This is a genomic window from Stenotrophomonas sp. 01N47 (assembly GCF_056399165.1).
The window spans coordinates 618,833-732,010 of record NZ_JBFTQU010000005.1 but is presented as its reverse complement, the minus strand read 5'-3'; the positions used below and the strand labels follow the sequence as shown (position 1 = coordinate 732,010).

Sequence of the window (113,178 nt, the reverse complement as noted above, 5' to 3'; positions counted from 1 at the left end):
TTACAATATATCAATCGGGTGGCGCACGAATCCCGTCGGCGGGACAGGGGGAGAGAACCGTGCGGTTCGGGGATCGATGTTATATTATTCCATAACGATTCGCCGCCCTGCTGGAAGTCATGCCTTTGCCCTCACGCCTGCGCCACCTGCTCGATCGCTTCGGCGCCACCGGTTCGATGCTGTGCGCGGTGCATTGCGCGGTCATTCCGCTGCTGCTGGCCGCTGCCCCCTCGCTGGGCCTGTCTTTCTGGCTCAGTGATGGCGTGGAGAAGGCGCTGGTGGTGTTCGTGACCCTGCTGGGCTTGTTCAGCCTGGTCTGGGGCTATCGGCGGCACGGCGCGCTGCGTGCGCTGGCGTTTCTGATTCCCGGCCTGGTCGCTTTGTGGGCCGGCGTGCTGTACGACCCGCTGCACCACAACGCGGTGCCGCATGCGGTGGTGATGACCTTGGGCGGGCTGCTGGTCGGCATCGCGCACTTGGTCAACCTGCGCCTGAACCACGGCCACGTGCATGACGCCAGCTGCGCGCACTAGGCGCTACGTGGTAGGCTTTCCGATCGTGCGCGGGGGCGCCCAGCAAGGCGGCCCCGCCGAACCCGTGTCAGTACGGGGTAACCAGATTTCACATTTGAGGAGTTGAAGACATGGGTAAGGGTGACCGCAAGACCGCCAAGGGCAAGCGCTACAACGCCAGCTACGGCAACGCCCGTTCGCACACCGCGAGCAAGGTCGCCGTAGGCGCCGCCGCCCCGGTTGCCAAGAAGACCGTGGCCAAGGCTCCGGCGAAGAAGGCTGTGGCCAAGAAGGCAGTGGCCAAGGCCGGCTGATCCGCCGACCGACCGGTCCAGAGAAAAACGCGGCGCTCGGCGCCGCGTTTTTTTTTGACCATGGCCAGGGCATGGCGCCGCGATCAGCGCAGGGTTTTCTGCAGCGTCTGCGCGTTGCCATCGTTGGCCGCTTCCGGCACCTGCAGCAGGTGCACCAGCAGCGGGTAGACGTCGACATTGTCGAAACCGTCGATCACCAGGCCTTGCCGGAATGAAGGGCCACGGGCGACGAACACTGCGCGCATCGACGGCAACGCGTTGTCGTAGCCATGGGAGCCGCGATCGGCGTGCTCGCGCTTGGCGATCTTCTCGCGCGTCAGCGCGTCCCAGCCTTCATCCATCTGGCAGACGATGGCAGGCACGCGCGGATGGGTGCCGTAATGCCAGCGGGCCGGCAGGTTCTCCTTCTTCCAGCATTCGTAGTGTGCGTGGCGACCGAGCAGGGCACGCTCGGCCTCTGCTTCGCGTCCCACCTCCGGCGCGAAGCCGACCGACTGGCCTGCGCTGACGTTGCGCGCGATGGCAGGGTCAACCATCGATTCGAGGGCGATCACCTGGCCCTCCGGTACCGGCGCCATGCCGTGATCGGAGACCACGATCACGTTGGTGCTGTCGGACAGGCCGTGCTGCTGCAAGCCATCGAGTACCTGGCCGATGATCCGGTCGGCGTGCACGATGGCCTCGGTGTACTGCCTGGATTCGGGGCCAAAGTTGTGGCCGGCCTTGTCCACGTGCTCCATGTACAGCGTGGTCAGGCGCGGCGCATCGGCATCGGTCTGCGACAGCCAGTCGAGCACCGTCTGCGCACGCTGCTCCAGCGGTTCCTTGGCATCGTAAATACGCCACTGGCTGGGCCGTGTGCCCTGGATCTCGGCTTCGCTGCCCGGCCATGAGGTGGTGGCGGTGCGCACACCGACCTTCTCGGCACCGACCCAGATCGGTTCACCGCCCCACCATCCGCTGGTGGTCACCGCAGTGCGGTCGTGCAGCGCGAAGCGACCGAGCGCGGTATCGTCCATGCTGTTGTTGATGATGCCGTGGTGGTCCGGACGCAGGCCGGTGACCAGTGTGTAGTGGTTGGGGAAGGTGAGCGAGGGATAGGAGGGCGTCATCCAGCGCGCACGCACGCCCCCATCGATGATCCGTTGCAGGTTCGGGGTAAGCCCGCGATCCAACGCATCGGCGCGCAGGCCATCGATGGAAATCAGCAACAGTTTCGGCGGGCTGGCGGGCGGCGTATTCGCCTCCGCGGCAGGTGCAGCGATGGTTGTCGAAGGCGAGGGCGTGGTGGTACATGCGGCCAGGGGCAGCAGCAGCGCCAGCGTGCAGGTCAGGCGTACGGAAGTCATCCGGTCATGATAATCCGCAGCAATGACGTACCCAAGACACGCCATCGCGCCTGTGGCGCGCTGGTGTGTCCGCGCATTTCACCTTATCCCCGCGCTTTTGGCGCGCCCTCTTGAACAACAAGGGGGCTTTTCTCCAGACAGATTGCGGATGCTTCCATCCACGCACGGCGTGGATCTACCGGAACGAATCAAGCCGACACCGCCCCGACCACCCACGGATAGCCCGCTTTGGACGTTGATGTTGACGTTGATGTTGCTCTGGCTTGTAGCGGGTGCAGGGCGCAGCCCTGCCTCCAACCCTCATGCAAACAGCGGTGCCTGTCGCTGCTCCAGCCGCAACAACGCCGCTTTGGTTTCCAGGCCGCCACCGAAACCGGTCAACGTACCGTTGCTGCCGATCACGCGATGGCACGGCAGCACGATCGGCAACGGATTGCGGCCATTGGCCGCGCCGACCGCACGTGTCGCCGTCGGCTGACCCAGCTGCTGCGCCAGCTGCAGATAGCTCCAGGTCTGGCCGAAGGGAATCAACGCCAGCGCGTGCCAGACGCGCAGTTGGAACGGCGTGCCATGCGGTGCCAGCACCAGGTCGAAACCGCTGCGCTCACCGTGCAGGTACTGCAGCAACTGTTCGCGCGCCTCCGGCAATGCGCCGGGCGCGTAATGCCAGTGCTCGCGGCCGCGCGCAGGATGGCGGTTTTCCGGGAACAGAACGTGGGCCAGGCCATTCTCATCACCGGCGATGGTCAGTTCACCGATCGGTGTATCGAAGCGATCGAACAACAGGTTCATGAGGGTTCTCCAACGAAAGTGCCGGACAGGTGCCACAGATGCAGCACGGCATAGGCGCGCCATGGGCGCCACGATTGCGAACGGGCTTCGGTGGCGCGTTCGCTGAGGCGCTGGCCCTGCGCGTGGCCCAGCACCTGCTGCAGCACCAGGTCACCGGCGGGGAAGGCATCAGGCTGGCCCAGCCCGCGCAGGGCAATGTACTGCGCCGTCCACGGGCCGATGCCGGGTAGGGCCACGCAGCGGGCGACGAATTCCTCCAGTGCCTGCCCCGGCCCGAAGTCCAGCTGGCCGCTGGCGCAGGCTGCGGCGAGGGCGCGCACGGTGGCGGCGCGGCTGCGTGGCAGGCCGATCGATTCCAGCGGCGCGTCGGCCAGTACGTCCGGCGCTGGAAACTGACGGTCGAATTCGGACGGCATGCCGGGCAGGTGCGCACCGTAGGCATCGACCAGCCGGCGCGCGAACGTGGTGGCCGCGGCCACGCTGACCTGCTGGCCCAGTACCGCGCGCACGCCCACCTCGAAGCCGTCCCATCCGCCTGGCACGCGCAGGCCGGGGCGCTCGGCGATGCCGCGCGCCAACAGCGGTTCATCGCCCAGCGCTGCGTGCACCTGCTGCAGGTCGGCGTCCAGGTCGAACACACGGCGCACGCGGCGCACGATGTCCGGAATCAGGCGTGGGTCGACCGCGCCCAGTTGCAGGCGCAGCTCGGGCCGCTTCGGGTCGGCGGTGACGCGCAGCAGGGCGGGGCGCTCGGCTGTGCCCAACACGCGCTGGTAACTGTCTTCCCCGATCAGTTCGATGCCGGGCAGGCTGCGCTTACGCAGGAAGGCCAGCATGCGGGGGAAATCCAGCGGCGGTCGATAGCCCAGGCGCAGCACCAGCCCGCCATCGTCGGCGGCCAGCGGATGGTGTTGGCGACGCAGTACGGTGGGCGCCATGCCGCAGCCCTGCAGGAACGCCGTATTGAAGCGGCGCAGGCTGTTGTAACCAGCGGCCAGTGCCACGTCGGTCACCGGCAGCGTGGTTTCGGTCAGCAGCTGCTTGGCCAGCAGCAGGCGATGGGTTGCGTGGATCTGCCCTGGCGTTGCGCCCAGCCGTTCGACGAACAGGCGTTGCAGCTGGCGTGCGCTGAGGCCGATCTTTCCCGCCAGCTCGGCCACCGGCTGGTCCTGCAGGAAGCCGGCATGGATCAGCGCGAGGGCACGCTGCACGGCCTGTCCGGCCAGCGCCTGTTGTGCCAGCGGGGCCAGCTCGGGGCGGCAGCGCAGGCAGGGACGATAGCCGGCCGACGCAGCGGCAGCAGCCGTGGGGTAGTAGGTGATGTTACGTGGTTTCGGTGGCGGCGCCGGGCACACCGGCCGGCAGTAGATGCCGGTGCTGCGCACGGCGGTGAAGAATACGCCGTCGAAGCGTGCATCGCGGGCCAGGCGGGCACGGTCGCATGCGGCGGTGTCGAGGGCGAGTGCGGTATCCATGGCGCCAGTCTAGGCGCCTGCGGGCGGTAGTACTCGCCATATTCGGACATGGATGCTGGAGGGGCTTGGCCGGGCTGCGCCCGGCACCCTCAACAGCAACAGCAACAGCGGGCTATCCGTGGGATGGCGGGGTGGGGCCGGTTGCAGGGGACGCTGCAAGTCCCCCTCCGGGGCCCGGCCCAGCCGCTGGCGGCTGTGCGTTCGGGCGCTTGCGAAGCAGTGCTTCGCAAGCAAAGCGCCCTCACCCCTGTAAGCTTGGCCGCGGCATCCATGCCGCGGACACCCCTGCAACCGGACCCACCCCGCCTTCGACAGTTTCACGCGGCTGTTGGTGGGGGGGCGACCTTGGTTGATACGGTAGATCCACGACATGCGTGGAGGGGATGTCGGATGACGTTGGGACGGGAAATGACAGGGTCAGAGGGTCAGAACAGGTTCAGTGGCGGGCGCTGAATGCGCGTCGTGGACGGGTAGACTGTGGTTCTTGCCTGTCTGAATCCGGTTGCCCGATGTCCGCCAAACTCCGCTGGTTGCCCCTGTTGTGCCTGGCCCTGGCGGGCTGCAGCCAGTTGGAGAACCCTGGCAACGTAACCGCTGCCGACAAGGCCACGCGGGCTCCGGCCAGCGATGGCGAAAACATGGTGTCGATCAATGCCGCCGATGCGCCGCCACCGCCGGCACAGGCACGCAGCCGGGCTGATCGGCCCTGGCCGCAGGCGCAGCTGGAAAACGGCAAGGCCTGGGTCAGCTGCACCACCGATTACGCCGGCGACGGCGGCGATGGCATTGAACTGGAAGGCCTGCAGCGCGAACAGCTGAAGCAGGCGCTGGCGCCGTGCGCCGAGCGTGGCCTGCTGCGCGTGCGCTATAACGGCAAGATCAACCCCGGGTTTGCCGAGATGATGTGGCGGCTGGCCGTGGTCGCCGACGAGCTGCAGATCCACAAGCGCATCCTGGATCTGGATTCCAGCGGTGGCCAGGTGGAATCGGCCATCGTTGCCGGCGACAGCATCGGCGAATCCGGCTGGACCATCTGGGTGCGCGAGGGCTCGATCTGCCACAGCGCCTGCGTGTTCGTGCTGGCTGCCGGCGACAACCGCCTGTTGACCGGCAAGGTCGGCATCCACCGCATGATGCGCATCAGTTCCAAGGCCACTTCGCGCGCGGAACTCAACCGCGAGCTGCACGAGGTCTATGACAACGTGAAGGATTATCTGCAGCGCAATGGCGTGGCGGTAGGCGTGGCCGACCTGATGATGACCGTGCCCAACCGCAGCCTGCGCCTGCTGACTGCCGAAGAGCTTCGCCAGTACGGCCTGGACGGGACCAACGCCGTGCAGGACGACCTGGAGCGGATCAAGCAGATGCGTACCTGCGGCGACGACTTCGTGCAGCGCAAGGATGCGTTCCTGGTGGCGTTCGACCAGCAGTGCAAGCGCGACGGTGCCGACATGGAATCGATCAACAGCTGTGGCCAGTCGCTGAAGCAGCGCTTCGGCTTCCCCGACCCGGTGTGCCCGGAGGAAAGCCCGCTGTCGGAGATCGACGTGGCTACGCTGCCACCGGCACCGCCGGAGCCGCCGCCGGTGGCCGAGCAGCTGCCCGCGGCACCGGCGGGGCAGGCCGAGGCGGGTGCGGTGGAAGGCAGCGTGCAAGCGCGCTGACGGCCCACTCACTGCGCTGGCGTAGACTGCGGTTCTTTCCATCGAACCGGCGGTGTCCATGAAGCGCGTGCTCCTGCTGCTGTCCCTGTTGCCCCTGGCTGCACTGGCGCAAACGCCGGCGCCGGCCACGCCTGCACCGGCCCCGGCTCGCCCCGCGCCGAGCGCACCGACGGCCGCGAAGCCGGCCACTGCTGCCGCGCCGGCATTGAGCCCGGCGCAGCAGGCGCAGGTGCAGAAACAGGACGCGGAAATGGGCAGTGCCGCATTGAAGGCCGCGCAACTGGTCGACGCCAATCGGGCCGGTGAGTTGTGGGACGGCGCCTCGGCGGTTGCCCGCCGCGCAGTGCCCAAGGCGGCCTTCGTCAGCCAGCTTGCCGCAGACCGCACGCGTCTTGGCGCGCTGGCCGGGCGTGGCCAGCCGACCATCACCCGCGTGAAATACGCTTCAGGTGCTGCCGTGCCCGAGGGCCTGTACATCAACGTCAGCTTCCCGACCCGTTTCGCCAACAGCGCGCAGCCGGTACGCGAGCTGGTGTCGTTCCGCTTCGACGAAGACCAGACCTGGCGCTTGGCCGGCTACAGCCTGCGCGCATCCAGCCCCTGACGGAGATCGACGATGGCCACCGAACTGACGATGCTGGCGTGGGCGATGCTGCTGGGTTTCGTCTACATCTTTGCCGCCTCCACCGTGGTCACCCGCGAGCGCGGGATGAAATGGAACGCCTCCGCACGTGACGACTCGTCCAAGCCGCTGAGTCCACTGGCTGGACGACTGCAGCGGGCGCAATCCAACTTCTTCGAGACCTTCCCGTTCTTCGCCGCCGCAGCGATTGCGGTGGTGGTGGCCGGGCGTGGCAGCGACACCACCGCGCTGGCGGCGCAGGTCTACTTCTGGGCACGCGTTGTCTACCTGCCGCTGTACGCAGCCGGCGTGCCCTATGTGCGCAGCCTGGTCTGGCTGGTGTCGATCGTGGCGATCCTGGCGATGGTGTTCGCGCTGCTGTGACGCGCAGCTGATCCAGATCAAGGCCGGTCAGGCACGCGGCGCTATGCTGGCCGCGACTGGATCAACGGCAGGAGGCGCGCATGCGCAGGATGGACGTGGTGGTGGTCGGTGCCGGACCGGCAGGGCTTTGCTTTGCGCGCGCGCTGGCCAGCACTGGCCTGCAGGTGGGGCTGGTCGAGGCACAGCCGCGCCAGGCCCTGGCCGAGGCGGCCTTCGACGGCCGCGAAATCGCCTTGACCCATGCCTCGCGGCAAAGCCTGGAACAGCTTGGCCTGTGGCAGCGCCTGCCCGAAGCCGAGGTTGCCGAACTGCGCGACGCGCGGGTGCTGAACGGAGGTTCGCCCTTCGCGCTGACCTTCGCCAGCAGCCAGGTAGATGGCCAGCCGCTGGGCTGGCTGGTGCCCAACCATCTGATCCGCCGCGCGGCCTGGGAGGCGGTGCAGGGCCAGGAAGGGCTGGACTTGTTTGATGGCCGCAAGGTGCAGGCGGTGCGCGCCGACAGCCAGGGCCACGTGGTGCGCCTGGATGATGGCAGCGAGCTTCACGCGCGCCTGCTGGTATGTGCCGACAGTCGCTTCTCCGGTACCCGCCGCATGCTCGGCATCGGTGCGCAGATGCGTGACTTCGGCAAATCGATGCTGGTCTGCAGGATGCAGGTCGAACGCGATCACCACCACACGGCGTGGGAGTGGTTCGGCTATGGCCGCACGATGGCGCTGCTGCCGCTCAACGAAGGCCAGGCATCGGCGGTGATCACGCTGCCGCCGCGGCAGATCGAAGCGCTGCTGGCGATGGATGAGATCGCGTTCGGGGAGGCCATCAGCGGCTTCTTCGAACACCGCCTGGGACGCATGCAGCCGGTGGCCACGCCACAGGCCTATCCCCTGGTCGGGGTGTATGCGCACCGCTTCGTCGGCGAACGTTCGGCACTGATCGGTGATGCCGCAGTGGGCATGCACCCGGTCACCGCACATGGTTTCAACCTGGGCCTGGCCAGCGCGCAGCGGCTGGCGCAGGGCATTGCCGAGCAGCAGCGACGCGGAGCGGACATCGCCGCGGCCGGCATGCTGGGCCGCTACCAGCGCGGGCATCGGCTGGCGGCGCGGCCGCTGTATGAAGCGACCAATGCGATTGCCAGCCTGTATACCGACGACCGCCGTCCGGCGCGCCTGTTGCGGGCGGCCGGGTTGCGGGTAGCGCAGGGGGTGGCACCGTTCCGGCAGTTGATTGCCGCCCACCTGACCCAGCGCGTGGCCTGACGGCCACGCGGTGACTTACGCGGCGGCCAGGACGCGGATCTGGCTGTCGTTGAACTCGACCACCTGGCCTGCGCGGATCTTGCAGGCCTTGCGCAGCTCGACCTCGCCATCGACCAGCACCAGACCTTCGCTGATGACCATCTTGGCTTCGCCGCCGCTGGTGACCAGGTCGGCCAGCTTCAGCAACTGCTTGAGTTCGACGTAATCGCCGTCGAGGTCGAATTCGAGGATCTGCATGGAACGGGTTTCCTGGGGCAGGCGCTGCAGGACAGGGCCCGCGGCGGTAAAATGGGCGCCTATTGTGCGCCACGGCGGGCCGTAAAGGCATGCCGTTGGCTTCCTGTACACCTTGTTCAGGCACAGTGCGGTATCATTCCGCTCTGAGCGAGTAAAACCTCAGCTCCAACCGAGCAGCGCCAGGGCACGCGATAAGAAGGGCGCCCAAAGCGCGGAATCCCCCTTTTTTTTCGCCTGCCATGCTCGTGGCAGTGCCTTCGGAGTTCCCCATGTCCCAAGAAACCCAAGCGCAGCTGCAGTTCGCGCAGCTCGGCCTGTCCGATTCTGTCATGCAGGCTGTCACTGCCATCGGCTACGAAACGCCGTCGCCGATCCAGGCTGCCACCATCCCGGCGATGCTGGAAGGCCGCGACGTGCTGGGCCAGGCCCAGACCGGTACCGGCAAGACCGCGGCCTTCGCGCTGCCGGTGCTGTCCAACATCGACCTGCAGCAGATCAAGCCGCAGGCCCTGGTGCTGGCCCCGACCCGCGAGCTGGCCATCCAGGTTGCTGAGGCGTTCCAGTCCTATTCCTCCAAGATCCCTGGTTTCCGCGTGCTGCCCGTGTACGGCGGCCAGCCGTACGGCCAGCAGCTGACGGCCCTGCGCCGCGGCGTGCACATCGTGGTCGGTACCCCCGGCCGCGTCATCGACCATCTGAACCGCAGCACCCTGGACCTGTCCGAGCTGAAGACGCTGGTGCTGGACGAAGCCGATGAAATGCTGCGCATGGGCTTCATCGACGACGTCGAAGCGGTGCTGAAGAAGCTGCCGGAGAAGCGCCAGGTGGCGCTGTTCTCGGCCACCATGCCGCCGGCCATCCGTCGTATCGCGCAGACCTACCTGAAGGACCCGGTCGAAGTCACCATCGCGACCAAGACCACCACCTCGGCCAACATCCGCCAGCGCTACTGGTGGGTGAGCGGCATGCACAAGCTGGACGCGCTGACCCGCATCCTCGAAGTCGAGCCGTTCGACGCGATGATCGTCTTCGCGCGCACCAAGGCCGGCACCGAGGAACTGGCCAGCAAGCTGCAGGCCCGTGGCCTGGCCGCTGCCGCCATCAACGGTGACATGCAGCAGGCGCAGCGTGAGCGCACCATCGCCATGCTGAAGGAAGGCAAGCTGGACATCCTGGTCGCCACCGACGTGGCCGCTCGTGGCCTGGACGTGGAACGCATCAGCCACGTGCTGAACTACGACATCCCGTACGACACCGAAAGCTACGTGCACCGCATCGGCCGTACCGGCCGTGCTGGCCGCAGCGGTGAAGCAATCCTGTTCGCCACCCCGCGCGAAAAGGGCATGCTGCGCCAGATCGAGCGTGCGACCCGCCAGCCGATCGAAGAAATGCAGCTGCCGAGCGTGGAAGCGGTCAACGACAACCGCATCAACAAGTTCACCTCGCGCATCACCGAGACGCTGGGCCAGGGCGGCCTGGACTTCTACCGCCAGCTGCTGGAGCGTTTCGAGTCCGAACAGAACGTGCCGGCCATCGAAGTGGCCGCCGCACTGGCGAAGATGATGCAGGGCGACACCCCGTTCCTGCTGCAGCCGCCGGTGCGTGCACCGCGCGAAGAGCGTGCGCCGCGCGAGCGTTTCGAGCGCACTGAGCGCCCGGAACGTGGCGACCGCAACGAGCGCGGCCCGCGCTTCGAGCGTGGCCCGCGTCGTGACGATGCCGAGGGTGGCTTCGAGCAGCGCCCGCGCCGTGACGTGCCGCCGCGCGGTGCACCGGAGCAGGGCATGGAGACCTACCGCATTTCGGTGGGCCACCAGCATGGCGTGAAGCCGGCCAACATCGTCGGCGCCATCGCCAATGAAGCCGGCCTGGAAAGCCGCTTCATCGGTCGTATCGACATCCACGACGACTTCTCGCTGCTGGATCTGCCGGCACAGATGCCGTCGGACGTGCTGACCCACCTGCAGAAGGTCTGGGTGTCCGGCCAGCAGCTGCAGATGCGCCCGTTGGCGGCCGGTGAAGAGGTCAATCCGGCGCCGCGTCCGTTCAAGCCGCGCTTCGACAAGCGTGGTCCGGGCGGTCCGGGTGGCCCGGGAGCTCCGCGTCGCAGCGGTCCGGGTGGCCCCGGCGGCGACCGCGACAGCCGTCCGCCGCGTCGTGATGGCTTCAACAAGCCACGTGGCCCGCGCAGCTTCTAAGCCGCGCTGAAGTAGACGAACAACGCCAGCCTCCGGGCTGGCGTTGTTGTTTGCATGGCGCCAGGGCGGCCCGGCCGCCGCTGCCGATCACCGGCCGGGTCCGGTTTCGCATGGCCCACACATCACCGGTTCTAGGCTGGCGCAGTTCCGTAGGAGATTGTCACCGCAGCACATTCGGGGGATCCAGGATGGGTAGAAGTGGCATGGACCAACAGCGTCGACGGGTACCGATGACCCGCGGGCTGGGACTGCGATTTGCGCTGTTGACGGGCATGGCGATCGGCTTGGTCGCGCTGTCGGCTGTGATCCAGGAGCTGCAGGCGGCATCGACCGCATGGATCGCAGGGCAGGGCTACTGGTCGCGGGGGCAGCAGGACGCCACCGCAGCGCTCAGCCGTTACCTGGCGCGTGGCCATCTGCAGGATCTGCAGGATGCCCAACGGGCACTGCAGGTTCCGTTGGGTGACCTGCAGGCCCGCAAGGCGCTGGAGCAACCCGAACCGGACGAGGCGACAGCCCGCGCCGGTTTTCTGCGTGGGGGCAATGCCCGCGCCGACATTCCGCGGCTGATCTTCTCGTTCCGCCATGCGCGCAACGTCGGAGCCTTCCGCGAAGCCACCTGGTTGTGGCGGCAGACCGACGCAAACCTGCTGGCCATGCAGTCGCTGGCGGAGGAACTGCAGCGGCGCCATGGCTCGGGACCGCTGGACGAGGCGACCGTGGATGACTACCTGCATCGGCTGCGTGGCATCGACCACCAGCTGCGCGGGCAGGCGCAGGCGTTCTCGCAGGCACTGCTGCGCATGGCCCGCGCGGTGCGCATCGCGACCCTGGCCGTGGGCGGCCTGTCGGTCCTGCTGATCAGCCTGATGGCGGTGGCCCTGGCGCGCCGGGTCGGCAAGGACCTGACCGAGCATGAGAGCCGCTTCCGGGCTGCCTTCTACCAAGCCAACGTCGGCATGCTCAAGCTGGATGCCGGCGGCCGGGTGGTGGAGGCCAACCAGGCGATGGCCGACATTCTCGACCATCGTCGGGACGTGCTGCTGCAGATGTCGCTGGCCGAGCTGCTGATGGAGGGCGAGCTGGTGATCGATGAAAGTGGCCGAATCGACTGGGAACGTCAGCTGCGACCGGGCGAACTGCGTTTCCGGCGTCGTGATGGCAGCCTGGTGTGGGGACGCTGGAGTGGCACCGGCGTGCGCACCGCCAGCGGTGGCCTGTCGGTGTTCGCCATCGTCGAGGATGTCAGCCAGAACCATGCGTTGGCACGCGAGATCGAACACCACGCCAGCCATGACCCCCTGACCGGCCTGATCAATCGCCGCGAGATCGAGCGCCTGCTGGAAAAATCCCTGCTGCAGGTCCGCTCCGACGGTGGAACCCATGCACTGGGCTACATCAACCTGGACCACTTCAAGCTGGTCAACGACAGCTTCGGCCACGCGGCCGGCGACCAGATGCTGCGCAGTTTCGCCGAGTACCTGGTCGGTGCGGTGCGCGATGGCGACTGGGTCGGCCGCCTGGGGGCGGACGAGTTCGCGGTGTTCCTTGCCCGCGCCAACCAGGATGAAGCCAAGCGCGTGTTGCAGCGGCTGATCCGCAACCTGGGCCAGGCTACCTTCCCGGTCAGCGAGGGCAGCCCGCAGTTGAGCTGCAGCGTGGGCGTGGTCGAAGTGACGGCCGAGGCGCTGGACGTGAACTGGTTGATGAGCGCGGCCGACAGCGCGTGTTATGCGGCCAAGCAGGCCGGTCGCAACCGCGTGCATTGCTTCAACGAAAACCGCCTGGCCCTGGAGGAGCGACGGCTGGAGGCCGAACGCCTGCAGGGCGTCAGTCGCGCCATGGCCGAGAACCGGATGCTGTTGTATGCGCAGCGCATCGCCAAAGTGGGTGATCCGTCCTACCTGCACTACGAGGTGCTGGTACGCATGCGTGACAGTGACGGCGTGCTGCACCTGCCGGGCCAGTTCATGCCCGCGGTGGAGCGCTATGGCATGGCGGTGGTGTTGGACCGGCACGTGCTCGGGTTGCTGTTCCGCCACCTGCAGGTGTGCCCGGCGCACGTACGCCAACTGGGCCTGTGCAACGTCAATGTGTCGGCCCAGTCGATCGCCGAGCCGGGATTCCTGGCCTTCGTCTGCGACCTGCTGGAGCGCAACCGCGCACTGGCGTCCAAGCTCTGTTTCGAGATCACCGAAACCGCGGCCATCGGCAACCTGAGCCAGGCGCGTGCCTTCATCGACGCGGTCAAGGCGCGCGGCTGCCGGGTGGCGCTGGATGATTTCGGCTCGGGCCTGTCCTCGTTCGGCTATCTGCGGCAGCTGTCGGCGGACATGCTGAAGATCGACGGGGCATTCGTGCGCGACATGGACACCGATCCGGTCAGCCGTGCCAGCGTGCGTGCGATCAGCGAGCTGGGCCGCGAACTGCAGATGGAGGTGGTGGCCGAGTGGGTGGAGACCATTGAAGTGGCCGAGGCGCTGGCCGGGATGGGCGTGCAGGGCCTGCAGGGCTATGCCATTGAACGGCCGCAGCCATTGGAGCGGTTGACCCTGGCCGACCTGCGGCCGATGCGGTTGGTCGGCACGCAGGGGCCATCGGCTGCCGGCTGAAGGTGCTGCGGCCGGGCTGCGCCCGGCACCCGCGGTAGTGCCGGCCGCTGGCCGGCAACCTCAACAGCAACAGCAACAGCAACAGCTGCATTCCGTGGGATGGCGGGGTGGGTCCGGTTGCGGGGGACGCCGCAAGTACGTCCCTGTAGGCTCGGTCGCGCCATCCATGGCGCTCACGCCCCCGCAACCGGACCCACCCCGCCTTCGACAGATTCCGGCTGCTGTTGGTGGGTGTCGACCTTGGTCGACACGTAGATCCACGCCATGCGTGGATGACATCCAATCCATTCACTGATTTCGAAACGGTATGAACATCCATCCACGCACGGCGTGGATCTACCAGATGGCGGGACACTGTCAGGGGTGGGGCGGTACGGGCAGGCAGGACCGTTGGCGCCATGGGCCCGAGGCATGCCCTCGGGCGGGTTGGGCAGGACGCCCAACCCCGGTCTTGCCGTGTGCGCAGGACGGCGCACACGAGCAAGGCGCCATCGAGCCCCCATGGATGGGTTTACGGCGTGTCCTGCTTGCCCATACCGCCCCGCCCACCTCGGTAGCCGCTTTCGCTGTTGCTTCGGCTCCGGCCTCTGCGGGTGCCGGGCGGCAGCCCGGCCAATACCCCCGCCACTTTGGTCTACACATCGGTGGTGCATTCCGCTGCGATAATGCCGCCAGGGGCGACGCGCAGTGGGCGCGGACGTAAGCAGGAACAGGACGTGGCGTGGGCGGCAGGCAGGTGCGTTTGGAAACAGGGGCGGTGCTTGTCCTGCTGCTGGTGTGGTTGGCGTTGCCGTGGCTGGGCCATGCGCGCAGCGTCGACGCCGGCCGCGATTACCTTCTGGTCGGCACCGCGACAGCCGAACCTACGCCCCATCGCGCGTGTACGCCGGAGATGCTGGCCGGGCCGCGCCAGCAGACACGGGTAAATGCACCGCCAGAAGGCTGGTCCGGCGAGCCGCAGGCGCTGGATGTCTTCAACATCTTTGCCGGCGAAGTGCGGCTGCAGCACGGTGATCGCGAGATCTGCGGCAACATGCAGGATGCGCGCACCCGCGATTCGCGCTTTCGTGCGGGCATCGGCATGGTGGCGGTACCCGCTGCCGGCAGCCACGAGCCCTTCCTGGTTTCCTGGCAGACGCCGCTGAAGGCGCGCTGGGTTCCGACATTGCAGCTGGGTGCGCCCAGCCCGGTGCAGCAGAACGACACTGCCCGGCTGCTGGTGCGCGCCGCATGCATCGCCGTGGCAATCGCGCTGGCGCTGTCGGCACTGATGGCCTATCTGACCACCCGCGACCGCAGCTTCCTGATGTATATCGGTGCCACCCTGGTGCTGGTGCTGTGGCAGTCGATCCTTGGCGGTCTCAGCGGCTATCCCGAGCCCTGGCTGCGGGTCGGCGGGCGCGGTGACTGGTGGCTGCTGGCGCTGACTGCGGCGACCCAGGCACTGGTGTTGCCGGCGCTGTGGCGCCTGAACGGCGGTGACCGCGTGCTGCCACGTTCGCGCGTGGGTCAGCAGCTGGTGTTGTGGTCCCTGCTCACGCTGGCGGCACTGGTGCCGTGGTTGCAGCGCGATGGACTGGTTGTGGTCGCACAGGTCCTGCAGTGGAGCTTCATTGTCGGCTGCGCACTGTCGTTGGCGATGGGCATCTGGGCCCGGTTGCGCGGCGATGTCTGGTCGCTGGCCGGGCTGGCCGCACTGGCGCCGATGCTGGTGCTGATCGTGGCCGACGCCGCCAGCGCGCCCTGGTTGATGGAATACCGGGTGGAGGCCCTGCAGCTGGCAGTCACCTGGCTGCTGATGATGGCGGCCTACGCGCTCAACCTGCGCTTGGGCCGGCTGCGCCAGCAGCGCGATGAAATGCGCCAGCTCGCCGAGACCGACATGCTGACCGGCCTGCCCAACCGCCGTGCCGGCCTGCACCAACTGGCCCAGCATCTGCAGGGCGGCGAGCGCGAAAGGGGGCCGCTGGTGATCGGCTTCCTCGATATCGATCTGTTCAAGGACATCAATGATCGCCATGGCCATGAGGTCGGCGACCAGGTGCTGGTGGCCGTGGCCCGCGCGCTGCGCGCCGCTGTCCGCAGCGAGGATCAGGTAGTGCGGATGGGCGGCGAGGAGTTCCTGCTGCTGTTGCCGGGAATGCCACGTGAGATCGCTGCCGCGCGCCTGGAACGCCTGCGCCAGCGCATCACCGAGACCTGCCGGGACCTGCAGGTGCCCGGCCTGGAGGTGACCGCAAGCATCGGTCTGGCACAGTGGCGGCCAGCCGAAGATGACCTGGCTGCGCTGCTGCGACGGGCCGACCACGCCATGTACGTGGCCAAGCGCAGTGGCCGCAACCGGGTGTTCGATGGCGAAACCGAAGAACCGTTGACCACGGCATGAGGCGGGAAGGGCGGCGATGCCTGATAATGGGGCGATGACCAGCCGACTCAACAAATATATCGCCGACACCGGCTTCTGCTCCCGTCGTGAGGCCGATCGCCTGATCGCCGCCCGCCGGGTTACCGTCAATGGCCATGCCGCCGGCACGGGCGCGGTTGTTGGCGAGGATGACAAGGTGCTGGTCGACGGCCAGCCGTTGCGCGTGCGCACTGCCCGCAAGCCGGGCGCCCGCCGCCACGTGTACATCGTGCTGAACAAGCCGGTGGGCGTGACCTGCACCACCGAAAGCACGGTGAAGGGCAACATCGTCGAATTCGTCGGCCATGAACAGCGTATCTTCCCGATCGGCCGCCTGGACAAGGAATCGGAAGGCCTGATCCTGATGACCAGCAACGGCGACATCGTCAACCAGATCCTGCGCGCCGAAAACGGTCACCAGAAGGAATACCTGGTGGCGGTGAACAAACCGGTCACCGACGAATTCCTGCGCGGCATGGCCCGCGGCGTACGCATCCATGACCAGATGACGCTGCCGTGCAAGACCTCGCGGATCGCCAAATTCGGTTTCCGCATCATCCTGCAGCAGGGCCTGAACCGGCAGATCCGGCTGATGGCGGCCGAGTTCGGCTACCGCGTGACCCAGCTGCGCCGCGTGCGTATCGACAACATCAAGATCGGTGCACTGAAGCCGGGCCAGTGGCGCAACCTGACCGAGCAGGAGCTTCACGGCCTGTTGCCGCAGCAGCAGGACTGGTAAGAAACTGCTGGTAGTGCCGGCCGCTGGCCGGCACCCTGGCGCTGTACGATTGCCGGGCAGCGGCCGGCACTACCAGAAAGCAGACTGCGGGCCTGCATCAGCTAGACTTTGCAGCGACCTGCCGGAACGTGACGCTGCATGATCAAGCCCGACAAGCCTGCCAACGAAGCGCTGCGCCTGGAGGCGCTGTACCGCTACCGGATCCTCGATTCCGAGCGCGAACGCTCGTTCGATGACCTGGTGGCCATCGCCAAGGCGGTGTGTGGCACGACCATGGCGGCCGTGACCCTGATCGACGTCGAGCGCCAGTGGTTCAAGTCGATGCAGGGCATCGCCGCGACCGAGAACCTGCGCAGCGAGTCGATGTGCGGCCACGCGATCCTGCAACCGCAGGAAATCATGGTGGTTGAGGATGCATTGCAGGACGTCCGCTTCCACGACAATCCGGTGGTGACCGGCGACCCGCATGTGCGCTTCTATGCCGGTGCGCCGTTGATCAGCAGCGACGGCCTGCCGCTGGGAACCCTGTGCGTGTTCGACGCGCGGCCGCAGCAGCTGGCGACCGACAAGGCCGAAGCGTTGGCCGCGCTGTCGCGGCAGGTGATGGTGGTGATGGAGCTGCGCCGTTTCGCCCTGGATATCCAGCGGCACATGCTCGAGCGCAACGATTACGAACGCCTGCTGTCGGAGTATCACGATGTGCTGCTGGCCCAGAATGCCGACCTGGCCGAACAGAGCCGTACCGACGCCCTGACCGGCCTGCCCAACCGGCGGGCACTGGCAGCGGCGCTGGACGAGGCGGTGATTGCCGTCGATGGCCGCGACCGGCAGACCTGCGTGGCCCTGCTGGACATCGATCATTTCAAGCACATCAATGATTTCCAGGGCCACGCGACCGGCGACCGGGTGCTGGCCGAACTGGGGGCGCTGCTGCGCTCGCACTTCGCCGGTGGGGGTCTGGCCGCGCGCTATGGCGGCGAGGAATTCGTGGCACTGATGCCGGACGCGGACCTGCGTACCGCCGAACTGCAATGCGAGTTCCTGCGGGTGGCCGTGTCCAACCTGCCGCTGGGCTTCCCGGTGACCATCAGCATCGGTGTGGCGCAGCACCAGCCCGGTGAAACGTCTGACCAGACTCTGGCCCGTGCCGATGCCGCGCTGTACCGGGCCAAGGGCGCCGGCCGCAACCGGGTGGAAGTGGCGCCCTGACCGCCCGCGCGGCTGCGGTAGATCCACGCCATGCGTGGATGGCCCGGGCCTTTGCGTGCAGTCGCAGCCATTGCGATACCCGTACGGCACCCTCAACGTCTCACCGCAAGGACGTCGACCATGCTGCAGACCCTGGCCATCGCCAATTACCGATCGCTGCATGCGCTGGTACTGCCGATGCAGCGGCTCAACGTGGTCACCGGCGACAACGGCAGTGGCAAATCCAGCCTGTACCGCGCGCTGCGCCTGCTGGCGGAAACCGCCCAGGGCGGTGTTGCAGCGGTACTGGCGCGGGAGGGTGGATTGGGCTCGGCGCTGTGGGCCGGTCCGGAAAAGATCGACCGCCGCGTGCTGGCCGGTGAGATTCCGTTGCAGGGCGGGCCGCGACAGGAGTCAGTGGGGCTCAAGCTGGGCTTCGCCACGGATGAATTCGGCTACGCCATCGACCTCGGATATCCGCCGCCTAGCCGATCGGCCTTCGCGTTGGACCCGCAGATCAAGGCTGAAGCGATCTGGGCAGGACCGTTCCTGCGCAGCGCCAATCTGCTGGTCGACCGCCGCGGTGCGCTGGTGCGGCAGCGGCACGGGCATGGCTGGGATGTAGTGGATGATCGTCTTTCACTGTTCGACAGCCTGTTCACCCAGGTGGGCGATCCGCAGCGCATGCCGGAAGCCATCACCTTGCGCGAGTACATCCGCCGTTGGCGCTTCTACGACCACTTCCGCAGCGATGCCGATGCACCGGCGCGACAACCGGCAATGGCGACCCGTACCCCGGTGCTGCACCACGACGGCCGCGACCTCGCCGCCGCCTGGGTGACGATCCTGGAAATCGGCGATCCGCAGGCGCTGGCGCGGACGATCGAGGATGCATTCCCGGGGGCGACGGTCAGCTTCGAGGAACTGGATGGCCGACTCGCGCTGCGCTTCCACCAGCCCGGTCTGCTGCGACCACTGTCGATGGCAGAACTGTCCGACGGCACGCTGCGGTTCCTGTTGCTGGCCGCGGCCCTGCACACGCCACGGCCACCGCCGCTGCTGGTGCTTAACGAGCCGGAGACCAGCCTGCATCCGGACCTGCTGCCGGCGTTGGCACGGTTGATCATCGCCGCAAGTGCACGCAGCCAGGTCTGGGTGGTATCGCACGCCACGCGCTTGATTGCCGCGCTGGAACAGGCACCGCAGTGCCATTCAATGCACCTGCACAAGGAACACGGGCGTACGCTGCTGAGCGGGCAGGGCCTGCTGGATGCACCGGCCTGGCATTGGCCGCAGCGCTAAGACGGGTGCCGGGAAGATCCACGCAATGCGCGTACGCACTCAATCGGCGATGTTGCGCGCTTCGGATGTGCCGAGGATTTCCGGATGCTGCACGCGCTTGCGGCGGTTGAGCAGCGGATGCAGGAACACGGCACCGACGATGATCGCCACGCCCAGGTAGAACCACGGGGTGACTTCATGCTGCTCGCGCAGCAGCACCACGGCCAGCAACACGGCGTAGACCGGTTCCAGGTTGGTGACCAGCTGCACGGTGTAGGCGCTGAGGTGGCGCAGCGCGACCAGGGCCAGGGCGAACGGCAGCAGCGTGCAGACACCGGCCAACACCAGCAGCAGGATGCCGTCGTGCAGGTCGGGAACGATCCACAACGGGCTGGCAAGCGCCGGCAGCAGGTACGGCATCAACGGTGCCAGCAGGGTCAGGGTGATGGTGCCGGCGCCCAGCTCCAGCGCGGTCACCGTCAGCGGATCGGCATGGCTGACCATGCGCTTGTTGAGCGAGCCGAACACTGCCACCAGCAGGGCCGAGAGCGCGCCGATCAACACGCCCAGGCGCATGCCGTCGGGCACGCCACCCACCACCAGCGCCACACCGGGCAGCACGGCCAGGCCGAAGGCCAGTTCGCGCAGCTGGAAGGGACGCTTGGCCACCCAGGGCTCGATGATCGAGGTGAACACCGGTGCCAGGGCGATGCAGGTGGCGGCAACCGAGGCATTGGCCAGCTTCACCGCGCCGTAGAAGGTCAGCCAGTGCAGGGCCACCAGCGCGCCGATACCGGCATAGCCGGCCACCAGCCGCAGCGGCAACGTGCGCAACCCGCGCCAGACCCGCGGCAGCAACGCCAGCATCGCCACCACCAGCAGCATCCGCCACCACACCAGCGGCAGCGCCGGCAGGGTGATCAACTTGCCGAGGATGGCGGTGACGCCCCACAGCAGGACACAGAAGTGGATCTGCCAAAGCGCTTTGCGGGTGTCGGGTGTGCTCATCGGCGTATTGTGAGGCAAGCCGCATCGGCGGGCGATGCCTGTGGCATGCTCGCGGCGTTGCCACGAGGGAGCCGTGCATGCCTGCTGCCCGTTTTCTTCTGCTGCGCGGCTGGGCGCTGTTGACCGCGCTGGTCGCGGCAGCATCGCTGCTGCTGCAGTTTGCCCTGCTGATGCGTGGCATCGGCGCCAGCCTGGGACCCGGCGTGGCGAGCCTGCGCTTCTTCAGCTACTTCACCATCCTCAGCAATCTGGCCGTGTGCCTGGGCTGCCTCTGGCTCTGCAGCGGCCGCGCACTGCGACCTACGGTAGCCGCCACCCTGGCACTGTGCATCGGCGTCACCGGCCTGATCTATCTGCTGGCGCTGCAGGGGTTGTGGCAGCCAACTGGCCTGCAATGGTGGGCCGATGTCGGCTTGCACTACGTGGTGCCGCTGCTGTATCTGGCCGGTTGGGCGGGGCTGCTGCCACATGGTGGCCTGCGCTGGCGTGCGTTGGGTGTGGTCCTGCTGGTGCCGCTGGCCTACCTGGGCTGGGCGATGCTCACGGCCTCGTGGCTGGGCAGCGCACCGTATCCGTTCCTGGAAGTACAGCGGATCGGTTCGCGTGCATTCGGCCTCAGCGTGCTGCGCGTCGGCGGGGTGTTCGTGCTGGGCTGGACACTGCTGTGGGCAGTGGATCGCTGGCGCCGTCGATGACCCGCTGCAGTGCCATCGCCGCCGCCGGATTGCGCACCTTGCCGGCACCGATGCACAACAGGTAGACATCGCGCGGCGCGGCAGGGGCCGGTGCGGCCAGGCAGGGCAGGTCGTCCACCGCCTCACCCCGGGCCCAGCACCGCGCGCGCGTGGCCCAGCGCTGCTGCATCGGCTGGGGAAGACCTTCGGCCAGTCTGGCCTGGCTGCGTTTGATCCGTGCATAGACGAAGCTGGCGGTGATGTCGCCATGCAGCGGCGATTCGTCGCTGTCTTCGATCACCAGGGCCACCCCATGCCGGCGCGCCGCTTCCACCAGTTCCGGCCCATGGACGCTGGCGTTGCGCACCTCCAACGCATGCTGCAACCCCTTTCCATCCAGCTGCCTGGGCAGCTGTGCCATGAAGGCATCCAGCGCCGCGGCATCGGCCGGGTGCTGCGGGTCGAACTGCCAGAGCAGCGGGCCCAGCCGGTCGCCCAGCGCGACGGCCGCCTGCAGGAACGCGCTGGCCGCCTCGATCGTGGACGACAGGTCGCGACGCTGCACCAGATGACGCGGGGCCTTCATCGAGAACCGGAAACCTTCCGGCGTCTGCGCTGCCCATTGCGCGCACTGGGCAGCTGTCGGGGTGCGGTAGAAGGTGCCGTTGATCTCGATGCAGCGCAAGGCACGGCTGGCATAGGCCAGCTCTTCGCGCTGGATCAGGCCGGGCGGATAGAAGGCGCCACCACGCCATTGCGGGAACACCCAGCCGCCGATACCGCAGCGCACCGGCGCCGCAGACCCATGCCGTGCCGTCATTGCGTGTGTTCCGCCCGCCACGGATCGTAACTGCCGAACCACCACAGGTAGCCTTCCGGGTCGGCGCAGGCATAGCCACGTCCACCGTAGGCCTGGTCGGCAATGTCGATGACGATGCGCGCACCGGCAGCCTTGGCCCGGGCATAGTGGGCGTCGACATCGGTGACGATCACGCAGGCACTCTGGGTCTGCCGGCCGCCGACTTCATCGGGCATCACCGCCAGCTTGGCCCATTCGCCGCTGTTGCTGGCAGATCCGAGCATGATCATGCCCTGACCGAATACCAGCTGCGCGTGATGCACCGTATCGCCGTCGGCATGCACGGCCTGCGCGTGGAAACCGAACGCGCGCTGCAGCCAGTCGATGGCCGCCAGCGCATCGCGGTAACGCAGGCACGGAATGATGGTGGAGCCGTTGCTGCTCTGGCCGTTCGCACCCATGACACCCCTCCTATGGCACAGGGCAGGCTGCACCCGGGGCCGTTACCATCGCGCGAAACCCTGGTGACGGTCTGCACATGGCCGCTACCCCTGTTCGGAGATGGTGCTGGATGAAAACCTGGATCGGAGGAGCCGTGCTGCTTGCGTGCACGACCATGGCCAATGCGGCGACCCCGCAGCAGCTGCAGGACCTGGATGCGACCGTGGAGCGCGTGCGCGCGCAGTTCGACGTGCCCGGTATCGCCGTGGCCGTGGTCAAGGACGGGCAGGTGGTGCTGGAACGCGGCTGGGGCGTGCGTGAGCTGGGCAAGCCGGCGCCGGTCGAGGCCGATACCCTGTTCGCCATCGCCTCCAACACCAAGGCCTTCACTGCCACCTCGCTGAATCTGCTGGCCGAGGACGGCAAGCTGAAGATGGACGACAAGGTGATCGACCACCTGCCATCGTTCCGCATGTCCGATCCGTTCGTGACCGGGCAGATGACGATCCGAGACCTGCTTTCCCACCGCAGTGGCCTGAGCCTGGGCGCGGGCGACCTGCTGTTCTGGCCGACCACCTCCTACAGCAATGCCGAAGTCGTGCAGCGCCTCGGCCAGGTGCCGCTGAAGGGCGGTTTCCGCGAGCGCTATGCCTACGACAACATCCTGTATGCGGTCGCCCAGCAGGTGATCGAGCACGTTTCAGGCATGAGCTACCAGCAGTTCCTGCAGACACGCATCTTCGACAAGGTCGGCATGGCCGGCACGCGCTACAACGCCGATCACCTCAAGGCCGGTGACAACGCTGCGGTCGGCCACGCCAAGTACGATTTCAAGGACCTGCGCACCGTTGCACCGTTGACCTGGTCGAACAATGCCGGTGCCGGCGGCATCTATTCCAGTGCCCACGACATGGCGCGCTGGATGCAGGTGCAGCTGGCCGAAGGCAAGCTGGCCGACGGCACTGCGCTGTTCACCGCCAAGAGCCAGCAGCAGATGTGGCAGATGATCACGCCGCAGACGATCCCGGCGCCGAGCGTGCCGGAGCTGGCACCGGCGCGGGCCAACTTCGCCGGCTATGGCGAGGGCTGGAGCCTGAGCGACTATCGCGGGCAGAAGCTGGTCTGGCACACCGGTGGCTGGCCGGGCATGGTTTCGCGGCTGACCCTGGTGCCGGGCGAGAAGCTGGGCGTGGTGGTGCTGACCAACCAGGAAGTGGGTGCGGCCTTCAATGCGATCACGCTGAGCGTGCTCGATGCCTACCTTGGCGGTGAAAAGCACGACTGGGTGGATGCCTATGCCAAGGGCGTGGCCAAGGGCCAGGACAAGGCCGACGAAGCGTGGGCCAAGCACCAGGCCGAGCGTGACAAGGGCAGCAGGCCGTCGTTGCCGCTGGCCGGGTATGCGGCCACCTACCGCGACCGCTGGTATGGCGACATGGTGGTGACGGCGGAAGGCAAGGGCCTGCGCCTGCACTTTGCGAAGACCGCACAGCTGAGCGGCCGCCTGGAGCACTGGCAGCACGACACCTTCATCGTGCGCTGGGACGACCGCTCGCTCAATGCCGATGCGTTCGTCAATTTCAGCCTGGACCCGGATGGAAAAGTGCGCGAGGTGCGCATGCAGCCGATCTCGGACCTGACCGATTTCAGCTTCGATTTCCAGGACCTGCTGTTCACGCCGGTGAAATGACGCCGCCGGGCGCGGCGCTACCGTTTGGCCGAGCGGACGGGTAGCGCCGGACCACGTCAGGCGAGCGCGTAGCGCGGTTGCAGGCGATCCGCCGGGCATGGTCCGGCGCTACCCGGAACCGGTGGTGATCGTCGGCCGGCGTACACACGTGGCGTGGGATACTCCGCCGGCTATCGATGGCGAGGGAATGCGATGTTCCGTTGGTTTGAATCCCTGATTCCGGTGTTTCCGCCCATTGACGGGCGCATGCCGCCGCGCACCGTGGTGCCGTTCTACCTGCACTACCTGCGGCCGGTGTGGCCGGTGCTGCTGGCCACTCTGGTCGCAGGCCTGTTGCTGGCGCTGGTGGAAGTGGCGATGTTCGATTTCCTCGGCCGCATCGTCGACATGGTTGCCGAGCAGCCCGGCGCGGACTTCTTCCAGCGCCATGCCGACACTCTCGGCTGGATGCTGTTCATCACCGTCATCGCGCGCCCAATCCTGGTCGGCCTGCACAACCTGCTGGTCAACCAGGCCATCGTGCCGGGCCTGAGCAATCGCTCGCGCTGGCTGATGCACAACTACGTGGTGCGGCAGAGCCTGAGCTTCTTCCAGAACGACTTCGCCGGCAGCATGGCCAACCGGGTGATGCAGACCGGTACCTCGCTGCGCGAGTCGGCGGTGCAGATGGTCGATTCGCTGTGGTACATCGTGGTCTATACCGGCACCGCGCTGTACCTGTTCGCGCAGGCCGACTGGCGGTTGATGGTGCCGCTGATCCTGTGGCTGCTGGCCTACGTGGTGATCATGATCTACTTCGTGCCGCGCGCGAAGGAACGGGCCTGGATCGCCTCGGAGGCGCGCTCCAAGGCGATGGGACGCATCGTTGATGGCTACACCAACATTCCCACGCTGAAGCTGTTCGCCCATGGCGGCCGCGAGCAGGCCTACGTTGCCGATTCGATCCAGGAGCTGGCGGTCAAGCACCGCGCGCAGACCCGGATCACCACCGGCATGGACCTGACCATCGCCATCGTCAATGGTTTCCTCATCGCCGGCACCTGTGGCCTGGCACTGTGGCTGTGGAACGGCGGACACATCACCGTCGGCGCGATCACCCTGGCAACCGGTCTGGTGATCCGCATCCACAACATGTCCGGCTGGATCATGTGGACCATCAACGGCATCTTCGAAGACATCGGTACCGTGCAGGATGGCATCACCACCATCGCCCAGCCGCTGACCGTGCAGGACCGCGAGGATGCGGTGCCGCTGCAGGTGACTCGTGGCGGTGTGCACTTCCAGGATGTCCATTTCCACTACGGCAAGAAGGGCGGCGTGATTGCCGGCCTGGACCTGGTGGTGAAGCCGGGCGAGAAGATCGGCCTGGTCGGCCCCTCCGGTGCCGGCAAGTCGACGCTGGTGAACGTACTGCTGCGGCTGTACGACCTGGAAAGCGGTCGCATCCTGATCGATGATCAGGACATCGCCTACGTCACCCAGGAAAGCCTGCGCCAGCAGATCGGCGTGGTCACCCAGGACACCTCGCTGTTGCACCGTTCGATCCGCGACAACCTGCTGTACGGCCGTCCCGATGCGACCGACGCGCAGCTGCGCGCGGCCGTGGCCAAGGCGCGCGCGGAGGCCTTCATCGACACGCTGGTCGACGGGGAAGGGCGTCGTGGCTACGACGCGCATGTCGGCGAGCGCGGGGTGAAGCTGTCCGGTGGCCAGCGCCAGCGCATCGCCATTGCCCGTGTGCTGCTGAAGGACGCCCCGATCCTGGTGCTGGACGAGGCGACCTCGGCACTGGACTCGGAAGTGGAAGCGGCCATCCAGGACAACCTGGACGAGCTGATGGGCGGAAAGACGGTGATCGCGATCGCCCATCGACTGTCGACCATCGCCCGCATGGACCGGCTGGTGGTGATGGACCAGGGCCGGATCGTCGAGACCGGTAGCCATGCCGAGCTGATCGAGGCCGGTGGACTGTACGCGCGCTTGTGGGCACGGCAGACCGGTGGTTTTGTAGCTGCGGAGCAATGACCAACGCCGCACGGTGGATGCGCAACAGTAGATCCACGCCATGCGTGGATGCTGTGCCACACGGATAAAGAAACGGCCCGGGTTTCCCCGGGCCGTTTTCATTCAACTCACACCCGATCCCTCACTCGATCGGCTGGTCCAGCATCAGCTGGCGTGCGAAGCGCACCGGCGGTGCGCCGTAGGACAGCATCTGGTCGTGGTAGGCCTTCAGGTTGAACTTGTCACCCAGCTTGTCCTGCATCGCCTTGCGGGTGTCGAAGTGTTCCTGCGCACCGACGAAGTAGGTCGGCAGCTGAGCCGAGGTCAGCTGCGCACGCACCCACTTGCCCGAGGCTTCGCTTTCCTGCTGGAAGGCGTCGTGGGTCATCAGGTGCATCGCCTTTTCGCGATCCCAGTTGTCCACGTGCACACCCTGGTCGAGGATCGCGTTGGAAATCGTGCGCAGGTAGAACTTCAGCTGCACCAGGTGGAACAGCGGGTCGTTGTTGAGGTACCCCTGCTCCTGCATCATGCGCTCGGTGTAGACCGCCCAGCCTTCGGCGAACAGGCCCGAGCGCAGCACCGCGCGCAGGGTGGAGGGGAACTTGGCCGAATGCCAGCCTTCCAGGTAGTGGCCCGGGGTGCCCTCGTGGATGCTCAGCAGGTGGATCATGCGCGAGTTGTACTCACGCAGGAACGAATCGACCTGCTTGTCGTTCCAGTCATCCGGAATCGGCGAAACCGCGTAGAAGGTCTTCAGGTTCTTGTCCAGCGGGCCAGGCGAATCGCAGTAGGCCACGGCCACGCCACGCTGGAATTCCGGCATCAGGATGATGTCCACCGGCGCGTCGGGCAGGGTCATCAGGTCGTGCTCGCGGACGAACGCAGTGGACTGCTCCAGTGCGGCCTTGGCGTCGTCGACGACCTTGTCGCGCGCCGGCTTGTCAGCGTAGGCCAGCTCCAGCGCGGCCTCGATCGCCTTCTGCTGCTGTTCGTCGGTCGGCTGCGCCGGCATTTCCGGTGCGCCCGGCTTGTCCTTCAGCACGGTCTGCGCGATGCCGTACATGTCCTCGCGCACGCGCTTGAGTTCGGCGCGTGCACGCTCACCGATCTCCTGCCGCGACAGCGAGGAATTCAGCGCGAACTTGAGCTTCTGGTCGTACTTTTCCGCACCGATGCGGAAGTCACCCTTGGCGTTCGGCACCAGGGTCTTGTCCAGCCAGGTCTGCTGTTCGTCCACGGCCTTCTTCAGGCCGTCGATGGCGGCCTGCAGGCGCTGCTGGTCGGCCTGCGGCAGCTCGCCGATGTGCGGGGTGATGAAGGTATCGACGATGCTGAGGATGCCCTTGTTCTGCTTGGCCACCGTCTCGGCATGGATCTTCGGCACGCGTGCCGGATCCAGGTTTTCGCGGGCCTGGGCGAAGATCGCCGGCAGTTTCTCCATGCGCGCGGTGGCGGCCTTCAGGCGCTCGGGCAACGGCGCGAACTCGCGTGCCATCAGGCCGTAGATCGCGCTGCCGGCAACGCCGTTGTACAGCTGCGGATCCCACTTGCCGGACTGCATGACCTCGGCATTCCAGATTTCCGACTGCAGCTGGTTGCGCAGGATCGCAGCATCCACCTGGTTCTCGCGGCCCAGCTTGGCCACGTCGATCTTGTCCAGCTCGCCCAGCAGGCCCTTGTAGGCGTCCACGGTCTTCTGCTGGCCGGCCGCGCTCAGGTCGTCGATCTCGCTGTCATAGCGGTGGTCGCCGATCTGGGTGGCGCTGACCGGGGACAGCTGCATCCAGGTGTCAAGGGCACGCTTGGACAGGTCGGCGAAGGCGGCATCGACCGCCGCATCACCCGCCTGCTGGCTGGCGGCCGGGGTGGAACCGTTGGTCGGGGCATCGGCCGGCTGGCAACCGGCAAGGGCGGCGACGAGGGCGAGGGCAAGAAGATGCGGGCGCATCGGCATTCCTGTACGGGGTCAATCCCCGAGCATAGGCCCCCAGGGCTGCTTTGTCCCCGTGCCATAGGATTACCATGGGCGCATACAGGGACTCTCCAGCGGAGCGCGGGACATGGAATACCAGGGAAGCTGCCATTGCGGCAGGATCGCATTCACCGTGCAGGCCGACGCCCCCATCAAGGACGTCATCGACTGCAACTGCTCGATGTGCCGCCGCCGCGGCAGCCTGCTCTGGTTCGCCCCGCGCGAGGCGTTCCAGCTGGGCACCGATATCGCCGACGTGGCGACCTACCAGTTCAACACCCATAACATCGATCACCATCACTGCCGCGAGTGCGGCACCGCGCCGTACAGCGAGGCGGTGGATCCGCGCAGCGGCCTGCCGATGGTGGCGATCAACGTGCGCTGCCTGCCGCAGGTCGAGCTGGGTGGGTTGTCGATCACCGCGTTCGACGGAGCCTCGCGATGACGGCGCGGCGCGCGTGGACGCGCGCGATGATCGTGCCGGCATTGCTGCTGGCGCTGGCTGCCTGCGCAAAGCAGGGTGAGAGGGCCGCCGATGCCGGTGGTGCCGCCGAAGCGGGCGTAGCCTCGCCTGAAGGCGCGTTCCTGGCCTATGAGCACGATGTGCAGGTGCAGCTGGAAGCAGCGCAGATCGCCCCGCGCATCCAGCAGGTCGCGCAGGCGTGCCAGAACGCGAAGTTCGGTGAGTGCGCGGTGCTGCAGGTGGATCAGCGCAGTGGCGAACAGCCCAGTGGCGAGGTCAAGGTACGCATCGCGCCGAAGGGCGTGGAGTCACTGATCGGCCTGGCCGGCGAGGGTGGCACGCTGCAGGCGCGCAACACGCGTGCCGAGGACCTGGCCCAGCAGGTGGCCGACACCGCGCTGACCAAGGCACGGCTGGAGAAGGAGCACGCGCGGTTGCTGTCCTACCAGGACCGTAGCGATCTGAAGATCGAGGATCTGATGGCGATCACCACGCGCCTGTCGGAGATCGAGGCGGGTGTGGAGCAGGCCACCAAGGACGCCGCCCAGCAGCGCAGGCGCATCGATACCCAGTTGGTGACGATGCATTTCGACACCACGTCGGGCCAACGCAGCCGCAGCGAGATCGGCGAAGCCCTGAGCGAGTCGGGCGGCATTCTCAGTACCAGCGTGGCATTCCTGATCCGTGCCGCGGCCGCTTTGCTGCCGGTGGGCGTGGTGGCGCTGGTGATGGCCTGGGTCGTCCGTGCGCTGATCCGTCGCCGCCGCCGCAAGCTGCCGCTCGCAGTCTGACCGGCACAGGAGTGCCGGCCGCTGGCCGGCACTCCCGCATCTCAGCCTTCGTCGGTCTCGTATTCGACGAACACATCCAGTTCCAGCGCCAGTTCCTGCACCGCATCGCGGACCTTCTGCGCGGTGCTTTCGTTGCCCACTTCCACTTCCAGTTCGTGGGTGCCCGGGCCGATGTCGTCGGAAAGGCCGGCCGAGCTGGAATCATCGTCATCCATGTGCGGCATCAGGTCGTCGGTCTCTTCGACGTGTTCGATGCCTTCCAGGCCGAGCAGCAGGTCGCTGATCGCGCGGGCATCGTCTTCGGTTCCGGTAATTCGCAGTCGCAGCAGGGCCATGGCGGAAGCACGTTGTGGGGTTCGCCTGCAGCCTAGCCAGCGCTGGGCAAAGATCGGGTGAGGGCGCAGTCAGCCGGGTGTGGTCGGTCGGCCCAGCAGACTGTCCGGCAACGCCGGCACCGGCGTACGCTCATCCGCTGCCTGGCCCAGCAGCCAGTCAATGAACAGCCGTGCGGCGGGGCTGGGCGGCCGCCCTTCGGCATGCACCACGTAATAGGCATAGCGTGCCTTCAGTGCAGGGCCAGGCAGGCGTACCAGCTCATAGCGCTGCAGGTACGGCTGGGCGACGTGGGTACGCGCCAGCACCGCGCCCATGCCGTACACCGCCGCGCGCATCGCGTCGGTACTGTCGGCAAAGGTGTGCATCGCCGGCAACGGTGACGGCGGACGCACGCCGGCATGGCGGAACCAATCGCGCCAGCCCTGTGGTGACAGATCGCTCAGCAGCGGCAGTTCGGCGATGCGTGCCGGGTCCTGCAGCGCTTCGACTCCCGGCAGCGCCGGGGACGCGACGGGAAACAGGTTGTCGTCCATCAGGTGCTGCGCGTGCAGTCCGGGCCATTGGCCCAGTCCGTAGCGGATGCCGACCTCCGGGCCGTTCTCGTCGTAACGGTCCAGGCCACTGCCAGTGTGCAGCTCGATGCGGATGTGTGGATGGGCCTGGGTGAAACGCGGAAGCCGTGGCAGCAGCCAGCAATATGACAGCGAGCGCAGCGTCGCGATCCGCAGCGGCACGCTGTCTGCGTCCGGCTGCAGATGGTGGGCGACGGCGGCGACATCGGTGAACGCCGCGCTGGCGGCGTCTGCCAACTGTCGGCCTTCGGCGGTCAGGCGTACCCCGCGTGCATGGCGCAGGAACAGGCGGGTGGCAAGCACCTCTTCCAGGCGTCGCACATGGTGACTGACCGCGCTGGCAGTCAGATGCAGTTCCTGCGCGGCCTGGGCGAAGTTCTGATGGCGCGCAGCGACCGCGAAAACGGCCAGGGCGGGAAGCAGGGAAGGGCGTAGCAGCATGTCCAGCCTCAAACCATATTTGTGGCTGGCAGCGATACTACGCGCTTGTGCAGCGGGCGTCTGCGGCTGATCCTGTGTGACCGGAACAGCGCCACGATGACGAACGGACACAGCACATGAATGCGATACCCCAAGCGACCGAGCGTGATTGGCGCACACCGCTGGAATTGACCCTGCTCGGCGCGATCTGGGGCTGCTCGTTCCTGTTCATGCGGGTGGCAGTGCCTTCATTCGGGCCGTTCGCCCTGGTCGAGGTACGGCTGGTACTGGGCGCACTGGTGTTGCTGCCGTTCCTGTGGCGCGCACGCGCGCAGTTCCCACCGCGCCGCTGGTTGTGGTTGGCGCCGATCGGCCTGGTCAATTCGGCGTTGCCGTTCGTGCTGTTCGCTTACGCTGCAGAGCGTGCGCCGGCTGCCATCGGTGCGATCTGCAATGCGATGACGGTGCTGTTTGCCGCACTGATCGCCTTCCTGTTCTTCGGCGAGAAGATCGGGGTGCGCCGTGCCGGCGCGCTGCTGGTGGGTTTTGCCGGCGTGGTGGTCCTGGCCACGGCCAAGATCTCGGGGTTGAGCATCGGCACGGCCGTACTGGCCGGTGCCGCCGCCTCGCTGCTGTACGGCTTGGGCGTGAACCTGGTGAAGCGGCACATGACCGGTCTGCCTTCGGCCGCGGCCGCCGCTGCCACGTTGTCGTGCGCCTCATTGTGGTTGTTGCCGATGGCGCTAACTCATCTGCCGCAGGGTCCGATTCCGGGCAAGGCATGGGGCGCGGCGATCGCGCTGGGCGTGGTCTGCACCGGATTCGCCTTCCTGATGTTCTATCGCCTGATCGGCCGCATCGGCCCGTCGCGCGCGTCAACGGTGACCTACCTGGTTCCGCTGTTCGGCGCTGCGTTCGCCTGGTTGTTCCTGGGCGAGCCGGTGACGCTGCAGATGCTGATTGCGGGTGCGTTGATTCTGGGCAGCGTGGCGGTCAGCCAGAAGGGCTGATGAATCCTGCCGCCGAGCATGGCTCGGCTCTACAGTAGATCCACGCCATGCGTGGATGCTTTCCGCTTCGCATTGCCAACCCGCCGCTACGCTCGCCGGGCATGGCCCGGCGCTACCGCACCGGCACCGGGATATTGCACAGGTCGATATGGCCCGCCGGGCGCTTGTAGAAATCATCCACGCGGTTGCGGCGCGCTTCCACCGTATCGGTGAAGGTCTTTGAATCCGTGCGCAGCACCTGGATCGGCGTGCGCTCGGCCGCAGGGACGTCACTGGCGCGGCGGATCGACACTATCGGTGTGCGCAGCTTCGGGTCCGTGTAGAAGCCCATCGGTGCCGGTCCACGCTGGATCGCGCTGAGCAGTTCCATGCCCTTCAGCACGCGGCCGACCAGGGTGATGTTGCGATCCAGCTGGCGCGGCGACTGGCCGGTCACCACGTACAGTTCGGCCCCGATGCTGCTGTCTTCCTCGTTGCTGCGGCCGGCACCGAGCATGCCGTAGCAGTGCGCCAGCCAGGCCTTGCCGGCCTGCGGGTCCTGGCCGACCGGGAAGCCGTCGACGAAGCCGGTCTGTGCTGCCCATCCATCGCGGTCCGGCAGCACGCTCACATTCAGGCCGGCGCTGGCGCGCTCGAACTCGGCCGGCAGCTTGCGCTGCGCGCTGCCGAACGGCTTGGCCTTGGCCGCATCATCGGCGTCGGCATCGCCGAACTGCACCACGAAGTTGTCCTGCGAGCGGTAGATGCTGGTGCCGTCCCAGAAGTGCTCGTGGGCGAAGATCTGGATGTTGGCGACATGGCGTGGGGCGAACTGCGGCGCCAGCTCGATGATCACCCGCCCGGCCGGCAGGTCCATGTACAGCAGGTTGGCCGGGTCCGGCGTGCGCCAGTCGCTGGCCGCGGAGGCATCGAGGATCTGCTGCGGGCTGCGGTAGGGCGTGGCTGCGCTGGCCATTGCAGGCAGCAGGCAGGCCAGGGCGAGGGCGGTCAGGGCAAGGCGTCGACGGTGCGGCATGGGATCCCCGGAACATGAACGAGGCCTCGATTCTGCGCGAGAGTGCGTGCCTGCGCCACGGTCGCGTGCTGGCCGTGTCCATGTACGTGCGGCACGATGGTCATTCTCCTTAATGGAAGCAGATGATGTTGATACCGCATCCGGAGGCCCCCGAAGCCGCACTGAGCGCCAGAATCGACCAGATCCTGAAGGCGTTCGTCGACGAAGGGGGGGATCGTGTGCACTGGTTGCAGACGTTGTCGCCACGTGGGCTGTTCGATGTTGATGAGCGTCGGCGCGGTTGGTGGGCTGCCAACGATGATGGCCTGCTCGCCTGCCTGAAAGCCTGTGCAGCGGCGCCGGCTACTGTGCAGACGGCGGCACTGTTCCTTGCGGGCTCGGATGGCAATGGCCGCACGCGTGAGGCCGCGTTGCAGATGATGCGCTCGGTGCCCAGCCATTTGACGTTGTCCTGTGCCTTGCTCCGCTGCAACGACTGGGTGGCTGAAGTGCGTGCGGCGGCGCAGGATTGCGTGATGTCCCTGCTCGGGCAGTGCGCGGTGCAGCACGTACTGGCGGCCTGGCCGGTCGCCGTGCGCCTGCGCCATTCCCAGCGCGTTGACCGGGCGTGGCTCGAGGGCACCCTGTTCGCCTGGTTGTCATCGCCCTCCAACCGCATAGTGGTTGAAGGACTGCTGGGCCATCCCGACGCACGCACCCGGCTGATGGCCTACGCCGTCGCCCTGCACAGTCATCCGGATCGGGCAGCGTTGCGCGTGCACGCGATTCTGGACAGTGATCCGCACATCTCGCACCTGGCACTTGCCGATCTTCTGCACCACGGTGAGCCTGCGGATGTCGAGGCGAAGTGCGCGCTGGCATTGTCCGCGCCTGCGAGCGGGGTACGTAGTGCCGCGTTGCGTGCGCTGGTCGAGCGCGAGGTGGCCGGCTTGGATGTGCACATCGAAACCGCGGCATTCGACCGTTCGAGAGGCGTGCGCCGGTTGGCGATGTGGCTGCTCCAGCAGCGGCAGGCCACGCCGGCCATCGCGTTGTGGCGAGACGAGCTCAAGCACCGTCGACGCGCGCGATGGCGCGAAGCATTGGAAGCGCTGGCCGATCACGCCGAGGCAGAGGATATGCCTGCACTGCGCGCCTTGTTGCCCCAGGTATCGGCGCGCCACCAGCGCAACTGCCTGCGCGGCTGGGTGCGGGCCGAGGGCGGTGCCCGTCTGGCATTGCTGCGCGAGGCGCTGGAAAAGCCGGGGCGGACCGTGAATGCGTTGCTGGCCAGCGCCACCATGCTATGGGCGGCAGAGCTGGACCCGCCGCGCCTGCTCGCCTTCTGCCACGACGGTCCTTCGCCGGTGGCACAGGCTGGCCTGCTCGGGCAGCTGACCCGGCTGCCCTTGTGGCAACACCTCGACCTGCTGCTGGATGCGGTACCGCAGCGCGAGGATGAACGTGCCTGGCACCTGCGGCTCGTGCATGGCTGGCTTCGGGTGAGCGGGCAGTACTCGCCGCTCGGGGCCGCCCGCTGGCAGGCCCTGCTCAGCCGGCTTGAAGAGGGCAGGCACGCTTTGCCGCAGAGCGTTGCGGCCCAAGTGCGGGCGGCCGTCCATCATGCCTGAAGGCCCCTTTCCACACGGCAGGATGACTAACGACACATTCGCTATACCGAACTTCGCAATACTGTGGACTTCAACGTAGTGGAGGGCCGGTCATGTCCGAGGACGATGTCCACCTGAAGAAGTTCCAGAAGGAGCTAAGCGCCGGCACCGTGTCGCTGGCCCTGCTGGCAGTGCTGGCCCGCGCCGGTGAGCCGCTGTACGGCTACCTGATCGCCAAGGAGCTGGAACGGGTGGGCGAGGGCGTGCTCAGTGGCAAGCAGAGCGCGCTGTACCCGGTGCTACGCAACCTGGAGGGCGCCGGCCTGCTGGAGAGCCATGTGGAGCCGTCCAGCAGCGGGCCGCCGCGCCGCTACTACCGCATCAACGCACGTGGCCGGGAGGTGCTGCAGCAATGGCGCCAGGCCTGGCGCGACACCCGTGATTCCGTCGATTCCGTGTTGGAGGGGGTACCGCAATGAACGACCTGGACCTGGCAGGCAACCGTCTGCCCAGCACCATCCCGCAGTACCTGGCGCAGCTGCGTGCCGCGCTGGACGGTGCCGATCCGGCGATGGTGCAGGACGCCCTGTACGACGCCGAGGAGTACCTGCGCTCTGAACTGGCGGCGCAGCCCGGCCGCAGCGAAGCCGAGGTCATCGCCGATGTTGCCGGCAGCTACGGTGCACCGGACGAGGTGGCGGAGATCTATCGCGAAACCGAGCTCACGGTGAACCGCGCGCTGCGCACGCCGCGGGCTGACACGGGCCCGGTGCTGCGTGCAGCGGCCGAGGCCTGCGGTGCTGCACCGGCGGCGCAGCCGGCAGCCCCCGTGCAACGCTCGCTGCTGGCGCGCTTCTTCGGCGTGGTGACCGACCCGCACACCTACGGCGCGCTGTTCTACATGCTGTTGTCGCTGGCCACCGGCATCTTCTTCTTCACCTGGGTGGTCACCGGCCTGTCGCTGTCGCTGGGCCTGCTGATCCTGATCATCGGCGTGCCGCTGACGGTGCTGTTCTTCGGCTCGGTGCGTGGACTGGCGTTGCTGGAGGGGCGGCTGGTGGAAGCGCTGCTGGGTGAGCGCATGCCGCGCCGGCCGCAGTACACCGACCGCAGCCGCAGCTGGCTGCAGCGTATCGGCGACATGTTCACCGATGGCCGCACCTGGCTGACCCTGCTGTACTTCGTGCTGATGCTGCCGCTGGGCATCATCTACTTCACCATCGCGGTGACCCTGCTGTCGCTGTCGCTGGGTTTGATCTGGGCACCGGTGGCGGCGATCTTCAGCGGCGACATCCCCGGCATCTACATCAACGACGTGAACGTACTGCCGATGGCGGCATCGCCGCTGGTGGCGATCGTGGTAGCAGCGGTGGGTGTGTTGCTGCTGCTGCTGACGATGCACCTGGCACGCGGCATCGGCAAGCTGCACGGCATGCTGGCCAAGAACCTGCTGGTGCGGTTGTAAGGCAGCGATCTGTTCTCTGGTGGGTGCCGACCTCGGTCGGCACTTCGCCATGGTAGGTGCCAACCTTGGTTGGCACGAACCATCAAGTGTCAGCACGCTTGAAAGAGCGCCAACCAAGGTTGGCATCTACCAGAAGCGCCAACCAAGGTTGGCATCCACCAGGGACGTGCTACCCCGCCTTTCGCCGCAGCGGGGTGACGTTGCTCTTCTTCTTCGTGGCCTTCGCTGCCGGGGCTTCGGCATGCGCGGCGAAGAAGTCACGCACCTTCGGGTACACCACTTCGCGCCAGCGGCGGCCGCTGAAGATGCCGTAATGGCCTGCACCATCCACGATGAAGTGTTCACGGCGTTCGGCCGGTATACCGCTGCACAGTGCCTGCGCCGCTTCGGTCTGGCCGAGGCCGGCAATGTCGTCCAGTTCGCCTTCGATGCTCAACAGCGCGGTATCGCGGATTGCCGACGGGTCGACCTTTTCGCCATTGACCACCCACTCGCCACGCGGCAGCAGGAAGTCCTGGAACACCACGGAGATGGTGTCCAGGTAGTACTTGGCCGGCATGTCCAGCACCGCGTTGTACTCGTCGTAGAAGCGACGGTGCGCGTCGGCATCTTCCAGGTCGCCCTTCACTAGGTCGGTGTAGAAATCCCAGTGCGAGCTGAAGTGGCGGCTGGGATTCATCGACAGGAAGCCGGCGTGCTGCAGGAAACCGGGATACACGCGGCGGCCGGCACCGGGATAGCTGGCCGGTACGGTGTGGATGACGTTGTTCTCGAACCACGACAACGGGTTCTGCGTGGCCAGGTTGTTGACTGCGGTCGGGCTGCAGCGCGCATCGATCGGGCCACCCATCATCACCAGCGTGCGCGGCGTCGGTTCGCCACGGCTGGCCATCAGCGAAACGGCGGCCAGCACCGGTACGGTCGGCTGGCAGACACTGACCACGTGCAGGCGCTCCACGCCAAGATGGCGGATGAACTCCTGGATGTAGGCGATGTAGTCGTCCAGCCCGAACTCGCCCTCGCTGCCGGGCACCATGCGAGCGTCGACCCAGTCGGTCACATAGACGCGATGGTCGCGCAGCAGCGTGCGCACGGTGTCGCGCAGCAGCGTGGCGTGATGGCCCGACAACGGCGCCACCACCAGCACGAACGGCTGGTTGAGCATGGTGTGCAGCTGGTCGGCTTCATTGCTGTGGCGCTTGAAGCGCAGCAGCTTGCAGAACGGCTTGCTGAGTTCCTCGTGCACCACGATCGGCACGCGCTCGCCCTCGACCTCGATTTCGTTGATGCCCCATTCGGGCTTCTCGTAATCCTTGCCGATGCGATGGAACAGCTCATTGACCGCGGCCAAGCGATCAGCGCCGGGCATCTGCGACCACCAGTGTCCCTGGTTGGCGAAGAACTTGGCGTTGGCCTGGGCCTGGTGCACCCAAGGGGCGAGCAGGTTGCGGGTCAGTTCGTGCAGTTGATAGAGCATGCCGACCGAATATGTATGGTCTTATGTTGCCGCGCAGCATAGCGCATCCGACTGTCCCGGACGTTAAGCAGACGCACTGCCCGTATTCAGCGGGCCGCCTGTTCCAGCGCAGTCGCTTCGGTGGCCAGCGCTGGCCCCAGCCAGAGGTGGGACCCCACTGCCTGCAGGCCCTGCCGAGCCAGCTCGCGCCGGTACCAGCGGGCCGGACGCGACTGGAAGCCGTCATGGTCGCCCTCGAATTCATCTTCGGCGGCGAAGGTCTCTAGGAACGCCACGCCTGCGGTCAGCTCGGCGACACCGGCCAGGCCTGCGCGAAGTTCGCGGTTGGGCACGTAGTGCATCACGTCCGAACAGATCAGCAGGTCGACCGGGGCGCAGGGCCGCAGCCAGGCGAAATCGCCGAAGCTGGCCAGGTGCAGGTTGCGGGTCCGGCCGTAGCGGCGCACAGCGTACTCGCTGCTGTCGAAACCGAGGTATTCGACCTTCGGACGCAGTTTCAGCAGCGGCGCGCGCCACGCACCTTCGCCGCAGCCGATATCCAGCACGCTGCGGATCGGTCGTTCCAGGTAGTACTCGGCCGTCGCCACGGCGAGGGCGACCTTGCGCGCCAGGCGCGCGCTGCCGCCGATGTCGGCGTGCCGGTACCAGCGCTGGAAGTAGGCGGCGTCGTAGGTCTTGTCCATGGCGTTCGGGTGCAGTCGTGAAATCGGCGCCTATCGTACGGTGTTGCACCACACTATGCGTCGATGTGTCGCGGCGGTTGCACGTGAGGCGGCCTCGTCAGCGCATGCGAGAATGGCGGACATCCACGCCAGCCGCCGGAGCGAGCGCATGCAGAGCTATTACTGGGTCAAGACCTTCCACATCGTGTTCGTGGTGGCATGGATGGCCACGGTGTTCTACCTGCCGCGCATCCTGGTGAACCTGTCCGAGACGGCGGGGCAGCCGGCGGTGGTCGAGCGCCTGCAGCTGATGGGCATGCGCTTGTACCGCTTCGGCCATTCGATGTTCGGCCTGGCGTTCGTGCTAGGCCTGGTGCTGTGGCTGGGCTACAAGGTGATTCCGGATTTCCCGACCATGGTCGCCCCGGGGGGCGCGGGATGGCTGCACGCCAAGCTGGGCCTGGTGGTGGTGCTGCTGGCGTACTTCATCTGGATCGGACGCCTGCTCAAGGGCGTGGCCAGGGGCAGGGCGCTGCCGTCGTCGCGCGCGCTGCGCTGGATCAACGAGATCCCGCTGCTGGCGTTCATTCCGATCGTCTGGCTGGTGCTGGCCAAGCCGTTCTGAGATCTGGAGCTCTCGAACATGTCACTTTCTTGCTCGTGCAAGAAAGTAACCAAAGAACACGCCGCCAGGTCGCGAGCCGGTGCTACGCACCGGTGCCCTGTGCTTCTCGGTCAATCAGGGGACGGCGCCGAACTCGCTGCGCTCAGACATCGGCGCCTCTACGCCCCTGATTCCCCTGCGATGCTCGGCTCGCTAAAAGGCGGACCCAACGTCAAACGCCACACCTGCACCCAGTAGATCCACGCCATGCGTGGATGCTTTTCGCTCTGCTTTCCCAATCCACCTTCAAGCGAGCCGAGCACCGGAGGTCCGGCAAGGGCGTAGAGGCGCGGATGTTTGAGCGTAGCGAGTCCCGCGCCGTCCCTTGGCGGACTGAGGAGCGCAGGGAACCGGTGTGCAGAGCACACCGGCTCGCGGCTGGCGGAGCGTTTCTTTTGGTTACTTTTCTTTTCGCGAAAAGAAAAGTAACGCCTCGAGCAGAGGCTTACGCCGCCTCGTAAGTACCGTAGCTGCGCAGGCGCTTGTAGCGCTGGTCGAGCAGCTCTTCGGTGGACAGCGCATCCAGCGCGTCCAGCTCGTTCAGCAGCACGGCCTTCAGCCGCTTGGCCATCTGCGTCGGGTTGCGGTGGGCGCCGCCGGTCGGCTCGCGCACGACCTTGTCGACCAGGCCCAGGCCCTTCAGGCGCGGCGCGGTCAGGCCCAGCTGCTCGGCAGCATCCTTGGCCTTGCCGGCATCCTTCCACAGGATCGAGGCGCAGCCTTCCGGGGTGATGGTCGAGTACACCGCGTATTCCAGCATCACGGTACGGTCGCCCACGCCCAGCGCCAGCGCGCCACCGGAGCCGCCTTCACCGATCACGGTGCAGATGATCGGCACCTTCAGTTCGGCCATTTCGATCAGGTTGCGCGCGATCGCTTCGGACTGGCCGCGCGACTCGGCATCGATGCCCGGCCAGGCGCCGGCGGTATCGATCAGGGTCAGCACCGGCAGGCCGAAACGCTCGGCCATCTTCATCAGGCGCAGCGCCTTGCGGTAGCCCTCGGGCTTGGGCATGCCGAAGTTGCGCTTGATCTTTTCCTTGGTGTCGCGGCCCTTCTGGTGGCCGATGACCATCACCGAGCGGCCATTGATGCGGGCAAGGCCGCCCATGATCGCCTTGTCGTCGGCGAAGGCACGGTCGCCGGCCAGTTCCTGGAACTCATCGCAGATGATGCGGATGTAGTCGGCGGTGTACGGGCGCGACGGATGGCGGGCCAGCTGCAGCACCTGCCACGAGGTCAGGTTGCGGAAGATCTGTGCGGTGCGCACGCGCAGCTTGTCCTGCAGCGCATGCACTTCGGCCTCGACATTGACCGCCGGCCCGGCACTGGCGTTGCGCAGTTCCTGGATCTTGGCTTCCAGGTCGGCGATGGGTTGCTCGAAGTCGAGGTAGTTCGGATTCATCGGAAGCCGTCGTGTAAAGAAGAGGGGAATTCTAGCCGAATGCGCAGGAACGGCCCGTACGCCTTCGTCTGGAAACCGACGGTAGCGCAGTGGGGGCCGGCGGCGCCAGTCGGTCCGCCGGCCGCCGGTTCAGGGCAGGACCAGCGCGCTGCGGGCCATTTCGGTGCTGCGGATCGTCACGAAGTCGTTGTAGGCCTGGTTGGCCGCCACCGGCAGTTTCGCGCCCAGCGTCATGGTGGCCTGGGTGAAGGCCATCTGCGCCTGGAAGTCTTCCTTGCGCAGGGCCTTCTGCTCGCTGGCCGTGGTGGCCTTCAGCCAGCGGGCATAGATGTCTCGCATGGGACCGGCATGGGCCTCGAAGGCCGGGTCCAGCGCGGGCAGCGCCGGCGCCGGTTCCAGCGTGTAGGCCGGGGCCACGTAGCCGGCGGGCTGCTCGCGCTTGTAGGCACCGGGTTCGCCCATGCTGGCCTCGATGTAGGTGATGAATTCCGGCGCGGTGAAGATCTTGGTGCTGATCCTGCCACCGGTCGAATCCACGTGCGCAACCACCTGTTCCTCGGGGAACGGCTCGCGCACGCCGAAGTTCCAGGTCTTGTCGATGAACAGGCCGTGGTGCTTTTCGAACGGTCCCTTGAACTCGACGCCGCCCAGCTCGATGCCCAGGCCGCTGACGCCGAAGTTCTTCAGCTTGTCCTCTCCGGTCACATAGATCTCGCGCGCCGTCACGTACTCGCTGAGGCTGGGATTGATCAGGCCGCCGCGGCCGTCGGCGTAGACGATGAAGCGCACATCGCCCAGGCGGTCGGTATGCAGGTGATGCTCACCGGCAGCCAGGCTGATCGGTCGCGACGCGTGCGCGGCCACCGGCAGGTCCTTGCCATCGATGCTGATCGCCAGCGGCGCATCGGTCGGGTTGTCGATCTCGAAATCGACCTTGGAGGAACAGCCAGCCAGCGCGAGCGCGGCCATCATCGGCAACAGCAGGTTCTTCATTACGGGCAATCGTCCTTGACGTATGCAGCGGGAAAGCGGAAACGGGGTGGGGCCAGCCTCAGCTGGCCCATGGCGGGCTGTAGCGCACCTTCAGCGTGCGCACTGCCGGTTCGGCGCGCAGCGCCTCCATCAGCTTGGAATCGACGCGCACCGCGCTCTGCCCGGAAACATCGAGCATGCCGGCGATGCCGCCATCGGGTCCCTTCAACAGCAGGTCCAGGCGCAGGGGCGTGCGGCCGGGGCGATGGCGGTCGAGCAGGGCATCGATGCGCTCCCACACCGGTCGCTGCTGGCGCAGGTCCAGGCGCAGCGACAGGCGCGTGGCGTAGTTCGCACAGACCTCGTCGAAGTCCCAGCACTGGCGGATGCGCAATGCGAAGCCGCCGTTGAACTCGTCTTCGCGCAGGCCGCCCTTGACCACCAGGATACGGTCCTTGGTCATCAGGTGGCCGAACTCGGCCATGGCATCGGAGAACGCGCTGCATTCGACGCGGCCACGACCATCCTCCAGCTGGATGAAGATCTGGCTCTCGCCCTTGCGGCGCACGCCGACCACCTGGCCGGCAAGCACGGTCTGCACTTCCGGACGCCAGCGCTTCTCGCCGCCACCACTGTTGCTGTTGGCGCTCCAGATCTTTTCCACCGAGCCGAGGTCGGTGCCGACCAGATCGCGCACATCATCGCGCCAAGGATCGAACGGGTGGCCGCTGAGGTAGAAGCCCAGCGTGTCGCGCTCGCCGTTGAGGCGCTGCAGCAACGGCCATTCGTCGGTTTCCTGCAGCTCCAGGTGGATGGCCTGCACGCCTGGCTCGGGGCCGCCGAACAGCGAGTTCTGGCCGGACGCACGTTCGCGCGCCATCTGTTCGGTGGCCTTGATCACTTCCGGCAGCTGCAGCATCAGCGAGGCACGGTTGTGGCCCAGCTCATCCAGCGCACCGCAGTTGATCATTGCTTCCAGCGTGCGCCGGTTGAGCTTGGCCGAACCGATGCGGGTGCAGAAGTCGAGCAGGTCGGTGTAGTCGCCGCCGCGCAGGCGCTCGTCAACCACCGCTTCGCAGGCACCCTGGCCGACGCCCTTGATCGCGCCCAGGCCGTACTGGATCGTGTCCGGCGTGGCCGCTTCAAACATGAAGGCGGACTGGTTCACCTTCGGCGGCAGCACGGTCAGGCCGAGGTTGCGCACCTCATCCAGGAATCCGACCACCTTTTCGGTGTTGTCCATGTCCGAAGACAGCGTCGCGGCCATGAACTCGGCCGGGTAATGGCGCTTGAGCCAGGCGGTCTGGTAACTCACCAGCGCGTAGGCGGCGGCGTGTGATTTGTTGAAACCGTAGCCGGCGAACTTCTCCATCAGGTCGAAGATCGCATCGGCCTTGGCTTCGCCGACGCCGTCCTTGGCCGCACCTTCGCGGAAGATCTCGCGGTGCTTGGCCATTTCCGCCGGCACTTTCTTGCCCATCGCACGGCGCAGCAGGTCGGCGCCGCCCAGCGAGTAGCCGCCGACGATCTGCGCCATCTGCATCACCTGCTCCTGGTACACCATGATGCCGTAGGTGTCGCGCAGGATGCGCTCAGTGCGCGGATCGGGATACTCCACGTCTTCGCGCCCGTGTTTGCGGTCGACGAAGGAGGGAATCAGGTCCATCGGGCCGGGTCGGTACAGCGACACCAGCGCAATCAGGTCTTCGAAACGGTCGGGCTTGGCGTCTTTCAGCAGGCGGCGCATGCCCGAGGATTCGAACTGGAACACCGCACCGGTATTGCCCGACGCGAAGATGTCCTTGTAGGTGGGCGCATCGTCCAGCGGCAGCTGGGTGATATCCACCGGCGGAATGCCGGCGCGCTCGTGACGCTTGTTGATCGCCTTCACTGCCCAGTCGATGATCGTCAGCGTACGCAGGCCGAGGAAGTCGAACTTCACCAGGCCCACTTCTTCAACGTCGTTCTTGTCGAACTGGGTGACCGGATTCTTGCCGCGGCCATCTTCATCGTGTTCGGCGAACAGCGGGCAGAACTCGCTCAACGGCTCGGGCGCGATCACCACGCCACCGGCGTGCTTGCCGGCGTTGCGGGTCAGGTCTTCCAGCTGCCGCGCCAGGTCGATCAGGTCGCGGACGTCGTCCTCGCTCTGGTAGCGCTGGATCAGCTCGGGCGAAGCCATCTCGCTGTCCTTGCCCTCACCCATCGCATCCTTCAGCGAGATGCCGAGGATGTTCGGGATCAGCTTGGCGACGCCGTCGACCAGGCCGTAGGGGAAGCCGAGCACGCGGCCGGAATCGCGCACCACCGCCTTGGCTGCCATGGTGCCGTAGGTGATGATCTGGCTGACCCGCTCGCGGCCATACTTGCGCGCAACGTAGTCGATGACTTCGTCGCGGCGGTCCATGCAGAAGTCGATGTCGAAGTCGGGCATCGACACGCGTTCGGGGTTGAGGAAGCGCTCGAACAGCAGGTTGTACGGCAGCGGGTCCAGATCGGTGATCTGCAGTGCCCATGCCACCAGCGAGCCGGCACCGGAACCACGGCCCGGGCCGATCGGGATGCCCTGCGCCTTGCCCCACTGGATGAAGTCGGCCACGATCAGGAAGTAGCCGGGGAAGCCCATCTTGATGATGGTGTCCAGCTCGAACTCGAGGCGGTCGCTGTAATCCTGCGCGGTCATGCCGGGCGCGATGGGATTCTTTTCCAGGCGTGCGGCCAGGCCCTTGCGCGATTCGCTGCGGATCCAGCTGTCCAGCGTCTCCTCGTCCGGCACCGGATAGTCGGGCAGGAAGTAGGTGCCCAGGCGCATCTCGATGTTGCAGCGCTCGGCCAGCGCCAGCGTGTTGTCGATCGCATCGGGAATGTCGGCAAACAGCGCGCACATCTCTTCGGCCGACTTCAGGTACTGCTGGTCGCTGTACTCGCGCGGGCGCTTGGGGTCATCCAGCACGCGGCCGGTGGAGATGCACACGCGTGCTTCGTGCGCGCTGAAATCGGACGGCGACAGGAAGCGGACGTCGTTGCTGGCAATCACCGGCAGGCCACGCTGCCCAGCGGCCATCAGCGCGAACTGGTTGAAGCTCTCTTCGCCATCGCGGCCGGTGCGGGTCAGCTCCAGGTGCAGGCCGTCGCCGAACACGCGCTGCCAGTCGGCCAGCTGCTGCTCGGCCAGATCGTGCTTGCCATCCAGGGCCAGGCGCCCGGCCAGGCTCTCGCGGCCGGCCAGGGCGAACAGGTTGGCGTTGCCGGCCTTCAGCCAGTCCGGGTGCACGGCGACGCCGCCCTCGGGGCGATGGCCTTCCATCCAGGCACGGGTCAGCAGACGCGACAGGCTCAGGTAGCCCTCTCGGTCGCGGCACAGCAGGGTCATCCGCCACGGGTCCTGCCCTTCCTCGGCGATCATCACGTCGGCGCCGGCGATGGGCTTGATGCCCACACCTTCGGCTGCCTTGTAGAACTTGACCAGGGCGAACAGGTTGTTGAGGTCGGTTACCGCCAGCGCAGGCAGGCCGAGTTCGACCGAGCGCGACAGCAGGTTGGCCTGCTTGGCCTTCTTCGGGTCAGCCTGGTCCGGCTTGGCCGGCACGCGGATGGTCGAGTCCGCCAGCGAGAACTCGGTGTGGACGTGGAGATGTACGAAGCGGGAGTTGGACATGCCGGACCAGGTTGGAGCGCGCAGGCCCCGGGTGCAGACGCGGGAATCGTCGCCGGGGTCGGGAAGCGCTGGAGTGCCCGGTCAGGGTAGCGAGGGCAGGGGGTTGCGACAAGGACTTGACGGTGCGCGATATCGCGAATGTCGCCGGGCATGGCCCGGCGCTACCGAGGGCGTTCATGTTGCCGTGGTAGCGTCGGGCCACGCCCGGCGACCGTTCAGGCGATCGCGGTGGCGGCGGCCACAGCCGGCGGCGTTTCCAGGCACTCGCGCACCGGTGCGAAACTGCGCCGGTGCTCCGCGCACGGGCCATGCTCACGCAGGGCGGCCAGATGCGCCGGGGTGCCGTAGCCCTTGTGCTGGTCGAAGCCGTACTGCGGGTGGCGTGCGTGCAGGTCCAGCATGTAGCGGTCGCGCGAGACCTTGGCCAGGATCGAGGCCGCCATGATCGCGCGGTCGATGCCATCGCCGCCGACCAGCGCCTGCGCCGGCAGCACCAGTCCCTTGGGCACCACGTTGCCGTCGATACGGGCGAAGCCGGCCACGTGGGCCACCGCCGCGACGACATCGCGCATGCCCTGCAGCGTGGCTTGATAGATGTTCAGGCGATCGATGGCTTCCACGTCCACCAGCACCACGTGCCAGGCCAGAGCGCGGTCGAGGATGCGGTCATGCAGCTGCTCGCGGCGTGCTGCGGTCAGCTGCTTGGAATCATCCAGGCCGTTCAGTCGTGGCCGCTGTGGATCGAACACCACTGCGGCCACCGCGACAGGGCCGGCCAGCGGTCCCCGGCCGGCTTCGTCTACACCGGCGATGCGATGGCCGGGATCGATCACCGCAGCGCCATCGAACAGGGCCAGGCTGGCCGCTGCGGCATGCCGGCGGCTCATGCTTTTTCCTGGCCACGGATCAGCAGTTCGCCGACAGCATCGGCTGCGCGCGCCGATGCGTTGCGACGCAGGCGTTCATGCAGGCGCGTGTAGGTTCCTTGCAGATCGGCGATCCGCTGCGGGTGGTCGAACCACTGCTGGACGGCGGCGGCCAGTTTCTCCGGCGTGCAGTCGTGCTGCATCAGCTCTGGCGCCAGGTCCTGGCCGGCAAGGATGTTGGGCAGGGCGAAGCGGTCGACCTTGATCAACCCCAACGCCTTCACCAAGCGGTACGTCAGTTCGTTGACCCGGTAGCCGACGACCATCGGTCGCTTCACCAGCATCGCTTCCAGGGTCGCAGTGCCAGAGGCCAGCACCACAACGTCGGCGGCGATCATCGCGCTGCGCGCCTGGCCGTCCAGTACATGCGAATAGGCCACCGGCAGCGCCGAGCGTGACAGCTGCTCCTCGATCAGGCGTCGGCAGGCCGCATTGGCCGCCGGCACCACCACGTGCAGGCCGGGAATACGCTCGGACACCTGCCAGGCGGCCTCAAAGAAGGCTTCTCCGAGCTTGGAGATCTCGCCCAGTCGACTGCCGGGAAGCACGGCCAGCACCTTGGCCGAGGCGGGCAGGCCGAGTTCGATCCGGGCCGCTTCACGGTCGACATGCAGCGGGATGTCATCGGCCATCGGATGGCCGACAAAGCGCGCATCGATGCCGTGCTTGGCGTAGATCGGTGGTTCCATCGGGAACAGGCACAGCACCAGGTCCGCACTGCTGCCGATCTTCTCGGCACGCTTCTCGCGCCATGCCCACACCGAGGGGCTGACGTAGTGCACGGTGCGCACGCCACGCTGTTTCAGCCAGCGTTCGATACCCAGATTGAAGTCCGGAGCGTCGATACCGATGAACACATCGGGTTGCCACTCCAGCGCACGCTGGCGGAAGGCCGAACGCAGCTTGAGCAGGCGCGGCAGATGGCGCAGGACTTCGGTCAGGCCCATCACTGCCAGTTCGCTGGCGTCGTGCCAGGTCTGGCAGCCGGCGCTGCGCATGGCATCGCCGCCGATGCCGGCGAATTCGGCATGCGGGAAGCGGGCCTTCAGTTCGCGAATCAGGCCCGCACCGAGCAGGTCGCCGGAAGCTTCACCGGCGGCCAGCGTGATCCGCAACGGACGATCGCTCAGCACCCGATGGGCAGGCACGCTGCCGGCCATCGAGGCCAGCGAAATCACCTCGGCGCCGGCCGGCGCCTGGCCGGTCGCGCTGCTCATCGCAGCAGGTGCCTCTCGGTGTGTTCGATGAAGTCCAGCATCGACTTGACGTCGTCGCTGTCGCGCGCCTGCTCGGCCAGCTGCGCCTTGGCTTCGGCCAGCGGCAGGCCCGCCACGTACAGCGTGCGGTAGGCGCGCTTGATGGCGGTGATGCGCTCGGGGTCGAAACCGCGGCGCTTCAGGCCCTCGCTGTTGATGCCGCGCGGGCGGCCCAGCGAGTCGGTGCCGACCATCGTGAACGGGGGCACGTCGCCATTGGTCAGCGCGCCCATGCCGAGGAAGGCGTGCGCACCGATGCGGCAGAACTGATGCGCACCGGCGAAGCCGCTGATGATCACGTAGTCACCCACGGTCACGTGGCCGGCCAGGGTGGTGTTGTTGGAGAACACGCAGAAGTTGCCGACGTGGCAATCGTGGGCTACGTGCGTGTAGGCCAGCATCCAGTTGTCATCGCCGATGGTGGTGATGCCGCCACCGCCGCCGGTGCCACGGTTGAGGGTGACGAACTCGCGGAAAACGTTGCGGTCGCCGATCACCAGTTCGGTGCGTTCACCGCCGTACTTCTTGTCCTGCGGTTCGCCGCCGACCGCGACATGGCCGATGAAACGGTTGTCGCGGCCGATCCGGGTCGGGCCATGGATGCTGCAGTGCGGACCGACGTCGGTGCCGGCACCGATCTCGACGTCCGGCCCGATGATCGTGAACGCGCCCACGCGGACGTCGTCGGCCAGGCGTGCCGACGGATCGATCACGGCGGTGGGATGGATCAGGGGGGCGTTGTCGCTCATCTCGGTCCTCCAGCCAGGGTCATTCGCGGGTGCCGGCGCACAGCACCTCGGCGCAGGCAACGACTTCGCCGTCGACCTTGGCCACACAGTCGTACACGGCCATGTTGCGGATCACGCGCTTGATCTCGACGTGCATCTCCAGCACGTCGCCCGGCACCACCTGCTTGGTGAAGCGGGCCTTGTCGACCTTGACCATGTAGAACAGCTTGGACTGCGCATCGCGGCCCAGCGTCAACTGGGTCAGCACGCCGCCGGCCTGGGCCATGGCTTCGATGATCAGCACGCCGGGCATGATCGGCTGGCCGGGGAAGTGGCCCTGGAAGAACGGCTCGTTGATGCTGACGTTCTTGGTCGCGACGATCGTGCGCTTCTCGTAGTCGATCGACACCACCTTGTCCACCAGCAGGAACGGGTAGCGGTGCGGAAGCAGCGTCTGGATCTGCGCCATGTCCGGCAGGGTCTGGGTGTGGCTCATTCTTTCTCCTTGCTCACAGACAGGATGCGACGGGCCAGTGCATCGAGCTGCTTGAAGCGCGCGGCATTCTTGCGCCACGTGCGGTTGTCGGTCAGGGGCGTGCCGGAGGAGTACTCGCCCGGCTCGGTGATGGAGTTGCGGACCACCGATTTGCCGGTGATCACGACCTTGTCGCAGATTTCAAGATGACCGACGACGCCAACGGCGCCGCCGAGCAGGCAGTAACGGCCGATCTTGGCGCTGCCGGCAATGCCGGTGCAGCCGGCGATGGCCGAGTGGGCGCCGATCTGCACGTTGTGTGCGATCTGCACCAGGTTGTCCAGGCGGACGTCCTCGGCCAGCACGGTGTCTTCCAGCGCGCCACGGTCGACACAGGTGTTGGCGCCGATCTCGCAGTCGTCGCCGATGCGCACGCCGCCAAGCTGCGGCACCTTGATCCATTTGCCAGCGTCCATGGCCAGGCCGAAGCCATCGGCGCCCAGCACGGCGCCGGGGTGGATGCGCACGCGCTTGCCCAGCTTGACGCGGGTGACCAGGGTGACGCGGGCGATCAGTTCGCAGCCGCTGTCGAGGGTGCAGTCTTCGCCGATGATGCTGCCGGCGCCGATGATGCAGTTCTCGCCGATGACGCTGCGTGCGCCGATGGTCACGAACGGACCGACGTGGGCGCTGGCGGCGACCTGTGCCTGCGGATCGATCACCGCGCTGGGATGGATGCCGGGCGGGCGGGTCGGGGCGATGTCGAACAGCGCGCCGATCTTGGCAAAGGTGGTGTAGGGGTCCTTGGCAACCAGCGCGGTGCCGGGAGCTGCATCGGCATCCTCGGCGCGCAGCACCACGATGCCAGCCTGGCTGTCGGCCAGCTGGGTGCGGTAGCGTGGATTGGCAAGGAAGGTCAGCTGGCCGGCACCGGCATGGGCGAGGGTGGCCACGCCATGGATGGCGGTGCTCGGGTCGCCATGGACCTGCAGGCCGAACTGATCGGCGAGTTGCTGGGCGGTGTAGGTAGGAGTATTCACGGCGGGAGTTTAACGTGTGACGCCATTGCGGTCATGCGGGAGCAAAAGCCGGCGCCTGGCTGACCGTGGGGCGATGGCGCAGGGGGCTGCCCAGGACACGCCGTAAACCCATCCCTGGGGGCTCGATGGCGCCATCCATGGCGCCAACGGTCCTGGTCAGCCCCCTGCGCCATCGCCGGATAGTCTTCCGCGCGCGAGCGGATCCAACGTCCACAGTCGCCTGCAGCGCCGAGCCATACTCGGCTCACCGCGCGTCAGCGTGCGCTTCAATAACGAAAACGCCGGGCAATGCCCGGCGATTCGAGACCCGTCTGGTGGAAAGCCCCCCTTCTGTTAAGGGGGGCGCGCCAGCGGCGCGGGGGATAGGTGAAATGCGCGGGCAATTCACCGGAGGTGGATCAGTTCTGAGGAACGTCGTTCCTCAGAACTGGCCACCGAACGTGAATTGCAGACGTTCGATCTCGTCGCCGTCCTTCTTCTTCAGCGGGAACGCATAGCTGATCGAGATCGGGCCGACCGGGGCGCGCCACAGCAGGGCCACACCGGTGGACACGCGCAGTTCGTTGGCCTTGAAGTTGTCAGTGCCGTTGTAGACGTTGCCGAAGTCGACGAAGGCCGACACGCGGGCCGACGGGCTGTCGAACAGGCGCGGGAAATAGGCCTCGACCGAACCGACGGTCTTCAGCGAACCGCCCAGCGGCTGGCCGTTCGGGTAACCGCTGGTGACTTCACGCGGGCCGAGGGTGTTGTCCTCGAAACCACGCACCGAGTTGGTACCACCGGCGTAGAAGTTCTCGTAGAACGGCAGGCCCGACGCGGTGACGGTACGGGTGGTGCCATCGCCGTTGTCGATCACGCGGGTCTTGTCATTGCCGTAGGCATCGCCGTAGCCGATTTCGGCGCGGGTGTTGATCACCAGCGAGGGGATGATCGGCCAGTACTTGCTGATCTGGTAGTTCAGCTTGTAGTACTCGATGGTCGAACCCGGCAGGGTGGTTTCCAGGCCCACGCGCTGGTAGGTACCGCGGGTCGGCATGAAGTAGTCGTTGCGCGAGTCGCGCGCCCAGCCCAGTTCCGTGCGCCATGCATGGAAGGTGCGGCTGCCAACGGCATCGATGTAATCGATGATCGACTTCGGGGTCGAGCCCGCGTAGGTGGTGATCTGGTTGCTGTCGATGCCGAACATCAGCGAGACGGTGTCGGTCTCGGTGATCGGCACGCCGAATACCACCTGCGCCGAACCATTGGTGCTGTTGTACTGCGCGGTGTTGAAGTCGGAGTAGTCCAGTTCGCGCCAGGACAGGTTGTAACCCAGCGAGACGCCGTCATCGGTGAAGTACGGGTTGGTGTAGCTGAAGCCGTAGCGCTGCAGGTAGCTGCTGCGCGAGGCTTCGACCGACACGCGGTTGCCGCCGCCCAGGAAGTTGTTCTGCGACAGCTGCACCGAGGTGGTCATGCCGTAGGACTGCGAATAGCCCAGGCCGAACACGAAGCTGCCCGAGGTGGTTTCCTTGACGTTGTAGACGACGTCGACCTGGTCGTTGCTGCCGCTGACGGCCGGGGTTTCCACTTCGACGCCTTCGAAGTAGCCCAGGCGCTGCAGGCGGATCTTGGAGCGGTCGATGGCCGCCTGCGAGTACCAGCTGTTCTCGAACTGGCGCATTTCGCGACGCATCACTTCGTCGGAGGTGCGGGTGTTGCCCTTGAAGATGATGCGGCGGACGGTCACGCGCGGGCCGGGAACGACCTGCATGTTGACCGCCACGGTCTGCTCGGCGCGGTTGGTGGTCGGAATCGGGTTCACCTTGGCGAAGGCATAACCGATGTTGGACAGCGAGTTGGTGATCGAGTCGGAGCTGAATTCCAGCAGCGCACGCGAGAACGTGTCGCCGGATTTCTGCACGACCATGCGCTCGACGTCTTCCTGCGGCAGGATCGTATCGCCGCTGACCTTGATCTCCGAGATCTTGTACTGGTCACCTTCGGTCACGCCGGCGGTGATGAACATGTCGCGCTTGTCGGGGCTGATCGAGACCTGCGTCGAGTCGATGCTGAAGTCGACATAGCCGCGGTCCAGGTACCAGGAGTTGAGCTTCTCCAGGTCGCCGGACAGCTTTTCCTTGGAGTACTGGTCGTCACGGCGGTACCACGACGCCCAGTTGTGCTCCTTGGACTCCCAGTACTCCAGGATGTCCTTGCTGTCGTACTTCTCGGTGCCGACGATGTTGACGTGGCGGATCTTGGCCGCCTTGCCTTCCTTGATCGCGATGGCGATGTCGACACGGTTGCGGTCCAGCGGGCTCACCGTCGGGGTGATGTCGACGGTGTATTTGCCACGGTCATTGTACTGGCGGCGAAGTTCCTGGGTTACGCGATCCAGGCTCAGGCGATCGAAGGTGCCGCCTTCGGTCAGGCCGATGTCGGACAGGCCCTTGAGCAGCTGGTCGGACTTGATGTCCTTGTTGCCGGTGACGGTCAGCTTGTTGATCGCCGGACGTTCCTTGACGGTCACCACCAGGATGCTGCCCTGGCGATCCAGCTGCACATCTTCGAAGAAGCCGGTCTTGTACAGGGCGCGGATGGTCTCGCCGACCTTGCTGTCTGTGACCGTCTCGCCACGCTCGACCGGCAGGTAGGTGAACACCGTACCGGAGCTGATGCGCTGCAGGCCGTCGACGCGGATGTCGCTGACAGTGAAGGGCTCGGCTGCCTGGGCCAGGGCGGGGGCGCCGGTGACGGCGGCGAGGGCGAGGGCCAGCAGGCGGCGATTGGGGAGTCGCGTCATGTCACGTCCGGTAGGAAGGTCGATTTCATTGGTAAGGGATGCCGACGCTGTAGACGGCAAAAACATGGAAAAGTTCATCGCGGGACCAGGCCGAGGATGTCGTTGTAGAACGCCAATCCCATCAGCCCGGCCAGCAACGCCAGGCCGATGTATTGGCCGGCGGCGACGGCACGCTCGCTCAGCGGGCTGCCCTTGACCAACTCGATAAGGTAATACAGCAGGTGGCCGCCGTCCAAGATGGGGATCGGCAGCAGGTTGATGATGCACAGGCTCAGCGACAGCAGGGCGAGGAACTGGATGAACCAATCCACGCCACGTTTGGCCGAAATATTGGCGACCCGGGCAATGGTGACCGGGCCGGAAACGTTCTGCAGCGAGGCTTTGCCGGTGACGATCCGGCCCATCATGGCCAGTGAGTCGGCGGCCATCCTGCCGGTTTCACGCACCGCCACCGTCACAGACTGCAGTGGGCCGAACTTGAGCAGGGTGTCGTAGGCGGGGCTGTAGCTCTCGGCAAACCCCGCGCCGATCTGCCAGGTGGGCTGGCCCTTGCCGTCCTTGCCCTGGCGCGGGGTGATCTCCAGCGCCAGGCGCTCGCCACCACGCAGCACCTCGATCATCGCCGGGCCACCGCGGCGGCCCAGGCTGCCCACTTCGCTGATGGCCTGCTCGACGCTGTCGATGCGCTGCCCATCGATCGCCACGATCAGATCGCCAGTCTGCAGGTGACCCTCCGCAGCCGAACCCTTCACGATGTTGTCCACCAGCGGGGGCTGCAGCCACGCACGCCAATACACGCCGGCCAGGATCGGAACCCGGCGTTCATCGAAACCAGCCGGCAGCTGCGACAACGGCAGGGTACGCGAGCGCAGCTGGTCTGCGGGGTCGAGGACCTGCAGGGTCACGTCGCGACGGTCCATCGCCGCCGCGGTAAGGGCCATGCTGGCCTCACCCAGGGTGATCACATCGCGGCCGTCCACGCTCAGCAGGCGATCGCCGCTGCCGAGCCCGGCCGTGGCGGCCATGCCGGTAGCGCGGCCGACGGTTGCAGAATAGTCCTGCTTGCCGATCACGAACATCGCCCACAGCAGCAGGATGCACAGCAGCAGGTTGGCGATCGGGCCGGCCGCGACGATGGCGATGCGCTGCCACACGGTCTTGTGGTTGAAGGCCTGGCCACGCTCGTGCGGATGGACCTCGACTTCGCGTTCGTCGAGGAATTTCACATAGCCGCCCAGCGGGATGGCGGCAATGGCGAACTCGGTGCCATGGCGGTCGCGGCGCGACCACAGCGGACGGCCGAAGCCTACCGAGAAGCGCAGCACCTTGACCCCGCACAGGCGCCCGACCCAGTAATGCCCGAATTCGTGGAAGGTGACCAGCAGCCCAAGGCTCACGATCATCCACCAGACCGATCCGATGAAGTCAGTCATGCAGGTTCACATTGGCGGACACGGGCGGCGGCGTCATACGGGATGGGTGCGCTGTTCAGGTGGCGGCGATGGCGTTCAGGGTCAGCTGGCGGGCCCGCTGGTCGGCGGACAACAGAACCTCAAGTGTATCGGCTGGTTCGGTCGGCAGTGTTGAAAGAGCGTTAGCAACCAGCGTCGGAATGGTCAGGAAGCCTATGCGGCCCTGAAGAAACGCTGAAACAGCCTCTTCGTTGGCGGCGTTCAGCACGGCCGGGGCGGTACCACCGGCGCGCATCGCCTGCCACGCCAGGGCCAGGCAGGGGAAGGCGTCAGTGTCGGGAACCTCGAAATCCAGCCGGCCCTGGGCGAGCAGGTCCAGCCCGGAGACGCCCGATTCGATCCGTTGCGGCCAGCCCAGGCCCACGGCCAGGGTGGTGCGCATGTCTGGCAAGCCCATCTGCGCCAGTGTGGAGCCGTCAACGAACTCAACCAGTGAATGCACCAGGCTCTGCGGGTGCACCAGTACCTCGATGCGCTCGCCGGGGATGCCGAACAGATGGTGGGCCTCGATCACTTCCAGGCCCTTGTTCATCAACGTCGCCGAATCGACCGAGATCTTCGGCCCCATCGACCACTTCGGGTGCGCCACGGCCTGGGCCGGGGTGACCTGCTCCAGTTCGGCGCGGCTGCGCCCGCGGAATGGTCCACCCGAGGCGGTCAGCAGGATGCGGCGCACGCCGGCACCGTCGAGGCTGGCATCACGTGAACGCAGGCACTGGAAGATCGCACTGTGCTCGCTGTCGATCGGGATGATCTCGGCGCCGGCACGTTCGGCGGTACGGGTCAGCAGTTCGCCGGCCAGCACCAGCGATTCCTTGTTGGCCAGGAGGATGCGCTTGCCGGCCGCAGCGGCGGCCAGGGTCGAGGACAGGCCGGCGGCGCCGACGATCGCGGCAACCACGGTGTCGCAGGCGTCACTGGCCGCCAGCTGGTCCAGAGCGGCATGGCCGGCGTGGGCCTGGGTGGCCAGGCCGGCATCGCGCAGGCCGTCACGCAGTTCCGCATACAGGGTTTCATCGGCGATCACCGCATGCGCGGGCCGGTGCTGCCGGCACAGGGCCAGCAGTGCCTGTACCTGGCGACCGGCGGCGAGCACGGTGGCCTGGTAACGCAGCGGATGGCGGGCGATCACGTCAAGCGTGGAGGCACCAATCGAGCCGGTGGCGCCGAACACGGCGACCCGGCGCAGGTCTGCAGCAGCATCCATGGTCAGAACCCGAAGATTTCCTTGCCCAGTGCGAACACCGGGATGGCCGCCAGCACGCCGTCGACTCGGTCGAGCACGCCGCCGTGGCCGGGGATCAGGTGGCCTGAATCCTTAGCGCCGGCATGGCGCTTGATCAGGCTTTCGAACAGGTCGCCCAGCACCGAGGCGAACACGGCCACCACCGAGGTGACGAGCAGGCCCGGTAGGTGCGCGGCATCGATGCCGGCCAGCCAGCCCAGGCCGACGGCCACCGCAACACCGGCGATCAGCCCACCGACGAGGCCTTCCCAGGTCTTGTTCGGGCTGATCCGCGGTGCCAGCTTATGCTTTCCGAAGTGACGGCCAGCGAAGTAGGCGCCCGAATCGGCGGCCCATACCAGCGCCAGCGCGGCCAGCAGCCACAGGTGGCCCTGATGGCCCGGCGGGTCGCCGCCGGCATGGATCAGTACCAGCGCAGCCCACGCCGGCACGATGGCCAGGGTGCCGGCCAGCAGCTTGAGGATGCGCGCCGGACTGCCAGGCTGCGCGCCGAAGTTGAAGAAGCGCAGCCACACCAGCGCGCCCAGCCACCAGGCCACGCCCACCAGGGTCGCGATCTGGAACAGCACCAGGGTGCCGGCATCGGCCCACACCAGCAGCACCATCAGCACCAGGTTGAGGACCAGTAGCACGGTGCGGGCGAGGGTGTCTTCGACATCGGCCAGTTTCAGCCATTCCCACAGGCCGATCAGCAGCACGGCAGCCGCAGCGGCGGCCAGCCATTGCGTGGGCAGCAACAGGATCGCAGCAATGGCGACCGGCGCCATGATCAGCGCGGCGAGGACTCGGGTCTTGGTCATGGGCTGGACGTCTCGGTGGCCAGGGCGGCGATCTGGGCGCTGGTCAGGCCGAAGCGGCGCTCACGGCTGGCGTATGCATCGAGCGCCAGCTGCAGCTGCGCGGCGTCGAAATCCGGCCACAGCGCTTCGGTGAACCACAGCTCGGTATACGCCAACTGCCACAGCAGGAAATTGCTGATGCGGGTATCGCCGCCGGTGCGGATGAACAGGTCCGGTGGCGGCAGGTCGGCCAGAGCCACCTGTCGCCCCAGCAGGGATTCGTCGATCTGCTCGGGAAGCAGGCGGCCTGCGGCCACTTCAACGGCCAATGCGCGTGCGGCACGGGCGATGTCCTGACGGCCACCATAGCTGGCGGCAATCGACAGGGTCAGCGCGCGGTTGTCGGCGGTGCGCTGTTCGGCCAGCTGCATGCGGCTGACCAGGGCAGCACCGAAGCGCTCGCGTTCGCCGATGAAGCGCACGCGCACGCCGCGCCGATGCAGCTCGTCCACTTCGCGGTCGAGCGCGCCGAGGAACAGCTTCATCAACGCATCGACTTCTTCCTGCGGCCGGCCCCAGTTCTCGCTGGAAAACGCGAACAGGGTCAGCGCCGGAATGCCCAGTTCCAGGCAGCGCTCGATGGTGCGGTTGACCGCGCGCGCGCCGGCACGATGGCCGATCACGCGGGGGCGACGGCGCTGCTGTGCCCAACGCCCGTTGCCATCCATGATGATGGCAACGTGGCGCGGCAAGGCGGCCGGCAGGGGAGGCGGGACTGAAGGCATCGACTTCAGACCGACATCAGTTCCTTTTCCTTGTCGGCGACGACCTTGTCGATATCCTTGATGTTGGCATCGGTCAACTTCTGGATATCGTCTTCGCCGCGCTTCTTCTCGTCTTCGCTGATGACCTTGTCCTTCAGCAGCTTGGCGACTTCCTTGTTCGCATCCTGACGGATGTTGCGCACGGCGATCTTGGCGCCTTCGCCTTCCTTCTGTACCTGCTTGGCCAGTTCCTTGCGGCGCTCTTCGGTCGGCGGCGGCAGGTTGACGCGGATCGAGGTGCCGATGGTGTTCGGGGTCAGCTCGATGTTGTACAGGCCCTTCTCGATCTCCTTGATCATGCTCTTGTCGAAGGGCGTGACCAGCAGGGAGTGGGCGTCGGGGTTGGAAATGGACGCGACCTGGTTCAGCGGCGTGCTGGCGTTGCCGTAAGCATTGACCGTGACGCGGTCCAGCAGGGCCGGCGTTGCGCGACCGGTGCGGATCGAGGTGAGGGTGTGCTTAAGAGCGTCGATGCTCTTGGCCATGCGCGTCTGCGCGTTGTTCTTGATGTCGTTGAGCATCGCCAGGGTCCTGGATGTAACTGGAATCGGGCGATTATAGGCGAATACGGGACGCCGCCGGGCCTGAATCGGCCCGGAGGTCGCCTTGCGCTCAGCCTCAGGCCGGGTCGCGGCCCTGGACGAGGGTGCCGATGTTCTCGCCGTGCAGGATCTTCAGCAGCTCGCCCGGCTGGCCCATGTCGAACACGCGCATCGGCAGGTCGCTGTCGCGGGCCAGGGCGAAGGCGGCGGTATCCATCACTTCCAGGCCGCGGCGGATCACTTCGTCGTAGCTCAGGCTGTCGAAGCGGACGGCGTCGCTGTACTTGTTCGGATCCTTGTCATATACGCCATCGACCTTGGTTGCCTTGAGCAGCAGGTCGGCGCCGATCTCGATCGCGCGCAGGGCAGCGCCCGAGTCGGTGGTGAAGAAGGGGCTGCCGACGCCTGCGGCGAAGATCACCAGGCGGCCCTTTTCCAGATGGCGGATGGCGCGGCGGCGGATGTAGTCCTCGCACACGTCGTTGATCTTGATCGCGCTCATCACGCGGGCCTTGGCGCCCACTTTTTCCAGCGCATCCTGCATGGCCAGTGCGTTGATGACCGTGGCCAGCATGCCCATCTGGTCGCCGGTGACCCGGTCCATGCCGCCAGCGGCCAGGCCTGCACCGCGGAAGATGTTGCCGCCACCGATGACCAGTGCGACTTCGGCGCCAGCCTGCTGGGCCTCGACGACTTCACGGGCCAGGCGGTTGATGATCTTGGGGTCGATGCCGTAGTCCTCATCTCCCATCAGCGCCTCCCCGGAAAGTTTCAACAGGATGCGGCGATAGGCGAGCTTGGACATAGGGACCTCGGGTGCGTGGAAATCGCGGGCGATTCTACGCGCAAGCAGCGCGCGGCCAAAGCGTTTTGTGCACTGCGGCGCAAAATACCGGTGTGCCCCGCACATCCGGGGCGCACCATTCAGCCAAGCTCGGCGCCCGCAGTGGCAGACAGTTCATCATGCCCCAGTGCGCCGGGAGAGCGCGCGATGACCCGGTTGCGGCCCAGGTTCTTGGAGCGGTAGAGCACGTCATCTGCGGCGCGCAGGAGGTCCTGCACACCGGCAAAACGCTCGTAACCACCTTGGGTGGCCACGCCGGCCGAGAAGGTGATGAACAGCGGGCCGCCTTCCAGTTCCGCCATCGGGGTGGCGACGATGTTGGCCAGCACGCGGCGGATCACGTCAAGGGCGACCGATTCGCTGGTATTGGGCAGCAGCGCGACGAACTCCTCGCCGCCGAAACGGGCCACGGTGTCGCTGTTGCGCAGCTGCCCCTGCAGTTTGCCGGCGAAGGCGCGCAGCACCTCATCGCCGGTCAGGTGGCCGTGCGCGTCGTTGATCTTCTTGAAATCGTCCAGGTCGATGAAGGCCACCGACAATGGCCAGCCATGGCGGCCGGCGCGCAGGAATTCCTGTTCCAGTACGGCTTCGAGCTGGCGGCGGTTGAGGACGCCGGTCAACGCATCGCGATGGGCCTGGTCGGCCAGGCGCTTGGCGCGGGCCTCGAATTCATCGGCGCGACGGCGGGCCTGGTCGGCATCCTGCAGTTCGCGCAGGTTGCGCAGGGTGGCCAGCTCCTGGGCGTGGTCGATCAGCTCGCGCACGCGTGCCGGTGAATTCAGGCCGTTCTCGAACAGGCTGGCGATGTCCGGCAGCGCTTCGCTGATCCGGGCCAGGACCTGGTCGAAGCGGGCGCTGTCCATCTGCAGTCGGTCGTGGACCTGCTGCAGGGCGCTTTCGCGGGCGGTATCGGCGTCTTCATCCAGCCAGATGTCGGCAACGGCTCCAGACAGCTGTACGCAGGCCTGGAATGGATTCTCGGCGGTGCCTTCGTCTTCGCTGTGGCGGATGCTGTCGACCAGGTAGCGCGGCAGGCCCCACTCCTCGGCGACCCAGGCGCCGACGTCGGCGTGGCTGCAGCCGAGTTCCTGGCGCTCGCGCGCGATCAGATCAGGGTTGTCGCGCGCTTCGCGCAGCAGGGGCAGGTAGCGTTCGGATTCGGCCTGGGCCAGGCACAGCACGCCCATGTCCTGCAGCAGTCCGGCCAGCATCAGCTCCTCCAGTCGGCGCAGGCCGCGGGCCTGGCCGAGCTGGCTGGCCGCCAGCGCGCTGAGGATGCTGCGCTTCCAGGCGCGTTGGCGCAGGTCGTGGTCGGCGCCGCCTTTGCCGGTCAGGCCCTGGGTGACAGTGAAGCCCAGGGCGAGGCTGATCGTAGCGTTCAGCCCGAGCATGGTCAGCGCCTGGCCGAGGTTCTCGATCCGGCGCCGGCTGGCGTACAGCGGTGAATTGGCGATACGCAGCATGCGTGCACTCAACGCCATGTCGATGGCGATGATGTCCGCAGCGGTCGCGATGTCCGCTTCCGGGTCCTGGGCCAGTTCGATGATGCGCAAGGCAATACCGGGCGGCGAGGGGAGGTTGCGGCAAAGCGCCAGTGCAGCTGTCAGCTCGGGAGGCATGTCGGGTCGTTCAATTCCATTAGGACAAGAATACCTAGGAATGCATCACAGTCTGCGAATTTCGTTCCTGTTATGTGACTGCAGGTTCCCTGTGCCGAGTATCGGCTTGATTCGCTTGCAACGCAAAGGTGTCGGTGTGCGCACCAACGGTGCGCACCCACAGATTCGGCCACCCACAGGTGAGGGGCACCCACAGGCCCACCGGCATAAAAAAAGAGCCGCGGTTTCCCGCGGCTCCTTCTGGTTTCATTACAGCCGTGAGGCTGGAATCAGACCTGCATCGCCTTGGCAACTTCGGCGGCGTAGTCTTCCACCACCTTCTCGATGCCTTCGCCAACGACCAGCAGCTGGAAGCCAGCCACGTCGGCGCCGGCGGCCTTGACCACCTGCTCGACGGTCTTGTCGCCGTCCAGCACGTAGCTCTGGCCGTACAGGGTCACTTCGCTGACGATCTTGTTGATCTTGCCGCTGATGATCTTTTCCAGGATGTCGGCCGGCTTGGACTTGTCCTTCTCGGACATCTTGGCCAGTTCGATTTCCTTTTCCTTTTCCACGAACTCGGCCGGCACATCGGCGGCCTTGTTGTGCGGCGGCTTCAGCGCAGCCACGTGCATGGCCAGGCCGCGAGCCAGTTCGGCGTCGCCACCGATCAGGTCGACCAGCACGCCGACCTTGCCGTTGGTGTGGACGTAGGAACCGACGTTGCCGGTGGTGTCCAGCTTGACCAGGCGACGGATCTGGATGTTCTCACCCAGGGTCTGCACGGCGGTCGCGCGGGTTTCTTCGACGGTCTGGCCGGTCGGCAGGGTGGCCGACTTCAGGGCTTCCACGTCGGCGGCGCCCGATGCCAGTGCAGCGGCAGCGACGGAATCGACGAAGTTCTTGAAGTTGATGTCGTTGGCGACGAAGTCGGTTTCCGAGTTGATCTCGACCAGCACGGCCTTGCCGCCGTCCTGGGCCAGGCCCAGACGACCTTCGGCGGCCACGCGGTCAGCCTTCTTGTCGGCCTTGGCAGCGCCGGACTTGCGCAGCGCTTCAGCAGCGGCGTCGATGTTGCCGCCGGCCTCGGTGAGCGCCTTCTTGCATTCCATCATGCCGGCGCCAGTGCGCTCGCGCAGTTCCTTGACCAGGGAAGCAGTGATTTCCACGGGATTACCTCACGAAAGAAAGGGGTTGGGCCGGCATGGTGGCCGGCCCGTGTGACAGCTTCCTGTCGTCGCGCCATCGGCAGCGGACAGGAAAGGTGGGCGCGTGGCGCCCACCGGGGCCTGGATCAGGCCTGGGCTTCGCCCTTGTCGGCAGCAGCCTTCTTGGCCGGAGCGCGGCGAGCCGGCTTGCCTTCTTCGGCCGGAGCGTCGGCGAACTCTTCTTCACGGACGGTGGCAGCGTGCGGTGCAGCAGCCTTGCCTTCCAGCACGGCGTCAGCAGCGGCGCGTGCGTACAGCTGCACGGCACGGATGGCGTCGTCGTTGCCCGGGATCGCGTAATCCACCAGCTCCGGGTTGTAGTTGGTATCGACAACGGCGATCACCGGGATGCCGAGCTTCTTGGCTTCCTTGATGGCGATGTCTTCGTGGCCGATATCGATGACGAAGATCGCGTCCGGCAGACGGTTCATGTCCTTGATGCCGCCCAGCGAGGCTTCCAGCTTGTCGCGCTCGCGACGCAGGCCCAGCACTTCGTGCTTGACCAGCTTCTCGAAGGTGCCGTCGGATTCACCGGCTTCCAGTTCCTTCAGGCGGGCAACCGACTGCTTGACGGTACGGAAGTTGGTCAGGGTGCCGCCCAGCCAACGCTGGTTCATGAACGGCATGCCGCAACGCTCGGCTTCTTCGCGGATCGACTCACGCGCGCTGCGCTTGGTGCCCAGGAACAGGATGGTGCCGCGCTTCTGGGCAACCGACGAGATGAAGTTCATCGCGTCGTTGAACAGCGGGACGGTCTTTTCCAGGTTGATGATGTGGATCTTGCCGCGGGCGCCGAAGATGTACGGAGCCATTTTCGGGTTCCAGTAGCGGGTCTGGTGGCCGAAGTGGACGCCGGCTTCCAGCATCTGACGCATGGTGACCTGGGGCATTGCAAAACTCCTGATGGGGAACCGGCGATTCCGCCCGCGGGATAGGTATGCGGGACGCGTGGAAGCGCTGAAGGTTCCGGGGTTGGGCTTCCCTGTTGCCTCCGTGGCCGAACTCCTTGCGGAGCACCCCGGCACGGATGGGGGCAGCAGGTGTGGATTCACCGGTGACGTCCGGTGTGGACGGTGTCCCGCGCACGCGGCGGCAGGACATCCGGGCAATTATAGCCCGCTTGGCTGGCTCGCTGCAATTGCGGGTGTCTGCGCCGCCAGAATCACCTCTGTGCCGTCCTGCAGGCGGGCATGGAACCTGCCGCCTGCATAGCCATCGGCGCGCGGCGGCAGCTGCCACTGGCGCTGGCGCGCCGCCAGTACGTAGCCGGCAAGACCGGGCAGCAGCAGGCTGCGTTGGCCGCCAGCCGCCTCATAGGCAAGGTCGCTCAAGCGCGCGTGCCCGGTGCCACCGTTCAACAGTCTCAGTGTGAATTGCGACCCGTTGACCACCAGCTCTGCCCGCAGGCAGGGGGGCGTTGGGCCGACCGGTTCGCTGCGGAACAGGGGCAGTGAATAGCGCGGCATGGCCGGTTCTGCCGGAGCCAGGATGATACGGAATGCCTGTTCAGCGGCCACAGGTGCGGATGACGCCGGCAGCAACCAGACGCGCTGGCGTGCACCGGCAGGAAGGTCCAGCAGGGTCGGACTGGCCAGCACCTGCGCGCTGCGTTGCAGGTGTTCGGCGCCCGGTTGCTGGTCCCACGCCCAGATCTGCACCTGGCCGCGCCAATGCCCAGGGCCAGGATTGCGCAGCCACAGCTCGGCCCGCCCCTGCGCAGCCGGCAGGTTCAGGGTGGTCGGCACCAGCTCCAGCGCCTGCGCGGCAATAGGCAGCACCGCGGCCAGCAGCAGCAGTAGCCGGCGCATCAGTAGTAAGTGGTGGGCGGTTCGGGCAGCGAATGCCCCTGTTCGTCCTGCGCTGGCGGGGCCAGTTCACGGACCTGGGGCGGCAGGTGACCGCCGTCGCTGTGCTGCTGTGGCACCGGGCAACGTGGGCCACGCTCCGTGCCGGCGCAGCCTTCAACCACAGTCAGGCGGATCTGCAGTGGGACGGGCGCCGGGTCGGCCCACGCTGTCGTGCTGGTGATGGACATCGCTCCGATCAGTATTCCGCGAACCACCTGCCATCCACCGTGTTGTCGACTTGATGCGCGGTATCGGCCGACAGGGGGGATTCTGTAGAGCGGGCTCCCCTCAGTAGGTGATCGTCACCTGCACCAGGTCGTTGTAGGTGCCCGCCGGAGGCTGTCCGGCGACGGGAGGCACACGCCCGAATATGTTCAGTGTCTGCGCGCTGCCAGTGCCGACGCCGCTGAAGGTGTCCACGGTGAGCGTATTGCCCCAGCGCTGGCTGCGCGCAGCGTCCCGGTACAGCTCGTAGGTCAGGTAATAGCTGTTGCTGCCGATGGTGGTACGCATGCGCCGGGTGGTGGTCAGGGCCGGGTTGTTCTGACCGTTGTTCAGGCCGACCTGGTAGGCGGTGCGCTTGAGGCAGGTCAGGGTGAGGGTGGCGGTCTGGTCGATGTTGGCGGGAATGCTGCCGGTGACGTTGCCGAAATTCATGGTGGTGGTGAGGTAGCTGCCGCATTGCGGCAGCACGGTGGCAGTGGCATTGAAGGTGAAGGCATTGCTGGCGGTGTTGGTGCCGGTAGCGCCGCCATTGCAGGTGGCCGGTACGGTGGCGGTGCCCAGCAGCACCTCGTTCCAGGCCCAGGTGAGCACCACGTTGGCCCCGGTGAAGGTGCTGCTGTAGTTGCCGGAGGCCAGCACCTGGTTGGCCGGAATCTGTGCGAACAACTGCGTGGTACGGCTGCCGGAGCCGCCGATCAGCGGCACGTTGTAGGTCATCGTCAGCTCCTGTGCGGGAGGTGTACCGCGCGGTGCCAGGCCGGTGACTTCGCTGTAGTTGGCGACGTTGTAGATCTGGAAATTGAGCGGATCACTGCTGCCGTTGACCATTGTCCGCCACGGCGAAGTACTGGTGCCGCCGGTGCCATTGCCCAGGCCGATGCAGACGCGGATGCCGGTGGTGGCGATCAGGCTGAGTGCGGCGGTGGAGCAGTTCACGGTGATGTTCAAGGTGCCGGGGGTGGCACCTGCCGCGCCGCTGCTGACGTTGCCGAAGGGCAGCAGCGCGTCGGCGGTGGCGGTGCACGTCGCGGCCGCGCGTGTCGGCGCACTGGCGATCAGGCCGGCCAGAAGCAGCAGGCCGAGCAGCAGCATCCTCATGGCGCCACCTCCGGCACGCATTGCAGCGGGGCCGGGCGCGCGCTGGCCCCGACGGCGACCACCTGCGGTACCGGCACGCGGACCCGGCACTGGCCACCGCTGCTGGTGATGTACAGCACGCTGCCAGGTGCAACGTCCTCCAGGTACAGCAGGCCGTCGTAGCCCACGGTGGCCTGGCGGCCATCGGGCAGCTGCACTTCGCTGCCCACCTCCAGCGGTTGCCCCCTCATGTCCTGCAGGATCAGCCGCAACGACGCGCGCGAACGCAGGTTGAAGGTCAGGCCGGTGCCGGCGCGCTGGCGGGGTGTCACCCAGTCCTCGATGCGATCAGCGCGCATGTCCGCCGGCAGGTCCAGGGTGTCGATGGAGACGCGGTTGCGCTGCCAGGACAGCAGCGGACTGATCAGCAGCAGGCCCCGATCGTCGGTGACACCGATCAGGCGGTTCTCAAGCCGCACCGGCACACCGCCAACGCCATTCGTGCTGACCACGGCGAAGGCGTCGGCGACTTCGCGGGCGGCGAAGGTGTGCCCGGCCATCCACACCAGGCTGCCGCTGGCGCTGCCATAGGCGTAGTTGAGGCCCGCCTGGCGGGAGGCACCGAAGGCGTAGCGGCCGACATCGTTGAGGATGCCGACTTCGGCCAGGCCGCCGCTGCCGCCGTCGCCGTGGCGGACCTGCGCGCGCCAACCGATACCGCCTGCGCTGCCGTCGCCCGGGACCGGCTGGGTGACATCGGCGACCCAGCTCTGGCGGTCGCCATTGCGCTGGCTGGACAGGCTGGCCTGGCGGTTGTTGCCCAGGCTTGCGGTCAGCGACAGGTAGACACTGCGGTCATCACTGTCGTCCAGGTTCTGGTTGACCGACAGGTAGGCCGACCAGCGCGGGCTCCAGCTGCGTGACCAGAACAGGCTGGCATAACGGTTGTCATCGCCATCGGGGTAGCGCAGGCGAAGGTAACTGGCGCTGAGGGTGCCCAGGCGCAACAGGTCCAGGCCGACCGTGGCCTGCTCGCTGATGCTGGGCGGCAGGTTGGCCTGCAGCGCGCCCAGGTCGCGGTAGTCGCCGTGGCTGCGCACGCTGCGCAGATTGAAGTTGAAATGGCGGTTGTTCCAGCTGTACCCCAGCGCCCACTGGCCGCCCTGCAGGCCCTGGTAGCGGCTGTGGGCGTAGGCGGCATTGAATACGCCCGCACCGCCCAGCAGCCACCAGCCGCCCAGGCCGGCCTGTGCCAGGCCGCCGCCGCCTTCGGCGTGTGCTTCGCCGGTGAACGTATCGCTGACGCCGCCGCGCCAGCTGGCGCTTGCCACGGTACGGTCGTCGTAGGCGAAGGAGCGTTCGCCGAACTGCTCGCGCAGCTGGCCGACGCCGAGCGACCAGTCCGACAGGCCCTTGGCCAGCAGCTGCTGGGTGCCGTAGAAGCTGAAATCCAGCGTCTGCATGCGGCCAAAGGCATCGGTGACCACCACCTGCGCGCTGCCGGTACCGCTGATGCCCGGTTGCGCCGCCAGCTGGAACGGCCCAACCGGTACCTGGCCGCTGTATTGGCGCAGGCCATCGACATACAGCTCGACCGTCGATGGCACCACCGCCTGGCCGAGGAAGGCCGGGGTGGGGGTGAGGACGCGATACGGCTGCAGCCCGTAATTGCGCCCGATCTGCAGGCCGCCCAGGCGTACCGGCCGGCTCCAGTCGACAAAGCCGCTGTAGAAGTCGCCAACCTCCAGGGTCAGCGCCTTGTCCGGGAAATCCAGTGTCCAGCGCGTATCAAGGCGTACGCTTTCGCTGCGCCAGTGGCGGTCTCCGGTCTGGTAGCGACGGCTGACGGCGGTGTTCTCGAAGGTGCCGGTACCGATGCCGAACACTCGCAGTTCAGAGCTCAGGGTAAGGTTGCCGAGGCTGTCGACACGGCTGCCGTACAGGTCGTAATTGAGCAGGACGCCGGGCGAGGCGCTGCCGCGGGAAGCGCGGACCTGCGGGCGGCTGAGCACGGTCGTGGGCAGGGTCAACTGGTCCAGCGGCACGTCCAGCGCGAGGGTCTGCAGGTGCGCGTCATAGCGCACCACCGCACCGCTGATCTGGTCGAGGTACACCGGGGCATCGCCGCTGGCGTTGAAGCCAAGCTGGCGCAGGATTTCGGGGCTGGCCTGCAGGCGGCCACGGTTGTCGGTGAAGGGCAGCAGGCCGCGCGGCGTGCTGTTGAGGGTCACGTCCAGGTACAGCGTCTGGTTGGCCGTGAGTGGGGTTGGTGGCGGCAGCAGGGCATCGGCGGAGACCCCGGAGACATCGGCTGCATGAGCCGCCGGGGACAGGGCCGCACCGAGCGCTGCGCTCATCAGCGCCTCAGCGAGCCGGTGGTGGCGGCAGCGACGTCTGTTCCGACTCGCCATTGAGCTTGGCCGTGATCTGGTCGTTGTCGCGGTCGATCGCCGTGCGCTCCAGCGGCCAGCGCATGACCTGGCCGGGCAGCACATAGCCCAGCAGGCCGGGATGGACGATGCGCGGCCGCTCCGGGCTACCCAGGGCGAGGTCAGCGATCTGCGCGTAGCTGTTGCCGGTATTGCCTACTTCCACGCCGTTGCGTCCGTCGTCCAGCCGGACCAGGCGGGCGTGCAGCTGCGGTGCCAGCCGGCTGCCAGCGCCGGGTTGCACGAATACCGGGACGGAATAGCGCAGCACGAACTGCATGCCTTCGGTGCGCGTGGCCAGATCGGGCACCTCGTCGACGATCAACCGGTAGTACTGCTGCGCAGCCGGTGCTTCGGCCACGGCGCGCATGACCCGTACCAGCTGTTGCTGGCCGGCGGCCAACTCCTGCATCGGTGGCGTGGCCAGCAGATCTTCGGTGGGCAGCAGCTGTTCGTTGCCGTCCTGCTGCACCCAACGGAATACCCGGACCTGCAGCTTCACCGGCGAGGTGCCGCTGTTGGTCAACCACAGTTCGCCGGCGCGCTGGCGTGCCTCCAGCTGCAGGCTGGTGGGCGCGACCTGCAGGCTGGTCGCCGAGGCCGCGGAGACCCAAAGAAGCAGGCTGAGAACGAGCAGCGCCACGCCGGTGGCGCGCCACGGGCGGGATCCGGCCATGCGGGCGTGCTCCATCAATACGTGATCGTGGCGGTGACGGTGTCCAGGTAGTTGCCGGTAGCGGCGTTGGCCGTGCTCAGGTTGAGGATCTGGCCATAGACGATGTACGGCACCGCAAGGCCGGTGCCGATGCCGGCCTGGGTGTTGGTGCCCGAGGTAGCGCCCCAGACCAGGGTATGCGCGGCATCCTGATAGAGCTGGTAGCCGACAAAGTTGTTCGCGGTCACTGCGGCGTTGGTGTTCTTCATCCGCCGCGTGGTGACGTCGTTGGCGGTGCCGGCGTTGGCACCGGCATTCAGCGAGATGGTGTACGGGGTCAGCGCCGAACACTGTGCGGTCACCGTGCCCTGGCCCAGGGTCGGGGTAGCGGTGGTGGACGCGGCGGTGCCGAAGTCGACATTGGTGGCCGCAGCTGCAGTGATGGTGCAGGCCTTGGTGACCACCAGGGTGACGTTGAACGTGGTGGTGTCGGCGGCGGCGGCCGGGCCTGCCACCAGCAGGGCCAGGGCCCAGGCCAAAGGGGAACGAGCTGCGGATCGCATGGACAACCTCCCTGACCCGAAGGTCCGTTGAACAGGGCGAAAACGGCACATTCAGCGCCGTTTTGACGACAGTGACCCCAGCGTAGGCACCGTAAGTGTCTGTATTGCGTGAGAATCAGGGATTCGAAAGGGGGCAGGTCATCACGCTTTCACGTTCCTTGCCGGATCCGTGCATGCCCCGGATCGCCAGTTGGGTGGCGTTCGTTCAGATTGCGGCCGGATCGGCGATAATGGGAGCCATGAGCGTGAATATCAAAACCCCGCAGGAAATCGAGATGATGCGCATCGCCGGCCGCCTGGCCAGCGAAGTGCTCGACATCGTCACCCCCCACGTCAAGCCCGGTGTCACGACCGAGGAACTGGACCGCATCTGCCACGACCACATCGTGAACGTGCAGGGCGCCATTCCGGCCAACGTCGGCTACCGCGGCTTCCCCAAGACCGTGTGCACCTCGGTCAACAATGTCATCTGCCACGGCATTCCCAGCGAAGGGAAGGTCCTCAAGGATGGCGACATCATCAATATCGACGTCACCGTCATCAAGGACGGCTGGCATGGCGACACCAGCCGCATGTACTTCGTCGGCACCCCGTCGGTGATGGCCAAGCGCCTGGTCGACGCCACCTACGAGGCCATGTGGCGCGGCATCCGCGCGGTGCGTCCGGGCGCAACCCTGGGCGACGTCGGCCATGCGATCCAGAGCTACGCCGAAGGCGAGCGTTTCAGCGTGGTGCGCGAGTACTGCGGCCACGGCATCGGCAAGGTCTACCACGATGAACCGCAGGTGGTGCATTACGGCCGTCCGGGCCAGGGCCTGGTACTGCAGCCGGGCATGACCTTCACCATCGAGCCGATGATCAACGAGGGCACCCGCTACAACAAGGTGCTGCCCGATGGCTGGACCGTGGTGACCAAGGACCGCAAGCTGTCGGCACAGTGGGAGCACATGATCGCGGTCACCGAGACCGGCGTGGACGTGCTGACCCTGTCGCCGGGCGAGTCGCAGGTCTCCTGACGATGCTGCCGGCGAGTTCGCTGCTGGACACGCCGGCCGCGTCGCTCAACGACCCGGACTGGGCTGCTGCCGCGCGCGACGCGCTGCAGCAGGCCGATACGCGCCTGTACCGCCGCTTCGACCAGGGCGACAACATCGAGCGCCTGCTGGCACTGCGCGCGCGCGCGGCCGATCACCTGATCCGCCATGCGTGGCAGCGCTGCCTGCCGGCCGACAGTGGCCTGTCGCTGTTTGCGGTCGGTGGCTATGGGCGCGGTGAACTGTTCCCGCGCTCGGACATCGACCTGCTGGTGTTCGGCGATCCGCAGGCGCAGCTGGCCCATGAAGAGGCGCTCGCGCGCCTGTTCGCGCTGCTGTGGGATTGCGGCCTGGCGGTCAGCCACGCGGTGCGTTCGGGCGGGCAGTGCAGCGAGGCTGCAGCTGACCAGACCGTGCTGACCGCGTTGATCGAAGCGCGCCCGCTGATGGCCGATGAGGCGGCGCGGCGTGCGCTGCGTGCGGCAGTGGATGACCGCGAACTGTGGCCGCCGCGTGCGTTCTTCCTGGCCAAGCTGGAGGAACTGCGCAACCGCCACCAGCGTTTCGGCGACACCGCTGACAACCTGGAGCCTGACCTGAAGGATGGCCCCGGCGGCCTGCGCGATCTCAACACGCTGGGCTGGATGGCGCTGCGTGCGTTTGGCGTGCGCGATCTGGAAGCGCTGGTCGGCCTGGGCCACCTGGGCGCTGACGAGGCCGCGGCGCTGAAGCGCGAACGTGCGGTGCTGGCGCGACTGCGCTTCGGCCTGCACCTGGTGGCGCGACGCCCGGAAGAGCGCCTGCGCTTCGATTACCAGAAGACCCTGGCCGCGCGCCTGGGCTTTGAGGACGATGCCGAGAGCCTGGGCGTCGAGAAGATGATGCAGGGCTTCTACCGCGCCGCTTCGGTGGTGCGGCGGATCAGTGATCGTCTCCTGCAACGTTTCGAGGAACAGTTCGATGGCGAGGCACAGCCTGAGCCGCTGACCGTGGGGTTCGCGCTGCGCCGTGGCTATCTGGCGGCCAACGATGCCGACTGGCCGAATGCTGACATCGGCCAGGTCTTCGCGCTGTTCGCCAGCTGGGCGAACAATCCGCAGATCCGTGGCCTGCATTCGTTGACTGCGCGCGCGCTGGCCGAATCGCTGCCGTTGCTGCCTGCCTATGACCAGGCAGACCCTGATGCGCGCGAACAGTTCATGGCCCTGCTGCGTGGCCAGCGCCCGGTCGACACGCTTTCGCGCATGGCGCGGCTGGGCGTGCTCGGGCAGTGGATTCCCGCATTCGCCCAGGTCAGCGGGCGCATGCAGTTCGACCTGTTCCATGTCTACACCGTCGACCAGCACACGCTGATGGTCCTGCGCAACATGGGGCTGTTCGCCAGCAGTCGCGCCGATGAACGTTTCTCCATCGCCCACGAAGTCTGGCCGCGCCTGCGCAAGCCCGAACTGCTGCTGCTGGCCGGCCTGTTCCACGACATCGCCAAGGGGCGCGGCGGCGATCATTCCGAACTGGGCGCGGTCGATGCACGGGCGTTCTGCCACGCGCAGGGGCTGAGTGGTTCGGATACCGAACTGGTGGCCTGGCTGGTCGAACAGCACCTGCGGATGTCGGTGACCGCGCAGAAGCAGGACATCGCCGATGCGGACGTGATCCATCGCTTCGCGACCCTGGTCGGCAGCCGCGACCGCCTGGATTACCTCTATCTGCTGACCTGCGCCGACATCGCCGGCACCAGCCCGAAGTTGTGGAACGCGTGGAAGGACCGGCTGCTGGCCGATCTGTATTTCGCTACCCGCCGCGCGCTGCGCGAGGGCCTGGAGCATCCGGTGCCGGCCGCCGAGCGCGTGGCCGAAGCGCGCGACAGCGTGCGTGCACTGGTGCGCGAGCAGGGCTACGACGATGCCACCATCGATCGCCAGTTCGCGGTGATGCCCGACGAAGGCTTCATCCGCCTGCGCCCGGAACAGCTGGCATGGCAGGCTGCCGCGCTGATACCGATCAAGCAGGGCCAGACGCTGGTGAAGGTTCGCCGGATCAGCGTCGATGATCCCGCGCTGGAAGTGTTCGTGCATTCGCCGGACCGTGACGGCCTGTTCGCCGCGATCGTGATGACCCTGGACCGCAAGGGCTACGGGATCCACCGCGCGCGCGTGCTGGATGGTCCGGCAGACACGATTTTCGATAATTTTGAAGTGAGCCCGGCCGATACGTTTGCCGATGGCAGCAGCGCCAATCTGGAAGCGGCCCTGCGCGAGGCGCTCAGTGGCGACTTGGCGCGGCTGCGTCCCTCGCGCCGGGTGGTGCCACGCCAGCTGCGCCACTTCCGTTTCGCCCCACGCATCGAGTTCCGCGATGAACCCGGCGCGACCCGTTTTGCCCTGGTCGCGCCCGACCGCCCCGGCCTGCTGGCCGACGTGGCGTTCGTGCTGCGCAACCAGGGATTGCGCGTGCAGGACGCGCGCATTGCCACATTCGGCGAACGCGCCGAAGACACCTTCGTGATCAGTGACGAACACGACCTCCCCCTGACTGAATCCGCCCGGCAGCAGCTGCATGACGCAATGCTGGCCTGCCTGGACCCTGATCGAAACGCCGGAGACCCCACCTGATGGCCACCAAGCCTGCAAAGAAGACTGACGCGACCGCCAAGAGCGCAGCGGCCAGAAAGACCACTGCCGCAGCCCCGGCTGCGAAGAAATCTGCACGACAGCCGAAGGTTGGCCAGCCCGCAGCGACGAAGAAGACCGCCGCGCCGAAGGCTGCAGCGAAGAAGGCTCCGGCGAAGAAGGCCCCGGCCAAGACCGCCGAAGCTGCGCGCGCCGAAAACATCGCGCGCAAGTCCCTGCGCAAGCCGGCCGGCCCGGGCGTGGAAGAACTGAAATTCGGCATCGAAAGCGCTTTCGAGCGCCGCGCCACGCTGACCCTGCACGAACTGGAAGGCTCGACCCGCCCGCTGGTCAACCGCGTGATCGACGGCCTGGAAAGCGGCGAGTTCCGCGTCGCCGAGCCGGACGGCCAGGGTGGCTGGAAGGTCAACGAATGGCTGAAGAAGGCGGTGCTGCTGTATTTCCGCGTCAACGACATGGCCGTGGTCGATGCACGTCCGGCACCGTTCTGGGACAAGGTCGAATCGCGCTTCGCCGGCTATGACGAGGCGAAATTCCGCCGCGGCGGCGTGCGCGTGGTGCCGGGTGCGATCGCCCGTCGCGGCACGTATTTCGGCAAGGACGTGGTGCTGATGCCGAGCTTCACCAACATCGGTGCCTACGTCGGCGAAGGCACGATGGTCGATACCTGGGCCACCGTCGGTTCCTGCGCGCAGATCGGCCAGCACTGCCATCTGTCCGGTGGTGCCGGCATCGGCGGCGTGCTCGAGCCGCTGCAGGCCAGCCCGACCATCATCGAAGACCATTGCTTCATCGGTGCGCGTTCGGAAGTGGTGGAAGGCGTGGTCGTCGGCCATCACAGCGTGATCGGCATGGGCGTGTTCCTCAGCCAGAGCACCCGCATCTACAACCGCGCCACCGGCGAAATCAGCTACGGCTACATCCCGCCGTACAGCGTGGTGGTGTCCGGCTCGCTGCCGAGCAAGGACGGTACCCACTCGCTGTACTGCGCGGTGATCGTCAAGCAGGTCGATGCCCGTACCCGCAGCAAGACCAGCGTCAACGACCTGCTGCGCGGCCTGGCCGACTGACGGAGCCGCACGCATGAGCACCACCGTCTACGGTCTGAAGAACTGCGATACCTGCAAGAAGGCGACCAAGTGGCTGGACCGCTTCGGCGTGCCGTACACCTTCGTCGACTACCGCGACAACAAACCCAGCCCGGAAACGCTGCTGGAATGGGCGGCACAGCTGGGTGGCCTGGCAGCGATGGTCAACAGGTCCTCCACCACCTGGCGGCAATTGCCGGACAACCGCAAGGCCGCCGATTCGGAAGCGGAGTGGAAGCTGCTGCTGCGTGAATACCCGCAGCTGATCAAGCGCCCGCTGGTGGTGACCGCCGACGGCAAGGTGAGCCAGGGTTTCAGCGACAACGGCTTCAAGGCGCGCTTCGGCGTGGGCGGCGCGTGAGCGCCGTCCTCGACCTGGCCTGCGATCTGATCGCACGGCCATCGGTGACCCCGGACGATGCCGGCTGCCAGGTGCTGATCGGCGAACGTCTGCAGGCGGCGGGTTTCACCTGTGAGCACCTGCGGCTGGGCGAGGTCGACAACCTGTGGGCCACCCACGGCAGCGGCGCACCGGTGCTGGTCCTGCTGGGCCACACCGACGTGGTGCCGCCGGGCCCCCGCGAAGCGTGGCAGAGCGATCCGTTCGCACCGCAGATCCGCGATGGCGTGCTGTACGGTCGCGGCACCGCGGACATGAAGGGCAGCGTGGCTGCGTTCGTGATCGCTGCCGAACAGTTCGTTGCCGCCCATCCGCAGCACACGGGCACGCTGGCGGTGCTGTTGACCAGCGATGAAGAAGGCGATGCCATCGACGGCGTGCGCCATGTCGCGCGCCTGTTTGCCGAGCGCGGCCAGCGCATCGACTGGTGCATCACCGGCGAGCCGTCGTCCACCGCCACGCTGGGTGACCTGCTGCGCGTCGGGCGGCGGGGCAGCCTGTCGGCCAAGCTGCGCGTGCAGGGTGTGCAGGGCCACGTGGCCTACCCGGACAAGGCGCGCAATCCGATCCATCTTGCCGCGCCGATGCTGGCCGAACTGAGCGCACGGCGTTGGGACGAGGGCTACGAGAGCTTCCCGGCGACCAGCCTGCAGATCTCCAACATCCATGCCGGTACCGGCGCCAACAACGTGATTCCCGGTGAGCTGGAGGTGGATTTCAACATCCGCTACAACCCGCATTGGGATGCAGCGAAGCTGGAAGCGGAGATCACCACGCTGCTGGACCGTCATGGCCTGCAGTACACGCTGAAGTGGCACCGCAGCGGCGAACCGTTCTACACCCCGGAAGGGACGTTGCGGGCAGCGGCGCGCGCGGTGCTGGCCGAGCACACCGGTCGCGCGCCTGAAGAGAGCACCGGTGGTGGCACCTCCGATGCGCGCTTCATCGCACCCCTGGGTGCGCAGTGCATCGAAGTCGGCCCGGTCAACGCCAGCATCCACCAGGTGGATGAAAACGTGCGGGTGGACGAGCTGGAAGCGTTGCCGGGGCTGTACCAGCGACTGGTAGAGCGCCTGCTGGTGTAGCGCTCGTCCACCGGGTTTCTGTGGATCCGCCGGGCATGGCCCGGCGCTACTCCGAGAACTGGAAGAACGGCGGCTTGATCGCTTCGCGCCAGTACGACTCGTCGGCCATGTAGAAGCCCTGTGCGCTGGCCTTGGCGAACCACGCCGCCGCGGCATCCACGTTCTTCTGCAGACCATCGCCGCCGCGGCCGAGTGCCAGCCCGGCCAGGTACTGCCCATACACGTTGCCCTGTGCAGCGGCACGCTCATACCAGCGCAGCGCTTCAGCCTTGTTCTGCACTACGCCGATGCCGGCCTCGTACAGCGTGCCCAGGTCCACCTGCGCTTCGGCATCGCCGCGCGCGGCGCGGCGCTGGATGCGCGCGATCACCGGGTTCGGTGAGGCATCAGCGCTGAGCGGAGTGCCGGGCTTCGCGGACCCGCTGGTGGCATCGCGCAACGGCTGCAGCTTGTACAGCTGGCGCAGGTAGACCGCGCGGCGCAGGCGCCAACGCAGTGCGCCCTCCATGTCGCCACGTCGCTCGTACCACGTCTCCAGATCGCTCATCGCATACGGCGAGCCGTGATAGGCGGCGCGGTGGTACCAGCGGTAGGCCTTGCGCGCGGAAGGTTTGAGCACCACCGCGTCGGGCTTCTGCGGGGCATCACCGCTGTCCAGTCGGCCGCGTTCCAGGATCGTACCCAGCTGCTCCTCGGCACTGGTGGTGCGGTGCGTGCGCGGCGTGGTGGCAGCGGCGCGCGCGTACCAGTCCAGCGCGCGCACGTCGTTGCGGTACTGGTACAGCTTGGCCACGCGTAACGCCGAATCGAACTGGCCATCGGCAGCCGCGGCCAGGGCGTCGCGTTCGCTGTCATCGACCGGGCGGGTGGGCGTGGTCGCGCAGCCGGCCAGGGCGATCACGGCCAGGAGGGGCAGCAGGCGACGGTAGGAAGGGTTCATCCATGAATTCCGGAAAGCGGGCAGGGGATTATCCGGGTCGCTACCGGCGTGGCCGCTGAATCGGTTGCCATCGCAACAGTTGCGCCGCGCCGGAAACCCGGTTACGGTCGGATCCATGTCGCTCCGCCTGGCCACCGCCGTCAACAACACCAACCGCAATAATCTGCGCGCGAATAATCGTGCGCGGCCGATGCGGGACTGCGCCCTGGGTAGATAGACAGCAACACACGCCCGGACACCAGAAAACCCGCATCGGCCGATGCGGGTTTTTTTTGTGCCCGGGCGCAGCCCCACCCGGGCCTGGATGGCCGGTCGAACACTTTCCCCCCGTGTACTTCCCCACAACAGGAGCTCCACCCATGTGTTCGATCTTCGGTATTTTCGGCCTGCAGGCCGGTGACGATCTTCCTTCCCTGCGCCGCCATGCGCTGGAGCTGTCGCAGCGCCAGCGCCATCGTGGCCCGGACTGGAGCGGCGTGTATCTGGACGAAGGCGCGCTGCTGGTCCACGAGCGCCTGGCCATCGTCGATCCGGCCGGCGGCTCGCAGCCGCTGCTGTCCGAAGACGGGCAGCTGGCGCTGGCGGTCAACGGCGAGATCTACAACCACCAGCAGCTCAAGGCCGGCCTCGCCGAAGCCTATGCCTTCCAGACCGGTTCGGACTGCGAGGTGATCAACGCGCTGTACCGCCAGGGCGGATCGCCTGCGCAGTGGCTGGAACAGCTCAACGGCATCTTCGCCTTCGCTCTGTGGGACCGTGCAGCCGGCCGTGTGCTGGTGGCGCGCGACCCGGTCGGCGTGGTGCCGCTGTACTGGGGCCATGATGCGCAGGGACGGTTGCGCGTAGCGTCTGAAATGAAGGCGCTGGTGGATACCTGCGCCGACGTTGCCCAGTTCCCTCCGGGCCATTACTACGACAGCGCCAGCGGTGAACTGGTGCGCTACTACCAGCAGCCGTGGCGCGAGTACGACGACGTGCAGGGCCGCCAGGCCGATCTCGCCGAGCTGCGCCAGGCCTTCGAACATGCGGTCGAGCGCCAGCTGATGAGTGACGTGCCGTATGGCGTGCTGCTGTCGGGCGGGCTGGATTCGTCGCTGGTTGCTGCCGTGGCAGCACGTTATGCGCGCCGTCGCATTGAAGATGGCGGCCAGAGCGAAGCGTGGTGGCCGCGCCTGCATTCGTTCGCCATCGGCCTGAAGGGCTCGCCGGATCTGGCGGCTGCTGCGGTGGCCGCCGAAGCGCTGGGCACGGTGCACCACGGCTTCGAATACACCTTCGAAGAAGGCCTGGATGTGCTGCCGGAGGTGATCCGCCACATTGAAACCTACGACGTCACCACCATCCGCGCGTCCACGCCGATGTTCCTGCTGGCGCGCCGGATCAAGGCGATGGGGGTGAAGATGGTGCTGTCCGGCGAAGGCAGCGACGAGATCTTCGGCGGCTATCTTTATTTCCACAAGGCACCGGACGCGCGCGAATTCCACCAGGAACTGGTGCGCAAGCTCGATGCCCTGCACAACTACGATTGCCTGCGCGCCAACAAGTCGATGATGGCCTGGGGCGTGGAGCCGCGGGTGCCGTTCCTGGACCGCGAGTTCCTCGACGTGGCGATGCGATTCGATGCCGCGCACAAGATGGTCGGCGCCGGTTTCGGTGGTCGCCGCATCGAGAAGGCCGTGCTGCGCGAGGCCTTCGAGGGCTATCTGCCGGACAGCATCCTGTGGCGGCAGAAGGAGCAGTTCAGCGATGGCGTCGGTTACGGTTGGATCGACGGCCTGAAGGCGCATGCCGAAGCACAGGTCAGCGACCGCGTGCTGGCCGCCGCCGACAAGCGCTTCCCGCACAACCCGCCGCAGACCAAAGAGGCGTATTACTACCGCCACCTGTTCGAGCAGTTCTTCCCCAGCCACGCGGCGGCTGAAACCGTGCCGGGCGGCAAGTCGATCGCCTGTTCCTCGCCGGCGGCCATTGCCTGGGACGCCAGCTTCGCCGCTGCCGCCGATCCGTCGGGCCGCGCCATCGCCGGCGTGCACGAGCAGGCGCTGGCCTGAACCAAAAAGGGGGCGGAAGGGGATCAAGCTGTTCGTGGCATAAGCAACTTGATTCCCTCCGTCCCCTTCTTGCGACGTATCATCGGCGCCCTGCACATTGGGGAATGTTCATGGACGTACAGACCGGAGATCCCGTGCGGCCGACGAAGTGGGCGTGGCGTTACCTTGTCTGGGCCGGCGTGCCGCTGCTGGTCGGCCTGCTGCTGGCCCGCTATGCCGGGCCCGGGCTGCCGACGGTGGCCAGCAAGGCCGAGGCCGTGGTCGGCAGTGATTGGGCGCATCACCTGGCCTCGCCGCTGGGCCGGTTCCTGCTGCAGCTGCTGGTGCTGTTGCTGGTCGCCAAGGGCGCGGGCGCACTGTTGAAGCGTTTCGGCCAGCCGGCCGTGATCGGCGAGATGGCCGCTGGCCTGATGATGGGGCCGCTGTTGCTGGGCAGTCTGCTGCCACAGGTGCACGGCGCGCTGTTCCCCGCCGCTTCGCTGGGGCCGCTGGGCATGCTCAGCCAACTGGGCGTGCTGATGTTCCTGCTGGTGGCCGGCGCCGAACTGGATCTGGGTGCGCTGCGTGGGCGTCGCCGATTTGCCTTCACCGTCAGCCACGCCGGCATCGCGGTGCCGTTCGTGCTTGGCGTGGTCCTGGCGATCTGGCTGTATCCGCAGCATGGCCCGCAAGGCGTGAGCTTTACCGCGTTCGCGCTGTTCGTCGGCATCTCGATGAGCATCACCGCCTTTCCGGTGCTGCTGCGCATCCTTGCTGATCGAGGCATCACCCACACATCGCTGGGGCAGACCGCCATCGCCTGCGCGGCGTTGGGCGATGCGACTGCGTGGTGTCTGCTGGCGCTGATCGTGGCCGCAGCGCAGGCCACTGGCTGGTTGCCGGCCAGCCTCAACCTGCTGTGCGTGGTGGCGTTCATCGCACTGATGCTGGGGCTGGTGAAGCCGTGGTTTGCCCGCCAGGCCATCGCGCCGGGCCGCGAAGGGAGCTGGCTGCTGGGCATCCTGCTGCTGTCACTGGCCAGTGCGCTGGTTACCGAAGTGCTCGGCATCCACGCGCTGTTCGGCGCGTTTGCTGCGGGCGTGGCGGTGTCGTCCAACGCGCAGTTGCGTCAGCTGCTGGTGGCCAGGGTCGAACCGTTCGCGGTGACCCTGCTGCTGCCGCTGTTCTTCGCCATGACCGGCCTGCGCATGCGTGCCGACGCGCTGCAGGGCAGCGACATCCTGCTGTGCGTGGTGGTGATCGCAGTGGCCACGGTGGGCAAGCTGCTGGGCACCTGGAGTGCGGCGCGCAGCACCGGCATGGCCTCGCGCGAAGCGTGGCGACTGGGGGCGCTGATGAACACCCGCGGGTTGATGGAACTGATCGTGCTCAACCTGGGCTACGAGCTGGGCCTGCTCGGCGACCGCCTGTTCGCGGTGCTGGTGATCATGGCGCTGGTGACCACCGCAATGACCGGGCCGCTGTTGAACCTGATCGAGCGCCGCAGGGCCTGACCCGGTCGCGCCGAGCGGCTCCACAGGGCCATCCCCTCAGCCGGATGGCGTAGTAGTGCCGGCCGCTGGCCGGCAACCACGCACACGAGTCGGGCATCAGGCGGTCGCCGGCCAGCGGCCGGCGCTACTTCACCGGTGCCAGCGTCATCGTGTGCTCTGCCTTGCCGGGCAGGAACGGGGTGGGGCGACCGTGCACCCAATCCTCATGTCCCGCGCCCCAGTAAGGCGATAGCGGATGGCCGCTCTGCCCGCCCGGCATGTGCACGATGCCGTCGGCTTCGTGGCCGGGCGAGACCACCATCCGCTGCGAGGCACCGAAGGCCGGTGTCTGTACACGCGGCATGTCACGGTCGCCGGGTAGGGGATCGGCCGGCATGCACAACCAGCGACTGGCGAAGGCAGGCAGGGCGCGCGCCACCGGATGGCAGATCGCTGCGGTATTGCGCTCGCCCCAGCTGCGGTGCGCCAGCGGCCCCTGCTTGGACAGCTCCGCTTCGGTGCGACGTGCAGCATCAGCCAGCAGCGCATCCCAGCTCGCGTACGCGGGCGGCAGCAGGTTGGCGGGGCGCTGTTCCAGCATCGGCCAGGCGACGCCTTCCAGCTGCGCCAAGCGCGGTGCCAGGAAGTCCTCGCCCAGCTGCGCCCGGGCCGGTGCCAGCAGCGCATCGGTCAGCGTGTCGAGCACCTGTGTACGGAATTCGCGCACCACCCGGTAGCTGGTCGAATTGATCGCGGCGCGACCATCCCAATGGCCGCTTACCGTGCCCAACCGCTTCAGTGCCGGATCGTCGCTGTGCTCGATCACCTCCTGCAGCAGCACCCACCAGCGCTGCAGGAACACCGCGCGGTCGTCCAGCTGGATTGCCAGCAGGTCGTGTTCGTCGAAACGCTCCTGCGTGGCCAGCAGGTCGCGGATCTGCCGTCCGCGTGCACCGAGGTCGTAGCCGCCATTGCCGACGGTGGCCAAGGTCGCCTCGTCCACCACGCGGCTGTTGGCGGTCCACAGCCGATGCGCAGCAGGATCGATCAGGCTCGGCGCGGCGTCGCTGCGGATCGGCCAGGGTGCGCAGCCCTGGTTGGCCTGATTTTCATTGAAACCCAGTGGCGTGCAGTCCGGGCCACGGTCAGGCCGCGCGCCGACCAGGCGCCACGCGATGCGCCCGCTGCGGTCGCCGATCACAAGGTTCTGCGCGGGAATGCCGGCGTGGTCGGCAATCTGCAGGGCCTGGTCCAGATCGGCGGCCCGTGCCATGTCGGCGAAGTCCATGCGCACCGCGCCCGGCAACTGCGCGACCCAGCGCAGGGCGTCGCCGCTGCCATCGGCGTGGGTGTGCAGGATCGGCCCCCACGCGGTTTCCCGTACCGGGAAACGCACGTCGGCAGCGCCGGCCACGACGATCCGTTCCTCATGCACGGTCACTGCAGCGTCCGCTGGCTCGGTGCGGAAGTCGGCAGTGTCGATGTAGCTGTTGGTGAAGCCCCAGGCCACGTGGCCGTTGCTGCCGACAATCACCGCCGGCACGCCCGGCAGCGAGAACCCGCTGACGTCGACCTGGCCACCCGCGGCCTGTGGATCGGGGTAGCGCAGGCGCACACGGAACCACAGGCTGGGCGCGCGCAGGCCCAAGTGCATGTCGTCGGCGACGATCGCACGGCCATCGGCGGTCAGTGCGCCGGAGACGGCGAAATTGTTGCTGCCGACCGCGTCGGCATCCTCGGCAGTCGCGCCGGTCGCGGCCTTCAGCGTGCGCAGGTCCAGTTGGCTGGCATCAGGCAGGGGGGCGTTGCCGCGGGCAGCGCCGGCAAGCGGCGCATCCCACTCGCTGCCGTCGTGCGCCAGGAGGGCATACAGGGCCGGCGGCACCACCGAGCGGATGCGCTCCAGGGCGAGTTCGGACTGGTTGCTGGGGTCCTGCAGGTCGGCGTACATGGCCAGGCCTGCCAGCACGCTGTCGCTGGCCCGCCAGGGTCGGGGCGCCTGCCGCAGCAGCAGATAGGCCCATGGCCGCACCGCCAGGCTGCCCAGGCCCTGGTTGACCCCGTCCACGTAGGCGCGCACGGCCGCAGGGTCGCTGCCCAGTGCGTCCTGCAGATGGGCCTCGGTACGCGCGCGCAGGCGGTGAACGCGCATGCGCTTGTCGGCTTCGATCGCCTTCGCCCCGAACAACGCGGACAGTTCACCCGCGGCACTGCGCCGCATCAGGTCCATCTCGAAATAACGTTCCTGCGCGTGAACACGGCCGAGCGCCCGCAGGGCATCAGCCTTGTTGCCGGCGGTGATGGTGACCACCCCCAGCGCATCGCGCTCTACGGTGACCTTTGTGACCAGCCCGGGCAACGGGCGCTCGCCGTCCAGTTCGGCCAGGCTGCCGCGCAGCAGCAACCACAGGACCAGCACCGCGAGCAGCACGATTGCCACCAGCACACCCAGAATCCACCGCCACGTACGACGCATTGCAGGTCCTTTCCGAGCATGTCGGCCGATTGTAGCCGCAGGCGCAACTGCGACTGATTCCGATTAGATCACCGTATTTCCAGATGGGGCACCATGGGCGCCATCGATTCACAGGAGCTCCCCCCATGAAAGGCAACCCGGACGTCATCGCCTGCCTGAAGGAACTGCTGCGCGGCGAACTCGCCGCCCGCGACCAGTACTTCATCCACTCCCGCCGCTACGAGGACCAGGGCCTGTTCGCGCTGTACGAACGCCTGAACCACGAGATGGAAGAAGAGACCCAGCATGCCGACGCGCTGCTGCGCCGGATCCTGTTCCTGGGCGGCGACCCGGACATGCGCCCGCATGCCACCGAGCCGGGCAAGACCGTGGAGGAGATGCTGCGCAAGGACCTGGACACCGAATACGCGGTGCGCAACAACCTCGCCGCCGGCATGAAGCTGTGCGAGGAGAAGGGCGACTACGTGAGCCGCGACATGCTGCTGGCGCAGTTGAAGGACACCGAGGAAGACCACGCATGGTGGCTGGAGCAGCAGCTGGGCCTGATCAAGCGCATCGGCCTGGAGCTGTACCAGCTGAGCAAGATCGACGGCAGCGGCGCCCCGGCGCACTGACCACGATTGTCGTAGCGCCGGGTCATGCCCGGTGACTACCCGGTAGAGCCGACCGCTGGTCGGCTGCATTTAGCAGAGCAGCCGACCAGCGGTCGGCTCTACCAGGAGCGCAAAGCAACGTCGCCCGCCAGCACCGGAGCACCGCCAGCCAGCCTTCGCCCGCCAGCTGCTCCACCGCCCGCCAGCCGACAAACAAAGAAGCCGGGGAATGCCCCGGCTTTTTTGTGTCTGATGCTCCGTTCCCGGTAGCGCCGGGCCATGCCCGGCGGGTTCCCGATTGCCGGGCAAGGCGTGTCAACCAAGGTTGACACCTACCGTCATTCGACCGACAACCCTTCCACCTTCTGCCAGCCACGCGGCAGCAGATGGCCACGGGTGGCGCGGGCGCCCAGATAGGCGTCGAGTTCGTTGAACTTCAGGCCCATGGTGCGCTGGCCGCTGCGGACCTGCAGGGTCTGGCCGGGGCTGATTGCCACGATGGCGACCACGCGTTCGGTGGCGAGCTTGGCCTTGGGGATCTCGATGATCTTGTTGCCCTTGCCCTTGTCCAGTTCCGGCAGGTCGTTGGCGGCGATCGCCAGCAGGTTGCCCGAACTGGTCACCGCGACGATGCGGTCGGTAGCGACGTTGGCCACCACCGATGGGGTCAGCACCGACGAGCCCGCCGACAGGTTCAGCATCGCCTTGCCGGCCTTGTTGCGACCGATCAGGTTTTCGAAGCGGGTGACGAAACCATAGCCGTGGGTCGAGGCCAGCACGAAGCGGGTATCCGGTTCGGCGCTGGCCAGGGTCACGAAGCTGGTGCCTGCGGCCGGCGAGAAGCGGCCGGTCAGCGGTTCACCGTTGCCGCGTGCCGAGGGCAGGGTATGCACCGGCGTGGAGTAGGCACGGCCTTCGCTGTCGAGGAACGCGACCTGCTGGGTGCTGCGCGCACGCACTGCACCCTGCAGCGCATCGCCATCGCGGTAGGACAGGGTCGAGGCATCGATGTCGTGGCCCTTGGCGGCGCGGATCCAGCCCTTCTCGGACATCACCACCGTCATCGGCTCGCTCGGTACCAGCTCGGTCTCGTCGATGGCCTGCGCGGCCTGGCGCTGCACCAGCGGCGAGCGGCGCTCGTCGCCGAACTTCTTCGCATCGGCCTGCAGCTCGTCGCGGATCAGCTTCTTCAGTTTGGCCTTGCTGTCGAGGATGCTGAGGATCTTCTCGCGCTCCTTGGCCAGCTCGTCCTGCTCGCCGCGGATCTTCATTTCTTCCAGGCGGGCCAGCTGCTTCAGCTTGGTTTCCAGGATGTACTCGGCCTGGTCTTCGGACAGGCCGAAGCGCGCGATCAGCGCCGCCTTCGGTTCGTCTTCGGTACGGATGATGTGGATCACCTCGTCCAGGTTGAGGAACGCCACCAGCAGGCCTTCCAACAGGTGCAGGCGACGCTCGACCTTCTGCAGGCGGTGCTGCAGGCGGCGGGTGACGGTGCTGCTGCGGAACGCCAGCCACTCGCTGAGCAGCGTCTTCAGGTTCTTCACCTGCGGACGGCCGTCCAGCCCGATCACGTTGAGGTTGACGCGGTAGCTGCGCTCCATGTCGGTGGTGGCGAACAGGTGGCCCATCAACTGCTCGGCGTCGACGCGGTTCGAGCGCGGCACCAGCACCACGCGCACCGGGTTGGCATGGTCGGACTCATCGCGGATGTCCTCCAGCCACGGCAGCTTCTTGGCGCGCATCTGCGCGGCGATCTGCTCGATCACCTTCGACGGCGACACCTGGAACGGCAACGCGGTGACCACCACGTTGTGGGTTTCCTTGATGTAGGTCGCACGCGCACGCACGCTGCCGTTGCCGGTCTCGTACATGTTCCGCAGGTCGTTGGCCGGGGTGATGATCTCGGCATTGGACGGGTAGTCGGGACCCTTCACGTGCTCGCACAGGTCGCGCACGCTGGCGTCCGGATCGTCCAGCAGGTGCAGCAGCGCGCTGACGATCTCGTTGAGGTTATGCGGCGGCACATCGGTGGCCATGCCCACGGCGATGCCGGTGGTGCCGTTCAGCAGCAGATGCGGCAGGCGTGCCGGCATCCAGGTCGGTTCCTGCAGGGTGCCGTCGAAGTTCGGTGCCCAGTCGGTGGTGCCCTGGCCCAGTTCGCCCAGCAGTACTTCGGCGATCGGGGTCAGCTTGGATTCGGTGTAACGCATCGCCGCGAACGACTTCGGATCGTCGCTGGAACCGAAGTTGCCCTGGCCTTCGATCAGCGGATAACGGTACGAGAACGGCTGCGCCATCAGCACCAGCGCTTCGTAGCACGCGCTGTCGCCATGCGGGTGGTACTTACCGATGACGTCACCGACGGTACGCGCGGACTTCTTCGGCTTGGACGCGGCATTCAGGCCCAGCTCGCTCATCGAATAGATGATGCGGCGCTGCACCGGCTTCAGGCCGTCGCCGAGGAACGGCAGGGCGCGATCCAGGACCACGTACATCGAGTAGTCGAGGTAGGCGCGTTCGGCGTATTCGCGCAGCGGCAGTTGTTCGAAACCGTGGAACACGGGGCGGGCAAGATCGGTCATGCGGCGTTGTTACCTATGTCGGGAGGCGGTGACGGCGGTCGCCGCTCTCAATCCAGTGATTATCCGGATGCGGCGGGGGATGCCAAGCCGCGTGCAGGATCCAGGCCCGGTTCCAGGCCGTGGCCGGCCCGTGCCAGGTAGCGTCCGGGCGGTAACCCGAAGTGTCGCCGGAACACGGTGACGAAGGCGCTGGCGCTGCTGAAGCCCAGTGCGTGGGCGATATCGGCCACGCTGCGGCCCTCGCTGAGCTGCCGCAGCGCCTCGGCCAGCCGTGCCTGCTGGCGCCATTGCGCGAAGCTGAGGGTGGTCTCGTCGCGGAAATGGCGGGTCAGGCTGCGCGGCGACAGGCCGGCCCAATGCGCCCATTGCGCCAGGCCGCGCTCGTCGGCCGGGTCGGCCAGCAGTTGTGAGGCAATCTTCAACAGACGCCGGTCGCGTGGCATCGGCAGATGCATGCGCTGGCGCGGCGCGGCGCGTATCTCGTCCAGCAGCACGTTGATGATGTGCTGCCGTTCGGTGGTGCTTTCGTAGTCCTGCGGCCAGTCGCAGATGCGTTCGGCCACCGCCTGCGCCAGCCGCGAGATGCCCAGCACGCACGGGTCGGCAGGCAATTCGGCGCACAGCGGTGCGGCCAGCACCATGCCCCAGCCGCGCAGTGGTCCATCGATGTGGACCGTATGCGGCTCGGCCGGTGGCATCCAGCCCGCCGAACCTGGTGCCAGCGACCAAGTCCCATGCGAGGTGCGGGTGGTCAGCAGGCCGCGTTCGACGCAGATCAGCTGCGCGCGGACGTGGTGATGCCAGTCCACTTCGCGGGCCAGCCCCTGCGGGCTGTCGAAGCGGAAGGCGATGACCGGCGGGCCGTCATTGCGCTCGAACCAGTCCAGCGCTTCTTCACGCAGCAGGGTGGCAGGGCCGGGTTCGCCCGCCTTCACGTGGGCTGGGGGTGGCTTGAATGTGACATTCATTGGCTGGATTGTACTACCGGGCCAGTTGGGAGCGCCATTAAGGTGGCGCCTTCACCTGATCCAGCCCACTGCTGCAACACAGCATTTGATGCCAGATCGAATATTTCCATTGAGAAATATTTTTTTTGGAAGAGAATGCTCCCCCATGATCTGTCCTGCAACCACTCCCCCCAGCTTCGGCCTGCTGCTGCGCCAGGTGCGCGACGGCCTGGTCCGCCAGCTCGATGCGTCCATGGCCGAGGAAGACCTCGGCATCGGCTTCACCCACTACATCGGGCTGAAGGTGCTCTCGAACATGGCGCCGTGCACGGCCAACGAGCTGGCCCAGGCCATCGACCAGGTGCCCAGCGCGGTCACCCGCCTGCTGGACAAGCTGGAAGCGCTCGGTTGCGTGCGCCGCGAGCCGCATGCCCAGGACCGGCGTGCGCTGCAGATCGTATTGACCGATGAAGGCCGCGCGCTGTGGGCGCGGTTGAAGCTGCGCGGCGACGCGGTGATGGATTACGCCCTGCGCGATCTGTCCGCCGACGAACGCTCGCAGCTGCTGTCCCTCCTGACCCGAATCCGCGATTCCCTGACGACCCCATGAACCCGATCCCGTATCCCACTCTCCGCCGGTCCGGGCGCGCGCTGCTGGTTTCAGCGCTGGCCCTGGCCCTGGCCGCCTGCGCCAGCAGCCGCGGCCTGAACCCGCAGGGCCACGTGCTCGACGTGGACAGCCTGCACAGCGAACGCACCCTGGCCGACAGTGACCTGAGTGCCGCCGGTTTTCCTGCCCAGGACTGGTGGAAGGCACTGGGCGACGCGCAGCTGGATGCGCTGATCGCCGAAGGCCTGGCCGGCCATCCGAGCTTGGACGCCGCCGACGCCCGCCTGCGCCAGGCACAGTCACAGGTCGGCACCGCACGCGCTGATCGCCTGCCAAGCCTCTCCGTGTCCGGTGGCTACACCGGCCTGCGCCTGCCCGAATCGATGGCCGGCGATGAAATCGGTGGCCATTACGCCGGCAGCAGCCAGGTCGCCTTCGATTTCAGCTACGGCATCGACCTGTGGGGCGGCAAGCGCGCCGCTTGGGAGGCCGCCGTGGATGGTGCCCACGCTGCCACTGTCGAGGCCCAGGCCGCGCGCCTGAACCTGTCCACCGGCATTGCCCAGGCCTATACCGACCTGGCCTACGCCTGGCAGCTCAACGATGTGGCCGAAGAAGAACTGGCGCGCTCGCAGAAGTCGCTGGAGCTGACCCGGCAGCGTCGCAGCGCCGGCATCGACAGCGACCTGCAGGTGCGCCAGGCCGAAGCCCGCGTGCCGGCCGCACAGCAGCAGTTGCTGGCGGCGCAACAGCGCATCGACGCCGGACGCACGGCGCTGGCCGCGCTGGTCGGCAAGGGCCCGGACCGGGGCCTGTCGATTGAACGCCCGCGGGCGATGAACCCGCTGGCCCTGCAGCTGCCGGGTGTAGTGCCCAGCGAACTGCTCGGTCGTCGCCCCGACATCGTCGCCGCGCGCTGGCGGGTGGAAGCGGCCGACAAGCAGATCAAGGTCGCCAAGACTCGGTTCTATCCGAGCCTCAACCTGACCGCGCTGGCCGGCGTGGTCGCACCGAATGTCGGTGACCTGCTGCAGAGCAGTTCCAGCTTCGCCTACATCGGCCCGGCGCTGAGCCTGCCGATCTTCGAAGGCGGCAAGCTGCGCGCCAACCTGGCCAACACCGATGCGCAGTACGACCTGGCCGTAGCGAACTACAACCAGGCGGTGCTCGACGCACTGCGCGACGTGGCCGACCAGGTCAACGCGGTGCGCTCACTGGCGCAGCAGGCGCAGTCGCAGCAGCAGGCGGTGGATACCGCACGCGCCGCGTTCGACCTGGCCCAGCAGCGCTATCGCGCCGGCATCGGCAGCTACCTGGACGTGCTGACCGCGCAGTCCACCCTGCTGCAGTCGCAACAGCAGCTGGCCGGCCTGCAGTCGCAGCAGCTGCAGACCTCGGTGCGCCTGAGCAAGGCGCTCGGCGGTGGTTTCCAGCCTAGTGACGCCGACGCCGCACCGCTTGCTTCCCATTCCGATTCCTCGCATTCCTGAAGACGCCTGCCATGAGCCAGACCCAAGACACTGCGGCCGCCGCCGCCCCCAACCGTCGCGGCAAGCTGCTGCGCGGCCTGTTCGTGATCGTCGTGCTGCTGCTGGCGGCACTGGCGCTGTGGTACTTCATGTTCGGCCGTTGGTTCGAAGAGACCGACGACGCCTACGTGCAGGGCAACCAGGTGCAGATCACCCCGCTGGTGGCCGGTACCGTGGTCGCCATCAACGCCGATGACGGCATGCGCGTGGAGCGCGGCCAGCTGCTGGTGCAGCTGGACCCGGCCGATACCTCGGTGGCCCTGCAGCAAGCCGAAGCCAACCTGGCCAAGACCGTGCGCCAGACCCGCGGCCTGTACCGCAGCGTCGAAGGTGCGCAGGCGGACTTGAACGCACGCCAGGTGACCCTGAAGCGCGTGCGCGACGACTTCGCACGCCGCAAGGGCCTGGCCGCCACCGGCGCCATCTCCAACGAAGAACTGGCCCACGCCCGCGATGAGCTGGCAGCTGCCGAAGCGGCCGTGGCCGGTTCGCGCGAGACCGTCGAGCGCAACCGCGCACTGGTCGATGACACCGTGATCGCCACCCAGCCGGATGTGCAGGCTGCCGCCGCGCAGCTGCGCCAGGCCTTCCTCAACAACGCACGTTCGGGCATCGTCGCGCCGGTCACCGGCTATGTCGCCCGTCGTTCGGTGCAGGTCGGCCAGCGCGTGCAGCCGGGCAATGCGCTGATGGCGGTGGTGCCGACCGAGCAGATGTGGGTCGAAGCCAACTTCAAGGAAACCCAGCTGCGGCACATGCGCTTGGGCCAGGAAGTGGAGCTGAAGTCGGACCTGTATGCCGGCGACGTCAAGTACAAGGGCCGCATCGACAGCCTGGGCCTGGGCACCGGCTCGGCGTTCTCGCTGCTGCCGGCGCAGAACGCCAGCGGCAACTGGATCAAGATCGTGCAGCGCGTGCCGGTGCGCATCGCCATTGATGCCAAGCAGCTGGCCGAACACCCGCTGCGCATCGGCCTGTCGATGAAGGCCGAAGTGAGCCTGCGCGACCAGAAGGGCGAAGTGCTGCCGAGCGCGGCCGCCAAGGGCACGGTGTTCGACACCGACGTGTACGCCAAGCAGTTGCACGATGCCGATGAGGTGATCCACACGATCATCCAGGGCAACCTGCCGCAGCAGGGCAAGGCGAGCTGAGGCCGGCCATGTCCGCACAAGCTCCAGCTGCGCCCGGCTCTCCGGGCGCACCGGCGGCGCCGGGTGCGGCCGCCGGCTTCCTGCCACCCAGTGTGGCCCTGTGCACCGTGGGCCTGGCGATGGCCTCGTTCATGCAGGTGCTCGACACCACCATCGCCAACGTCTCGTTGCCGACCATCGCCGGTAATCTTGGCGCCAGTTCGCAGCAGGCAACGTGGGTCATCACCTCGTTCGCGGTCAGCACCGCGATCGCACTGCCGTTGACCGGCTGGCTCAGCCGTCGCTTCGGCGAGCGCAAGCTGTTCGTGTGGGCCACGCTGGCCTTCGTGATCACCTCGCTGCTGTGCGGCCTGGCCCAGAGCATGGGCATGCTGGTGCTGTCGCGTGCACTGCAGGGCTTCGTCGCCGGCCCGATGTACCCGATCACCCAGTCGCTGCTGGTCTCGATCTATCCACGGGAGAAACGCGGGCAGGCGCTGGCGCTGCTGGCGATGATCACCGTGGTGGCGCCGATCTGCGGTCCGATCCTCGGTGGCTGGATCACCGACAACTACAGCTGGGAATGGATCTTCCTGATCAACGTGCCGCTGGGCATCTTCGCTGCGCTGGTGGTGGGCAACCAATTGAAGGGTCGCCCCGAGCACGTCGAGAAGCCGAAGATGGACTACGTCGGCCTGGTCACCCTGGTGATCGGCGTGGGCGCATTGCAGCTGGTGCTCGACCTGGGCAACGACGAAGACTGGTTCTCGTCGATGAAGATCGTGGTATTGGCCTGCGTGGCCGTGGTGGCGCTGACTGTGTTCCTGATCTGGGAGCTGACCGACAAGGACCCGATCGTCGATCTGAAGCTGTTCCGGCACCGCAACTTCCGCGCCGGTACGCTGGCGATGGTGGTGGCCTACGCGGCGTTCTTCAGCGTGGCTCTGCTGATTCCGCAGTGGCTACAGCGCGACATGGGTTACACCGCGATCTGGGCAGGCCTGGCGACGGCACCGATCGGCATCCTGCCAGTGATCATGACCCCGTTCGTGGGCAAGTACGCATCGCGCTTTGACATGCGCATGCTGGCCACCATCGCGTTCGTGGTGCTGTCGATGACCAGCTTCCTGCGTTCGGGTTTCAACCTGCAGGTGGACTTCCATCATGTGGCCGGCGTGCAGTTGATCATGGGCATCGGCGTGGCGCTGTTCTTCATGCCGGTGCTGCAGATCCTGCTGTCGGACCTGGATGGTCGTGAGATCGCGGCCGGCTCGGGCCTGGCCACGTTCCTGCGTACGCTGGGCGGCAGCTTCGCCGCCTCGCTGACCACCTGGCTGTGGGCACGTCGCACGCAGGTGCATCACGCGGACCTGACCGAGCACATCTCGGCCTATCAGCCGGGCATGCAGGACCAGGTGGCGGCGATGGGGCAGGGCGACCTGCAACATGGTGCGGCGGTGCTGAACAACATGATCAACCACCAGGCATCGCAGATGGGCTTCAACGACATCTTCTTCCTGCTGGGCTGGATCTTCCTGGCGATCATCTCGTTCCTGTGGCTGGCCAAGCCGCCCTTCGGTGCGGGCGCGGGTGCTGCCGCCGGTGGCGGGCACTGATCGATCGCTGTTGCTGAAAAACAAAACCCCGCCGGAAGGCGGGGTTTTTGTTTGCAGTGCATCCACGCATGCATGCGAATTCCAGTAGATCCACGCCATGCGTGGATGGACGCGCGTGATCCCGGCAAACGCTGGACATGAAAAAACCCGCTTGCGCGGGTTTGATCATTGTCTGAGTCATGGTGCCCAGGAGAGGACTCGAACCTCCACGAAGTTGCCCCCGCTAGCACCTGAAGCTAGTGCGTCTACCAATTCCGCCACCTGGGCGACTCAGGAGGAGAATTTTGCAGGAAGGCTGGATATGTGTCAACACCATTTCACACATTTTTTTCTGCACCGGCTTCCGCGTCCACATCCAGATGCAGCAGCAGGCTGCGCATCGGTGGCGAGAGTGATTTCCAGTCGGCGAACGCGGCGCACAGCCGGCGTTGTGCCCACGCGTTGCCGAGTGCAACGGCGACGATGCCGGTGGCCCGTCGATGTTGCCGCGCGATCGTGCGCGGCGCGATGCCCACGCCGATGCCATGGCCCACCATCGTGCAAAGGCCTTCAAAGGTCTTCATGCGGATGCGCACGTCGAGCGTGCGTCCGGCCTCTGCCGCCAGCTCTTCGATATAGGTCTGCAGCGCATTGCCGTCGGCCAGGGCAACGAAGGTCTCGCCCAGCACATCGCTGAAGTCGAGCGAACGCCGCGCGGCGAAGCGATGGCCTGCCGGCAGCATCATCATCAGCGGGTCTTCGGCAACGACATGACGACGCAGTCCATCGGCGGGAACGGCATCACTGATGACGCCGGCCTCTGCCTGGCCGGCACGGATCGCGCGCACGACTTCATTGCTGGTGCGTTCGTGCAGTTCCACGCGCAGGCGAGGGCGCTCTGCCAGCCATGGGGCCAGCCGCGCGGGCAGGTAGTTGGTCAATGCCGCGGTGTTGGCGTACAGGTGCAGCGTGCCGCGCGCACCGTGGGCGAACGCCTGCAGTTCGCCGCGCAGCTGCGCCTGCTGCTGCAGGATCAGGCGCGCGTGATGGGCCAGTGCGGCACCCGCTTCGGTGAGGCTGATGCCGCGCGGGTGACGGGTGAGCAGCGCCGTGCCAGCGTCGGTTTCGATGGCGCGCAGGCGTTCGCTGGCCGATCCCAGTGCCAGATTCGCCTCCACCGCGCCGGCAGTGATGCTGCCGGCTTCGGCCACCGCCAGGAACAGGCGCAGATCGGCAATGTCCAAGCGCATGTCGTTTGCTCCGCTCGGCCCTGCCTTCGGCTGGTCCGAAGGCGCAGGCGGGAAGACCGCATTGTGCGCGCCTGCGGCGCCGGCTCCAATGGCGGCATGAACGAGACGACATACTTCTATGGATTGCTGGTGGTGGTGTTCGTGCTGGCCGGGGTGGTCAAGGGCGTGACCGGCATGGGCCTGCCGACGGTGGCGATGGGATTGCTGGGCGGCGCGTTGTCGCCGGTGGCGGCGGCCTCGATGCTGTTCATTCCTACCTTCGTCACCAATGCCTGGCAGTTGCTGTCCGGGCCATCACTGGGCCGCACCCTGCGGCGGCTGTGGCCGATGATGCTGGCCGTGGTGGTGGTGACGCTGGGTTCGGCCGCGCTGCTGGTGCGGGTGGATCGTGATGCCTCGCGCGCCGCGTTGGGCGTGGCGCTGATGGTGTATGCGCTGTACGCGCTGGTGGCGCCGGTGTTCCGCGTACCGCAGCGGCGCGAGCGCTGGCTGGGGCCGCTGGTCGGGGCGGTGTCCGGCGTGGTCACCGGCGCGACCGGCGTGTTTGTAATGCCGGCGGTGCCGTACCTGCAGTCGCTGGGGTTGCAGCGCGAGGAGCTGGTGCAGGCACTGGGCCTGGCGTTCACCGTATCGACGATCTCGCTGACCACCGGGCTGGTGCTCAATGGTGCGTTTGGCGTGCAGCAGCTGGGGTTGAGCGCGCTGGCGGTGCTGCCGGCGTTGCTGGGCATGTGGCTGGGGCAGGTGATCCGCCAGCGCATCAGTGCGCGCGTGTTCCGTGCCTGCTTCCTCGGCTTCCTGCTGTTGCTGGGCCTGGAGCTGATGCTGCGTACGTGGTGGTGATGCCGACCGGACGCCAGACAAGAAAAAACCCGCTTTCGCGGGTGTTTTTCATTCTCGACATGGTGCCCAGGAGAGGACTCGAACCTCCACGAAGTTGCCCCCGCTAGCACCTGAAGCTAGTGCGTCTACCAATTCCGCCACCTGGGCGTCGAGGAGGAGAATTATGGGGTGCCGTGACGGAAGTGTCAACACCCTTCTGAAATTCCTGCGTCCAACGCGCTCAGTAGATCCACGCCATGCGTGGATGGGTGTGGCAGCCGGATTTCAGGCAAAAAAAATCCCCGCCGAAGCGAGGAGTTTTTTCGTTGGTGCCCAGAAGAGGACTCGAACCTCCACGGTTTTACCCGCTAGTACCTGAAACTAGTGCGTCTACCAATTCCGCCATCTGGGCGTTCCAGAGGCGCAATTGTGAAGATGAACCCGGGGCCTGTCAACGATTTCCTGAAAATTCTTAATGGGGGTTCTTCAACGTGTTTGCTGACCCGTTCTGCACGCCCACAGCGGCTACCATGGAGGGCGATGACTACCAAAAAACCAAGCAAGGGCGGGAGCAAGTCCCGCAGTGAAGCCCCCAACAAGGGCACCAAGCAGGGCACTGCCCGCAACAACAAGCCGGGCAAGCCGTTGCCGGGCTGGCTCCCCGCACTGGCCGAAGGCGGTGCACCGCCTCCAGGACGTGGCCGCCGCAACGCCGAGCCGCCGGGTCCGGCGCCGGGCCGCAAGCTGCCGCCGACGGGCAAGGTGATCGACGATCCCTATGCGTCCCGCGAAGCGGAAAAGTACGAACAACCCATCGCCAGCCGCGAGGCCATCTTGGCCCTGCTGGAACGCTGCGAAGGGCCACAGACGGCTGAGGAACTCGGCGCGCGCCTGGGCCTGACCGCACCGGACCGTGCCGAAGCGCTGTCGCGCCGGCTCGGCGCCATGGTCCGCGACGGCCAACTGGTGCAGAACCGCCGCGGCGGCTTCGCGCCCATCCAGGCGTTGAACCTGGTCACCGGCGTGGTGATCGCCAATCCGGAAGGGTTCGGCTTCCTGCGCCCGGTCGAGGGCGGTGACGATCTGTTCCTGCCGCCCTATGAAATGCGCAAGGTGATGCACGGCGACAAGGTGCTGGCACGTGTCACTGGCATTGACCACCGCGGCCGTCGCGAAGGCAGCATCGCCCGCGTGCTCGAGCGCGGCATGACGCGCCTGATCGGCCGCTTCAGCGTCGAAATGGGCATCAACTACGTAGTGCCCGATGACAAGCGCATCCAGCGCAACGTGCAGGTACCGCCGGACCAGACCGGCGGCGCGAACGATGGCCAGCTGGTCGTCTGCGAACTGACCCAGGCACCGGACAGCCGCCGTCCGCCGATCGGTCGCATCATCGCCGTGCTCGGCGACAAGCTGACTGCCTCGCTGGTGGTGGAAACCGCGATCCACGGCCACGAGCTGCCGTTCGAGTTCCCGCAGGAGGTGCTGGACGAAGCCGCCTCGGTACCGCTGGTGGTCGAGCCGGCGATGATCGGCGGCCGCGTCGACCTGCGCAGCACGCCGCTGGTGACCATCGATGGCGAGGACGCCAAGGACTTCGACGACGCGGTGTACTGCGAGCCCAACGCTGATGGCTTCCGCCTGGTGGTGGCCATTGCCGATGTCTCCAACTATGTCCGTCCCGGCACGCCGCTGGACGATGAAGCACAGAAGCGCGCCACCTCGGTGTACTTCCCGGGCTTCGTGGTGCCGATGCTGCCGGAAACGCTGTCCAACGGTATCTGCTCGCTGATGCCGAAGGTCGACCGCATGTGCTTCGTCTGCGACATGCAGATCGACCGCGAAGGCGTCGTCACCCACTCGCGCTTCTACGAGGCGGTGATGAATTCGCACGCGCGCCTGACCTACACCCAGGTGTGGCAGGCGGTGGGCGAGGACGATGCCGGTGCCAAGGCCTTCATCGGTGACCTGCTTCCGCAGGTGCAGCGCTTGCACCAGCTGTACAAGGTGCTGTCCAAGGCGCGCAGCAAGCGTGGCGCGATCGAGTTTGAAAGCAGTGAAGTCCGCTTCGTACTCGACAACCGCGGCGAAGTCACCCAGGCCGGCATGCTGGTGCGCAACGATGCGCACAAGCTGATCGAGGAATGCATGATCGCGGCCAACGTGGAGGCGGCCAAGTACCTGCTGTCGCGCCATGTGCCGGCGCCTTACCGCGTGCACGAGAAGCCGCCGGAGACCAAGTACGCCGATCTGCTGGAATTCCTCAAGGAGTTCAAGCTGAGCCTGCCGCCGTGGTCGAAGGTGCGCCCTGGCGATTACACCAAGCTGCTGAAGAAGATCCGCGACCGTCCCGATGCCACGCTGCTGGAATCGGTGCTGCTGCGCAGCCAGAGCCTGGCCGTGTACAGCCCGGACAACAACGGCCACTTCGGCCTGGCGCTGGAGGCGTACGCGCACTTCACCTCGCCGATCCGTCGTTACCCGGATCTGCTGGTACACCGTGCGATCAAGCATGCGCTGTCGGGCAAGCCGCTGGACAAGTTCACCTACACCGCCCGCGAGATGGCAGCACTGGCACTGCAGTGTTCCGAGCGTGAGCGTCGCGCCGATGAGGCCGAACGCGAAGTGGATGAGCGTTACCGCGCGGCGTGGATGGAAAAACACGTCGGTGGCCAGTTCGACGGCGTGATCAGCGGCGTGACCAGCTTTGGCCTGTTCGTGGAGTTGGCCGACTCGAAGGTGCAGGGCCTGGTGCACGTGACCCAGTTGCCGCAGGACTATTACAAGTTCGACGCGACCCGCAAGACGCTGACCGGCGAGCGCCGCGGCAGCAGTTACCGGCTGGGTGACCAGGTGCGCATCCTGGTGCTGAAGGCCAGCATGGAAGAACGCAAGATCGACTTCCGCCTGGTCGAGCACAAGGGCGAGGAAGAGGAAGCAGGCGCGGCCCCGCTGCCCGAGCGCGGCAAGCCGGCCAAGCGCGCGAAGAAGAAGTATTGAAAGCTGTGCCGACCAACGGTCGGCACCCACCACGCCGGCGCCGCCCATCCCGGTAGGCGCCGGTCCCGGGCGGCACGTTCCCATCGGTAGGTGTCGACCTTGGTTGGCACGATGTTCCGGAGGAATACAGCAATGCAGGGCCAACCCGAATACAGCGGCGGCTGCCAGTGCGGCGCGATCCGCTTCCAGGCGCGGGGCGAGCTGACCGACAGCTCGATCTGCCACTGCCGGATGTGCCAGAAGGCCTTCGGCGCCTACTACGCGCCGCTGGTGTCGGTGCGCGGTGTGCAGTTCAGCTGGACCCGTGGCCAACCGCGCTATTTCCAGTCGTCCAACGTAGTGCGGCGCGGCTTCTGCGCCGACTGCGGCACGCCGTTGACCTATGAGGCCCCCGATGGCTTGGCGGTGGCCGCCGGTGCGTTCGACCAGCCTGAACGACTGCCGCCGACCCTTCAGTACGGCGTCGAGCGCAAGCTGCCCTTCGTCGATGGGCTTGGCCGGCTGCCGGCACGCCGTACGGAACAGGACATGGCCGCGCTGGAATTCCTGGCCACGGTCGTTTCCCACCAGCACCCCGACCACGACACCCCGCACTGGCCACCGCGCAGCCGTTCGGCCGAGGGGTGAACGGCGGGTAGCGCCGGGCCATGCCCGGCGAGCGCGAAGCGCGGCCGCCCCTGATGCTCTACCATAGCCACCCCCTTTCCGGTCCTGCCCGCATGAGCAAGAACAGCCAGTGGATCGTCGGCGTCAACGCCGTCGCCTCCTCCATCGAGAACGACGCCGAGAACGTCCGCGAAGTGCTGGTCGAGGCCGGTGCGAAGAACCCGCGCCTGGTCGAAATCGAGGAAAACGCCCGCCGCAAGGGCATCGACGTGCGCAAGGTCAACAGCCAGGCGCTGGACGGCGTGGGCGGTTCGGTGCGCCACCAGGGCGTGGCTGCACGCTATGCCGCCGCCCGCACCTACAACGAGAACGAGCTGGAAGGCCTGGTAACCGCTGCGGAAGGCAAGGCCCTGCTGCTGGTGCTGGACGAGGTGCAGGACCCGCACAACCTCGGCGCCTGCCTGCGCTCGGCTGCCGCTGCCGGCGCCACCGCCGTGATCGTTCCCAAGGACAAGTCAGCCACGGTCAATGCCACCGTGCGCAAGACCTCGGCCGGCGCTGCCGACCGCATCCCGGTGGTGGCGGTGACCAACTTGTCGCGCTGCCTGAAGGACCTGCAGAAGCAGGGCGTGTGGATCTACGGCCTGGCCGGTGAGGCGACTGCGTCGCTGTACCAGCTGGACCTGAAGGGCAACATCGCCCTGGTGCTGGGCGGCGAAGCCGACGGCCTGCGCCGCCTGACCCGCGAAAACTGCGATGGCCTGGTCAAGATTCCGATGCCGGGCGAGATCGAGAGCCTGAACGTTTCGGTTGCTGCCGGTGTCAGCCTGTTCGAGGTCGTGCGCCAGCGGGGTTGATCGGCATCGCCGCAGCGTGATCCGGGTCAGATTCCTTTCCCTTGGGAAAGGGATCTGCCCCTATTTTCTGCCGGACCCCAATCCACGCATGGCGTGGATCTACTTTCAGCTCTCGCGGAACTGTATGAGCCGGGGTGCCGTGGGTGTGCAGGGTGTGAGCCGCATGGATGCGGAGACCAAGCCCCAGGGATGGGTTCACGGCGTCCCCGCACATCCACGGCACCCCGGCGATCCTGCAGAAACCGCGCTGTTGTCGTTGCCTCTGCGGGTGCGGGGCGCAGCCCCGCATCGCGCTTACCCCGCACTGCCTCCCAGCGCCTTGAACAGCGTCACGTCGTTGTTCAACTGGCTCTGCCGCACCCGTGCCAGTGACAGTTCCGCGTCGCGCCGGGTCTGCTGCGCTTCCAGCCAGGTGCGCAGATCGGTGGCGCCCACGCGATAGCGCACTTCCTGCGCACGCTCCACTTCCACCGCTTCATCATAGGACGCCTGCGACGCGGTCACCTGGCGCAGCAGCTGCTCGCGTGCGGACAAGGCGTTGTCCACCTCCGACAGCGCGGTGTACAGCGTCTTGCGGAAGTTGGTGGCGGCGATCTGGTAGTTGGTGCCGGCCACGTCCGTATCCAGCTGCGCGCGCTGCAGGTTGAGGAAGGGCAGCGACAGCCCGGCTCCCAGCGTCGCCACCGGATTGCGCAGCACATCGCCCAGCGAGGTGGCGCTGGAACCCAGGCTGCCGGTAAGACTCAGTGCCGGGTAGTACTGGGTGGCGGTTACCCGGATCGTCTTCAGGCTGTTGCGCAGCCGCAGTTCGGCCGCGCGCAGGTCGGGCCGCCGGCCGAGCAGGTCGGCGGGCAGGCCTTCGGCAATGCTCGGGCTCTGCGCCTCCAGCAGGTTCTGCGGTTCGTCCTGCTGTGGCCACGGCGTGCCATCCAGCAGCACGGTCAGCGCGTTGCGCACTTCCACCCGCTGTTGTTCCAGCGCGCTCTGCGCCGAACGCTGCGACTGCAGGTTCTGCAGTGCCTGGCGTACTTCCAGGCGCGAAACCGCACCGGCATCGAAGCGCGCCTGCACCAGTTCGTGCGTGCGCTGCAGCCGCTCAAGGTTGGCTTGGCCGGTGGCGATGGACTGGTTGAGGTAGGCCAGTGCCCAGTACTGGTTGATGACATCGCCGATCACCAGCAGGGCGGTGTTCTGCCGGTCTTCTTCGCTGGCGTTGGCCTCCCAGCGGGCGATGTCGCGCTGGGTGCGCAGGCGGCCCCACAGATCGATCTCCCACCCCAGCGACACGCCGGTGGAATAGCTGCGGCGCCAGTCGTCGGCCTGGTCGGTGGCGCGGCTGCCGCTTCCGCTCACGCCGGACGACGAAGGTTGCGGCCACAGCGCGTTGCTGGCCAGCCCGGCCTGCAGGCGTGCACGTTGCACCGCCAAGCCGGCCGCACCGAGGTCGCTGTTGGCGGCAAGCGCCTGCGCGACGAGGCGGTCGAGGCGCTCGTCGCCGAAGCCGGTCCACCAGCTGTCCTGGCGGATGTCGCGGGCCGGGGTGTCCAGGCCACTGCGTGGGTCGTCGGCCGGCGCGTTGAGGGTCGCATCGCCACGACCATAGGTGGCGGCAACGCTGGGGTCTTCGACCGGATAGCGGCCTACGGAAGCGCAGGCGGAGAGTGCAAGCAGCACGGCGCCGGACAGCAGCAGGCGCGAGGGAGCGGGGAAGGGCAGTCGGGTCATCATCTTCATTCGCGGGCCAGGGCCTCCACCGGGTCGAGCTGGGCGGCACTGCGTGCCGGCAGGAAGCCGAACGCCACGCCGATCAGGGTCGAGCAGGCGAAGGCGGCAATGATGGAAGCGGTGGAGAACAGCACCTGGAAATCACTGGCGAACCGGCCGATCAACACGCCCATCAGCAATGCCAGGCCGATGCCGAGCAAACCGCCGAGCAGGCACACCAGCACCGCTTCGATCAGGAACTGCTGGCGGATGTCGCTCTGCCGCGCCCCCACCGCCATGCGCACGCCGATCTCGCGGGTGCGCTCGGTCACCGAGACCAGCATGATGTTCATCACGCCGATGCCACCGACCAGCAGCGCGATGGCGGCAATGGCGCCGATCAGCAGGGTCATCGTGCGCGTGGTCTGTTCGATGGTGTCGCGGATCTCGGCGCTGTTGCTGAGGAAGAAGTCCTCGGTGCCGTGGCGCATGGTCAGCAGCCGGGTGATCGCTTCCTGTGCCGCATCCATCGGCGTTTCATCGTTCACCCGCACGGTGATGCTGGAAACGTGGCTCTGCCCAAGCATGCGCGACATCACCGTGGTGTAGGGCACGAACACGCTCAGGCTGGTGCTGCCGCCGAAACCGAAGCTCTGCTTCTTGGCCACGCCGACCACGCGCACCGGCACGTTGCCAAGCAGGATCACCTGGCCGATCGGGTCGCTGTCGGGGAAGAACTGGGTCCGGGTGTTCTCATCGATCACCGCCACCTGGCCCAGCCCTTTCACCGCGTCGGTGTCGAAGAAGCTGCCGCTGAGCAGGCTCACGCCCTTCACCCGGAAGTACTGCTCGCCGACGCCGCTGATCTGCGCGGTGGCCGACTGGTTGCGGTAGCGCGCGGTGACCGAACTGGACACGCTGGGGGTGGCGCTGTCGACGTAGCTCTGCCGCGACAGGGCATCGGCATCGCTGGCCTTGAGGGTCTGCACCCGCGCCGAACGCATGTCGCCGAAGCCGCGACCGGGGTAGACGTCGATGGTGTTGGTACCCAGCGCGCTGATGTTCTGCAGGATCTGCTGCTGCGAACCGTTGCCCAGTGCCACCACCGAGACCACCGAAGCGATACCGATGATGATGCCGAGCATGGTCAGGAAGGTGCGCAGGCGATGGGCGTTCATCGCCAGCAGGGCCATCCGGAACGCTTCGGTGAAGCGGTCGCGGGCGGCCTGCCAGCTGCTGCCATGGGCCACGCCAGCGCTCGGCTCGCGTTGCGCACGGTAGCTGGGCGCGGCCGGATTGGCACGGTCGGCGATGATCTCGCCGTCGCGGATCTCGATGATGCGCTGTGCGTGCTCGGCCACGCTCATGTCGTGGGTGACGATGATGATGGTGTGGCCTTCGGCATGCAGTTCGCCGAGGATGGCCATCACCTCTTCGCCGGATTTCGTGTCCAGGGCGCCGGTCGGTTCGTCGGCCAGGATCACCTCGCCACCGTTCATCAACGCGCGTGCGATCGACACGCGCTGCTGCTGGCCACCGGACAGCTGCCCGGGTTTGTGGTGCATGCGGTCGGCCAGGCCCAGCCGCTGCAGCAGCTGCTCGGCACGCGCGGTGCGCACCGGGCCGGGGCTGCCGGCATAGACCGCCGGCACGGCCACATTGCCGCGTGCGTCGAGATCGCCCAGCAGGTGGTAGCGCTGGAAGATGAAACCGAAGTGCTCGCGGCGCAGCTCGGCCAGCTCGTCAGGCGCCATTTTTCCGGTCTCGCGGCCCGCCACCTGGTAGCTGCCACGGGTAGGGCGGTCCAGGCAGCCCAGGATGTTCATCAACGTGGACTTGCCCGAACCGGACTGGCCGACGATCGCCACCATCTCGCCGGCATGGATGTCCAGGTTGACGTCGCGCAGCACGGCGATGACATCCTCGCCGGCAGGGAATTCGCGTCGCAGGTCGCGCAGGCGCAGCAGTGGCGCCGTCATGCTCATCGGCGCCCCATGCCCGGGCCGCCGACCCGCATCTGCATGCCGCCACGGTTGCCGCCGCCCGCGGCTGCCGCAGCGCCGCCTTCGCCGACCACCACGCGCTCGCCTTCCTTCAGGCCGGACAGGACCTCGACGTTGGCGCCGTTGTTGATGCCGACCTTGATCTTGCGCGGCTGCGGTTGGCCTTTGTCATCGACCACCCGCACGATGCGCTCGCCATCGCGCGACTTCGGTCCCAGTGCCACGGCCGGCACCATCAGCACGCCCTTGGCCTGCTTGAGCAGCACCGATACCTGTGCGGTCATGTCGATGCGCAGGGTGCCATCGGGGTTTTCGACGTCGAACAACGCGTTGTAGTAGACCGCGCTGCTGGAGCTGGAACTGGACGAGCTGCTGGAACTGGACGAGCTTTCGTTGGCGATCGATGCCGGTGCCGGATTGATCTGCCGCAGCGTGGCGTGGTACTTGCGGTCCGGGTCGCCCAGCGTGGTGAAGTACACCGGCATGCCGGCCTTGATCTTGACCACGTCGGCCTCGGACACCTCGGCATTGACGGTCACCACGTCCAGCCGTGCCAGCATCACGATGGTCGGCGCGGTCTGGTTGGCGTTCACCGTGCGGCCTTCCTCGGCCACCACCGCCACCACGGTGCCGTCCATCGGCGCGACGATGCGGGTATAGGCCAGGTTGGCACGGGCAGTGCCCAGCTCGGTTTCGCGACCCTTGATCTGCGCTTCGTAGGACTGTAGCTGCGCACGCGCGGTCTTCAGCTGGGCCTCGGCGGCGTCGTATTCCTGGCGCGAGGTGGCTTCGGCAGCCAGCATCTGCTGCTGGCGTGCGAACTCCAGTTCGGCCTGGCGCAGGGTGGCCTGCTGCACTGCGCGCTGCGCGGTCACCTGGTCCAGCGAGGCCTGCGCGTTGAGCACCTGGTTCTGCTGGGTGGTGGCGTCGATCTCGGCGATCAGGTCGCCTTCCTTCACCGTATCGCCCAGCTGCACCTTCAGCGACTTGATCTGGCCAGAGGCCTGCGCACCGACGCTGACCAGCTTGTAGGCGTCGATCACGCCGGTGGCTTCCACCGTCTGCTCGATGTCGCCGCGGCTGACCGGGGTGGTCGCCAGCGCCGGTGCGGCAGGCTTGCGCAGCAGCCACCAGGCGGATACAGCGGCGATCAGGACAATCAGGGCGATCAACATCAGGCGACCCTTGCGGGTCGCGGGCAACAGGCGGGAGATCACGTGGCGGCTTCACTCTGGGGGCCGCAGCGGCGGCGTTGGTGGGCATTGTGAAGATCGAGCGATGCTGCGCTCAATCCTCGGGGTGTGTCTCTATGTAACACTGTCTGCGAGACTGCGTATCGGCAGGTATCCCGCACTGCGGGGGATACAGTGGTACGCATTGGCCTGGATGCGGTTCAGCTGCCGACACGGGATGATTCGCGACATGGAGACTGAAAACCCGATGCACCGTTTGCTGATCGTCGATGACGACAACGATATCCGCACCCTGCTGGCCGAGCAGCTCGGCCGTGCCGGCTACCAGGTCAGCACCGCCGCCGATGGCACCAGCATGCGCCAGCTGCTGGAACGCGAACACGTGGACCTGATCGTGCTCGACCTCAACCTGCCGCGCGAGGATGGCCTGACCCTGTGCCGCGACCTTCGCGCGCGCTCGAACACGCCGGTGATCATGCTCACCGCGCGCGCCGAGCCGATCGACCGCGTGCTCGGTCTGGAAATGGGCGCCGACGACTACCTGGCCAAGCCATTCGAACCGCGCGAACTGCTGGCGCGCATCCGCAACGTGCTGCGCCGTACCGAAGCGCTGCCGGCCAACCTGGAACCGTTGGCGGTGCGCCGTGCGCGTTTCTCGCGCTGGATCTTCGACCTGGAGCATCGCCACCTGGTCGATCCGGACGGGCGCGTGGTGGTGCTGTCCGGCGCCGAATTCCGCCTGCTGCGGGTGTTCATCGCCCATGCCAACAAGGTGCTCTCGCGCGAGCAGCTGGTGGCCCTCAGCAGCGGCCGCAACTACGAAGCGCAGGACCGCGCCATCGACCTGCAGGTCAGCCGCCTGCGCAACAAGCTGGCCGATGACGGTGGCCCCGATGGCCTGATCAAGACCGTGCGCAACGAAGGCTATGTGCTGGCCTCGGCCGTCAACCTGGAATAAGCCGCGATGAAGCGCCTGCGCCACTTCCTGTCCTCGATGGTCGGACGGCTGTTCGTGATCCTGCTGCTGGGCATGAGCGTGGCCGCGATCGGTGCGACCATGCTGGCCAGTTCCAAGCGGCAGCAGGAATTCGAGCGGCAGAACCTGAACCGCATCGCCGACCGCCTGCAGGGCTACATCAACCTGCTGGACGGCAACCCGGAGCTGCGCGAGCGGCTGCTGGAAGTAGGTGGCCCCAGCGTGCGGGCACTGCAGCCCGGCGCGCGCATCGGGCGGGCCGACAAGGCGCTGATGGAAGTATTGGAGGACCGCCCGGGCCCGGTGTCACGGGCGCACGTGCACTTTGCCTCGTTCCGTTCGTGCATTCCCAAGCTGCAGGACCTGCTGCCGCCACCGCCACCGGGCCACCGCAAGCCGCCACACGAACGCGATCCCACCTTCATTCCACCCAAGTGCCGGGCGGTGGACGTGGTGCTCAATGACGGCACGTTGCTGAAGCTCGCACTGGATTCGCCGGCGATCGCGCACAACGGCATCCTCGCCGTGGACCCGCTGTTCCTGACCCTGCTGGTGCTGGCCATTGCCGTGCTGGCGTACGTGGTGGCACGCATGGCCAGTGCGCCGTTGCAGGAACTGGCGGCCGCCGCCGAGGACCTGGGCGATGACCTGCAGCGGGCACCTTTGCCGCTGCGCGGGCCGCGTGAGGTGCAGCGCGCCGCCGAAGCCTTCAATGCCATGCAGCATCGGCTGCAGCGCCACCTGGCCGAACGTACGCAGATGCTGGCGGCGATCACCCACGACCTGCAGACGCCGCTGACCCGGCTGCGCCTGCGCCTGGAAAACGTGACCGACGAGACCCTGCGCGAGCGCCTGATCGGCGACCTGGCTGCGATGCAGGCACTGGTACGCGAGGGGCTGGAACTGGCCCGGAGTGCGGAGAGTGCCGAACAGCGCGCCGCGCTGGATCTGGATTCACTGCTGGGGAGCATCGTCGAGGACACCGCCGAGGACGGCGCCGACGTTGTCTTTGAAGGCCGCAGCGGCGCGGTGCTGATGCTGCGCCCGCTGGCGATGCATCGTTTGTTCTCCAACCTGGTGGACAACGCGGTGATGTATGCGCAACGCGCCCGGGTACGTGTCGAGCGCGGCGAGGGCACGATCACGGTGGTCATCGCCGATGATGGCCCCGGGCTGGCCGATGACCAGCTGGAAGCCGTGTTCGACCCGTTCGTGCGGGTGGAGACATCCCGTTCGCGCGAGACCGGCGGTGCCGGCCTGGGCCTGACCATCGCCCGGGCGCTGGCGGAGAAGGACGGGGGCCGACTGTGGTTGCGCAACCGCCCCGAAGGTGGGCTGGAAGCGGTGGTGCAGTGGTCGACCAGCGCCGAGGCGCGCTAGCGGCATCGATCCCGGACCCGGCCCGGTTGCGCCGGGCTGCCCGGGCGCGGTGACGCCGGTGACAGGGTTTGCCCTATCATCTGCGTACTTCCCCATTCTTCGTCCGATGAGCCCGCCTGTTCCTGCCGGCATGCCGCCCTGCGCGGTGCGGCTGTCCCTGTTCGCGTCTGCTGCCGCCACCGGCATCCGCAGCTGGCCGCCGCCGCTGCGCTGATGGGCGGGCAGGGGGCGGGCAGGCGCCGGGCGGGGCGCCACGCGGAGAACATCGGTCGCCTGCTGCAGGTGGGTCTGCTGTGGCTGTTGCTGGCGATTGCCACGCCACTGGCCGCGCAGAGTGGCGCGCCGCCGTTGCGCGACTACGCCATCGACGTGTGGACCTCGCGCAATGGTCTGCCGCACAACTCGCTGCGCGACATCGCGCAGACCCCGGAAGGCCACCTGTGGTTCGCCACCTGGGAAGGCCTGGTGCGCTACAACGGCCTGGATTTCACCGTGTTCGACCGCAGCACCCGGCCGGGGCTGCGCGACAACGGCATTGGCGCGCTGCTGGTCGACCCGCAGGGCGGTCTGTGGATCAGCGATTCGCGCGGCAATGTCAGCCACCGCGGCAGCGACGGCCAGTGGCGGGTCTGGGAACATCAACCGGATACGCCGCAGGTGCTGATCCAGTCCATGCAGATGGACAGCCAAGGGCGCCTGTGGCTGTTGTACGAGGGCAAGGGCATCGGCTATCTGACCCCGGACAAGGGCATCGTCTACCAGCGCCCGCCGCCGGACCTGCCGCTGGCGATGAGTTTCACCAAGATGGCGGTCGATGCGCAGGACCGGGTCTGGATCGGCACTCTTGACGGACTGGTGCTGCGCGACAACGACGGCGTACTGCAGCGCGCGCCGGCGGCGTGGGGCGTGGACAAGGGGCTGTCTTGGCCCTATCGCGCACCCGATGGCGCGCTGTGGATTGTCGCGGGCGAGCGCCTGTACCGGGAGGAGGACGATCGCCTGGTGCTGGTGCACCGGCTGCCTGGCCAGTTGCACTTGACCGCCATGCTGCAGGACCGCCATGGCGACCTGTGGCTGGGCACCGAGAACCAAGGGCTGCTGCGCATCTCGGCACATGGCCTGGAGCGCCTGCCGGCGGGCCTGAACCTGCCCGGCGGGCGCGTGGTCAGCCTGCGCGAAGACGCCGAGGGCAGCATCTGGGTGGGTGCCAATGGCGGCCTGTACCGCCTGCGCGAAACCCTGTTCAGCAGCTACACCGAACGCGACGGCCTCAGCGGCGACTACGTGCGCACGGTGCTTGAAGACCGGGACCGTCACCTGTGGGTGGGCAGCGCCAGCGGCCTGGACCTGCAGACTGCCGACGGTCGATTCCGTGCGATACCGCTGCACAACCGTGGTGGCAAGGCGCCTTCGGTACTGAGCCTGGCCCAGGATTCCGGCGGCGATCTGTGGGTGGGCACCTTCGGCGACGGCATCTACCGGTTGCACGCCGATGGACGGCTTCGCCACAACTACGCGGCGGCCGATGGCCTGCCCGGCGGCAACATCCGTGCGATCAGCATCGCGCCTGACGGCGTGGTCTGGGCGGGAACGCAGAAGGGCGTGGTCCGTATCGAAGGTGACAAGGTAACCGTGCCCATGGTTCCCGGCATGCCGGGAGGCCTGACCACCGCGCTGGAACACGATCACCAGGGAAATCTGTGGATCGGCACCATCGAAGGCGTCCGCGTGCTGCGCGGTGACCGGGTGCAGTCGATCGACCTGGCGCCGCTGGGCGGTGGCCGCAGCGTGTTCGGCTTCCACCAGATCGGCGATGCGATGTGGATCAGCAGTGATCGTGGGCTGTATCGCTGGCAGGCGGGGACGTTGGCACGGGTGGGCCTGGAGCAGGGCATGCCGGTGGATGCGGTGTTCCAGTTGGTGCCCGACCGACTGGGCAATGTGTGGATCAGCAGCAACCGCGGAGTACTGCGCACCGACATGGCCACGCTCAACGCCGTGGCCGACGGACGCGCGCCGCGGGTCACGGTGGAGCGTTACAACGAGATCGACGGCATGGCCAATGCGCAGGCCAACGGCAGCTCCGGTCCCTCGGCGATCCTGCGCCAGGACGGCACCTTCTGGGTGGTGACCGCGGGCGGTTTGAGCACGGTCGATCCGCAGCGGCTGCAGCGTTTCCGTGAGCGTCCCGCACCGCCTGCGGCAATCGAGAACGTACAGGTCGACGGTGCGCCGGTGCACTGGGAAGGCCCCGAGCGCAACCTGATTCCCGGTGGGCGACGGCTTGCGGTGAGCTACGTGGGCCTGAGCTACCTGATGTCCGACCGCATCCGCTACCGCACACGGCTGGAAGGGCTGGACAACGGCTGGGTGGAACGTGGCCCGCAGCGCAGCGTGGAATTCGTCGGCCTGCCGCCGGGTGATTACACGCTGCACGTGGCCGCCGCACACCCGGGGGGCAGTTGGGGGCATCAGGAAGCGGTGTGGAGCTTCACGGTCGAGCCTTTCTGGTGGCAGCGGCACAGCGTGCAGGCGCTGATCGGGCTGGTGCTGCTGTCCGCGCTGGTGGCGCTGTACCGCTTCCTGCTGCAGCAGTACAAGGCCAGCAACCTGCGCCTGGCACGGCGCGTGGACGAGGCCACCTTCGACCTGCAGGCGCAGACCGTGCACCTGCAGGCGCTGAACCAGGAGAAGACCGAGCTGGCCGAGCGCCTGGCGCGGCAGGCCGAGGCGTTCGAACGGCAGGCCCGCGAAGATGCGCTGACCCGGCTGGCCAACCGTCGCGGCTTCGACGAGGCGCTGGCCCGCGACTTCGCCCGTGCCCAGCGCAGCGGCCATCCGCTGTGCCTGGTGGTGCTGGACATCGACCACTTCAAGGACGTCAACGACCAGCACAGCCACAGCATCGGTGATGCGGTACTGGTGGAAGTGGCCCAGGTGATCGCCGCCGCCAGCCGCGATTCGGACCTGCCGGCACGCACCGGCGGCGAAGAATTCGCGCTGCTGCTCAATGACACCCGGCTGGAGGAAGCGGCGCAGCTGTGCGCGCGCCTGCGTGGCTTGTTCCATGACCACCCGGACTGGGCCGGCATCCCCGGCCTGCGGGTGACCTTCAGCGCCGGCCTGGTGGAACTGGACGGCGACGACCGCACCCCGGCACTGCTGTACCAGCGCGCCGACCGCGCGTTGTACCGTGCGAAGAGTGACGGCAGGGATCGCACGAGCATCGGTTGATCCAATGCAAAGCATCCACGCATGGCGTGGATCGACCCGCATTGCCGTACCAACAGTCGGCACCCATCGAGCGCAGCGACCCGCTGTTGCTCCCGCTTTTCTGATCTTTCCGTGGCGCCCGGGAAATTGTCCGTGGCCGGGCGGGTGGGCTGCGCAGGGGCGTGAGCCGCATGGGCCCGAGGCACGCCTCGGGCGGGTTGGGCAGGACGCACAACCCCGGTCTTGCCGTGTGCGTAGGACAGCGCACACGAGCATGCGGCGACCGAGCTTACAGGGATGTACTTGCAGCGTCCCCTGCGCAGTCCACCCGCCCGGCCTGCCCAGGAATCGCTGTCAGCCCGCCACGAGGGGCTTCGCCGTTGGCTGCTTCACCGCGGCCAGGCGTTGGCGATCGTGCAGAACAACCGCGCCGTCTGCTCGGTGTCATACACCGCGCTGTGCGCCTCGTTGGCGTCCCAGCCCAGCCCGGCCGCCGTGGCTGCGCGTGCCAGCACCGTCTGGCCATAGGCAATGCCCGCCAAGGTGACCGTGTCGAACACGCTGAAGGGGTGGAACGGGTTGCGCTTGTGCCCGGTACGGGCCACCGCGGCATTGACGAAGCCGAGATCGAAATGCGCGTTGTGGCCGACCAGGATCGCGCGCTGGCAGCCGTACTTCTTCATCGCTGCACGCACCGGAGTGAAGACGTGGTCCAACGCCGCCTTCTCTTCCTTGGCCAGCCGGAACGGATGGTCGAGGATGATGCCGGTCACTTCCAGCGACTTCGGGTCGATCTCCAGTCCCTCGGCCGGCACCACGTGGGCGCTGGCGGTCTGGCCGGGGTAGAGCAGGCCGTTCTCGTCCATCTCGATCGGCACGGCGGCGATTTCCAGCAGCGCGTTGCGCTGGCTGTCGAAGCCGCCGGTTTCAACATCCACCACCACCGGTAGGAAGCCGCGGAAGCGTTGTGACATCGCGCGCTGCGCCTGGGGTACGTCGGAAACAGGGAGGGCGGCAGGTGCGGAAGTGGGGTCGGTCATGTACGAATTCTAGCAGAGCGACCCTGAGCGCCCGGGATCCCGGTAGGTGCCAGCCTTGGTTGGTACCCTGCGCGCCGACCAAGGTCGGCATCTACCGGACCGCGCCGCGTGCGCCGACCACGTCGCCCGGGATCCAGGTAGGTGCCAACCTTGGTTGGCACCCTGCGCGCCGACCAAGGTCGGCATCTACCGGACCGCGCGACGTGCACCGACCAAGGACGGCATCTACCGGACCGCGCGGCGTGCGCCGACAAGGGCGCTGGGATCCTGGTAGGTGCCAACCTTGGTTGGCACCCTGCGCGCCGACCAAGGACGGCGTCTACCGGAGCACAGGCCGCGCCGTGGGGCCCGACGGATACCAGCGCGCCAGCACGGCATCCACGCTCAGGCGCCCAGCACCGGTGAACAGCAGCGGCAGTAGCATCGCCATGAACAGCAGTGGCAGTTTGAAGTTGCCAAAGCCCTGATCGCTGATCGCATAGCCCATCGCCAGATCGCCCAGCGAGCTCCATTCGGCGGGCCAGTGCACCGCGTACGTTGCCACAGCTGTCAGCACCAGCAGGCTGGCGGCGGCAAAGCGGGTGCCGAAGCCCAACAGCAGGCACGCTGCGCCCACCAGTTCGAACCAGGTGGCCAATTGCCAGTTCAGCGCAGCGGGCAGCTGGTCGAACGGAAACGGGAAAGCATCCTGCAGATCGGCGAACCAGTTCTGCCCGTGCAGCTTCTCGCGCCCGGATTCGAAGAATTCCCAGGCAAGCAGCAGGCGCAGGCCAAGCGGGGCCAACCACGGGGCGAAACGGTCCAGCTGGCCGCGTGCGGCGGCCAGGGTCGGGGTCTTCATCGGTGTTTCTCCTGGAAGGGGCGTCAGGGTGAAGCGGGGAGCGGACCGATCACGCCAGCACGCAGGAACTGCTGCAGCAGTTGCGCGCCAGGGGCGGCCAATGTCCCGGGATCGAGGTGGTGCAGGGCGGCCAGTTGCTGCAGCTGTTGTTGGCCGGTGGCCCCGGGGGACTCGCCGATCAGGGTCAGCAGATGCACTGCGAGGCTGGTCAGGGTGGCAAATCGCACCGCGCCATCAGCATCGCGCCGCACCAGCAGGCCGGTGGGCTCTGCCGGTGGTTGCGACGGTGCATTTTCGCTACCCAGCTGATGCACCGGCCAGCGGTACAGCAGTGGCCAGGCCAGTGGCGAGCGGCGCAACGGCACCCGCAACGGATCAATGTCGCCCGGTTCCGGCAGCGGATCGGCCTGCAGCTGGTACAGCGCGGTCTCCACCCACTCGTAGTGGGCCAGTTCGGCAAGCGCCGGATGCGGCAGCTCCGGTTGCACCTGCAGCCACTGCACGAACTCGGCAGCCAGTTCGGTGAACAACGGGGTGTGGCAATGGTGGCTGGCGAAATAGTGGCGCACCAGTGCACTCCAGTACGGTTCGCCCAGAAGGCGCACGCAGACCGGGAAGCCATTGCTCAACAACCCCAACAGATTGTTGAACAGCAGGCGTTCGTACACGGCCACCCGACGCGGGTCCATGCCGGGCGGCGCCGGAACCTGCGCCGGGTCGCGCAGGTGCGCGGTGAACGCGTGCTGCTGCGCACGCAGGCGTTCGGGGGCGTCAGCCATGGGCGGCTCCGGCATGCGCGGCCTGCAGGCGGTGGATGGTCTGCAGTTCGCCCCGCAGCTCGGCGTAGGGCGGGAAATTGAAGTCGCGTTCGAGCAGGGTAGGGCGTGGGCCGATGCGGGCGTAGGTGCGTGCCAGCAGGTCCCACACCGGGTCGATCACCGGGCTGCCGTGGGTGTCGATCTTCAGGTCCGGCGCCTCGTCCAGGTGTCCGGCCACGTGCAGGCAGACGATGCGTTGTGCGGGCAGGCCGGCGATGAAGGCATCGGCGTCGTAGCCGTGGTTGCAGGCATTGACGTAGACGTTGTTGACGTCCAGCAGCAGATCGCAGTCGGCCTCGGCCAGCACGGCAGTGGTGAAGGCCAGTTCGTCCATCGTCGGGTCCGGCGCCAGGTAGTACGACACGTTTTCCACGGCGATGCGGCGACCGAGAATGTCCTGCACCCGGGCGATGCGGGCAGCGGTGTGGCGTACCGCTTCATCGGTGAATGGAATCGGCAGCAGGTCGTACAGGTGGCCCTCGTCGCTGCAGTAGCTCAGGTGTTCGCTGTACAGCGGCACTTGATGCTGGTGCAGAAACGCACCCACCTGCGCCAGCAGCTGGGTATCCAGGGGGGCACTGCCGCCCAGCGACAACGACAGGCCGTGGCAGCTCAGCGGATGGCGCGCCGCCAGTTCGGCCAACGCGTCACCCGCGGGACCACCGACACCGATCCAGTTCTCCGGCGCGCATTCGAGGAAATCGAAATCGCCGGCCGGTGCATCGCGCAGGTCCTGCAGCAGGGCACGGCGCAGGCCCAGGCCCACGGCCGCCGCAGGAAGCGGCGACCGCGGGTGGACGACGCCGGCGCGGACGTCAGTGCTTGCCACCGCACTTGCCTTCGCCGCACTTGCCTTCGGCCGACTTCTTGTCACCGCCGGTCTTGGCCTTGGTGTCCGCACCGGCCGCTGCCTTGCCCTTGTCGCCGCCGCACTTGCCTTCAGCACTCTTGCCGTCGGCGCCACACTTGCCTTCGGCATGCTTGGCCGCATCGGCGGATTTTGCATCGGTCGCCTTCGCATCGGTGGCCTTGGCCGCCTGGCCGGCCACCAAGTAGCCCTGGGCGAGATCGGTCATGCTCAGGGCCGAGGCGGAGGCGGTCATGCCGAGGCCTGCGGCCAGGGCGGTGGCGGTCAGCAGGGACAGCGTCTTGTTGGAGGTGCTCATCGGTCGTGCTCCTGGGTGGTGGGCGGGTGCCCGTGGTGAAGCGATGGTGCAGCGATCCTACTCAACGAATCCTCGCCGGGAATTCAAATTTTCGTGAGAAGTATTACAGCGCCAACAAAAAGGCCGCTGTCGCGAGGACAGCGGCCACCCTGGAGTCGAATCCGGTGTTGCAGTGCAGTATCAGATATCGCCCGCGCTGGAGGTCTCGTCGCGCTTCTGGCGCGGCGGCAGCGGCTGTTCGCCGTGCACCAGGAACCACACGTTCTCGGCGATGTTGGTGGCATGGTCGCCCACGCGCTCCAGGTTCTTGGCCATGAACAGCAGGTGGGTGCACGGGGTGATGTTGCGCGGGTCTTCCATCATGTAGGTCAGCAGCTCGCGGAACAGCGCGGTGTACTGCGCATCCAGGCGGGCGTCGTCTTCGCGCAGTTCCAGCGCGGCATCGGCGTCGTTGTCGCGGTAGGCGGCGATGGCGCGGCGGACCTGCTGTGCGGCCAGGCGGCCGAGGGCGCGCAGGCCCTGGATCTGCGGCAGCGGCGGCACCTTGCCCAGCGCGATCGAGCGCTTGGCGACGTTGGCCGCGTAGTCGCCGATGCGTTCGATATCAGCCGGAATGCGCAGGCCGGCGAGGATCTCGCGCAGGTCGCGGGCCATCGGGCCACGCAGCGCCAGGCGCATCACGTCGTGGCTGATCTGCTGTTCCAGCGAATCGATTGCTTCGTCGTTGGCGATGATGCGATGGGCGGCGTTCTCATCGCGCTTCTCGATGACGTCCATCGACGCCTCCAGCTGGGCGACGGCCATCTCGCCCATGCGCACGATCTCGGCCACCAGGCGCTGCTGCTCTTCGTCGTAGCTTTTGACGATGTGGTCGTTGGGAAGGTTCATGTTCTGCAATCCAGGTAGAGCCAGGCGCGCCTGGCTGGGACAGGTGGCGAAGCGTCAGCGCCGATCAGCCGAACCGGCCGGTGATGTAATCCTCGGTCTGCTGCTTGGACGGCTGCGAGAAGATCACTTCGGTGCGGTCGTGCTCGATCAGGTCACCCAGGTACATGAAGGCGGTGTAATCGGACACGCGCGCGGCCTGCTGCATGTTGTGGGTGACGATCACGATGGTGTACTCGTGCTTGAGCTCTTCCACCAGCTGCTCGATGCGGCTGGTGGAGATCGGGTCCAGCGCCGAGGTCGGCTCGTCCAGCAGCAGCACCGACGGGCGCAGGGCCACGGCACGGGCGATGCACAGACGCTGCTGCTGGCCACCGGACAGGCCCAGCGCGCTCTGGTTGAGCTTGTCCTTCACTTCGTCCCACAACGCGCCCTGGCGCAGCGCGTGCTCGACACGGTCGGCCATGTCCGCCTTGGACAGCTTCTCGTGGTGGCGGATGCCGTAGGCCACGTTCTCGAAGATGGTCATCGGGAACGGCACCGGCTTCTGGAACACCATGCCGACCTTGCTGCGCAGGCGGTTCATCGGGTACTTCGGCGACAGGATGTTCTCGCCGTCGAGGATCACCTCACCGCGCGCTTCCAGCTTCGGGTACAGCGCGTAGATGCGGTTGAAGATGCGCAGCAGGGTCGACTTGCCGCAACCGGAGGGACCGATCAGCGCGGTCACGCGCTTTTCCGGGATCTCCAGGTTGATGCCCTTCAGGGCGTGGAACTTGTCGTAGTAGAAGTCCAGTCCACGCGCGGCGAGCTTGACCGGGGCCGGAGCGTGCAGGTTCTCGTGCGAGGCCGGCACGACGATGCGCTGCATCGGCACGGCGTTGGAAAGGTCGTTCATGGCGGTATCCACGGAAAGGTCAGTCATGGGAGATACGGTTGCGCAGCAGGATGCCGCGCGCAGAGAGGCTGACCAGCAGCACGAACACGGTCAGCACCAGCGCGCCGGCCCAGGCCAGCACCTGCCAGGATTCGTACGGGCTGCCGGCGAACTGGTTCATCACCACCGGCACCGAGGCCATCGGCTGGAACACGTTGCTGTTCCAGTACTGGTTGCCGAAGGCGGTGAACAGCAGCGGTGCGGTCTCGCCGGAAATGCGGGCCAGCGCCAGCAGGATGCCGGTGATGATGCCGGCCGAGGCACTGCGGTACAGTACCTGCACGATCACCTTCCACTGCGGAATGCCCAGCGAAAGCGCGGCTTCGCGCATCTGCGAAGGCACCAGGCGCAGCATCTCGTCGGTGGTACGCACCACCACCGGCAGCACGATGAAGGCCAGCGACAGTGCACCGGCGAAGGCGGAGAAGCTGCCGCCGGTCTGCATCACGTACAGGGTGTAGACGAACAGGCCCAGCACGATGGACGGGGCCGACAGCAGGATGTCGTTGACGAAGCGGACCACGGTGCCGGCCTTGCGGGCGTTGCCGTACTCGGCCAGCCAGGTGCCGGCCAGCACACCCAGCGGGGTGCCGATGCCGATCGCCAGCGCACACATCACCGCACTGCCGAAGAAGGCATTGGCCAGGCCGCCTTCCTGCATCGGCGGCGGTGTCATCTTGGTGAACAGATCCAGGTTGATGCCGGCCAGGCCCTTGGAGGCCAGGGTGAACAGGATCCAGCCGAGGAAGAACAGGCCGAACAGCGCAGTGGCGCAGGACATCGCGATGGCGATGACGTTGCCGATGCGGCGGCGCAGGTACAGGGAGTCAGCGGTGCTGGACATCAGTTGCCCTCCTTGCGGGACAGGCGCATCAGCATCAGGCGGGCGATGGCGAGCACCACGAAGGTGACGATGAAGAGGACGAAGCCGAGCAGCAGCAACGCCGAGCGGTAGGTTTCAGTGGCTTCGCCGAAGTCGTTGGCGATCAGTGCGGCGATGGTGGTGCCCGGTTCCAGCAGCGACGGCGACAGGCGCACGCTGTTGCCGATCACGAAGGCCACCGCCATCGTCTCGCCCAGTGCGCGGCCGAGGCCGAGGAAAACGCCACCGATCACCGCCGAGCGGGTGTAGGGCAGCACGATGTCCCAGCTCACTTCCCATTTGGTGGAACCCAGCGCGTAGGCCGATTCCTTCAGGCGGGTCGGCACGGTCAGGAACACTTCGCGCATCACCGAGGAGATGAACGGGATGACCATGATCGCCAGCACGAAGCCGGCGGTGAGCATGCCGATGCCCAGCGGCGGGCCCTGGAACACCGGGCCGATGATCGGCCATTCGCCCAGGGTTTCGTTGAGGAACGGGGTGACGTACTCGGTCATCACCGGCACCAGTACGAACAGGCCCCACATGCCGTAGATGATCGAGGGAATGCCCGCCAGCAGTTCGATGGCGGTGCCGACCGGGCCACGCAGCCAGCGCGGTGCCACTTCTGTGAGGAAGAAGGCGATGCCGAAGCTGACCGGTACGGCGATGACCATCGCGATCAGCGCGGTGACCAGGGTGCCGTAGATGGGGGCGAGGGCGCCGAACTTGTTTTCGACCGGATTCCAGTCGGAGGAGAAGAAGAAGCTCAGGCCCTGCATCTGCAGGGCGTGGCGACCACCCCACAGCATCGACAGTGCGGC

At 66.9% G+C, this 113,178-nt stretch carries 95 protein-coding genes and 3 tRNA genes (1 of these 98 running past the window's edge); 41 read left to right on the top strand and 57 right to left on the bottom strand.

Going from position 1 to position 113,178, the window contains the following annotated elements:
* Positions 1-119 precede the first annotated feature (119 nt).
* Positions 120-533, top strand: coding sequence for a MerC domain-containing protein (locus AC1DKR_RS13220; RefSeq protein ID WP_025879338.1), 414 nt, complete (start codon positions 120-122; stop codon positions 531-533).
* 110 nt (positions 534-643) lie between these two features.
* The gene (locus AC1DKR_RS13215) at positions 644-826 is read left to right on the top strand and encodes a 30S ribosomal protein THX (protein WP_025879339.1); all 183 of its coding nucleotides are present in this window, start codon (positions 644-646) and stop codon (positions 824-826) included.
* Positions 827-909: 83 nt separating this feature from the next.
* Here AC1DKR_RS13215 and AC1DKR_RS13210 read toward each other — a convergent pair whose 3' ends face one another.
* From AC1DKR_RS13210 to AC1DKR_RS13200, 3 genes are all read right to left on the bottom strand, one after another.
* Positions 910-2,175: an alkaline phosphatase family protein gene (locus AC1DKR_RS13210; protein ID WP_394195797.1), complete on the bottom strand. Its 1,266-nt coding sequence runs from the start codon at positions 2,173-2,175 to the stop codon at positions 910-912.
* A 300-nt stretch (positions 2,176-2,475) separates the two neighbouring features.
* The gene (locus AC1DKR_RS13205; RefSeq protein WP_088100443.1) at positions 2,476-2,967 is read right to left on the bottom strand and encodes a methylated-DNA--[protein]-cysteine S-methyltransferase; all 492 of its coding nucleotides are present in this window, start codon (positions 2,965-2,967) and stop codon (positions 2,476-2,478) included.
* Positions 2,964-4,442: a DNA-3-methyladenine glycosylase 2 family protein gene (locus AC1DKR_RS13200; protein WP_363730843.1), complete on the bottom strand. Its 1,479-nt coding sequence runs from the start codon at positions 4,440-4,442 to the stop codon at positions 2,964-2,966. Before AC1DKR_RS13200 ends, AC1DKR_RS13205 begins: the two co-directional genes overlap by 4 nt.
* A gap of 509 nt (positions 4,443-4,951) precedes the next feature.
* Here AC1DKR_RS13200 and AC1DKR_RS13195 point away from each other — a divergent pair.
* The 4 genes from AC1DKR_RS13195 (at position 4,952) to ubiM (ending at position 8,371) form a co-directional block, all read left to right on the top strand.
* Positions 4,952-6,106: a COG3904 family protein gene (locus AC1DKR_RS13195; RefSeq protein WP_363730845.1), complete on the top strand. Its 1,155-nt coding sequence runs from the start codon at positions 4,952-4,954 to the stop codon at positions 6,104-6,106.
* A 58-nt stretch (positions 6,107-6,164) separates the two neighbouring features.
* Positions 6,165-6,710 carry a DUF4019 domain-containing protein gene (locus tag AC1DKR_RS13190; RefSeq protein ID WP_478033221.1) on the top strand — a complete coding sequence of 182 codons (546 nt, stop codon included), beginning with the start codon at positions 6,165-6,167 and terminating at the stop codon, positions 6,708-6,710.
* 12 nt (positions 6,711-6,722) lie between these two features.
* Complete coding sequence (locus AC1DKR_RS13185) at positions 6,723-7,112, top strand: MAPEG family protein (protein ID WP_312112989.1); 390 nt, start codon at positions 6,723-6,725, stop codon at positions 7,110-7,112.
* Positions 7,113-7,192: 80 nt separating this feature from the next.
* Complete coding sequence (gene ubiM, locus AC1DKR_RS13180) at positions 7,193-8,371, top strand: 5-demethoxyubiquinol-8 5-hydroxylase UbiM (RefSeq protein ID WP_478033220.1); 1,179 nt, start codon at positions 7,193-7,195, stop codon at positions 8,369-8,371.
* Between the two features lie 15 nt (positions 8,372-8,386).
* Here the strand turns inward: ubiM and AC1DKR_RS13175 are convergent, their stop codons facing one another.
* Positions 8,387-8,608 (bottom strand): RNA-binding S4 domain-containing protein, encoded by a 222-nt coding sequence (locus AC1DKR_RS13175; RefSeq protein ID WP_025877723.1) that lies wholly within the window; start codon positions 8,606-8,608, stop codon positions 8,387-8,389.
* Between the two features lie 269 nt (positions 8,609-8,877).
* Between AC1DKR_RS13175 and AC1DKR_RS13170 the strand changes: the two genes are divergently transcribed.
* The 6 genes from AC1DKR_RS13170 (at position 8,878) to AC1DKR_RS13145 (ending at position 19,051) form a co-directional block, all read left to right on the top strand.
* Positions 8,878-10,806 (top strand): DEAD/DEAH box helicase, encoded by a 1,929-nt coding sequence (locus AC1DKR_RS13170; protein ID WP_025877722.1) that lies wholly within the window; start codon positions 8,878-8,880, stop codon positions 10,804-10,806.
* Between the two features lie 188 nt (positions 10,807-10,994).
* Positions 10,995-13,418 carry a putative bifunctional diguanylate cyclase/phosphodiesterase gene (locus AC1DKR_RS13165; protein ID WP_478033219.1) on the top strand — a complete coding sequence of 808 codons (2,424 nt, stop codon included), beginning with the start codon at positions 10,995-10,997 and terminating at the stop codon, positions 13,416-13,418.
* Positions 13,419-14,139: 721 nt separating this feature from the next.
* Positions 14,140-15,804: a sensor domain-containing diguanylate cyclase gene (locus AC1DKR_RS13160; RefSeq protein ID WP_478033218.1), complete on the top strand. Its 1,665-nt coding sequence runs from the start codon at positions 14,140-14,142 to the stop codon at positions 15,802-15,804.
* A gap of 34 nt (positions 15,805-15,838) precedes the next feature.
* Complete coding sequence (locus tag AC1DKR_RS13155; protein WP_223494621.1) at positions 15,839-16,561, top strand: pseudouridine synthase; 723 nt, start codon at positions 15,839-15,841, stop codon at positions 16,559-16,561.
* Between the two features lie 138 nt (positions 16,562-16,699).
* Positions 16,700-17,770, top strand: coding sequence for a GGDEF domain-containing protein (locus tag AC1DKR_RS13150; protein ID WP_059063565.1), 1,071 nt, complete (start codon positions 16,700-16,702; stop codon positions 17,768-17,770).
* Between the two features lie 120 nt (positions 17,771-17,890).
* A complete protein-coding gene (locus tag AC1DKR_RS13145; RefSeq protein ID WP_134832215.1) occupies positions 17,891-19,051 on the top strand; it encodes an AAA family ATPase in 1,161 nt (386 codons plus the stop codon).
* Positions 19,052-19,090: 39 nt separating this feature from the next.
* Here AC1DKR_RS13145 and AC1DKR_RS13140 read toward each other — a convergent pair whose 3' ends face one another.
* Positions 19,091-20,038, bottom strand: coding sequence for a DMT family transporter (locus tag AC1DKR_RS13140; protein WP_059063568.1), 948 nt, complete (start codon positions 20,036-20,038; stop codon positions 19,091-19,093).
* Between the two features lie 77 nt (positions 20,039-20,115).
* Here AC1DKR_RS13140 and AC1DKR_RS13135 point away from each other — a divergent pair, with 77 nt between their 5' ends.
* Positions 20,116-20,733 (top strand): Pr6Pr family membrane protein, encoded by a 618-nt coding sequence (locus AC1DKR_RS13135; protein WP_336026108.1) that lies wholly within the window; start codon positions 20,116-20,118, stop codon positions 20,731-20,733.
* Here the strand turns inward: AC1DKR_RS13135 and AC1DKR_RS13130 are convergent.
* Entirely contained in the window at positions 20,654-21,532 is an 879-nt protein-coding gene (locus AC1DKR_RS13130) for a DUF72 domain-containing protein (protein WP_478033217.1), read from the bottom strand. The genes AC1DKR_RS13135 and AC1DKR_RS13130 overlap by 80 nt on opposite strands.
* Positions 21,529-21,972, bottom strand: a complete 444-nt coding sequence (locus AC1DKR_RS13125; RefSeq protein WP_033830702.1) for a VOC family protein — start codon at positions 21,970-21,972, stop codon at positions 21,529-21,531. Before AC1DKR_RS13125 ends, AC1DKR_RS13130 begins: the two co-directional genes overlap by 4 nt.
* 110 nt (positions 21,973-22,082) lie before the next feature.
* On the opposite strand from AC1DKR_RS13125, the gene AC1DKR_RS13120 reads away from it, so the two are divergent.
* Both AC1DKR_RS13120 and smrA read left to right on the top strand, forming a co-directional pair.
* Complete coding sequence (locus AC1DKR_RS13120) at positions 22,083-23,642, top strand: serine hydrolase (protein ID WP_033830703.1); 1,560 nt, start codon at positions 22,083-22,085, stop codon at positions 23,640-23,642.
* Between the two features lie 192 nt (positions 23,643-23,834).
* Positions 23,835-25,667 carry a multidrug efflux ABC transporter SmrA gene (smrA, locus tag AC1DKR_RS13115; RefSeq protein WP_025877703.1) on the top strand — a complete coding sequence of 611 codons (1,833 nt, stop codon included), beginning with the start codon at positions 23,835-23,837 and terminating at the stop codon, positions 25,665-25,667.
* Between the two features lie 121 nt (positions 25,668-25,788).
* Here the strand turns inward: smrA and AC1DKR_RS13110 are convergent, their stop codons facing one another.
* Positions 25,789-27,597 carry a DUF885 domain-containing protein gene (locus tag AC1DKR_RS13110; RefSeq protein ID WP_478033216.1) on the bottom strand — a complete coding sequence of 603 codons (1,809 nt, stop codon included), beginning with the start codon at positions 27,595-27,597 and terminating at the stop codon, positions 25,789-25,791.
* A 112-nt stretch (positions 27,598-27,709) separates the two neighbouring features.
* Between AC1DKR_RS13110 and AC1DKR_RS13105 the strand changes: the two genes are divergently transcribed.
* Both AC1DKR_RS13105 and AC1DKR_RS13100 read left to right on the top strand, forming a co-directional pair.
* Entirely contained in the window at positions 27,710-28,066 is a 357-nt protein-coding gene (locus tag AC1DKR_RS13105; RefSeq protein ID WP_025877700.1) for a GFA family protein, read from the top strand.
* Positions 28,063-28,875 carry a DUF4349 domain-containing protein gene (locus AC1DKR_RS13100; RefSeq protein ID WP_478033215.1) on the top strand — a complete coding sequence of 271 codons (813 nt, stop codon included), beginning with the start codon at positions 28,063-28,065 and terminating at the stop codon, positions 28,873-28,875. The genes AC1DKR_RS13105 and AC1DKR_RS13100 overlap by 4 nt, the downstream gene beginning before the upstream one ends.
* 41 nt (positions 28,876-28,916) lie before the next feature.
* Here the strand turns inward: AC1DKR_RS13100 and AC1DKR_RS13095 are convergent, their stop codons facing one another.
* Positions 28,917-29,210: a hypothetical protein gene (locus tag AC1DKR_RS13095; protein ID WP_025877698.1), complete on the bottom strand. Its 294-nt coding sequence runs from the start codon at positions 29,208-29,210 to the stop codon at positions 28,917-28,919.
* A 69-nt stretch (positions 29,211-29,279) separates the two neighbouring features.
* A complete protein-coding gene (locus AC1DKR_RS13090; RefSeq protein WP_117309888.1) occupies positions 29,280-30,224 on the bottom strand; it encodes a LysR substrate-binding domain-containing protein in 945 nt (314 codons plus the stop codon).
* Between the two features lie 116 nt (positions 30,225-30,340).
* Between AC1DKR_RS13090 and AC1DKR_RS13085 the strand changes: the two genes are divergently transcribed.
* Positions 30,341-31,213 (top strand): DMT family transporter, encoded by an 873-nt coding sequence (locus tag AC1DKR_RS13085; protein WP_025877696.1) that lies wholly within the window; start codon positions 30,341-30,343, stop codon positions 31,211-31,213.
* Between the two features lie 112 nt (positions 31,214-31,325).
* On the opposite strand, the gene AC1DKR_RS13080 is transcribed toward AC1DKR_RS13085, so the two are convergent.
* Complete coding sequence (locus AC1DKR_RS13080) at positions 31,326-32,228, bottom strand: peptidylprolyl isomerase (RefSeq protein WP_478033214.1); 903 nt, start codon at positions 32,226-32,228, stop codon at positions 31,326-31,328.
* 125 nt (positions 32,229-32,353) lie between these two features.
* Between AC1DKR_RS13080 and AC1DKR_RS13075 the strand changes: the two genes are divergently transcribed.
* The 3 genes from AC1DKR_RS13075 (at position 32,354) to AC1DKR_RS13065 (ending at position 35,282) form a co-directional block, all read left to right on the top strand.
* Positions 32,354-33,838 carry a hypothetical protein gene (locus AC1DKR_RS13075; protein ID WP_478033213.1) on the top strand — a complete coding sequence of 495 codons (1,485 nt, stop codon included), beginning with the start codon at positions 32,354-32,356 and terminating at the stop codon, positions 33,836-33,838.
* Between the two features lie 92 nt (positions 33,839-33,930).
* Positions 33,931-34,296 (top strand): PadR family transcriptional regulator, encoded by a 366-nt coding sequence (locus AC1DKR_RS13070; protein ID WP_032975774.1) that lies wholly within the window; start codon positions 33,931-33,933, stop codon positions 34,294-34,296.
* Positions 34,293-35,282 (top strand): sensor domain-containing protein, encoded by a 990-nt coding sequence (locus AC1DKR_RS13065; protein ID WP_478033212.1) that lies wholly within the window; start codon positions 34,293-34,295, stop codon positions 35,280-35,282. Before AC1DKR_RS13070 ends, AC1DKR_RS13065 begins: the two co-directional genes overlap by 4 nt.
* Before the next feature lie 169 nt (positions 35,283-35,451).
* Here AC1DKR_RS13065 and AC1DKR_RS13060 read toward each other — a convergent pair whose 3' ends face one another.
* Positions 35,452-36,759: a polyhydroxyalkanoate depolymerase gene (locus AC1DKR_RS13060; RefSeq protein ID WP_025877691.1), complete on the bottom strand. Its 1,308-nt coding sequence runs from the start codon at positions 36,757-36,759 to the stop codon at positions 35,452-35,454.
* Between the two features lie 86 nt (positions 36,760-36,845).
* Positions 36,846-37,442, bottom strand: a complete 597-nt coding sequence (locus AC1DKR_RS13055; RefSeq protein ID WP_478033211.1) for a class I SAM-dependent DNA methyltransferase — start codon at positions 37,440-37,442, stop codon at positions 36,846-36,848.
* Between the two features lie 148 nt (positions 37,443-37,590).
* Here AC1DKR_RS13055 and AC1DKR_RS13050 point away from each other — a divergent pair, with 148 nt between their 5' ends.
* A complete protein-coding gene (locus AC1DKR_RS13050) occupies positions 37,591-38,046 on the top strand; it encodes a CopD family protein (protein WP_099844244.1) in 456 nt (151 codons plus the stop codon).
* Positions 38,047-38,530: 484 nt separating this feature from the next.
* Here AC1DKR_RS13050 and AC1DKR_RS13045 read toward each other — a convergent pair whose 3' ends face one another.
* The 24 genes from AC1DKR_RS13045 to AC1DKR_RS12930 form a co-directional block, all read right to left on the bottom strand.
* Complete coding sequence (locus AC1DKR_RS13045) at positions 38,531-39,490, bottom strand: acetyl-CoA carboxylase carboxyltransferase subunit alpha (protein ID WP_025877686.1); 960 nt, start codon at positions 39,488-39,490, stop codon at positions 38,531-38,533.
* 129 nt (positions 39,491-39,619) lie between these two features.
* Entirely contained in the window at positions 39,620-40,483 is an 864-nt protein-coding gene (locus tag AC1DKR_RS13040) for a hypothetical protein (RefSeq protein ID WP_223494639.1), read from the bottom strand.
* A gap of 58 nt (positions 40,484-40,541) precedes the next feature.
* On the bottom strand, positions 40,542-44,120 hold the full coding sequence (gene dnaE / locus AC1DKR_RS13035; RefSeq protein WP_223494640.1) for a DNA polymerase III subunit alpha: 3,579 nt from the start codon (positions 44,118-44,120) through the stop codon (positions 40,542-40,544).
* A 215-nt stretch (positions 44,121-44,335) separates the two neighbouring features.
* Complete coding sequence (locus tag AC1DKR_RS13030; RefSeq protein ID WP_312785767.1) at positions 44,336-45,007, bottom strand: ribonuclease HII; 672 nt, start codon at positions 45,005-45,007, stop codon at positions 44,336-44,338.
* Positions 45,004-46,206, bottom strand: coding sequence for a lipid-A-disaccharide synthase (gene lpxB, locus AC1DKR_RS13025; protein ID WP_478033249.1), 1,203 nt, complete (start codon positions 46,204-46,206; stop codon positions 45,004-45,006). Before lpxB ends, AC1DKR_RS13030 begins: the two co-directional genes overlap by 4 nt.
* A 53-nt stretch (positions 46,207-46,259) precedes the next feature.
* Positions 46,260-47,051, bottom strand: coding sequence for an acyl-ACP--UDP-N-acetylglucosamine O-acyltransferase (lpxA, locus tag AC1DKR_RS13020; protein WP_312785768.1), 792 nt, complete (start codon positions 47,049-47,051; stop codon positions 46,260-46,262).
* Positions 47,052-47,070: 19 nt separating this feature from the next.
* Entirely contained in the window at positions 47,071-47,526 is a 456-nt protein-coding gene (gene fabZ, locus AC1DKR_RS13015) for a 3-hydroxyacyl-ACP dehydratase FabZ (RefSeq protein ID WP_025877675.1), read from the bottom strand.
* On the bottom strand, positions 47,523-48,545 hold the full coding sequence (gene lpxD / locus AC1DKR_RS13010; protein WP_223494642.1) for a UDP-3-O-(3-hydroxymyristoyl)glucosamine N-acyltransferase: 1,023 nt from the start codon (positions 48,543-48,545) through the stop codon (positions 47,523-47,525). Before lpxD ends, fabZ begins: the two co-directional genes overlap by 4 nt.
* A gap of 421 nt (positions 48,546-48,966) precedes the next feature.
* Entirely contained in the window at positions 48,967-51,330 is a 2,364-nt protein-coding gene (gene bamA / locus AC1DKR_RS13005; RefSeq protein ID WP_165376689.1) for an outer membrane protein assembly factor BamA, read from the bottom strand.
* A 74-nt stretch (positions 51,331-51,404) separates the two neighbouring features.
* Positions 51,405-52,763, bottom strand: coding sequence for an RIP metalloprotease RseP (gene rseP / locus AC1DKR_RS13000; protein ID WP_223494643.1), 1,359 nt, complete (start codon positions 52,761-52,763; stop codon positions 51,405-51,407).
* Between the two features lie 55 nt (positions 52,764-52,818).
* Positions 52,819-54,009: a 1-deoxy-D-xylulose-5-phosphate reductoisomerase gene (locus AC1DKR_RS12995; protein ID WP_478033202.1), complete on the bottom strand. Its 1,191-nt coding sequence runs from the start codon at positions 54,007-54,009 to the stop codon at positions 52,819-52,821.
* A gap of 2 nt (positions 54,010-54,011) precedes the next feature.
* Complete coding sequence (locus AC1DKR_RS12990) at positions 54,012-54,848, bottom strand: phosphatidate cytidylyltransferase (protein ID WP_025877667.1); 837 nt, start codon at positions 54,846-54,848, stop codon at positions 54,012-54,014.
* Positions 54,845-55,612: a polyprenyl diphosphate synthase gene (gene uppS, locus AC1DKR_RS12985; protein ID WP_089239843.1), complete on the bottom strand. Its 768-nt coding sequence runs from the start codon at positions 55,610-55,612 to the stop codon at positions 54,845-54,847. The genes AC1DKR_RS12990 and uppS overlap by 4 nt, the downstream gene beginning before the upstream one ends.
* A 5-nt stretch (positions 55,613-55,617) precedes the next feature.
* Entirely contained in the window at positions 55,618-56,172 is a 555-nt protein-coding gene (gene frr, locus AC1DKR_RS12980) for a ribosome recycling factor (protein ID WP_099821430.1), read from the bottom strand.
* Between the two features lie 97 nt (positions 56,173-56,269).
* Positions 56,270-56,998 carry a UMP kinase gene (pyrH, locus tag AC1DKR_RS12975; RefSeq protein ID WP_025877663.1) on the bottom strand — a complete coding sequence of 243 codons (729 nt, stop codon included), beginning with the start codon at positions 56,996-56,998 and terminating at the stop codon, positions 56,270-56,272.
* A gap of 119 nt (positions 56,999-57,117) precedes the next feature.
* Positions 57,118-58,656 (bottom strand): sensor domain-containing diguanylate cyclase, encoded by a 1,539-nt coding sequence (locus AC1DKR_RS12970; protein WP_478033198.1) that lies wholly within the window; start codon positions 58,654-58,656, stop codon positions 57,118-57,120.
* A 269-nt stretch (positions 58,657-58,925) separates the two neighbouring features.
* Complete coding sequence (gene tsf, locus AC1DKR_RS12965; RefSeq protein ID WP_032975792.1) at positions 58,926-59,804, bottom strand: translation elongation factor Ts; 879 nt, start codon at positions 59,802-59,804, stop codon at positions 58,926-58,928.
* Between the two features lie 125 nt (positions 59,805-59,929).
* Positions 59,930-60,733, bottom strand: a complete 804-nt coding sequence (gene rpsB / locus AC1DKR_RS12960; protein ID WP_025877657.1) for a 30S ribosomal protein S2 — start codon at positions 60,731-60,733, stop codon at positions 59,930-59,932.
* Between the two features lie 219 nt (positions 60,734-60,952).
* On the bottom strand, positions 60,953-61,651 hold the full coding sequence (locus tag AC1DKR_RS12955; protein ID WP_394195765.1) for a fimbrial biogenesis chaperone: 699 nt from the start codon (positions 61,649-61,651) through the stop codon (positions 60,953-60,955).
* A complete protein-coding gene (locus AC1DKR_RS12950; RefSeq protein ID WP_394195764.1) occupies positions 61,651-61,878 on the bottom strand; it encodes a hypothetical protein in 228 nt (75 codons plus the stop codon). Before AC1DKR_RS12950 ends, AC1DKR_RS12955 begins: the two co-directional genes overlap by 1 nt.
* 100 nt (positions 61,879-61,978) lie before the next feature.
* Positions 61,979-63,013 (bottom strand): Csu type fimbrial protein, encoded by a 1,035-nt coding sequence (locus AC1DKR_RS12945; protein ID WP_428704100.1) that lies wholly within the window; start codon positions 63,011-63,013, stop codon positions 61,979-61,981.
* Positions 63,010-65,349 carry a fimbria/pilus outer membrane usher protein gene (locus AC1DKR_RS12940; protein WP_478033195.1) on the bottom strand — a complete coding sequence of 780 codons (2,340 nt, stop codon included), beginning with the start codon at positions 65,347-65,349 and terminating at the stop codon, positions 63,010-63,012. The genes AC1DKR_RS12945 and AC1DKR_RS12940 overlap by 4 nt, the downstream gene beginning before the upstream one ends.
* Before the next feature lie 7 nt (positions 65,350-65,356).
* Entirely contained in the window at positions 65,357-66,112 is a 756-nt protein-coding gene (locus tag AC1DKR_RS12935; RefSeq protein ID WP_478033192.1) for a fimbrial biogenesis chaperone, read from the bottom strand.
* On the bottom strand, positions 66,112-66,639 hold the full coding sequence (locus AC1DKR_RS12930) for a Csu type fimbrial protein (protein ID WP_230110467.1): 528 nt from the start codon (positions 66,637-66,639) through the stop codon (positions 66,112-66,114). Before AC1DKR_RS12930 ends, AC1DKR_RS12935 begins: the two co-directional genes overlap by 1 nt.
* Before the next feature lie 173 nt (positions 66,640-66,812).
* Here AC1DKR_RS12930 and map point away from each other — a divergent pair, with 173 nt between their 5' ends.
* From map to dapE, 5 genes are read left to right on the top strand one after another with little or no spacing between them, the layout of a single operon-like run.
* The gene (gene map / locus AC1DKR_RS12925; protein ID WP_080277585.1) at positions 66,813-67,655 is read left to right on the top strand and encodes a type I methionyl aminopeptidase; all 843 of its coding nucleotides are present in this window, start codon (positions 66,813-66,815) and stop codon (positions 67,653-67,655) included.
* 20 nt (positions 67,656-67,675) lie between these two features.
* On the top strand, positions 67,676-70,285 hold the full coding sequence (locus AC1DKR_RS12920) for a [protein-PII] uridylyltransferase (RefSeq protein WP_478033248.1): 2,610 nt from the start codon (positions 67,676-67,678) through the stop codon (positions 70,283-70,285).
* Positions 70,285-71,373 carry a 2,3,4,5-tetrahydropyridine-2,6-dicarboxylate N-succinyltransferase gene (gene dapD / locus AC1DKR_RS12915; RefSeq protein WP_478033189.1) on the top strand — a complete coding sequence of 363 codons (1,089 nt, stop codon included), beginning with the start codon at positions 70,285-70,287 and terminating at the stop codon, positions 71,371-71,373. The genes AC1DKR_RS12920 and dapD overlap by 1 nt, the downstream gene beginning before the upstream one ends.
* Before the next feature lie 13 nt (positions 71,374-71,386).
* Positions 71,387-71,752: an arsenate reductase gene (locus tag AC1DKR_RS12910; RefSeq protein ID WP_025877641.1), complete on the top strand. Its 366-nt coding sequence runs from the start codon at positions 71,387-71,389 to the stop codon at positions 71,750-71,752.
* Positions 71,749-72,876: a succinyl-diaminopimelate desuccinylase gene (dapE, locus tag AC1DKR_RS12905; RefSeq protein ID WP_363730903.1), complete on the top strand. Its 1,128-nt coding sequence runs from the start codon at positions 71,749-71,751 to the stop codon at positions 72,874-72,876. The genes AC1DKR_RS12910 and dapE overlap by 4 nt, the downstream gene beginning before the upstream one ends.
* A 46-nt stretch (positions 72,877-72,922) precedes the next feature.
* Here the strand turns inward: dapE and AC1DKR_RS12900 are convergent, their stop codons facing one another.
* A complete protein-coding gene (locus AC1DKR_RS12900) occupies positions 72,923-73,816 on the bottom strand; it encodes a tetratricopeptide repeat protein (RefSeq protein ID WP_312787010.1) in 894 nt (297 codons plus the stop codon).
* A 359-nt stretch (positions 73,817-74,175) separates the two neighbouring features.
* Here AC1DKR_RS12900 and asnB point away from each other — a divergent pair, with 359 nt between their 5' ends.
* On the top strand, positions 74,176-75,867 hold the full coding sequence (asnB, locus tag AC1DKR_RS12895) for an asparagine synthase B (RefSeq protein ID WP_108266122.1): 1,692 nt from the start codon (positions 74,176-74,178) through the stop codon (positions 75,865-75,867).
* A gap of 104 nt (positions 75,868-75,971) precedes the next feature.
* Complete coding sequence (locus AC1DKR_RS12890; protein WP_442243749.1) at positions 75,972-77,360, top strand: cation:proton antiporter domain-containing protein; 1,389 nt, start codon at positions 75,972-75,974, stop codon at positions 77,358-77,360.
* A 124-nt stretch (positions 77,361-77,484) separates the two neighbouring features.
* Here the strand turns inward: AC1DKR_RS12890 and AC1DKR_RS12885 are convergent, their stop codons facing one another.
* Positions 77,485-79,815: a penicillin acylase family protein gene (locus tag AC1DKR_RS12885; protein WP_442243748.1), complete on the bottom strand. Its 2,331-nt coding sequence runs from the start codon at positions 79,813-79,815 to the stop codon at positions 77,485-77,487.
* 125 nt (positions 79,816-79,940) lie between these two features.
* Here AC1DKR_RS12885 and bfr point away from each other — a divergent pair, with 125 nt between their 5' ends.
* The gene (bfr, locus tag AC1DKR_RS12880) at positions 79,941-80,429 is read left to right on the top strand and encodes a bacterioferritin (RefSeq protein WP_025877631.1); all 489 of its coding nucleotides are present in this window, start codon (positions 79,941-79,943) and stop codon (positions 80,427-80,429) included.
* A gap of 317 nt (positions 80,430-80,746) precedes the next feature.
* On the opposite strand, the gene parC is transcribed toward bfr, so the two are convergent.
* Positions 80,747-82,990, bottom strand: coding sequence for a DNA topoisomerase IV subunit A (parC, locus tag AC1DKR_RS12875; RefSeq protein ID WP_363730914.1), 2,244 nt, complete (start codon positions 82,988-82,990; stop codon positions 80,747-80,749).
* Between the two features lie 59 nt (positions 82,991-83,049).
* Positions 83,050-83,958: an AraC family transcriptional regulator gene (locus AC1DKR_RS12870; RefSeq protein ID WP_099819966.1), complete on the bottom strand. Its 909-nt coding sequence runs from the start codon at positions 83,956-83,958 to the stop codon at positions 83,050-83,052.
* 145 nt (positions 83,959-84,103) lie between these two features.
* Between AC1DKR_RS12870 and emrR the strand changes: the two genes are divergently transcribed.
* From emrR to emrB, 4 genes are read left to right on the top strand one after another with little or no spacing between them, the layout of a single operon-like run.
* On the top strand, positions 84,104-84,547 hold the full coding sequence (emrR, locus tag AC1DKR_RS12865) for a multidrug efflux system transcriptional regulator EmrR (protein ID WP_478033184.1): 444 nt from the start codon (positions 84,104-84,106) through the stop codon (positions 84,545-84,547).
* Entirely contained in the window at positions 84,544-86,037 is a 1,494-nt protein-coding gene (gene emrC, locus AC1DKR_RS12860; RefSeq protein ID WP_478033182.1) for a multidrug efflux transporter outer membrane subunit EmrC, read from the top strand. Before emrR ends, emrC begins: the two co-directional genes overlap by 4 nt.
* A gap of 11 nt (positions 86,038-86,048) precedes the next feature.
* Positions 86,049-87,227: a multidrug efflux MFS transporter periplasmic adaptor subunit EmrA gene (gene emrA, locus AC1DKR_RS12855; RefSeq protein ID WP_478033180.1), complete on the top strand. Its 1,179-nt coding sequence runs from the start codon at positions 86,049-86,051 to the stop codon at positions 87,225-87,227.
* Between the two features lie 8 nt (positions 87,228-87,235).
* Entirely contained in the window at positions 87,236-88,822 is a 1,587-nt protein-coding gene (gene emrB / locus AC1DKR_RS12850; RefSeq protein WP_312786971.1) for a multidrug efflux MFS transporter permease subunit EmrB, read from the top strand.
* A gap of 180 nt (positions 88,823-89,002) precedes the next feature.
* Here the strand turns inward: emrB and AC1DKR_RS12845 are convergent.
* Positions 89,003-89,089, bottom strand: a tRNA-Leu gene (locus tag AC1DKR_RS12845).
* A 50-nt stretch (positions 89,090-89,139) separates the two neighbouring features.
* Complete coding sequence (locus AC1DKR_RS12840; protein ID WP_447944856.1) at positions 89,140-90,051, bottom strand: LysR substrate-binding domain-containing protein; 912 nt, start codon at positions 90,049-90,051, stop codon at positions 89,140-89,142.
* 96 nt (positions 90,052-90,147) lie between these two features.
* Here AC1DKR_RS12840 and AC1DKR_RS12835 point away from each other — a divergent pair, with 96 nt between their 5' ends.
* A complete protein-coding gene (locus AC1DKR_RS12835) occupies positions 90,148-90,894 on the top strand; it encodes a sulfite exporter TauE/SafE family protein (RefSeq protein ID WP_447944857.1) in 747 nt (248 codons plus the stop codon).
* Between the two features lie 60 nt (positions 90,895-90,954).
* On the opposite strand, the gene AC1DKR_RS12830 is transcribed toward AC1DKR_RS12835, so the two are convergent.
* Positions 90,955-91,041: transfer RNA gene (locus tag AC1DKR_RS12830), tRNA-Leu, on the bottom strand.
* A gap of 159 nt (positions 91,042-91,200) precedes the next feature.
* A tRNA-Leu gene (locus AC1DKR_RS12825) sits at positions 91,201-91,285 on the bottom strand.
* Positions 91,286-91,413: 128 nt separating this feature from the next.
* Between AC1DKR_RS12825 and rnr the strand changes: the two genes are divergently transcribed.
* The 3 genes from rnr to rlmB all read left to right on the top strand — a co-directional run bounded on the left by rnr (position 91,414) and on the right by rlmB (position 95,336).
* The gene (gene rnr, locus AC1DKR_RS12820; protein WP_478033177.1) at positions 91,414-93,873 is read left to right on the top strand and encodes a ribonuclease R; all 2,460 of its coding nucleotides are present in this window, start codon (positions 91,414-91,416) and stop codon (positions 93,871-93,873) included.
* 132 nt (positions 93,874-94,005) lie between these two features.
* Positions 94,006-94,500, top strand: a complete 495-nt coding sequence (locus AC1DKR_RS12815; protein WP_478033174.1) for a GFA family protein — start codon at positions 94,006-94,008, stop codon at positions 94,498-94,500.
* Between the two features lie 92 nt (positions 94,501-94,592).
* Positions 94,593-95,336 (top strand): 23S rRNA (guanosine(2251)-2'-O)-methyltransferase RlmB, encoded by a 744-nt coding sequence (rlmB, locus tag AC1DKR_RS12810; RefSeq protein WP_478033171.1) that lies wholly within the window; start codon positions 94,593-94,595, stop codon positions 95,334-95,336.
* A 294-nt stretch (positions 95,337-95,630) separates the two neighbouring features.
* Here rlmB and AC1DKR_RS12805 read toward each other — a convergent pair whose 3' ends face one another.
* Genes AC1DKR_RS12805 through AC1DKR_RS12795 form a run of 3 tightly spaced genes read right to left on the bottom strand, consistent with a single transcriptional unit; the run spans position 95,631 to position 100,260 of the window.
* Positions 95,631-97,070, bottom strand: a complete 1,440-nt coding sequence (locus AC1DKR_RS12805; RefSeq protein ID WP_478033168.1) for an efflux transporter outer membrane subunit — start codon at positions 97,068-97,070, stop codon at positions 95,631-95,633.
* Positions 97,067-99,025: a MacB family efflux pump subunit gene (locus AC1DKR_RS12800; protein WP_032975817.1), complete on the bottom strand. Its 1,959-nt coding sequence runs from the start codon at positions 99,023-99,025 to the stop codon at positions 97,067-97,069. The genes AC1DKR_RS12805 and AC1DKR_RS12800 overlap by 4 nt, the downstream gene beginning before the upstream one ends.
* Complete coding sequence (locus AC1DKR_RS12795) at positions 99,022-100,260, bottom strand: efflux RND transporter periplasmic adaptor subunit (protein ID WP_025875401.1); 1,239 nt, start codon at positions 100,258-100,260, stop codon at positions 99,022-99,024. The genes AC1DKR_RS12800 and AC1DKR_RS12795 overlap by 4 nt, the downstream gene beginning before the upstream one ends.
* A gap of 205 nt (positions 100,261-100,465) precedes the next feature.
* On the opposite strand from AC1DKR_RS12795, the gene AC1DKR_RS12790 reads away from it, so the two are divergent.
* From AC1DKR_RS12790 to AC1DKR_RS12780, 3 genes are all read left to right on the top strand, one after another.
* Positions 100,466-101,194, top strand: a complete 729-nt coding sequence (locus AC1DKR_RS12790) for a response regulator (protein ID WP_025875399.1) — start codon at positions 100,466-100,468, stop codon at positions 101,192-101,194.
* A 6-nt stretch (positions 101,195-101,200) separates the two neighbouring features.
* On the top strand, positions 101,201-102,592 hold the full coding sequence (locus AC1DKR_RS12785) for an ATP-binding protein (protein ID WP_478033162.1): 1,392 nt from the start codon (positions 101,201-101,203) through the stop codon (positions 102,590-102,592).
* A gap of 213 nt (positions 102,593-102,805) precedes the next feature.
* Positions 102,806-105,826: a two-component regulator propeller domain-containing protein gene (locus tag AC1DKR_RS12780; protein ID WP_478033159.1), complete on the top strand. Its 3,021-nt coding sequence runs from the start codon at positions 102,806-102,808 to the stop codon at positions 105,824-105,826.
* A gap of 368 nt (positions 105,827-106,194) precedes the next feature.
* Here the strand turns inward: AC1DKR_RS12780 and rnt are convergent, their stop codons facing one another.
* From rnt to pstC, 9 genes are all read right to left on the bottom strand, one after another.
* The gene (rnt, locus tag AC1DKR_RS12775; protein ID WP_032951815.1) at positions 106,195-106,779 is read right to left on the bottom strand and encodes a ribonuclease T; all 585 of its coding nucleotides are present in this window, start codon (positions 106,777-106,779) and stop codon (positions 106,195-106,197) included.
* 385 nt (positions 106,780-107,164) lie between these two features.
* A complete protein-coding gene (locus tag AC1DKR_RS12770; protein WP_088100407.1) occupies positions 107,165-107,686 on the bottom strand; it encodes an HvfX family Cu-binding RiPP maturation protein in 522 nt (173 codons plus the stop codon).
* Positions 107,687-107,709: 23 nt separating this feature from the next.
* On the bottom strand, positions 107,710-108,465 hold the full coding sequence (locus tag AC1DKR_RS12765) for an HvfC family RiPP maturation protein (RefSeq protein WP_478033153.1): 756 nt from the start codon (positions 108,463-108,465) through the stop codon (positions 107,710-107,712).
* A complete protein-coding gene (locus AC1DKR_RS12760) occupies positions 108,458-109,333 on the bottom strand; it encodes an HvfB family MNIO-type RiPP peptide maturase (RefSeq protein WP_099783427.1) in 876 nt (291 codons plus the stop codon). The genes AC1DKR_RS12765 and AC1DKR_RS12760 overlap by 8 nt, the downstream gene beginning before the upstream one ends.
* Entirely contained in the window at positions 109,320-109,670 is a 351-nt protein-coding gene (locus AC1DKR_RS12755) for an HvfA family oxazolone/thioamide-modified RiPP metallophore (protein ID WP_025875386.1), read from the bottom strand. Before AC1DKR_RS12755 ends, AC1DKR_RS12760 begins: the two co-directional genes overlap by 14 nt.
* A 180-nt stretch (positions 109,671-109,850) precedes the next feature.
* Entirely contained in the window at positions 109,851-110,558 is a 708-nt protein-coding gene (phoU, locus tag AC1DKR_RS12750; protein WP_025875384.1) for a phosphate signaling complex protein PhoU, read from the bottom strand.
* Between the two features lie 64 nt (positions 110,559-110,622).
* Positions 110,623-111,453: a phosphate ABC transporter ATP-binding protein PstB gene (pstB, locus tag AC1DKR_RS12745; protein ID WP_025875381.1), complete on the bottom strand. Its 831-nt coding sequence runs from the start codon at positions 111,451-111,453 to the stop codon at positions 110,623-110,625.
* Between the two features lie 19 nt (positions 111,454-111,472).
* On the bottom strand, positions 111,473-112,336 hold the full coding sequence (gene pstA, locus AC1DKR_RS12740; protein ID WP_032951813.1) for a phosphate ABC transporter permease PstA: 864 nt from the start codon (positions 112,334-112,336) through the stop codon (positions 111,473-111,475).
* Positions 112,336-113,178: the 3' portion of a phosphate ABC transporter permease subunit PstC gene (gene pstC / locus AC1DKR_RS12735; RefSeq protein ID WP_025875378.1), read on the bottom strand. Its footprint extends 126 nt past the window's final position; 843 of the gene's 969 nt are visible here — the last part of the coding sequence; the start codon falls outside the window, past its right edge; it ends in the stop codon at positions 112,336-112,338. The genes pstA and pstC overlap by 1 nt, the downstream gene beginning before the upstream one ends.

Excerpts from the sequence above, each read along its gene's own strand:
- AC1DKR_RS13040 (WP_223494639.1), bottom strand. The coding sequence starts at position 40,483 with ATGAAGAACCTGCTGTTGCCGATGATGGCCGCGCTCGCGCTGGCTGGC.
- AC1DKR_RS13055 (WP_478033211.1), bottom strand. The coding sequence starts at position 37,442 with ATGGACAAGACCTACGACGCCGCCTACTTCCAGCGCTGGTACCGGCAC.
- AC1DKR_RS13190 (WP_478033221.1), top strand. The coding sequence starts at position 6,165 with ATGAAGCGCGTGCTCCTGCTGCTGTCCCTGTTGCCCCTGGCTGCACTG.
- AC1DKR_RS13185 (WP_312112989.1), top strand. The coding sequence starts at position 6,723 with ATGGCCACCGAACTGACGATGCTGGCGTGGGCGATGCTGCTGGGTTTC.
- AC1DKR_RS13130 (WP_478033217.1), bottom strand. The coding sequence starts at position 21,532 with ATGACGGCACGGCATGGGTCTGCGGCGCCGGTGCGCTGCGGTATCGGC.
- pyrH (WP_025877663.1), bottom strand. The coding sequence starts at position 56,998 with ATGTCCAAGCTCGCCTATCGCCGCATCCTGTTGAAACTTTCCGGGGAG.
- AC1DKR_RS13065 (WP_478033212.1), top strand. The coding sequence starts at position 34,293 with ATGAACGACCTGGACCTGGCAGGCAACCGTCTGCCCAGCACCATCCCG.
- AC1DKR_RS12755 (WP_025875386.1), bottom strand. The coding sequence starts at position 109,670 with ATGAGCACCTCCAACAAGACGCTGTCCCTGCTGACCGCCACCGCCCTG.
- AC1DKR_RS12890 (WP_442243749.1), top strand. The coding sequence starts at position 75,972 with ATGTTCATGGACGTACAGACCGGAGATCCCGTGCGGCCGACGAAGTGG.
- emrR (WP_478033184.1), top strand. The coding sequence starts at position 84,104 with ATGATCTGTCCTGCAACCACTCCCCCCAGCTTCGGCCTGCTGCTGCGC.
- AC1DKR_RS13045 (WP_025877686.1), bottom strand. The coding sequence starts at position 39,490 with ATGAATCCGAACTACCTCGACTTCGAGCAACCCATCGCCGACCTGGAA.
- emrA (WP_478033180.1), top strand. The coding sequence starts at position 86,049 with ATGAGCCAGACCCAAGACACTGCGGCCGCCGCCGCCCCCAACCGTCGC.
- emrB (WP_312786971.1), top strand. The coding sequence starts at position 87,236 with ATGTCCGCACAAGCTCCAGCTGCGCCCGGCTCTCCGGGCGCACCGGCG.
- AC1DKR_RS12765 (WP_478033153.1), bottom strand. The coding sequence starts at position 108,465 with ATGGCTGACGCCCCCGAACGCCTGCGTGCGCAGCAGCACGCGTTCACC.
- emrC (WP_478033182.1), top strand. The coding sequence starts at position 84,544 with ATGAACCCGATCCCGTATCCCACTCTCCGCCGGTCCGGGCGCGCGCTG.
- AC1DKR_RS13220 (WP_025879338.1), top strand. The coding sequence starts at position 120 with ATGCCTTTGCCCTCACGCCTGCGCCACCTGCTCGATCGCTTCGGCGCC.
- AC1DKR_RS13080 (WP_478033214.1), bottom strand. The coding sequence starts at position 32,228 with ATGCCGCACCGTCGACGCCTTGCCCTGACCGCCCTCGCCCTGGCCTGC.
- AC1DKR_RS13085 (WP_025877696.1), top strand. The coding sequence starts at position 30,341 with ATGAATGCGATACCCCAAGCGACCGAGCGTGATTGGCGCACACCGCTG.
- fabZ (WP_025877675.1), bottom strand. The coding sequence starts at position 47,526 with ATGAGCCACACCCAGACCCTGCCGGACATGGCGCAGATCCAGACGCTG.
- AC1DKR_RS12885 (WP_442243748.1), bottom strand. The coding sequence starts at position 79,815 with ATGCGTCGTACGTGGCGGTGGATTCTGGGTGTGCTGGTGGCAATCGTG.
- AC1DKR_RS12970 (WP_478033198.1), bottom strand. The coding sequence starts at position 58,656 with ATGCCTCCCGAGCTGACAGCTGCACTGGCGCTTTGCCGCAACCTCCCC.
- AC1DKR_RS12955 (WP_394195765.1), bottom strand. The coding sequence starts at position 61,651 with ATGCGCCGGCTACTGCTGCTGCTGGCCGCGGTGCTGCCTATTGCCGCG.
- AC1DKR_RS12770 (WP_088100407.1), bottom strand. The coding sequence starts at position 107,686 with ATGAAGACCCCGACCCTGGCCGCCGCACGCGGCCAGCTGGACCGTTTC.
- AC1DKR_RS13210 (WP_394195797.1), bottom strand. The coding sequence starts at position 2,175 with ATGACTTCCGTACGCCTGACCTGCACGCTGGCGCTGCTGCTGCCCCTG.
- AC1DKR_RS13200 (WP_363730843.1), bottom strand. The coding sequence starts at position 4,442 with ATGGATACCGCACTCGCCCTCGACACCGCCGCATGCGACCGTGCCCGC.
- AC1DKR_RS12840 (WP_447944856.1), bottom strand. The coding sequence starts at position 90,051 with ATGCGCTTGGACATTGCCGATCTGCGCCTGTTCCTGGCGGTGGCCGAA.
- AC1DKR_RS13075 (WP_478033213.1), top strand. The coding sequence starts at position 32,354 with ATGTTGATACCGCATCCGGAGGCCCCCGAAGCCGCACTGAGCGCCAGA.
- AC1DKR_RS13090 (WP_117309888.1), bottom strand. The coding sequence starts at position 30,224 with ATGCTGCTACGCCCTTCCCTGCTTCCCGCCCTGGCCGTTTTCGCGGTC.
- AC1DKR_RS13060 (WP_025877691.1), bottom strand. The coding sequence starts at position 36,759 with ATGCTCTATCAACTGCACGAACTGACCCGCAACCTGCTCGCCCCTTGG.
- bamA (WP_165376689.1), bottom strand. The coding sequence starts at position 51,330 with ATGACGCGACTCCCCAATCGCCGCCTGCTGGCCCTCGCCCTCGCCGCC.
- smrA (WP_025877703.1), top strand. The coding sequence starts at position 23,835 with ATGTTCCGTTGGTTTGAATCCCTGATTCCGGTGTTTCCGCCCATTGAC.
- rlmB (WP_478033171.1), top strand. The coding sequence starts at position 94,593 with ATGAGCAAGAACAGCCAGTGGATCGTCGGCGTCAACGCCGTCGCCTCC.
- map (WP_080277585.1), top strand. The coding sequence starts at position 66,813 with ATGCCCCGGATCGCCAGTTGGGTGGCGTTCGTTCAGATTGCGGCCGGA.
- ubiM (WP_478033220.1), top strand. The coding sequence starts at position 7,193 with ATGCGCAGGATGGACGTGGTGGTGGTCGGTGCCGGACCGGCAGGGCTT.
- AC1DKR_RS12785 (WP_478033162.1), top strand. The coding sequence starts at position 101,201 with ATGAAGCGCCTGCGCCACTTCCTGTCCTCGATGGTCGGACGGCTGTTC.
- AC1DKR_RS12910 (WP_025877641.1), top strand. The coding sequence starts at position 71,387 with ATGAGCACCACCGTCTACGGTCTGAAGAACTGCGATACCTGCAAGAAG.
- lpxA (WP_312785768.1), bottom strand. The coding sequence starts at position 47,051 with ATGAGCGACAACGCCCCCCTGATCCATCCCACCGCCGTGATCGATCCG.
- parC (WP_363730914.1), bottom strand. The coding sequence starts at position 82,990 with ATGACCGATCTTGCCCGCCCCGTGTTCCACGGTTTCGAACAACTGCCG.
- AC1DKR_RS13140 (WP_059063568.1), bottom strand. The coding sequence starts at position 20,038 with ATGAGCACACCCGACACCCGCAAAGCGCTTTGGCAGATCCACTTCTGT.
- pstB (WP_025875381.1), bottom strand. The coding sequence starts at position 111,453 with ATGAACGACCTTTCCAACGCCGTGCCGATGCAGCGCATCGTCGTGCCG.
- AC1DKR_RS12805 (WP_478033168.1), bottom strand. The coding sequence starts at position 97,070 with ATGAAGATGATGACCCGACTGCCCTTCCCCGCTCCCTCGCGCCTGCTG.
- AC1DKR_RS13095 (WP_025877698.1), bottom strand. The coding sequence starts at position 29,210 with ATGGCCCTGCTGCGACTGCGAATTACCGGAACCGAAGACGATGCCCGC.
- uppS (WP_089239843.1), bottom strand. The coding sequence starts at position 55,612 with ATGCCTTCAGTCCCGCCTCCCCTGCCGGCCGCCTTGCCGCGCCACGTT.
- bfr (WP_025877631.1), top strand. The coding sequence starts at position 79,941 with ATGAAAGGCAACCCGGACGTCATCGCCTGCCTGAAGGAACTGCTGCGC.
- AC1DKR_RS12950 (WP_394195764.1), bottom strand. The coding sequence starts at position 61,878 with ATGTCCATCACCAGCACGACAGCGTGGGCCGACCCGGCGCCCGTCCCA.
- rseP (WP_223494643.1), bottom strand. The coding sequence starts at position 52,763 with ATGACTGACTTCATCGGATCGGTCTGGTGGATGATCGTGAGCCTTGGG.
- AC1DKR_RS12945 (WP_428704100.1), bottom strand. The coding sequence starts at position 63,013 with ATGAGGATGCTGCTGCTCGGCCTGCTGCTTCTGGCCGGCCTGATCGCC.
- AC1DKR_RS12990 (WP_025877667.1), bottom strand. The coding sequence starts at position 54,848 with ATGACCAAGACCCGAGTCCTCGCCGCGCTGATCATGGCGCCGGTCGCC.
- pstA (WP_032951813.1), bottom strand. The coding sequence starts at position 112,336 with ATGTCCAGCACCGCTGACTCCCTGTACCTGCGCCGCCGCATCGGCAAC.
- AC1DKR_RS13135 (WP_336026108.1), top strand. The coding sequence starts at position 20,116 with ATGCCTGCTGCCCGTTTTCTTCTGCTGCGCGGCTGGGCGCTGTTGACC.
- AC1DKR_RS12995 (WP_478033202.1), bottom strand. The coding sequence starts at position 54,009 with ATGGATGCTGCTGCAGACCTGCGCCGGGTCGCCGTGTTCGGCGCCACC.
- AC1DKR_RS13100 (WP_478033215.1), top strand. The coding sequence starts at position 28,063 with ATGACGGCGCGGCGCGCGTGGACGCGCGCGATGATCGTGCCGGCATTG.
- AC1DKR_RS12930 (WP_230110467.1), bottom strand. The coding sequence starts at position 66,639 with ATGCGATCCGCAGCTCGTTCCCCTTTGGCCTGGGCCCTGGCCCTGCTG.
- AC1DKR_RS13120 (WP_033830703.1), top strand. The coding sequence starts at position 22,083 with ATGAAAACCTGGATCGGAGGAGCCGTGCTGCTTGCGTGCACGACCATG.
- AC1DKR_RS13125 (WP_033830702.1), bottom strand. The coding sequence starts at position 21,972 with ATGGGTGCGAACGGCCAGAGCAGCAACGGCTCCACCATCATTCCGTGC.
- dnaE (WP_223494640.1), bottom strand. The coding sequence starts at position 44,120 with ATGTCCAACTCCCGCTTCGTACATCTCCACGTCCACACCGAGTTCTCG.
- AC1DKR_RS12835 (WP_447944857.1), top strand. The coding sequence starts at position 90,148 with ATGAACGAGACGACATACTTCTATGGATTGCTGGTGGTGGTGTTCGTG.
- lpxB (WP_478033249.1), bottom strand. The coding sequence starts at position 46,206 with ATGGCCGGCAGCGTGCCTGCCCATCGGGTGCTGAGCGATCGTCCGTTG.
- AC1DKR_RS12935 (WP_478033192.1), bottom strand. The coding sequence starts at position 66,112 with ATGGAGCACGCCCGCATGGCCGGATCCCGCCCGTGGCGCGCCACCGGC.
- AC1DKR_RS13050 (WP_099844244.1), top strand. The coding sequence starts at position 37,591 with ATGCAGAGCTATTACTGGGTCAAGACCTTCCACATCGTGTTCGTGGTG.
- AC1DKR_RS13215 (WP_025879339.1), top strand. The coding sequence starts at position 644 with ATGGGTAAGGGTGACCGCAAGACCGCCAAGGGCAAGCGCTACAACGCC.
- rnt (WP_032951815.1), bottom strand. The coding sequence starts at position 106,779 with ATGTCACAACGCTTCCGCGGCTTCCTACCGGTGGTGGTGGATGTTGAA.
- AC1DKR_RS13175 (WP_025877723.1), bottom strand. The coding sequence starts at position 8,608 with ATGCAGATCCTCGAATTCGACCTCGACGGCGATTACGTCGAACTCAAG.
- asnB (WP_108266122.1), top strand. The coding sequence starts at position 74,176 with ATGTGTTCGATCTTCGGTATTTTCGGCCTGCAGGCCGGTGACGATCTT.
- AC1DKR_RS12780 (WP_478033159.1), top strand. The coding sequence starts at position 102,806 with ATGGGCGGGCAGGGGGCGGGCAGGCGCCGGGCGGGGCGCCACGCGGAG.
- AC1DKR_RS12800 (WP_032975817.1), bottom strand. The coding sequence starts at position 99,025 with ATGAGCATGACGGCGCCACTGCTGCGCCTGCGCGACCTGCGACGCGAA.
- AC1DKR_RS13070 (WP_032975774.1), top strand. The coding sequence starts at position 33,931 with ATGTCCGAGGACGATGTCCACCTGAAGAAGTTCCAGAAGGAGCTAAGC.
- AC1DKR_RS12900 (WP_312787010.1), bottom strand. The coding sequence starts at position 73,816 with ATGAACCCTTCCTACCGTCGCCTGCTGCCCCTCCTGGCCGTGATCGCC.
- frr (WP_099821430.1), bottom strand. The coding sequence starts at position 56,172 with ATGCTCAACGACATCAAGAACAACGCGCAGACGCGCATGGCCAAGAGC.
- AC1DKR_RS13030 (WP_312785767.1), bottom strand. The coding sequence starts at position 45,007 with ATGAGCCGCCGGCATGCCGCAGCGGCCAGCCTGGCCCTGTTCGATGGC.
- AC1DKR_RS12870 (WP_099819966.1), bottom strand. The coding sequence starts at position 83,958 with ATGAATGTCACATTCAAGCCACCCCCAGCCCACGTGAAGGCGGGCGAA.
- AC1DKR_RS12790 (WP_025875399.1), top strand. The coding sequence starts at position 100,466 with ATGGAGACTGAAAACCCGATGCACCGTTTGCTGATCGTCGATGACGAC.
- AC1DKR_RS13145 (WP_134832215.1), top strand. The coding sequence starts at position 17,891 with ATGCTGCAGACCCTGGCCATCGCCAATTACCGATCGCTGCATGCGCTG.
- AC1DKR_RS13150 (WP_059063565.1), top strand. The coding sequence starts at position 16,700 with ATGATCAAGCCCGACAAGCCTGCCAACGAAGCGCTGCGCCTGGAGGCG.
- AC1DKR_RS13170 (WP_025877722.1), top strand. The coding sequence starts at position 8,878 with ATGTCCCAAGAAACCCAAGCGCAGCTGCAGTTCGCGCAGCTCGGCCTG.
- AC1DKR_RS13105 (WP_025877700.1), top strand. The coding sequence starts at position 27,710 with ATGGAATACCAGGGAAGCTGCCATTGCGGCAGGATCGCATTCACCGTG.
- AC1DKR_RS13205 (WP_088100443.1), bottom strand. The coding sequence starts at position 2,967 with ATGAACCTGTTGTTCGATCGCTTCGATACACCGATCGGTGAACTGACC.
- phoU (WP_025875384.1), bottom strand. The coding sequence starts at position 110,558 with ATGAACCTTCCCAACGACCACATCGTCAAAAGCTACGACGAAGAGCAG.
- AC1DKR_RS13155 (WP_223494621.1), top strand. The coding sequence starts at position 15,839 with ATGACCAGCCGACTCAACAAATATATCGCCGACACCGGCTTCTGCTCC.
- AC1DKR_RS12940 (WP_478033195.1), bottom strand. The coding sequence starts at position 65,349 with ATGAGCGCAGCGCTCGGTGCGGCCCTGTCCCCGGCGGCTCATGCAGCC.
- AC1DKR_RS13195 (WP_363730845.1), top strand. The coding sequence starts at position 4,952 with ATGTCCGCCAAACTCCGCTGGTTGCCCCTGTTGTGCCTGGCCCTGGCG.
- AC1DKR_RS12815 (WP_478033174.1), top strand. The coding sequence starts at position 94,006 with ATGCAGGGCCAACCCGAATACAGCGGCGGCTGCCAGTGCGGCGCGATC.
- AC1DKR_RS13165 (WP_478033219.1), top strand. The coding sequence starts at position 10,995 with ATGGGTAGAAGTGGCATGGACCAACAGCGTCGACGGGTACCGATGACC.
- AC1DKR_RS13110 (WP_478033216.1), bottom strand. The coding sequence starts at position 27,597 with ATGCGCCCGCATCTTCTTGCCCTCGCCCTCGTCGCCGCCCTTGCCGGT.
- dapD (WP_478033189.1), top strand. The coding sequence starts at position 70,285 with ATGGCCACCAAGCCTGCAAAGAAGACTGACGCGACCGCCAAGAGCGCA.
- rpsB (WP_025877657.1), bottom strand. The coding sequence starts at position 60,733 with ATGCCCCAGGTCACCATGCGTCAGATGCTGGAAGCCGGCGTCCACTTC.
- rnr (WP_478033177.1), top strand. The coding sequence starts at position 91,414 with ATGACTACCAAAAAACCAAGCAAGGGCGGGAGCAAGTCCCGCAGTGAA.